This window comes from Allobosea sp. Tri-44, assembly GCF_004123845.1.
Classification (GTDB): domain Bacteria; phylum Pseudomonadota; class Alphaproteobacteria; order Rhizobiales; family Beijerinckiaceae; genus Allobosea.
Genome location: NZ_NBDP01000053.1, coordinates 109,573 through 219,679, shown reverse-complemented (window position 1 = coordinate 219,679; position 110,107 = coordinate 109,573). Strand labels below are relative to the sequence as shown.

Sequence of the window (110,107 nt, the reverse complement as noted above, 5' to 3'; positions counted from 1 at the left end):
GTGGTCGATCTGCGTCTTCATCGCCCCGTAATAGCCGTGGCGGGCGAAGGTGCGCATATCCGCGCCGGCGAGCGCGACGAGGTGGACCGGCAGGTGCTCGAGCTTCTTGATCGTCTTCATGTCGGCGAGCTCCTCATAGGCCCAGCCATTGGCGAAGACCCGGTCGATCCAGCCCTTCAGCAGGGCCGGCATCGACCACCAGTAGATCGGATAGACCAGCACCAGCGCATCGGCCCGGTCGACCCTGGCCTGCTCAGCGGCGATGTCCGCAGGCTGGACGATCTCGCGGCGATGGACGGAAAGATCGTTCAGCGAAAAGCGCGGATCGAACCCCTCCTTGGCGAGATCGGCGATTTCGACGCTGTGGCCGGCGCCGGAGACGCCGTCGGCCAGCGCCTGCGCGACGGCATGGCTGAGCGAGGCGGGATCGGGATGGGCGACGACGATAAGGGCATGCATGCGATGTCTCCTGGGTTGATTGCGATTGGCGCGCAATCACTATATACTCATAGTAGGTTACTTTTGGTACATAATACATGTCAAGCCTTGAAACCGATCGGCCGCGCCGTCAGCGCCTGACGCGCGAGGATCGCAATCGCCAGCTCATCGCGACCGCCTGGCGGATCGTCGGCGAGGAAGGCACCGACGCCTTGACGCTCGGCCGCCTCGCCGAACAGGCCGGCGTGACCAAGCCGGTGGTCTACGACCACTTCGCCACCCGCAGCGGTCTGCTGATCGCGCTCTATCGCGACTTCGACGCGCGCGAGTACGCGATCATGGAGGCGGCGCTCGACAGCAGCGAGGCGAGCCTTGCCGGCAAGGCCGGAGCGATCGCGTCGTCCTATGTCGACTGCGTCCTGACCCAGGGGCGCGAGATCCCGGGTGTCGTCGCGGCCCTGGCGGGCTCGCCTGAGCTCGCTGCGGTCAAGCGCGACTGCGACGTGATCTTCCTGGAGCGCTGCCGAGCCCTGCTCGCGCCCTTCGCCGAAGGCCGAACCATCCCGACTGCGGGCTTACGCGCCATGCTCGGCGCCGCCGAGGCGCTGTCGCATGCCGCCGCGACCGGCGAGGTCGGCGCCGACGAGGCGAAGCGGGAGCTGTTCGAGACGATCACCGCCATGGTCGCACGCAGCGCAAAGGCTTGAGCCGGCCGCTTACGGGGTTCCACACGCGCCGCCGGCCCTGTAAGTCCGCGGCAACTCCAGTCTCTCAGCGCCCCGGACACCATGATTCGCCTCGAAAGCATCAGCAAGCAGAACGGCCAGCAGATCATCTTCATCGAAGCCTCGGCGGCGCTGCAGAAGGGCGAGAAGGTCGGCCTCGTCGGCCCCAACGGCGCCGGCAAGACCACTTTGTTCCGGCTGATCATCGGCGAGGAAGCTCCGGATGAGGGCCAGGTTTCGGTCGATCGTGGCATCACCATCGGCTATTTCAGCCAGGATGTCGGCGACATGGCCGGCCGCAGCGCCGTGGCCGAGGTCATGGATGGCATCGGCCCGGTCAGCGCCATCGCCGCCGAGCTGAAAGAGCTAGAGGTCGCGCTGGGCGATCCCGACCGCGCTGACGAGATGGATGATCTGATCACCCGCTATGGCGAGGTGCAGGGGCGCTTCGAGGAGCTCGACGGCTATGCGCTCGATGGCCGCGCCCGCGAGGTACTCGGCGGCCTCGGCTTCAGCCAGGAGATGATGGAAGGGGATGTCGGCGCGCTCTCCGGGGGCTGGAAGATGCGCGTGGCGCTTGCCCGCATCCTCTTGATGCGGCCCGACGCGATGCTGCTCGACGAGCCGAGCAACCATCTCGACCTCGAAAGCCTGATCTGGCTGGAGAGCTTCCTCGAGGGCTATGACGGCGCGCTGCTGATGACCTCGCACGACCGCGAGTTCATGAACCGCATCGTCGGCAAGATCGTCGAAATCGATGGCGGCACACTGACCAGCTATTCCGGCGACTACGAGTTCTACCAGCAGCAGCGGGCGCTCGCCGAGAAGCAGCAGCAGGCGCAGTTCGAACGCCAGCAGGCGATGCTCGCCAAGGAGGTCGCCTTCATCGAGCGCTTCAAGGCCCGCGCCTCGCATGCGGCGCAGGTCCAGAGCCGCGTCAAGAAGCTCGACAAGATCGAGCGCGTCGAGCCGCCCAAGCGCCGCCAGACCGTGCAGTTCGAGTTCCAGCCGGCACCGCGCTCCGGCGAGGATGTCGCCACACTCAAGAATGTGCATGTCCGCTACGGCAGCAGAACGATCTATGACGGGCTCGACTTCCAGGTCCGCCGCAAGGAGCGCTGGTGCGTGATGGGCGTCAACGGCGCCGGCAAGTCGACCCTGCTGAAGCTGATCGCCGGCGCCACGCAGCCGAACGAAGGCACGGTGGTCGTCGGCGGCACCGTCAAGATGGGCTATTTCGCCCAGCATGCCATGGAGCTGCTCGACGGCGACGAAACCGTCTTTCAATCGCTCGAAGGCTCGTTCCCGCAGGCCGGGCAAGGCTCGCTGCGCGCGCTCGCCGGCTGCTTCGGCTTCTCCGGCGACGATGTCGAGAAGCGCTGCCGCTTCCTTTCAGGCGGCGAGAAGGCACGGCTGGTCATGGCCAAGATGCTCTACGACCCACCGAACTTCCTCGTGCTCGACGAGCCGACCAACCATCTCGACATCGCCACCAAGGAGATGCTGATCACGGCGCTCGCGCAATATGAGGGCACCATGCTGTTCGTCAGCCATGACCGCCATTTCCTGGCGGCGCTCTCCAATCGCGTGCTCGAGCTGACGCCGGACGGCGTGCACAATTATGGCGGCGGCTACACCGAATACGTCGCCAGCACCGGCCAGGAGGCGCCGGGCCTGCGGAGTTGAGATGCAGGCGCCGTCTGCTGATCGAGCCACGCGTCATCCGCGCCGACACCGCTTACAAGTGTACTGAATTCGCTGGCTAAACTGCCGGTGTGCGAACTGCACACTGCAATCTTGTTGGCGTCATCGCTTCGTGCAAGTCTATTCACCATTCCTCTGACGATGCGTTCTTTGCCTTTCGCAAGGACAGGTGACCCGACCGGGTAGCCTCGACTTGCCTCCGGATGGAGATGGCAAATGGCCGGCGACCTCGATTTGCTGATCGGAACCTGGACGGTCCGGGTCAAGGGCTGGGTCTGGGAGTATGATTTCCGCAGCGATGGCGGCGTAGTCTGGCGCGACCAGGGCAGCATCGAGAGCGGCGTCGGCAACTGGGCGGCGACCTCCAAGCTGGTCAACATGTGGTGGAAAGGTTCGACGACTCGCGAGAGCTGGCAGAGGCCGCTGAGCGCCAGCAACGACCACACTTGGTACGAATCCTCCTACTTCAGGGGAAAATACCGGATCGAGAAGACCGGCTTCATTCCCCCGTCACCGAGCCCACCATCGGGGCTGACCGATGCGAACCGCATCGACGCGGCGTGGGAAGCCAGCCGCGCCTCGCTCCGCTTCGCGCTGACCCGGCTGCGGCTGCTGCAAAAGCAGATCAAGTTCTTTGAGGATTCCCACGGCAGCGAAGCCGCCTTCAACGAACTGCGCCGAAACTTCCGGCGCGACATGGCGGTGATCTCGCGCAAGCTCCTGGTGCCACTCAACCCGATGGACCCGGCCTTCCGCAGCGCATTGGCGAGCGCCATCGGCCTGATCGAACAAAACCTCGCCTTGCCGAAATCGCTCAACGCGGCACGTGCCGGCGGCAAATGTGTCGATCCCAGGCCTGCCTTCGCCTGGACCACGCCCAGCCGAAAACCGCCGGACACCGACCTCTGCACCTCCTGGTTCACAGCCAACGCCGATCTTCAGCGCGACGTCGTCACGCACGAGTATTTTCACACGGTCGGCCTCGGCGACATCTCGGTCTCGACGACCGCCAATGCGCTGGGGAACGCCAACACCATGGCGCAGGTCGTCGCCTTCCTGCACGACCGGGCCCGGCAGAAGAATTCCGACGGCAACGAGCAGATGGTCCCAGCCCTGCCGACACCTTGACGGTAGCGGCCAGCGGCTGACGCAGCGAAAACCGCGCTGATACCGGCAAGGGCCAGCCATCGTCGCCGGGCGGTGATTGCGCCCTTGCGGCGCCTTTCCACCTTCCGGCCCAATTCCGCCCTCGCCGCGCCGAAATCCACCGGGCAAATCGCGGCCATGTGATTTGTCGGGGGACAGCATGATGAAGACCGGACTGGCCGCAGCCTTGATTTTCGCGCCGAGCCTCGCTGGCGCCGCCGAGATCGAGTTCGCCTCGAAGATCGACCGCGTCACCGTCTATCCGGATGGCGCGGTGGTGACCCGTCTCGGCAAGGCCGCGCTGCTGCAGGGCGCCTCGCAGATCGTGCTGCGCGGCCTGCCGGCCAGCGTCGATCCGGCCTCGATCCGCGTCGAGGCGCAGGGCGACGGCGCCTTCGCGATCGGCGCGGTCGATGTCCGCCAGGTTCCGGGCGACGCCCGCCCTGCCCTCGACCAGGTCCTAGAAAGCAAGATCCGGGCGCTTCAGGGCGAGAAGGCCAAGCTCACCGGCGAGATCAGCGCGATCGAGGCCAAGCGCGCCACCATCGAAAACTTCGGCAAGGTCGGCCCGGACAGGCTCGGCGAAGGCGGCAAGGTCCTCCCCGTCAGCGACTGGCCGGCAGTATTCGACGCGATCGGCACCGCACTGGTCAAGGTCCAGGGCGAACTGCTCGGCTTGCGCAACCGCATTTCCGATCTCGACGCCGAGATCGGAGCATTGGAGAAGGCAAGGCCGTTGGCACCGCGCGCCAGCCAGCCCAAGCGCGACGTTGCCATAGCCGTCGAAGCCAAGGCGCCGGTCGCCGCCGACATCTCCGTCAGCTACCGCGTCGCCGGAGCCAGCTGGCTACCGGTCTACGAGGCGCGCCTCACCACCGGGAACACCAATGGCGGCGCAGAGATCGCCTTCACCCGCCGCGCCGAGCTGCGCCAGCGCACCGGCGAGGACTGGAGCGAGGTCGCGGTCGAGCTCTCGACCACGCGCTCGGCGCAAGGCACCCGTGCCCCGGAACTCAATCCGCTGCGCATCGCCTTCTACGAGCCGCCGGTGGTCTATGAGGAGCGCGCGCGCCTGCAGAGGCAGGATTCCGAACGCGCCGCGAGGCCGCCTGCTTTGGCAATCGCACCTGCGCCCACCACGGGTGCTGGTTTCGGCAACACCGTATCCCTGGAGGACAGGGCAGCGCCCCAAGAGGCCTCTGTCGCGACGAGCCAAATCAGCGCCGGCGCCTATCAGGCGAGCTTCAAGGTGCCCGGCCGGGTCTCCATCCCGCAGGACGGCTCCAGCAAGGCGGTGGTGCTGACGCAAGGCAAGATCAAGCCGGAGCTCTCGGCCCGCGCCACGCCGGAGCTCGAGGAGAAGGCCTATCTCGAAGCGAGCTTCAACCACGACGACGAGGCGCCACTGCTCGCCGGCGAGGTCTATCTCCACCGCGACGGCGCCTATATCGGCAAGGGACGTCTCGGACAGGTCGCGCCCGGCGACAAGGTCGAGCTCGGCTTCGGTGCCGACGACCGCCTCAAGGTGACGCGCGTGCCAGTGCGCCGGCGCGAGAACGATTCCGGCTGGCTCGGCTCGACGCGAACCGACCAGCGCGAGTTCAAGACGGTGGTGAAGAGCCTGCACGCCCAGCCGGTGAAGCTCACCGTGATCGAGCGCGTGCCATTCTCGGAGAACAGCGCGATCACGGTCGAGCTCCTGTCGCAGAGCACGCCGCCGACCGAAAAACAGGTCGGCGACAAGCGTGGCGTCTCGGCCTGGAGTTTCGAGCTTGCCCCCGGCGCACAGAAGGAGATCCGCCTCGCCTACCGGATCAAGTATCCGGGCGACCGCGAGGTGGTCTTCGATCAGACAAGGCGGTAGGACGACTGCCCTTCGGAAGCATCCTGCACCAAGTTGCTCGCCCGGACTCCTCCCTTCCCCCTTGTGGGGAAGGGTCGGGGATGGGGGTGGTGCCGCTTGGTGATCGGCAGGAGAAAAGGGCGGACAGCAGCGGCAGTGCTATCGGGTTTCACCGATCGCTCCGGCTTTGCGACCCCCACCCCTGCCCCTCCCCACAAGGGGGAGGGGTTCGCGCCCTACTCGGCCGCGATCGCCTGCCAGCCCTGGCCGAGCTCCTGATCGACCAGGCCGACCCAGTAGCGCACGCCGGCCGGGATGATCTCGTCGTTGAAGTCGTAGAGCGAGGTGTGCAGCCCCTTGAAGGAGCCGTCGGCCTCGACGCCATTGCCGATGCGCATGAAGGCGCCGGGGCAGACCAGCATCATCTCGGCGAAATCCTCGCCGCCCGTGCCGCGCCGCATCTCGCCATCGACATGGGCAGGCCCCGCGGCGGCAGACGCTGCCGCGACAGCGACCTTCACCTGCTCGGCGGCGTTCACCAGCGGGCTGGTGCCGCGATGATAGTAAGTCTGCGCCTCGCAGCCCCAGGCCTGCGCCGTCGCCGCCGCCAGCTCGGCGATGCGCCGCTCGATGAGATCGCGCACCTCCGGCGAATAGGTCCGGGCCGTGCCGCCGATGACCAGCTCGGAGGGGATGACGTTCGAGGCGTTCACGTCGCCGCCATGGATGAAGCCGACGCTGATCACGGCCGTGTCGAGCGGCGCGACATTGCGGCCGACGATGCCCTGCAGCCCGAGCACGAAATGCGCCTGAGCATAGGTGATATCGGTCGAGCGATGCGGCTGCGAGCCGCCATGGCCGCCGACGCCGCGGAAGGTCACGCGCCAGGAATCCGCCGACGCCAGGAAGGGGCCGACCGCCGTACCGAAATGCGAGGCTGGCACGCCCGGCGTATTGTGCAGACCGTAGATCGCATCGCAGGGGAAGCGCTCGAACAGCCCGTCGGCGAGCATGGCATTGGCACCGCCGCGGCCTTCCTCGGCCGGCTGGAAGATCAGGTTGACGGTGCCGCCGAAATCCCGGTTCTCGGCGAGATAGCGGGCCGCCGCGAGCAGCATGGTGGTGTGGCCGTCATGGCCGCAGGCATGCATGCGGCCGGGAAATTTCGAGGCGTGCGGCAGCCCGGTCAGCTCCTCCAGCGCCAGGCAGTCCATGTCGGCGCGCAGGCCGATGGCGCGCTGGCCGGGTCCGTTGCCGCGGATGACCCCCACGACGCCGGTCTGGCCGACGCCTTCAGTGACCTCGACGCCCCATTCTCGCAGCTTGTCGGCGACGAGCTTGGCGGTGCGGTATTCCTCGAGGCCGAGCTCGGGGTGGGCATGGATGTCGCGGCGGATCGCCGTGAACTCGGCGTGGTGCGCGCCGAGCCAGTCATCGAGCTTCGTCATGATTGTCGTTCCCCAGCCTGCGGCGTTCTTTTGCAAGCATGGCTCATGCCATTGCCGTTCGCCGCCCGTTCTCATGTCATACGGCCGATCGCCGTCAACTCATTCTGCTAACACGGCAAAACAGCCATGCTCCAGATGACTGACGACGGTCGGAGGAGTACGAGCGAGAAGTTTTGGGGAAAGCGGTCAGCCCGCCATTGCGACCTCGGTGCCGCGGCCGAGATCGGCCATCCACTGGCGATAACGCGGCTGCGCCTCGAGCTGATGGGCATAGTGCCGGCCGAGCGCCGCGCTGAGCCGGCCGCCGCGCTTCAGTTGCGTGTCGGCGAAGCCGATCATCACCGAGTTCGGCCAGGCCTGCGGCCGGATGGTGCGCAGGCGCGCGAACAGCGCATCCTCGCTTTCATCGGCATGGACCTGCGCCATCAGGGACAGCATCGCCGCGGTCGAGCGCGAGATGCCCATATGGCAATGGACGAGGAGATGTCCCTCCTGACGCTTCAGCGCCGTCTCACGCAAGCTGGCGCCGAAGTCGAGAATCTCGGCGACGTGCGCTTCCGTCGGATGCACGCGGCCTTCCTGCGGCGTGATGATATCGTGGAAGCGCAGCGTCACGCGTTCGTGGGCGTTATAGGCCGCAAAGGACTCGATCTCCGGCAGGTCGGGATCGAGCAGTGACAGCACATGGCTGACCTTGCGTGCGCTCTGCGCCGGCAGTTCCTCGATCCCGCAGATGGTGAGGATTGAAATGGCGATCGGCTGCATCGGTTTCGGTCCCACGGGGCTGATGGCGCCGGGTTAATCCTCCCGGCGCCTGCCCGCAACCGCCGCGGCCGCAGGGCTGCCCTGCCCGTCAGCGCCTGGCCTCGTAGCGCAGCCACTGGATGCCCTCGCCCAGGGTCTTGGCCCCAGCGAGTGCCAGATTGCTGCGCACACCAGCGGCGAAGAGCCGCCCGCCGGCGCCGAGCGCGACCGGATAGACCATCAGATTGTAGGCATCGACCAGGCCGGCGCGCTGCAGGCCATGGACGAGCTTCAGACTGCCATAGACCAGGATGTCGCCGCCGCGCTCTTCCTTCAGCGCAGCGATGGCAGCGAGCGCGTCGCCTGCAAGGATCGAGGTGCCCTGCCAATCGGCGGTCGTCAGCGTCGTCGAGGCGACATGCTTCGGCAGCGCGTTGATCTGGTCGGCGAAGGGGCTGTCGGTGACGTACGGCCAGACCGCGGCGAAGGCGTCATAGGTTCGCCGGCCGAGCAGCAGCGAATCCGCGGCATCGAGCTCTTCCTGCTTCAGCCGCTCGCCTTCCGGCCCGCGCGAGAATGGCCCGGTCCAGTCCCCGAGGCCGGAATTCTCCATCCCAACCGGGTCCTCGATAACGCCGTCGAGCGAGATGTATTGGGTGACGACGAGCTTGCGCATGCTGCTTCTCCTGGTGATCCGCCGAGCAGCGCTGCGCTGCCCCTTCTGCCCAGGCGTCGAAGGAGAAACGGCAGAATCGACAGCGTCCCGAAAAATTCTTTCCCCGGCTTTGCCGCCGTCAGCCTTGACCTTGCCATGCTCTTGGCCGAAGAGAGCTTGCAAGGACCCACCCGAAACCCCGGCCTTGCGCCGGGGTTTTTGTTCGTGCGGGCGCTTGCGTCAGTGTGGTTTCCGAAATCGACCGATCCCGATCGGGCGATAGGAGCTCGCGCTGGCCCTGTAAGTCAGCGAGAGGGAATCACCACCATGGCGAACGTGGTCGTGGTCGGCGCCCAGTGGGGCGACGAGGGCAAGGGCAAGATCGTCGACTGGCTATCGAGCCAGGCCGATGTGGTGGTGCGCTTCCAGGGCGGCCACAATGCCGGCCATACCCTCGTCATCGACGGCGCCGTCTACAAGCTCTCGCTGCTGCCCTCCGGCATCGTGCGCCCGGGCAAGCTCTCGGTGATCGGCAACGGCGTCGTCGTCGATCCCTGGCATCTGGTCGAGGAGATCGCCCGGCTGCGCACGCAGGGCGTCGCGATTTCCGCCGAGAACCTGCGTGTCGCCGACAATGCAACGCTGATCCTGCCGTTGCACCGCGAGCTCGACCATTTCCGCGAGACCTCCAACTCGGCGCTGAAGATCGGCACCACCAAGCGCGGCATCGGCCCGGCCTATGAGGACAAGGTCGGCCGCCGCGCCATCCGCGTCATCGACCTCAAGGACGAGACGGTCCTGAAGGCCAAGATCGAGCGGCTGCTCGCTCACCACAACGCGCTGCGCCGCGGGCTCGGCATCGCCGAGGTCGACGGCAGCGAATTGCTGAAGCAGCTGACCGAGATCGCTCCTCAGGTGCTGCCCTATGCCGACACGGTCTGGGCCCTGCTCGACGCGCAGCGCCGCGCCGGCAAGCGCATCCTGTTCGAGGGCGCGCAGGGCGCCCTGCTCGATGTCGACCACGGCACCTATCCCTTTGTGACCTCGTCGAACATCGTCGCCGGCCAGGCCGCGACCGGCTCCGGCCTCGGCCCCTCCGCCGTCGGCTATGTGCTCGGCATTGCCAAGGCCTACACCACCCGCGTCGGCGAAGGCCCGTTCCCGACCGAGCTCTTCGACGAGATCGGCGAGCTGATCGGCCAGAAGGGCAAGGAGTTCGGCGTCGTCACCGGCAGGAAGCGCCGCTGCGGCTGGTTCGACGCCTGCCTGGTGCGCCAGACGGTCAAGACCTCCGGCATCGACGGCATCGCCCTGACCAAGCTCGACATCCTCGACGGCTTCAAGGAGATCAAGGTCTGCACCGGCTACAAGCTTGACGGTGAGATCATCGAGCACCTGCCGGCCGGCCAGAGCGACCAGGCCCGGGTCGAGCCGATCTACGAGGTGATCGAGGGCTGGGAAGGCTCCACCGCCGGCGCCCGCTCCTGGGCGCAGCTGCCGGCGCAGGCGATCAAATACGTTCGGCGCATCGAGGAGCTGATCGGCGCTTCCGTCTCGGTGCTGTCGACCAGCCCGGAGCGCGACGATACGATCCTGGTCCAGAACCCGTTCGAGGGTTGACGGACCCGAACAACGCGGACATGTGAGGCCAATGGCCGATTTCCACCCCATTCTGGCGCGTGCGATCGCTGGACTGACCGACAAGTCGCCGGAAGCGCGCCGCTCCGTCTACGATCGGGCGCGCACGGCGCTGCTCGGGCAATTGCGCAGCCTCGATCCGCCGCTCTCCGAAGCCGACATCACGCGCGAGCGGCTCTCGCTCGACGAGGCCGTGTCCCGCATCGAGGCCGAGATCGCGCTCGCCGAGGCGATCGAGCCGAGCCTGCCGCCCTTGCCCGCGGACGAGCCGGCGCCCGCGCCTGCGTCTCCCATTACACGCCCGCAACCCGAGCCGAAGCCGCGCCAGGGCCTCCCGCAGGAGACGCCGCGCTTCGACGAGCGGGCGGCATCCCAGGAGGATGCGCAGCCGATCCGTCCGCGCGTCGCGCCGCCGCGCAAGCGCAGCGTCGATCCCGGCCATGTCCGCACCGCGATCGTCGGCGGCGGCGTCGCGCTCGCCGTCGCGGTGATCGCCGGCTCGGCTTATTACGTCAACAAGATCGCGCCGCAGGACCAGCCGGTCCGGCAGCGGGTCGAGGCGCAGGCGCCGGCCCCACAGCCCGACCAGGCCGGCAAAATCAGCGAGCGCGCCGGGGGCGAGCCGGCACCGACGCCGAACCCGCAGACCGGCCAGCGCCCGAACCAGCAGGCCGGCGCCCAGCCGGGCAGCGACATCGCCGTGGCTCAGCGCGCCATCCTCTACATCGAGGTGCCGGACGCGCAGCCGCGCATTGTCCAGGGGCGCGTCCTCTGGCGGCTGGACAGCGACATCGCCGGCCCCGGCCAGCCGGTCGAAACCATCGTCCGCAGCACCATCGAGGTCGCCGAGGCCGGGCTCTCGCTCGACTTCACCATCCGGCGCAACACCGACCCGGCCTTCCCGGCCTCGCACATCATCGGCATGCGCTTCACCACCACCGGCGAAGCGGCGAACGATGCGATCCGCGAGGTCGGCGTGCCGCAGTTCAAGCTCGAAGAGGGCGAGCGCGGCGCCCCGCTTTCGGCGATTTCCTCGGCACTGGGCGAGAACCTCTTCGTCGCGGCCCTGTCGAACGTCCCGGTCGAGGCCGAGCGCAATCTCGACCTGCTGCGCAACCGCAACTGGATCGACCTGCCGGTGCGCTTCGCCTCCGGTCGGCGCGGCATCATCACCTTCGAGAAGGGTGGTGCGGGGAACCGGACCATCGCCGAGGCGCTGAGCCGCTGGCAGGGCTGAGGCGGATACGGCGCCTCAGCGCCCCTGGCCTGATGCCAGCTGCCGCATGACTTCGGCCATCACGGGATCCTTGCCGGCGGCATAGTCGGCAAAGCTCGGCACGATCGTCACCGTCGGCTGAAGCGACCCTGCCGGCACGCCATAGACGTAATTCAGCAGGAAGCAGGTCGTGATCTGCGACAGGTTGCAGCCATGCTCCCAATCGTGGAACGCCGTGGTGTAGCGGACCGCAATCTTCGCGTTCGGCAACAGAGTGAGCCCGCCTTCGCCCCAGAACTGCGGGCGGTCACCCATGGCCTCGCCTACGAGAATGGCTCGCACTCCGGCGAAATGCTTCAGCCTCGCCGCCGTGCTGATCGCGGCCGAGAAGGTGTTGGCGCTTGTCAGGATGAAAAGCCTGCCGTTCGGAGGCAGGAGCTGCGGTAGCCGGCGTGTGAAATCGGCCGTCAAGGTATAGTCGCCGCCTCGGTTGAAGCGCAGGTCGACGACCGCGTTGCGAATGGGTTTCTTCGCGGCTTCGTCGAGCAAGCCGGACAGGTACAGGGATGCACCGACCGGCATCTGATCAGCGACGCGGTTGATCTGGACATAGAGCAGATCGGCCGCCGGATAGTCGTGCCAGTAGTTCCTGTCAGGGCCCGAGAGGTAGGCCGGCAGCGCGACACCGTCGAGGACATGCCGCCACCGGGCCGGGCGGGCTTCGACAGCCGGGCTCAGATTGCGCTTCGGCCAGGACTGGGAGGTCAAGGGCGGGTGCCTGGCGGCCTCGGCCGCAAGATCGACCGACGCGGCGCTCCCATCTGCCAGGCGGATTTCGAAGGTGCTGCCATTCGCCGTTTCGGCGAGGCCGGCTGCATGGAGCAATTCCGGCGAGATCAGGAGGTTCGGTACGAACTCCCGGGCGAGATTGGCGGGACCGCCGACATAGCGGCGCAAAGTTTCCACCAGCGCAGCGGTTGCGCGCCCGTTCACGACCAGGACCTGTCCGCCGAGAAGATGGCGTCGCTCCTCGTCGGCTGCGATCACGAACAGCCCGTCGGCAAGCCAGCCGAGACGGATCGGCACGGCATTGAAGCCGTAGTCGCCAGCGAGCCCGAGCACGTTGGTATGGCCGTTGTCCGCGAAAGCTACCGCCTTCGCCGCTGCCATCGCCAGGCCGGCCCGGTCGAGATCGCCGGCTCGCGTCTCGATCGCAGCGATCGCCTGATCGAATGCCACCCGGGTTTGCGCCGTGAAGCTGCGTTCGACTTCCGGCAGACGCCGCAAATGCGCGAGGTCCTGCAGATTTCGGTCCCGCTGAGAGAGCGCTGCCGGGACATTCGCCTTCGGGTAAGGCTTCAGTGTCGGATAGAGGATGACGGCCAGCAGCACGGTGACGAGAGCAAGCAATGCCGCGGCGCCCCACAGGAGCCGGAGCCCGCGGCGGCGCCACGATCGTCTGGGAATCTCACCGTCTCGTCGCATGGCTGGGACTTAGGTTACCTCGGCTGCGACGCCCAGCCGCTCCGCTGCAGCGAGCAATCGGCGATCTCTGCTCCAGAGGCCAGCGTCGGCAAGACGGGCGGACGCCAGGAGATGGGCATCGACGTAACCGATGCCGAGTCCATGCAGGCGCTCGTGCTCTATCAGGCGCATGACTTCGCCATGTGTCGCGACCGGCGCCTGGGGAAGCGCGTCGAGTACAGCTATCACGGTATCACGCCGTGCGATCGAACCGAGCGCCACCTCGGCCGTCACGAAAGGGTGGATCAGGATATCCCCCTCCGACAACATCCCGACCAGACGGGGCTCGCTGCGCCGCAGATGGTCGATCCAGACCGAGGCATCGAGCAGGATCACGCCGCAGGCTGACGCCTGCGCGGTGCCGCAGCCGCATTGGGATCTGAGCCACCCAGCTTGATCGCTCTTCGCGCGGCTTCTCGCTGGATCAACGCGGTCAGCGCTTCTCGCAGCAGCACCGAGCGTTCGGTGATCCCTGTATAGAACTGGGCCTTCTCGATAAGCTCATCATCGAGCGTCACGGTCGTTCGCATGAGGCATACCCTCCGATACGCATCAAAGATAGCATCAAACGATACGTATTTCCATGATGCCCGCTGGCGCTGTCCTCAGCCTCCCGCCACCTTCTGATAGTCCTTCACGTCGGAGAAACTGATCTCCGGCGCGCGCTCGGCATCGTATTTCAGAGTGAACTGCGACGAGGCCATGAACACCGGATCGCCGTCGAGATCGTCGGCCATCGAGGACGGCTTGGCGCCGACGAATTTCTGCAAGGCCGCCTTGTCCTCGCTCGAGATCCAGCGCGCGATGGCGAATTGGCAGGGCTCGAAATCGACCGGAAGCGAATATTCCGCCTCCATGCGCTCCTTGAGCACGTCGAGCTGGAGGGCGCCGACGACGCCGACGATCGCGGGGGCGCCATCATGCGGCAGGAAGAGCTGGACCACGCCTTCCTCCGCCATCTGCTGCAGCGCCTCGCGCAGCTTCTTGGCCTTCATCGCGTCCTTGAGCTTGACGCGGCGCAGGATCTCCGGCGCGAAGCTGGGCACGCCTCGGAAGACGATGTCCTCGCCCTCGGTCAGCGTATCGCCGATGCGCAATGTGCCATGGTTCGGCAGGCCGACGATGTCGCCGGCAAAGGCCTCCTCGGCGATCGAGCGGTCGCGGGCGAAGAAGAATTGCGGTGCGTTCAGCGGCAGCGGCTTTCCCGTGCGCACCAGCCGGGCCTTCATCCCGCGCGAGAGCTTGCCCGAGCACACCCGCATGAAGGCGATGCGGTCGCGATGGTTCGGGTCCATGTTCGCCTGGATCTTGAAGACGAAGCCGGTCATCTTCGGCTCGCCCGCCTCGATCGTCCGCTTGTCGGCCGACTGCGCCCGCGGGCTCGGCGCCAGCCGCCCGAGGGCATCGATCAGGTCGCGCACGCCATAGTCGCGCAGCGCAGCGCCGAAATAGACCGGGGTCAGATGGCCCTCGCGGAAGGCTTCGAGGTCGAAGGGCTTGCAGCCTTCGCGCGCCAGGAAGACTTCCTCGCGGAAGGTGTCGACGGCGCCATTGGGCAAGAGCTCGTCGAAGAGCTTGTCGTCCTCGCCCGCGACCTTCTCGCCGGCATCGCTCTCGTCGCCCTTCTGGTTGCGGCGCAGCGTGTTGCTGGCGAGGTCGAGCGTGCCGACGAACTCGCGCCCACGCCCGACCGGCCAGGTCATCGGCGCGACGTCGAGCGCCAGCGTCGTCTCGATCTCGTTGAGCAGGTCGAAGGGATCGCGCGTCTCGCGGTCGACCTTGTTGATGAAGGTGACGATCGGGATGTCTCTGAGACGGCAGACTTCGAACAGCTTCTTGGTGCGCGCCTCGATGCCCTTGGCCGCGTCGATCACCATCACAGCCGAATCGACAGCGGTCAGCGTGCGGTAGGTATCTTCCGAGAAGTCCTCGTGGCCCGGCGTGTCGAGCAGGTTGAAGACATGCCCGTCATACTCGAAGGTCATCACCGAGGTGACGACCGAGATGCCGCGCTGGCGCTCGATCTTCATCCAGTCGGATGAGGTCTGGCGCCGGCCGGCCTTGGCGCGGACTTCGCCGGCGAGCTGGATCGCGCCGCCGAAATAGAGCAGCTTCTCGGTCAGCGTGGTCTTGCCCGCGTCCGGGTGCGAGATGATGGCGAAGGTGCGCCGGCGCGCATGGGGGGCCGTGGCCGCCGCCGGGCCGTCGAGGGTCGAGAGATCGGTCATGGCGTGGTCAAGACAGGATGCGCGGCGCAAGTCAATCCGGCGAGCCGCGATCGCGGCATCGCCCCACGCGTATCGCGTGCGCTCCAACGCAAATTTAACCGAGCGATGCTTTGGTGGCCGGCGGGTTCCCAGCTGCGCACCGTGACAAAGCCGCAGCCTCCTAACTCGCGACACAGATGGCCACGCTTCGCACCATCTCGAGCCAGATTCTGGCCGCGATATCGCTTCTCGTCATAGCCGCCGCTATCGCCATCGGGCTCGGGGTCCACAGCCTCAGCCGTTATGCGACGACGACGAACGAGATGCAGGCGATCACGCACCGCTCCGCGATCGCGGAGCGGATCAACGGGCTGGTGAACGCGGTCGTGATGGAATCGCGTGGCATCTATATGAGCGAAGACGCCGCAGGGGCCGAGCGTTTCGCACCGCCGCTGCTGCAGAACCTCGCCGAGATCGAACTGCTGATGGCCGAATGGCGGCCGCTCGTCGAGGATCAGGAGCGGGCCGCCTTCGAAGCTCTCGACGCGCGCGTTCAGGAATTCGTCCGCTTTCGGCGGGAGATCGTCCGGCTCGGGCGCCAGGGCGCCACGCTGGCGGCGCGCACAGCCGGCAATGACGACGCCAATCGCGATAATCGCAAGGCGCTCAACGAGACGCTGAAGCGAATCGCCGGCAGCTATGACGGACGTAGTGCCGCGCTCGACACCAGGCTCGAAACAATGCAGCGCGACAACGTCAACCTGCAGATCGGCGTCGGCATCCTCTCGATCCTGACCGGTCTTGGCCTCACGATCCTCGTCGTGCATCGCCGCGTCTCCCGCCCGCTGCGCAGGCTCGCGACGACCATGCGCAGCCTGGCCGCGGCCGAACCGGTCACGAACATTCCGCTCGTGCGCCGCCAGGACGAGATCGGCGACATGGCGCGGGCGGTCGAGGTCTTCCGCGACAACGCCCTCGCCCGCGAGGCCCTCGAAGCCGCCGCCACGCGCAATGAAGCCGGGCGCGCAGCGCGCCAGCAACGGATCGCCGAGATCGTCGCCGCCTTCGATGCCAGGCTCGCCGATGCTCTCGAAACCGTCGAGACCGGTGCCCATACGCTCGAGGGTGCCGCTCGGGCGGTGAGCGATATCGCCAGCGCCCGTACCACCCAGATCGGAGGTGCGCAGAACGCCTCCCAGGACGCATCCGACAAGGTCCAGCATGTCGCGGTCGCAGCCGAGGAACTGTCGAGCTCTATCGCCGAAATCGCCAACCGCGTGATGCGGGCCAGCGCCATGGTCAGCGGCGCTGCGCAAGAAGCACGCGACGTGAGCCAACGCGTCGACGGTCTTGCCCGCGCCTCGGAGCGCATCGTCAGCGTCGTCGACCTGATCCGCGACATTGCCGCGCAGACCAACCTGCTGGCGCTCAATGCGACGATCGAGGCTGCCCGCGCCGGTGAGGCAGGCCGCGGCTTCGCCGTCGTCGCCACCGAGGTCAAGACACTGGCGAGCCGCACCGCAGAGGCGACGAACAGCATCGCCAGCCAGATCGGGGCCTTCCGCGGCGAGGCCACGGGTGCGGTCGACGCAATCGGCGCGATCGCCGCGACGATCACCGAGGTGTCGCAGCACACCACTGCCATCGCCGCCGCGACTGAACAGCAGAAAAGCACCACCTCGGAAATCGCCCGCAGCGCCCAGGCGACTGCCGACGGTGCTGCGACCGCGGCCCTGGCGCTCGACAGCCTAGCCGCGGCCTCCGGCGAGGCGACCGGCGCCGCGTCCGACACGCTGCGCACCGCCGAGAACCTGGCGCGCGAGGCAGAGGCATTGCGAGGTGCCGTCGCGACCTTCTTCGCTCAGATCAAGGCCGCCTGAGCCGCTCAGTTCTTCAGGCGGTAGCCGGTCTTGAAGATCCAGGCGATCACCGCGATGCAGGCGCCGAGGAAGACCAGCGTCATGGCCAGGCTAACTGCGATGCCGACATCGGCAACGCCGTTGAAGCTCCAGCGGAAGCCGCTGATCAGGTAGACGACCGGATTGGCCAGCGTCACTGCCCGCCAGAACGGCGGCAGCATGTCGATCGAGTAGAACGAGCCGCCGAGGAAGGTCAGCGGCGTGATGATCAGCAGCGGAATCGCCTGCAGCTTCTCGAAGCCGTCGGCCCAGACGCCGATGATGAAGCCGAACAGGCTGAAGGTCGCCGCCGTCAGGATCAGGAAGAGCAGCATCCAGACCGGATGCTCGATCTTCAGCGGCACGAACAGGAAGGCAGTGGCGAGGATGATCAGCCCGAGGATCACCGATTTCGTCGCAGCCGCTGCGACATAGGCGAAGACAGCCTCCCACCAGGCGACCGGGGCCGAGAGCAGTTCGAAGATCGTGCCGACGAATTTGGGGAAATAGATCGCGAAAGAGGCGTTGGCGATGCTCTGCGTCAGGAGCGAGAGCATGATCAGCCCGGGCACGATGAAGGCGCCATAGGGCACGCCGTCGATCGCGCCCATATGCGAGCCGATCGCCGCGCCGAAGACGACGAAATAGAGCGAGGTCGAGATCACCGGCGAGAGGATGCTCTGCAGCGGCGTGCGCCAGGTGCGAGCCATCTCGAAGCGGTAGATCGCCTTGATTGCGTGCAGGTTCATGCGTTCGCCCTCAGCAGGCCGACGAAGATGTCCTCGAGCGAGGACTGGCTGGTGCGCAGGTCGCTGAAACGGATACCGGCGTCGGCGAGATCCTTCATCAGGGCGGTGATGCCGGTGCGCTCGGCCTTGGTGTCGTAGGTATAGACGAGTTCCTCGCCCTCGGCCTGGAGCGTCAGGCCGTAGCCGGCCAATGCCTCGGGCACCGCGTCCAGCCGCGTCTGCAGGTGCAAGGTGAGCTGCTTTTTGCCGAGCTTGCGCATCAGCTCGGCCTTCTCCTCGACCAGGATGATCTCGCCCTTGCTGATCACGCCGACTCGGTCGGCCATCTCCTCGGCCTCCTCGATGTAGTGCGTGGTCAGGATGATGGTGACGCCGCTGTCGCGCAGGCGGCGCACCAGCTTCCACATGTCCTGCCTGAGCTCGACGTCGACGCCGGCGGTCGGCTCGTCGAGGAAGAGGATTTGCGGTTCGTGGGCCAGCGCCTTGGCGATCAGCACGCGCCGCTTCATGCCGCCGGACAGCGTCATGATCTTGCTGTCGCGCTTGTCCCAGAGCGAGAGATCGCGCAGCACCTGCTCGACGATTGCCGGGTTCTTCGGCTTGCCGAACAGGCCACGGCTGAACGAGACCGTCGCCCAGACCGTCTCGAAGGCGTCGGTGGTCAGCTCCTGCGGCACGAGCCCGATCTGGCTGCGGGCGGCGCGGTAGTCGGCGATGATGTCGTGGCCGTCGGCGAGGACCTTGCCGGTGCTCGGATTGACGATGCCGCAGACGATGCTGATCAGCGTCGTCTTGCCGGCGCCGTTCGGCCCGAGCAGGGCGAAAATCTCGCCGCGCCGGATGTCGAGCGTGACGCTCTTCAGTGCCTGGAAGCCCGACGCATAGGTCTTCGACAGGCCGGATATCTGGATGATGGGTTGCATGGGCGAAAGCTATACTCGCAGCACGGCACATGGGTGAAGGCGGGATCGTGCCGTTTCGCCCTGCCGGCACGACATCCCGCGGAACAAGAATGGCCGGGCAAGCCCGGCCATAGCAAGTCCTTCTACCAGTTCCTGTCAGCGCATGAAGAACCAGAGCAGGATGATGATCGGGATCGGAATGCCCACCAGCCACAGAATGATTGAACGCATCGACGCTAACCCCTTGATTGTCATCGGATGAAGATGACGGGACAACGTCGTGAGCCGGCCGGCGGTTCCCTCGCGCAAAGCGGATCTTATTTGTAGGCGATGCTGTCGATGATGCCCTTCATCGCCGCGTCATGCGTCTTGTGGCCGTCGAGCGAGGCCCAATAGGTCATCATGATGATCTTGCCGCTCGGGACATTCGGATTGATCGCGACGTAGCGGATCAGCGAATCGCCGTCCTTGCTCTTGGCCTTGAGCTCGGTGAACGACCAGGCCTTGCCCTTGACCTCCTGCTTGATCGTCTCGGAAGCGCCGGTGATGGTGACGCCTTCCTTGTCGAAATAGCCGTTGTGCTCCTTCTGCAGCGTATCGATCTGGTCCGGCGCCACGAGCTCGAACCAGAGATAGATCTCGTCGTCCGGCGTCTTGATCTCGACACCGCGCTTGATCTTCGCTGTCGTCCAGGCGTCCGGCACCGTGACCACGGCGATCGGGTCCTCATCGGTGATCTGGAGCGCCCCGGCAAAGGCCGGCAACCCGCTGAAACCGACCAGCGCCACAGCGAGCGCAAAAACAATCTTCAACATCGAAACTCCCCCGGGATCGGCTCGGCCCGCGAGCCCACAAGGCGGGACGTTGCGCTGCCGCCCTTCACGCTGACAAGGCGCGTAAACCGCGATTCAGGCCAGTTCGGCCGCTGTTGGATGCCAGAGAGGTTGATAACCGTTCACAAGCGCGCAGAGCGATGACGGCGGGGTGACGGCAGTGACCAACCCGGCCGGCCGCGGCCGGCTCGCGACATAGCCGGAGGGCGACCAGAGCAAGGCCTGGTCGCCGCGCAGGGCGAGGAACTCGCCTTTGGGCGTGGCGATCATCGCGCCATCCGGCAGGCTCTGCGCCGGCAGCTTGTGCAGACGCTTCGTTCGGCCATCGCGTCGCTCGCGATCGAGCCGCTCGTCGATCGCAGGGAAGAGCGGCAGCTCGGCGAGACCGAGTCCCGCGACCAGCGCCGCCCGGTAGGCATGCGCGTCGGCGCGCCGGCATTCGACGCAAGGGCGGTGCCCGGCGGCGAGTGCCGTCACCTCGTCGCAGAAGAACAGCTCGGTGTAGTAGCGGCCCCAGACGTCGCGCTGCCGGCCCTTGAACGAGAGCACGCAGCAGATCCATTGCCGGGTCGCGAACAGGCGCGTCGGCAGCGCCTTGGTCGCCGGATCATGGAACTTGCCACCGCGATTGCCGAACAGGAGGCCCCGCGCCAGATCGGCGAAGAGCGAGCCATCGGGACGGACGCGGTTGGGCAGGGGCATGGCGTGAACCTAACCGCATCCCTGCCCGATTTCGTCATCAGTCTTCGGCCGATCCTTCCGGCAACCAGTCGACATCACGCAATTGCGCGAGAAGGTAGCCGCAGCTCTCCGGGAATGTCGCGAGCGGCAGGATGGTTTCCTCCGCGGCCTCGGAGCGCGCTTTGGCATAGGCTCGCGACACGATCTCGCCGGCCTTGGCCGCCAGGGACGGGCTTTCATCCTCCAGCGTCTCGATCTCGGTCCGCTGGGCTCGAATCGTGACCTGCCACGAAACGCTTCGCTTCTCCGGTTGATATTGCCATTTGAGCAGGTGCCGGATCAGCACGCGATAAGCCGAGGTGAGAGCGCGCTTGTCGCTGCGGCCCAAGCTCTCGATCTCCTCGATGATATTCGGCAGGTCGAGTTCGGAGAACCGACGTTGGCGCAGCAGCTCCGCCTGTTCGTAGCTCCAGAGATAAAAATCCGTCTCGTAGTCTGAAGCCGGATCGTAAAGCGGCTTCTGCTTGGCGTAGCCCATCATCGTGCTCCCGCTGACATCGCCAAGAATAGCGCGGACACGCGCTGGCACAAAGCGAACCGGTGAGCGCAGTGCGTAAGCGCCCGCTCTTTTAGGAACGTCGCCTGCCGCGCCGGATGGCAGCTGCCCTTGCGACACCGTGCCCGACTCGTCGCGCTCTTCGCTTTCCGGCAAGGTCCAGATGCGCGGACAAGCCGAAGGGCGAGCGCGCAAAGGGGCAGGACGGCATGGACCAGACGACCGAGAGCGTTGCTGCGCCGCTCGTCGCGCATCCCTCGCGCGGCGCCATCCTCGGCGAGATCCATGCCCGTCCCTTCGCGCCGCTCTCGACGCCGCAGCGGCTCCTGCATTTCGCCTTCATGACCGACCAGGCCCAGGCCGCCGCCGATCGCGAGGCGCTCGCCCGCTTCTGCTCCGAGCGCGGCGTGCCCGGCCCGGCGGAGGGCGCCAAGCACCATCGCACCCGCTTTGGTGAGGCCAGCTTGCGCTGGGAACAGCACAGCGAGTTCACCACTTACACCTGGGAATTGCCCTCGCCCGGTGCGCTCCCCTTCCTGCCGGCGAGCACCGCACTACCGCATGGCATGCACGCTCTGCCGCAGCCGGGCCCCCATCTCGTGGCCGCCGACCTGCATCTGCTGCCCGAAAAGGCTGCGCCCGACCTGGAAACGCTCTTCGACGCGGCGAGCCTGGCGGCATCGCTGGTCGATGGCGAGGCAGCGATAGTAGCGACCGATTTCCGCGCCAGTGTCGATGGCTTCGTGCGTATCCTGGTGCTCGACCGGGCGCTGACACCGGCCAAGGCCGGCGCGCTGGCCCAGCGCCTATTGGAGGTCGAGACCTATCGCGTGCTCGCTTTGCTCGGCCTGCCCGAGGCGCACCGCCTCGCTCCCTCCGTGCGCCGCACTGAGGAGGTGCTGGTCCGCATCGCCGGCACGATGATGCAGACCGACGGACTCGACGCCGACAATGCCCTGCTCGACGAGATGACGGCGATCGCCGCGACGATGGAGTCGGAGGCCGCCTTGGCGAACTACCGCTTCGGCGCCAGCCGCGCTTATGACAGCATCGTCGGCCAGCGGCTGGAGGCGATCGGCGAAGCGCCGTTCGGCGGCTGGCCGACCATCGCCGCCTTCCTGTCGCGGCGCATGGCGCCGGCGATGCGCACCTGCCAGATGCTGCAGCAGCGCCAGCTCGATCTGTCGCGCCGCCTCGCCCGCGCCGCCAACCTCTTGCGCACCCGCGTCGACGTCGCGCTCGAACAGCAGAACCGCGATTTGCTCGCGGCGATGAACGACCGCACCCGGCTGCAATTGCGCCTGCAGCAGACGGTCGAGGGACTCTCGGTCGCGGCGATCGGTTACTACGTCGTCAGCCTGTTCGGCTATCTCGCCAAGGGCGCCAAGGATGCCGGCTTCCTGCCGGTCGATATCGGCGTCGCGACTGCGCTGTTCGTACCGGTCGCGCTGATCGGCGTCTGGCTGATGGTCCGGCGCATCCGGCGCGGCCACCGCGACAGTTAAGCTAGCGCTGCACGATGACCTTCGTGCCCGGCCTGACGCGATCATAGAGATCCGTCACGTCGCGATTGGTCATCCGGATGCAGCCGGATGAGACTGCGGCCCCGATCGTGTCAGGCTCGTTCGAGCCGTGGATGCGGTAGAGGCTCGATCCCAGATAGATCGCCCGCGCACCGAGCGGATTCTCCATCCCACCCTCCATGTAGCGCGGCAGATCGGGCCGGCGCTTCAGCATTGCCGCCGGCGGACGCCAGTCCGGCCATTCACGCTTGCGCGTGACGGTCTTGGTGCCGGACCAGCTGAAGCCCTGTCGGCCGACGCCGACGCCGTAGCGGATGGCCTGCCCCTGACCGAGCACGTAGTAGAGCCGCCTTTGGCTGGTCGAGACCACGACCGTGCCGGGCGCTTGCCTGCCGCTCCAGGGCACGACCTGACGTGGGACCGGCTGTTCGCTGAAGATGTTGAGGAAGTCCGCGAGCCCGCGGCTGATCGGATTGGAATAGGCCGACGCAGGCGTAGCGAAAGCGAGAGCCGTGGCAGTCAAAACAATGGCGCGCAGCATGATCGTCCCTGCAACGCCCCCCACCCCGATTTATCCGGGAGAGGGAAAGCGGGGTCAACCCTGGCTCAGCCGCGTAACCCGGCGGTGATAGAACGGCGATAGGACAGCGCCGCCGGAATGAGCGCCGCCAGCGAGCCGAGCAGCAGGATCATCCCGACCTGGGCGAGCTCCGCCGAGCCGAGCGCGAAAGAGAGCCTGAGGCCCGTCTGCGCCTCGAACAGGCCGGAGACCGCCAGCGTCGCGGCCGCCCCTAGCCCAAGGCCGAGCGCACACCCCGCCGCGACCAACCCGGCCATGCCGAGCCAGACCACCAGCAGCACATAGGTGCGCGGTGCGCCCAGCGCCCGCAACACGGCATAGCGCCGCCGCCTCAGGCCGGTCACCGCGACGAGCAGCAGGAAGATCGCCGCCAGGATCAGCACCGCGTTGAGCAGCGAGGCGACGCTCAGGACCTGCCCGACATCGCCGAGCGTGCGATAGAGCCCGACCAGCACCTCGGCCGGGAAGAAGGCCATGGTGCCGCCCTGCCGGTAGCGCGCCCGGAGCGTGTAGGCGTCGGCGACCGCCTTCGGCTTCACCACCAGTGCCGGCACGCCGGGAATGCGCTGGCCGTCGAAGGGCGGGCCGAGCGTAGCATTCTCGCCGGCATGGCCGTTGCCGAGCCCATGCACCTCCCAGACGCTCTCGACCGGCACCAGGATCGCCCGGTCGAAGGGCGAGCCCAGCCGCGGCAGCCGGCCGACCGCGACATAGGCATGGCCCTCATGGCGATGGCTCGCCTCTTCCGCATCGCTGATGCCACGCTTCGGCCAATGCCCGGCGATGGCGTGCGCGGGCTCGATCTTGTCGCCGAGCCTGAAGGTGACGTCGGCGCCGAGCACCGCCTCGCCCTCACGCGCGAACAGGCGCCCCTCGCTCGGTTGCAGGCGACCCCAGCGACCGGCGAAGGCGAGCGTGGTGCCGATCACAGGATGGCCGCGGGCGATATCGCCGAAGGCGAGCGGCGCGACGGCAGCGACGCGTGGATCGCGGGAAAGCTCGTTGATCAGGCGCCCGTCGATCAGCGGCAGCGCTTCGGGCTGCAGATAGATCGCCGACATCAGCAATTGCATCTGGCTGCCGGGCGCGCCGATGAGCAGGTCGAAATCATCGGCCGCCCGGGCCGAGGACTGGCGCAGCGCCCGCTCCTGCGCGCCGATGGCGACACCGATCGCCACCGCCAGCGCGACCAGCGCCACGATCGCCGCGGCCGTCCAGCGCAACGCCCTCAAATCGGCGATCACCATCGGCAGCGGGTTCATGCCGCCGCCTTCAACTGAAGCGGCCCATCGCCGATCGCCACGACATGCTGCATCCGCGCCAATAGCGCCTGGTCGTGCGAGGCGCAGAGCAGCGTCGCGCCGCTTTCCCTGGCGATCTCGACCAATAGTGCCCCGACCTCGGCGGCATGCGCCGGATCGAGGCTCGCGGTCGGCTCGTCGGCGAGGATCAGCGCCGGCGCGTTGAACAGGGCCCGCGCGATCGCGACGCGCTGCTGCTCGCCGCGCGAGAGCACGGCGGCGCGCCGGCGCAGATCGGTGAGGCCCATGCGCCCCGCGAGTGCGGTGGCGCGGGCAACCTGGCTTTCCGTCCGCCGCCAGCCCGAAAAACTCGCCGGCAGGGTGATGTTGGCGAGCACGTCGAGCTCGGGCACGAGATGGAAGTCCTGGAAGACGAAGCCGACCGTCTCGCGCCGCCAGCGGTCCCGCGCTGCACCAGGCAAGGACGAGATCGCGATGTCGCCCCAGGCGACGCTGCCGGCATCCGGCGAGAACAGGCCGGCGGCGAGATGGAGCAGCGAGGTCTTGCCCGAACCGGACGGGCCGCGCAGGCCGATCAACGCGCCCGGGGATACAACGAATTCGGGGATGTCGAGCACCCGGAAGGGCCGCCCGTCACCATCGCGATGATCGACCTGGATACCGGAGAACCGCAACGGCCGGGCTGCGCCGGCCAATCGCTCAGACGCTATGGAAACCGGCATCGACGAGCCTGATCTGACTGACGAAGCCGGTCTCGGCATCGGTCGAAGAGCCGATCTCGAGCCGGCCGCTGACCGCGACCTTCTGGCCGGCGCTGACCATCGGCGTCGCCGCGCGCATGAAGACCACGACGATGTCGACCGGCCAGTCGGCATCCGACTGGCAGAATGGGCAGATCGCCAGCGGCTCACGCGTCAGCACGAAGAAATGGCTCTCGGGCTTCAGCGGCGGCGCCATGTAGCCGAGCATCCTGACCGGCTTGCCGCGCAGAAAGGTCGCCCGTTCGGAGAACTGGAAGCCGAGCACGCCGAAGGATTTGTAAAGCCCGTCGAAGGTCAGCGTCTCTGCTTCCGCAGCAAGCGCACGCAACGAGACGGGCAACGCCGCGAGCCCTGTCAGGAGCCCGCGGCGGGAGAGCGTGCGGCGCCCTTTCGGGCGCCGATCTGGTGAATTGTCGCTCACTTGCCGCCGAGGGACAGCGCTTCCGCCATCACCCGGAAGACGAAGGTGTTCGGCTTGTGACCGCGGAAGCGCTCGGCGCCCGGGCCCATGGCGGTCAGCAGCACGTCGTCGGCCGCATGGACGCCGCTGTTGGCCTCGAAGGGCAGGTTGCCCTGCTTGCGGGTCGCGAGCGGCAAGGTGCAGTCCTTCTCGTTGGCGATGTTGGTCTTGCCGTCCGGGCCCTTCACGGCCGGAACACGCTCGCCGTCGAGATAGGGCCGGCCGGTGTCGCAGGTGTCGGGATAGCTGCCGAAGGCGACGGCGAGACGGCGCGAGGTGTCGACCTTGGTCGGGTAGCCGTCGGCATCGCGCGGGCCGTAGTTCGGCGGCAGCGACTCGTTGTAGGTGCCGAGCTTGTCGCGCAGCAGCTGGCCCGGGCGATCGTCGTCATAGGTGCCGATGATCGAGATCGGATGGGCGTGGTCGGGCACGACGATGATCAGCGTGTCGTTGCGATCGCCGGCGAATTCCTTGGCCGCCTTGACCGCGTTGTCGAGCATGATCGTGTCGAACACCGCGCGCTCCCAGTCGAGCGAGTGGCTGTACTTGTCGATGCGGGCCGATTCCACCATCAGGAAGAAGCCGTCCTGCGCGCCCTTCAGCATCTCGAGCGCAGCCTTGGTCTGCTCGACCACATCGGGCTGATCCGGGAACTTCGAGATCGAGCCCTTCTTGGCGAGGCGCAGATCGAAGGCGCCGTCGATGTTCGAGGTGTTGTAGAGGCCGAGCAGCTTCTTGGAGCCGCCGGCGACAGCAGCGTTCATCTCGGTTTTGGTGGTGGCGAGCGCGTAGCCCGCCTCCTTGAACTTGGCGATGAAGTCGAGGTCGTCGGTGCGCTTGGTGCCCGGGGTCGACTTCGGCAGGAAGTTCGGCGAGCCGCCGCCCATGATCACGTCGGGCTGCACGTCGAAGAACATCTTGACGATGTCGTTGAAGTCCGAGCGGCGGCGGGTATGGGCGACCATCGCAGCCGGCGTCGCATCCTCGATCTCGGAATTGGTGACGACGCCGATCGCCATGCCAGCGCGCTTGCGCTTGATCACCTCGGAGATGGTCTCGACCTTGGGATGGTCGAGCGTCAGCGCGTTCTTGGCGCAGTAGATGCCGAGCGCGTTGACGCAGGATTTGTGGCCGGTGGTGTAGGCGCTGGCGGAGTTGGCGCTGTCGGTGACGATCGAGTCGGTGCCGGAGGTCGAGATCAGCGCCATGTTCGGCATGTCGTCAATGGCGAGCTCGCCGCCATAGAGACCTTCCTGCCAGCCTTTCGACAGGATACGCGCCGCGGTACGGTGCGCGATCGACATGCCGTCACCGACGAACAGGATGACGTTCTTGGCACGGCGCTCCGGCGTCGCGTAGACGGTCCAATTGACGGTCGACTTCTCGTTGCCCTGTGTCGCCTCGACGACGTACTGGCCGGCCGGCAGCTGCGCACCGCGCAGCCACAGCGCCGAATGCTTCTGGCCTTCCTCGTTCTGGATGAACTGGACCTCGCGGCCGAAGGCCTCGGCGACGGGCTTGCCGTTGATCGTGACCTTGACGTCGGCCGAGGTCGGCGCGTTGGGGAATTCGACCTTGAAGTCGAAGCGCGAGCCTTCGAGAATCTCGGCGCGGGTCAGCGGATAGATGGTCTGCGCCGTCGCCGGCGCCACGCTGGCGAGCATCGCCGCCGCCATAAGCCAAGTTCGCTTTTGCATGATCTTCTCCGCCCCATGGGAAAGCTCGGTCGCCGGAGCGTTAGGAGCGTGAGATGACACTATGATTACTGCGCTCGCGACAGTAATGTTATGTTATAACACTACTTATTGTGACCGGTGAACTTGGATTTCGGACCTACCGTCCCTGCGGTGGGCAACGAACTGTTGCAGGGCCCGTGCTAAGTCCGCATCGCGATGGGAGACGATGCATGAGCACCACGAACGATGCCCGCTTCTGGGACCGGTCCTCGAAGAGCTACGCCAGATCGCGGATCTCGGATCAGGCCGGATATGAGCGCACGCTGGAGCGGACCCGTGCCCTGTTGAAGCCGAACGACAGCGTGCTCGAACTCGGCTGCGGAACCGGGACGACGGCGCTGCGGCTCGCAGCCGGGGTCGAAAACTATCTCGCAGCAGATCTCTCGGCCGGCATGATCGCCATCGCCGAGGAGAAGCTCGCCGCGAGCCCGATCCCCGGCCTCGCCTTCCGCACCGCGACCGCCGAGGCGCTCGCCTCGGAGTCCGTGCGGTTCGATGCGATCCTCGGCTTCAGCTATCTCCATCTGGTCCGCGACCTCGCCGGCACGCTGCGGAGCATCCATGCCTTGCTCACACCCGGCGGTGTGTTCATTTCCAAGACGCCTTGCCTCGGCAACATGAACCCGCTGATCCGGGTTGCCCTGCCGCTGATGCAGATGATCGGCAAGGCGCCCTATGCCGGCGTCTTCAGCGCGCAGGAATTGAGCGGCCTCATCACCTCTGCGGGCTTCGAGGTCCTGGGCACGGAACGCCATGCGAGCAAGGGCAAGGACAGCCGCCCCTTTATCGTGGCGCGCAAGAATTGACCCGGGCGACCCGGATTGCGTGGAGCAATCCGCACTGACTCGCGTTTCGTCCAGACGGCCTGGCAGGCTCGGAACACTCCTGACAACTACTGACATAGAACGCCCCTATCAGCCTCGGCCATCGCTCGGGGAAACGCCAAAAGGGACACCGTCATGCTGACCTTCTATCACGCGCCGCAATCGCGCTCCTTCTCGATCCTCTGGCTGCTCGAGGAGCTCGGCCAGCCCTATGAGATGAAGCTCGTCGACATCCGTGCCGAGGACGGTCCGCCGGAAAGCTATCGCGCCATCCAGCCGCACAAGAAGGTTCCGGCGATCGTCCATGACGGCACCACCGTCACCGAGCGCGCCGCGATCTGCCTCTATCTCACCGAGCAGTTTCCAGAAGCAGGGCTGGCGCCGGCCGTCGGCGATGCCGACCGCCCGACCTTCCTGACCTCGCTGGTCTATACCGACGCCGTGCTCGACCCGATCATCGCCACCTCCGTCCACAAGTTCAAATACGAGGCACGCGGCTTCTCCTTCGGCTCGCATGCCGACACGGTCGCCAATCTCGCGAAGAAGCTCGGCGAGCACCCTTACGCTGCCGGCGAGCGCTTCACGGCCGCCGACACCCAGCTCGGCGCCGGCATCCATTTCGGCATGAACATCGTCGGCGTGCTGCCGCGCCTGCCCGTGTTCGAGGCCTATATGGGCCGGATGATGGAGCGGCCGGGGCTGCAGCGGACCCTGCAGAAGGACGGCACGCTCGAGCCCGGCCAGGTGCCGTAAGCTGGTTCACTCTTCCTTGAAGCCGTAGTCCGGGATGCCCTGCTCGTTGCCGTAATATTTGTACGGCAGGAACTTGCCGGACATGGCGATCCTGACCCGGTCGCCTTTGGGGTTCGGCTCGCGCTCGAAGGCGATGTTGAAGTCGATCGCCGACATGATGCCGTCGCCGAACTCCTCCTCGATCAGCGCCTTCCAGGCGGGGCCGTTGACCATCACCATCTCGTAGAAACGATAGATCAGCGGATCGGTCGGCGGCATCGGCGTACCGGTGCCGCGATAGGGCACCTCGTTGAGCATGCGCTTCTCGGTCTCCGACAGGCCGAACAGCGTCGCCGCCTTCTCGGCGAGCGGCTTCACCAGCTTCATCTGGCCGAGCAGGGCGCCGATCACCAACACCTCCGACATGCCGCCGATCTCGTCGGTGATATGTTTCCAGCTCCAACCTTTCTCGCGCTTGATGTCGAGAATCTTCTCGGTGAGCTCTTCGCGCTTCATCTCGTCCTCGCTGACCGTAACCGCTCATGGCAGTCGTCAGAGGAAGAGATAGCAAGGCGCGGGCCAGAAGCGGCCGGGGCGATGAAGCGGCGACCGCTCGGTCAGCGCCGGCCGAATTGCAGGCGCTCCAGCGCCGCGATCTGCTGCGCGACCGGGGAGACCTGGGTCGCCAGCGAAATCCCCTCGAAGTGCCGGCGGCCGCGGAAGCGGGCACGCTCGAAATTCGAGCGGCCGTCGAAGGCGGCGTTGCTGAACCAGGCGCCGCGGTCGAAGCGCGCGCCGGCGAACGTCACCAGCTGCCCGAAACGGGCTTCCTCGAAACCGGCATTGCCGGCGAACTCGACCTCGCCGAAATCGGCGGCAGCGGCAAAGCGGCATTCGCCGAAGCCGGCCTCGCCGGCATGGCGCACGCCGCGGAACTGCGTCACGCCGTCAAAGCGCGAGCCACGGAACCAGGCGTCACTGGCGAACTCCGCCTCGACGAAGCAGGCCGTGCCCTCGCAGCGCATGTCGCGGAACTCGGCGGTGCCATGGAGGGTCGCCGCTCCGAAATCGGCATCTCCGGCAAAGTGCGCCCGGTCGAAGAAAGCGTCGCTACGGAAGCTTGCATCGCGGAAGCTGGCCGGGCCGTGGAAATGCGCCTCGGAAAACCAGGCGTCGCCGCAGAAGGCGCTGCCGGCGAAACGGGCGGCTGCCGGGAAGATGATGCCGGCGACGTTGAACTCGCCCTCGAAGATCTCGTCGACCAGCTCGACATCGGCGAGCAGGCGCCAGAGTGAAAGGAGCGGCCCGTCAGCACCGATCCGGCCGCGCAGCCGCGCCATCTCTCCGGCCCAGCCGTTCCAGCTTGCAGCCCCCTCGCCGAGCCGCGCCAGCGTCGCCTCGCGCCTGGCTGCCATGAAGGCGGAGGCCTCCGGCCCGGCCGCGCCGTAGCGCGCCGCACGCTGCGCAGCGGCAAAGCCGGCCTGATGCGGCCGCGCCCAGGAATTCACCTGCAGCAGTTCGGCGCGCATATCGGGCACGAGCCGGAACAGACTGGCCATATCGGAGGGCACTCTCGGTTAACGATTCATTAGCCATAAGCGAGCCGGCGACATGGTTCAATCGCCGCGTTATCCGTGAGCACCGCCTCCCGCTCGCCCAGACGCGCGCATCTCCTGCGGGTTTCATCGTTCGGCGCAGGACACTCTTAAGGTTACAGGGCGATAACCTTCTGTAGCGTAAGGCATTTGAAGTAGTTTCCGCGCAATCCAAGGCTGCATCTGCCACGCGGAACTCCAGCGCCGATGAACGCCTACCTGCCGTTGATCCTGTTCACGGTGCTGACCAACGCAGCGGCGCAACTGATGCTGAAGCGCGGCATGGGCGGAGTCGGGGCGCTCGACGTCGGCAATGACGGACTGATTCCCACCGTCTTCCGTGTCGTCTTCAACCCCTTCGTCTTCGCCGGATTGTGCACCTTCGTGGTCAGCATGGCCTCGCATCTGATCGTGCTATCGAAGGTTCAGATCAGCTACGCCTACCCGTTCTTGAGCCTCGCCTACGTCGTGGTCGCGGTCTACGCCTACTTCGTCTTCCAGGAAGATCTGAGCCCGGCGCGCATCGCCGGCATCGGCTTCATCGTCCTGGGCACCATTTTCATCGCACAGAGCTGAGGGACGTCATGGACCTGTTCGCCCGCTTCATTCTCCGTCTCGGCGCCCTCTTCGCTCCGGCGCAGCCCCAGCTGAAGCCGATCCCGGTCCCGGCGCGCCGCCCCGGCCAGCGACGCTGATCCATGAAGCACATCATCATCGGCGGCGACGGCTTCGTCGGCTCGCGCCTTGCAGCGGATCTCGCAGCCATGGGCGAGGATGTCCTCGTCTGTGACATCCAGCAGAGCGCCCATCCGCACTATGCCACGGTGCCGTTCCAGCGCGCCGACGTCACCGATCCGGCGAGCGTCGAGGCAATCGCACTGACGCCTGATGATCTCGTCTACAATCTCTCGGCCAAGATGCTGTCGCCGATCGTGACGCGGAAGGAGCGCCACGATTTCTTCTGGCCGGTGAACTACCACGGCACGCAGAACATCCTCACCTGGATGGAGAAGAACGGCGCCACCCGGCTCGTCCACTTCACCACCGACATGATCTACGGCCATTCGATCACTGTCCCGCAGGACGAGACGCATCCGGCCAAGCCGCTCGGCGAATATGGCGAGAGCAAGCTCGCGACCGAGACGCTCTGCCAAAGCTATCGCGACAAGGGCTTCCGCATCCCGATCTTCCGGCCGCGCCTGATCATCGGGCCAGGGCGGCTCGGCATCCTGGTCAAGCTCTTCCGGCTGATCGATCTCAATTTGCCGGTGCCGATGATCGGCTCAGGGAACAACCCCTACCAGTTCATCTCGGTCTTCGATTGCGCCAGCGCCTGCATTGCCGCCTGGAAGGCCGATTTCCCGAACAGTGCCTATAATCTCGGCTCGGACGATCCGCCGCCGGTCAGGAAGCTGCTCGGCGACCTGATCCGCCATGCCGGCTCGAAGTCGATCCTGCTGCCGACGCCGGCCTCGCTGGTCAAGCTGACGCTGAACGGTCTCGATGCGATCAACCTGCCGATCATGGACCCCGAGCAATACATGATCGCCGACGAGATCTGCATTCTCGATACGTCGAAGGCCAAGCGCGAGCTCGGCTGGACGCCGCAACATCGCGACGAGGACATGCTGATGGCGGCCTATACCGAATACCGCAAGGCCAGGGACGGACAGAGGAGGAAGGCCGCATGAGCATGCCCGCCTACAAGACGGACGAAGCGGCTCAGCAGCCTGTGCGCCCGCAACTGATCAGCGTCGAAGCCGCCAAGCAGCTCGACGCCCAGCAGGTCAAGGAACTCTTCACCGCCCATATCAATCCGGGCCAGGTGCATTTCCTCAAGCTGCTCGGCTTCGACAAGATCCTCGTCGATCGCGCCGAAGGCATGCACTACATCACCAGGGACGGGCGCAAGATCCTCGACTTCTTCGGCGGCTTCTGCTCGGTCGCCTTCGGCCACAACCATCCGCGCATAGTCGCCGCCCGGAAGAAGTTTCAGGACGAGAACCGCCATGAGATCTGCATGGCGTTCATGTCGCAATACGCCTCGGCCCTGGCGAAGAACCTCGCCACCATCGCGCCCGGCGATCTCGACATGGTCTTCCTGGGCTCGACCGGGTCGGAGGCGATGGAGGCCGCGCTGAAGGTCGCCGAGCAGGTGCAGGGACCGGCCAAGTCCAAGATCCTGCACGCCGCCAACTCCTTCCACGGCAAGACCAAGGGCGTGCTTTCGGTCACCGATTCCACGCTCTACCAGTCGCAGTTCAAGCTGGTCGAGAACCGGGTCAAAGTACCATTCGGTGACATCGAGGCCGTGCGCCAGGCGCTTGAGAGCGACCCCAGCATCGGCATCGTCGTGATGGAGACGATCCAGGGCGGCGGCGGCATCGTAGAGGCACCTGACGGCTTCTGGCGGCAACTGCGCGCGCTCTGCGACAAGCACGGCGTGCTCTGGATCGCCGACGAAGTGCAGTGCGGGCTCGGCCGCACCGGCCAGTTCTTCGCCTTCGAGCGCGACGGCGTCGTCCCCGACGTCACCGCCCTCGCCAAGGCGCTCGGCGGCTCCAAGGCTGCGATGGGCGCGATGATCGCCCGCCGCGAGCTCTACATGAAGGCCTATGGCAAGCCGAAGACGGCGCTGATCCATGCCCAGGCCACCTTCGGCGGCATGGGCGAAGCCTGCGTCTCGGCCATCGAGGCCCTCAACGTCCTCTATGACGAGGACTTGATGGGCAATGCCAGGCGCCAGGGCGACTATCTGATCGAGCGCCTGAACGGCTTGCGCGCCAAGCATCCGACGCTGCTCAAGGAGATCCGCGGCCGCGGCCTGATGATCGGCGTCGAGTTCCAGGATATCAGCGAGACCATGCCCTTCGGCGTGAAGCACATGGTCGCGCTGCTCGACGACAAGCTGAAGGGCTCGCTCTGCGGCTTCATCGGCGCGCTCCTGCTCAAGGATTACGACGTGCTCGTCGCCTTCACCGAGTACAACCGCAACGTCATCCGGCTCGAGCCGCCGCTGATCATCACCCGCGAGCAGTGCGATCAGTTCATCGACGCGCTCGACGATTTGCTCTGCCGCGGCATCACCCGCATCGTCACCGATTATCTGCGCAAGGTCGCAGTAGCGAAGGGCTGAGCCCGGTTGATTACCTCACTTGCTCAAGGGCCGGCTCGCGCCGGCCCTTTTGCGTTGGGCCAAAGCTCCGGCCAGCCTTGACAGCAAGGCCCCAGCCCCCAAGTCTATGGGTATGACGACGAAGCGCAGCAGCCTCATATTCCGGGTCGCCCCGATCGCGGAATCCTAGCCCCGGACTCGGCCCGAGCGCGCCCCGAGTCCAGGGGCGCCGCCGATGCTGTCCCTTCCTGGTGCAGCATGGCCTCCAAGGCGTCTCTCCCCAAAAGAACCTCCCGAACTTGCCGGTCGCGCTCTGGCGCCGCCGTTGTGCGCGTCATCGCAGGATACGAAACCCATGACCCAGTCGACCCAGAAGACCCACCGCAAGCCGAAGATCATCGTCGGCGAGATCGACCATGAGCGCCTGACCGGCCTCGCCACGACAGCCCTCGAGCGCGTGCCCGAGGTCGCCGAAGAGCTGCTCGCCGAGATGGACCGCGCCAAGGTCGTCGCGCCGGGCAAGCTGCCGGCCGATGTCGTGCGCATGGGCTCCTTCGTCACCTTTGATTCCGACAGCGCCCAGCATCGCCGCGTCCAGCTCGTCTATCCCGGCGAGGCGGATATCGAGCAGGGCCGCATCTCGGTGCTGACGCCGATCGGCGCGGCGCTGATCGGTCTCGCTTCCGGCCAGTCGATCGCCTGGACCGCCCGCGACGGCAAGAAGCATGTGCTGACGGTGACGGCAGTCGAGCAGCCGGCCATGGCGGCGGTCTGACACCCTCCTCTTGTTGATATGGACCACTAAATGGTCCATATTGGCGAGCGTATCGGAGGTCGTCCCGCCATGCGAGTATCCGTGAGTGATGCCAAGGCACAATTGACCGAATTGGTCCGCCGGGCAGAAGCCGGCGAAGTCGTCGTTCTGACCCGGCACGGCCAGGAAGCCGTGCGTCTCGTTCCGGTGCGGCGCGCTATCGGACGAGCTGAGCGCCGCGCACTGATGGAGCGCATACGGCTTTCGGGAGCGGCAAAAGCTCTGACCGGGCCGGACGCGGCCCGCAGTCAGGACTTCCTCTACGACGATGACGGCATGCCGCGATGATCGTCGTCGACACCTCGGCATTGATGGCGATCGTGCTCGACGAGCCTGAAGCAGAGCGTTGCATGACCGTGCTCGCAGAGGAGCCAAACCTATCGATCTCGGCTGTGACCGTTGCCGAGGCGATGATCGTGGCGGAACGGCGCGGCATGCAGGCCGAGATGACGGACTTGCTCGGCGGTCTCGGCTTCGCAGTCGAGACGGCTGACGTTTCGACCGCGCACGGCGTCGCCGAGGCTTATCGCGCCTGGGGCAAGGGCGTCGCTCCAGCCGGGCTCAACTTCGGCGACTGCTTCGCCTACCAGCTGGCGCGGCAGCATAATTGCCCATTGCTCTTCGTCGGCGACGACTTTACCCGCACGGACATCGTCGTGGCCAGACCGGGCTGAGCTATCCGCCCGTCACCCGCCGCCAGAAGCTCGACGAGAAGCCGGGATCGATATGGCGCGCGAAGTCGCGCCAATGCGGGAACGAAGCCTCGAAGGTCGCAGCCGACATGCGCGCATCCTTGTAGGGATTGACCCGCCCGCCGGCCTCGATCGCGATGCGGTCGAGCGCATCGAGCAGTTTGAGGGTGCGCTCGCCGCGATGCGGGAAATCGAGCGTCAGCGTCGCGCCGGGAATCGGGAACGACATCATCCCCGGCGAGGGCACGTCGCCGAACAGCTTCAGTACCGTCAGGAACGAGCTCTCGCCGGCCCTCAGCGTCAGGCGCAGCATCTCCTCGACCGCTTCGCGAGCGGTACTCATCGGCACGGCGCACTGGAACTGACGCAGGCCCTTCGGCCCATAGGCGCGGTTCCAGTCACTGATGCGGTCGAGCGGGTAGAAGAAGGGGCGATAGGCGATGCGCCGCGGCTCGGGCGTCCGCGGCTGGGCGGCGCGGTAGAGCGCGTTGAAGGCGCGCAAGCTCAGTCGGTTGATCAGCGGGAATGGCGGCTTCAGCGGGAACGGCAGGGTCGGCCCGGCCTTCGCCGGCGGGGTGTCGGAGGCCGGCGCGTGATTGGCGCGGAAAAACACGCCGCGGCCGAAATGCCGGCCGCCGGCGAGCGAATCCACCCAGGCGACGGTGTAGTCATGCGTCGCATCGGAGGCAGCGGCGATGGCGAAAAAGTCGTCGAGCCCGTCGAACCGGATCGCCTCCTGCAGCATCTCCGCAGAATCGACGGGCATCAGTTGCAGCTCGATCCGCGTGATCAGCCCGGTCAGTCCCATCCCGCCGATCGTCGCAGCAAAAAGCTCGGCGTTTTCAATCGGCGAGCAAGTCAGGACCGAGCCGTCCGATCTCGCCAGCTCGAAACTGCGCACGTGCCGTCCAAAGGTGCCGGCGCGGTGATGGTTCTTGCCGTGGACGTCGTTGGCCAGCGCCCCGGCGATGGTGACGAGGCTGGTGCCGGGCGTTACCGGCGGGAACCAGCCAGCCGGGACGCAGAGCTTCAGCACCTCGTCGAGCAGCACCCCGGCTTCGCAGACCATGATCCCGGTCTCGACGTCGAAGGATAGTATCCGACCGAGCCGGCGCGCCGCGATCAGGCCGCCGCCATCGTTCAGGCAGGAATCGCCATAGGAGCGGCCATTGCCATAGGCCAACACCGGCGGATTGCCCCGGCGCCCGGCGAGCCAGTCATCCGGTTCGATCAGGGCGGAATCCCTGGCCTCCAGCCCGCCCCAGGAGCGCAAGACGGCGCGCTCCTCGCTCACGGCAAGACCTTCGCTCCGAGCATGATCAAGACGACGACCGCGCCCATCAGCTGGCTGCGCCAATCCCGGATCATGAACATCAGCGGATCGTCCGGCATATTGCCGCGCCGGGCCAGAAACCACATGCGCGCTATCTGGTAGAGGATGATCGGGCAGACCAGCCAGATCATCTCGGGGTGGCGGTAGAGCTGCTTGACCGCAGCGCTGTCGACATAGAGCGCCATGATCAGCGCGCAGGTGCAGCCCGAGGCCATGCCGAGCTGTGACAGCGCCTCGATATCCTCGGCCTGATAGCCGCGGCCCACCTTCTTCAGCCCGGACTGGTCCTGGGTGATGCGCAGCTCCGCATAGCGCTTCATCAGCGCCAGACTCAGGAACAGGAACATCGAGAAGGCGAGCAGCCAGGACGAGATTGGAACCGCCGCCGCCGCATTGCCGGCAATGATACGCAGCGTGTGCAGGGCGGCGAGGCCAAGCACGTCGACCAGGAGCTTGCGCTTCAACACGAAGAGATAGGCAAGCGCCAGCACGAGATAGGCGCCCCAGGCCATCAAATAGAGGTCAGGCCGCGGCAGCAGCGCCGTCAAGGCGACAGAGGCGATCAGCAGGCCCGGCACCATCGCATAGGCTTGGCCTTTGGTGATCTCCCCCGCCGCGAGCGGACGCTTGCATTTGATCGGATGGCGTCGGTCAGCCTCGACGTCCATGATGTCGTTGAGGAGGTAGATCGACGACGCCATCAGCGAAAAGGAGATGAAGGCGACGAGGCCGTAGAGCAGCGCCTTCGAGGCGAAGACATCATGGTTGAGCAGGATCGGCACGAAAACGAGGCCGTTCTTCGCCCAATGATGCGGCCGCATCGCCCGAAGCATCGCCGGTAGAGGCATCGTCTCCGTCTTCGTCACCTGCCGAACACATGATACGGCCCGATCCGGAATGATCCGAACCGCCCGCGCGCTCATCACGTGCATTGATGCCGCGGGAATCCTAATTCCGGGTGGACCGGCGGGCCGGGTGCGCCCGCCTTCTCGGATCATCCTTAATTTTAAATGTGCCGATCTCAGCCTGCCGCGACCCGCATGATGCCGGCCTTCGGCTCGGCCCAGCGCAACTCACCCTGCCGCAGCATCGCGTTCACATGCGCGAAGACCTCGCTGAAGGCGAAGGAGAGCTGGTGCGGATCGAGCGGCCGGGTGAACATCACCGGCACCAACTCCGCCACCGAATGCGGCCCATTGGCGACTGCGCCTGCAATCAGTCGGCAGCGCTCGCCATGATGGGCGGCGAGTGCCGCGCAGCGCTCGGCGAGACCATAGAACGGCAATTGATGCCCCGGGAGCACAAGCGTCCCCGACGGAATCGCCTGCGGCAGGACGCTCAGCGAACGCAGGTAGAGACCGAGCGGATCGCCCTCGGGATCGACCGCCCAGACGCTGATGTTCGGCGTGATCTTGGCCAGCACCTGGTCAGCCGCCAGGAAGACCTTCGCCTCCGGGCAATGGAACATCAGCTGCTCCGGCGCATGGCCGTCCCCGGCCAGCACGAAGAAATCGCGCCCGCCGATCCTCAAGACGTCACCGGCGACCACCCGGGTGAAGGTCGGCGGCAGCGGCGTCACCTGCTTGAGGTAGCCATGGCCCAACGTCGAGACGACTGAAGTCACCTCAGCGGAAAGGCCGTGGCGCAGATAGAACTCCCTGTAGACTGGCGCTTCAGAGGCGCCGGGGCTCAGCGAGATGTTGAGGCAGCCGAGATAGCTGGTCTGGCTGGTGAGGAGCGGCGTGCCGAAGCGCTCATGCAGCCAGCCGGCGAGGCCGATATGATCGGGGTGGAAATGCGTGACGAAGAGCCGGGTCAGCCGTCTGCCGGCGAGCGCGCCCGCCATCAACCCGAGCCAGGCCTGCTTGGTCGCCTCATCGCCGATGCCGGTGTCGATGACCGCGAAGCCATCGCCATCCTCGATCAGGTAGATGTTGACGTGATCGAGCCGGAACGGCAGCGCGACCCTGGCCCAGAATATGCCGGGAGCGACCTCGATCAGCTGACCGGGCGCCGGCGGTTCGGGAAAAGGAAAGATCAGGCCGTGCGGGTCGGGAGCGTGCAATTTGGTCAGCCCTGAACAAATTTCTTATGGGTTCATAGCAGGCCGTGATCGAGCCAGACAACGCTTGTTAAGCCTCGCACGCCAAGATCGGCAGCATGAGCGATTTCGATACCCTCCGACGCGACTGGCTCAGCCATCTCGGCCATGAGCGCCGGCTCTCGCCGAAGACGCTCGAGGCCTATGGCCGCGACATCGCCCAGTTCGCCACCTTCCTGAGCCACCATCTCGACGCTGCCCCGAGCCTGAAGGCAGTCGCTGCCCTGAAACCGGCGGACCTACGCGCCTTTCTCGGCTATCGCCGCCGCGACGGCGTCGGCAATCGCACGCTGATGCGCCAGCTTGCAGCGCTGCGCTCGCTGGCCCGCTTCGGCGAGCGCAGCGGCCGGTTGACCGCAGCCGCCTTCGCTGCGACGCGCGGGCCGCGGCTCGGCAAGGGTCTGCCCCGCCCGCTCGATGCGAAAGCGGCGGCGGCGGTGACCAAAGCTGATAGCCGCGCCGGCGAGGAACGGCCCGACTGGGTGCTGGCGCGCGATGCCGCCGTCCTGTCCCTGCTCTACGGCAGCGGGCTGCGCATCTCCGAGGCGCTTGGCCTGACGCGCTCCCAGGCGCCAGTGAGCGCCGCCGATGCGCTGACCGTGCTCGGCAAGGGCAGCAAGACGCGGATGGTGCCGGTGCTGCCCATCGTCATCGAGGCCATCGCCACCTATCTCGCGCAATGTCCGTGGCGGCTTGCGCCGGAGGGGCCGCTTTTCGTCGGCGTCAAGGGCGGGCCGCTTTCGCCGCGCATCATCCAGCTCGCCGTCGAGGGTTTGCGCGGCTCGCTCGGCTTAGCCAGCAGCGCGACGCCGCACGCGCTGCGCCATTCCTTCGCCACGCACCTGCTCGGCCGCGGCGGGGACCTGCGCGCCATCCAGGAGCTGCTCGGCCACGCCTCGCTCTCGACGACGCAGATCTACACCCGGATCGATTCCACCCGCCTGCTCGCCGCTTACGACTCTGCCCACCCCCGTGCGCGGGGATAGTCCGCGCTCTTTCCGTAAAATCGTCTTGATTCCGTCACGCGAACCGGCGATCTGGCGCGACCATTCCGGGGGGAATCACCTATGGCCTCAGCCGCACCAGACGTCACCGAAGACAATCAGCCGACCAGCAAGGTCAACAAGCGCATCGCCCTGTTGATCGGCATTCTCGCGCTCCTGCTCGCCTTCTCCGAGATCGGCGGCAAGAACGCCGAGCAGGATGCGCTGGCCAGGAACATCGAGGCCTCCAATCTCTGGGCCTTCTTCCAGGCCAAGACGATCCGCGGCACGACGCTGCGCACCGCCGCCGAGACGATGGAGATCGAACTCGCCAACGCCGCCGAGCCGGCGGCGCGCGAGCGCCTGCAGAAGCGCATCGACAGCTGGAAGGCGACGATCGCCCGCTACGAATCCGAGCCCGAGACCAATGAGGGCCGCAAGGAGCTGATCGTCCGCGCCAAGGCGGCCGAGGCCAGGCGCGACATCTCCAGTGCCCGCGACGACAAATACGACATCGTCTCGGGCCTGCTGCAGATCGCGATCGTCGTCGCCTCGGCTGCGATCATCACCGGCGTCGCCCTGCTCGCCTGGACCGGCGTGGGCCTCGGCGCGCTCGGGCTCGCGCTGATGGTGATCGCCGAAGTCGCGCCGACCGCATTGTTCTGATCCCGCGAGCGGGCGCAGCCGCTCAGTAGTGGATCGCGCCCTTTGACCCACCGCCGCAGGCGATCGCGTCGCCATTGATCGCGACGCTGCGCGGCGAGGCCAGGAAGGCGACGATGTCGGCGACCTCGGCCATGTCGACCAGCCGGCCGATCGTGACATTGGCGGCCATGCGGCGCTCGACCTCATCGGCCGCCAACCCGGACGCCGCTACCCGCGCTGCGATCACGCCCGGCGTCTTCTCGGTGCGGGTCGTGCCGGGATGTACCACCGTGACGTTGATGCCCTTCGGGCCGAGCTCGTCGGCAAGGTTCTTGGTCAGCGCCGCGACGGCGACGTTGCGGATCGAACCGATGGTCGAGCCGGTCAGGCGCGCCGCCAGCCCGCTGATGTTGATGATCCGGCCCCAGCCATTGGCCTCCATCACCGGCGCTGCCTCGCGTGCCATCCTGAGATAGCCCATCACCTTGACGTTGACGTCGTCGAAGAACAGCGCGTCGGTGATCTCGGCGAGCTTGGGCGGCGTCGCCTGCCCGCCGGGCTTGGCCGCGGCGTTGACGAGGATGTCGAGCCCGCCGAGCGCCGCGACGGTGCCGGCAACGACTGCCTTGACCGAGGCGTCGTCCTGCGTGTCGACGGTCAGGCCGACGATCTTGCGGCCGGTCTCCTGCGCCAGCTCGGCCGCGGCAGCATCGAGTTCCGCCTGGTTGCGCGCGGCGATGACCACGTCGACGCCTTCCAGCGCCAGCTGCCGCGCAATGGCGCGGCCGATCCCCTTGCTGCCGCCCGTGACCAGAGCGCGCTTGCCGTTCAGCATCAGATCCATGGTGAGGTTCCTTGAAGGCGTGATTGCGGGAGCACCAACGCAGGTGCCCTCGACGGTTTCCAGAGCATCCTGCGGGAGCCGCGCGACCCGGTCCAGCGCGCAGGCTGCGCCCCTGCCCTGCCGTCCCTGCGAGGGTGCTTGACTAATCCATATCTCCGTGGTTATGAATAAACCCATAGCCAACGGGTTATCGATCTCGATGCAGGATGCTCACGATCTTTTGTTCAGGACGCTGGCCGACCCGACCCGGCGCGCGATCTTCGAGCGCCTGTGCCGGGACGGCGAGCTGACGGTCGGGGCGCTAACCGCGCAGGCGGGCGTCTCGCAGCCGGCCGTCTCGAAACATCTCGGGGTGCTGAAGCAGGCCGGGCTGGTGCGTGATCGCCATGCCGGCCGCCAGACCCATTACAGCGCGCAGCTCGGCGCACTCTCCCCGCTGATCGACTGGACCAGCCAGATGGCCGGGTTCTGGGAGGCGCGGTTCGATGACCTCGAAAATTTGCTCGCAAGGATGGACCAATGACCACCGCCACGCAGACCCGCACCGTCACCGTCGAGCGCGAGATCGCCCATCCGCCGGAAAAGCTCTGGCGCGCTCTGACGCAGCCACATCTGATCGCGGAATGGCTGATGAAGAACGATTTTGCGCCGGTGGTCGGCCATCGCTTCAACCTGCGCGGCGAGTGGGGCGGCGTGCTCGATTGCGAAGTCCTCGACATCGAGCCGAACCGGACGCTGTCCTACAGCTGGGACTTCGCCCATGAGGACCCCGCCTTCGACATGAAGAGCGTGGTGACCTTCACGCTCACCCCGACTGCCAAGGGCACCCTGCTGCGCATGGAGCAGGCAGGCTTCCGGCCGGAGCAGAAGCAGGCTTTCGGCGGAGCGAAGGCCGGCTGGCAGGAGTTCTTCGGCAAGCTGGAGCAGGTGCTGGCGCGAGCGGAGTGACGCCCGCTCTGGCTCTCGATTCAAAAGGAGGTGCATTTGACCTTGAGCAACGCCATCCGGCAGGGCCATCGCTGGCTCGCCATCATCTTCACGGCGACCGTCATCGCCAATTTCGCCGCCATGGCGCTGGGGCAGCCACCGGCCTGGGTCGTCTACTCGCCGCTGCTGCCGCTGTTCCTGCTGATCTTCTCGGGCCTCTATATGTTCGCGCTGCCCTATGCCAACGGCTGGCGGAGCGGGCAGCGGGTCGACGGATAGGAAACGCGACATGGCAGGCAAGACCACCACGACAGTGGCGAAGAAGGCCGTGACGAAGGCGGGCGCGAGCGCGGAGCCAGTTCTCCTCTCGGGCGGCAATCCGCAGATCGCCAAGGGCTATGGCGAGGCACCCGTGCAGGCCTATATCGCCGCCATGCCGGGCTGGAAGAGCGCTCTCGGAGCCCGCCTCGACGCGCTGATCACCAGCGCCGTCCCGGAGGTGAGGAAGGCGGTCAAATGGAACTCGCCGCTCTATGGCGTCGAGGAGGGGCACTGGTTCCTCGGCATCCACGTCTTCGCGAAGTATGTGAAGGTCGCCTTCTTCCGCGGCGCCTCGCTCGACCCCGTCCCGCCCGGCACCTCCAAGCAGAAGGAGGTGCGCTATCTCGATATCCGCGAGGATGACGAACTCGACGAGGCCCGGTTCACCGCCTGGGTGGAACAGGCCGCCGCCCTGCCCGGCGAGAAAATGTGACAATGGTTATGAGGATATCGGCCCGATGAAGCAGGCAGACGACAAGACCGGCGACGCAGCCTCGGCCTCCGAGCAGATCGATGCCCGGATCGCGGAACTGACAGATTGGCGCGGTGCGGCGCTCGCAAAAGTCCGCGCGATCATCAGGCAGGCCGACCCCGAGGTGGTCGAGACGTGGAAATGGCGCGGCGTCCCGGTCTGGGAGCATGCCGGCATCATCTGCACTGGCGAGACCTACAAGGCCGCGGTGAAGCTGACCTTCGCGAAGGGCGCTTCGCTCCCGGATCCCGCCGGCCTGTTCAACTCCAGCCTCGACGGCAATACGAGGCGCGCCATCGATATTCACGAAGGCGATGCGATCAATGAAGCCGCGCTGACGGCGCTCATCCGCGCCGCCGTCGCGCTGAACACGGCTGGGAAGAAGAAGTAGGCTTAGACGCCTGCCGCTCCCTTCTCCCCTTGCGGGAGAAGGTGGTCCGAAGGGCCGGATGAGGGGTCGCGCAACCTTTCCGTGTCATGGTCGGGCCTGTCCCGACCATCCACGTCTTCCTTCCACGAAAGCGGTTCAAGACGTGGATGCTCGCCACAAGGGCGAGCATGACCGAGAGGTCGCGAGACCCCTCACCCTAACTCTCTCCCGCAAGGGGAGAGGGGATAGTGCGCTCAGCCGGCGACGCTCGAAATCCGAGGCTCCTGCGGCCACTCCGGCCCTTCACCACGCAAACGCTCCCAGGCCCGCGCCATTTGCAACACGCCGAGATCGTCGAAACGTTTTCCGGTGATCTGCAGGCCGATCGGCAGGCTGGATGTGGTCATGCCGGCATGGACCGAGATCGCCGGCTGGTCCGACATGTTGGCCGCCACCGTGAAGACGATGTGCTCGAACGGACGCTCCGGATCATGGAGCGGCGAGGCCAGCTCGGCGGAAAAACTCGGCACCGGCGAGACCGGCGAGAGCACATAGTCGAAGGGCTGGGCCGCCTTCAGCGCCGCATGGCGGATCGCCAGCATCTGGCTCATGCCGCGATGCACCTGCGCGCCGGTGAGCGAGCGGCCGCGCTCGGCCCAGGCGTAGATGTAAGGCAGCACCTTGTCCTGCCTCTCCCTGGGCAGTGCGCCGATCTCGGCCCAGGCGCGCTGGCGCCAGAAATCGTCGAGCCCATCGAGCATGTCCTGCGTCAGGAAGGGCGGCGCCAGCTCGACGATCGCCCCGGCCTTGCGGAAAGCATCCGCCGCTTTGGCAATCGCTGCCCTGACCTCCGGCTCGACCGGCAGGCCGATGCCCGCCTCCAGCTGCAATCCGATCCTGAGTCCGCGCGGCTCGCGCTCGAGCTCACCCCAGGCGATCTCCTGCGGCGGCAGGCACATCGGGTCGCGCTCATCCGGCTTCGACAATTCGCGCATCATCAGGGCGGCATCGGCGACGGTGCGCGTCATCGGCCCGGCGACGCGGCCGTAATAGGTCGGGTCGATCGGCACCCGGCCGAAGCTCGGCTTGAGGCCGACGAGCCCGCACCAGCCGGCCGGCAGGCGGATCGAGCCGCCGATATCGGTGCCGACATGCAAGGGCCCGTAGCCGGCCGCGCCCGCCGCGCCCGCCCCGGCCGAGGAGCCGCCGGGATTCTTCGAGAGGTCGAACGGATTGCGGGCGAGTTCGTGGAAGCTCGACAGGCCGGACGAGAGCATGCCGTAATCCGGCATCGTGGTCTTGGCGAGGATGACGCAGCCGGCCTCGCGCAGGCGCTGCGCCGGCGGGGCGTCAGCTGCGGCGGGGCTGAGCTCCATCGCCGCCGTGCCGAGCGGCACGGGGGTGCCCTTCGTCGCGATGTTCTCCTTGATCGTGCAGGGCACGCCGTCGAGCGGAAGCGCCTCGCCCTTGCGCCAGCGCTCCTCGCTCGCCTTCGCCGCCGCGCGGGCGCCGTCGGGATCATAGGCATAGAGCGCCTTCAGCGACGGCTCCCAGATCTCGATCCGCTGGATCACCGCCTCGGTGACCTCGACCGGCGAAAGCTCGCGCGAGCGGAAGGCCCGGAGCATGTCGACGGCGCTGAGATCGGCGAACTCGATCATGAGGAGGGCTCCGCAAGCATATCCAGACTAATCCCGGGACCGGCGCAGGCGCGGATCAACCGCGTCGCGCAAACCGTCGCCCAGCAAATTGAAGGCCAGCACCGAAAGCGCGATCGCCGCGCCCGGGAAGATGGCGAGCCAGGGCTGCGCCGCCATGAAGGTCTGCGCCTCGTTGAGCATCCGGCCCCAGGACGGCGCCGGCGGCTGCGTGCCGAGGCCGAGATAGGACAGGCCGGCTTCGGCGAGGATGGCGAGCGCGAACTGGATCGTCGCCTGCACCACCAGCACGCCGGCGATGTTGGGCAGGACGTGCTGGCGCGTGATCGCCATCTCGGTCAGTCCGGCTGCACGCGCCGCCAGCACATAATCGAGCGCCCAGCATTGTAGCGCCGCTCCCCGAGCAAGCCTGGCGAAATAGGGCAGGCTGAAGAGCGCGATCGCGATCACGGCGTTCATCATGCCCGGACCCCAGACCGCGCTGATCATGATCGCCGAGAGCACGGCCGGGAAGGCATGGCTGAAATCGGCCATGCGCATGATCAGATTGTCGAGCAGACCGTCGCGCCTGATCGCTGCGATCAGCCCGAGCGCGCTGCCGACAGTCAGGCCAAGGCCGACCGCGCCGAGGCCCACCGCGAGGGAATTGCGGGCGCCGACCATGATCATCGAGAACACGTCGCGGCCGAACTGGTCGGTGCCGAACCAATGCTCGGCCGAAGGCGGGCGCAAGCGCTTCAGGATCGCCATCTGGGTCGGCTCATAGGGCGTCCAGAGATAGGAGATCAGCGCCATCGCAATGACGAGCCCGCCAAGCAGCAAGCCGGCTAGGAAGGACGGCCCGGCCCACCAGCGCCGCGGACGGGAACGGGGCGCGACTGCGCTCATGACGCCTGCCGCAGGCGCGGATCGATCAGCCCGTAGAGCAGTTCGATCGCGAAATTGATGAAGACGACCAGCGCCGAGAACAGCATGACGAGGTCCTTGACCACGATCAGGTCATGCTGGGCGATCGACTGGAAGACGAGCCGGCCGAGCCCTGGCAAGGCGAAGACGTTCTCGATGATGATCGCGCCGGCCAGCAGCACCGAGAATTGCAGGCCCAGCACGGTGACGACCGGGATCAGCGCATTGCGCAGCACATGGCGCAGCATGGTGCGCCGCCGGCTGACGCCCTTGGCCCGGGCGGTGCGGACATAGTCCTCCTGCATCGTCTCCAGCATCGCCGAACGGGTGACGCGGGCGAGGATCGCCGCCTGTGGCAGCGCGAGCGCGATGGCCGGGAGCAGCAGTGATTTGAGCGCCGGCCAGAAGCCGGCCTGCCAGCCCGGGAAGCCGCCGGCCGGCAGCCAGCCGGCCCCGACGGCGAAGACCAGCACGAGCAGCAGGCCGAACCAGAAGTTCGGGATGGCGAGCCCGGCCTGGGCGAACACCATGACCGCAGCATCGCCGGTGCGGTTGTGATTGGCGGCGGCGAGCGCACCGAGCGGAATGCCGATGGCGGAGGCGAGCAGGATCGCTATCGAGGCCAATGGCAGCGTCACCACCATGCGCTCCCCGATCAATTGCGTCACCGGCACGCGGTAGGTGTAGCTCAGGCCAAGATCGCCGGTCAGCAGCCCGCCGATCCAGGAGAAGAAGCGCAGCAGCGCCGGCTGGTCGAGCCCCATCTCGGCCCGCAGTGCCGCAAGCGCTTCCGGCGCCGCATTGAGCCCGAGCGTCACCGCCGCCGGATCGCCCGGCAGGATCTCCAGCACGAGGAAGATGACGATCGCCGCGCCGAGCAATGTCGCGAAGAACGACAGCAATCGACGCAGGAGATAGCCCGTCATTGCGGGAGCCTCAGCGCCAGCGTACCTCCGCCAACGGCGTCAGCGGCAGCGGCCAGTCGGTCCACATGCCGTCGAGATCGGCCTTGGTCACCGTGATCTTCGGCAGGATGAAGAGGAAGCCGTTGACCGCATCGCGCGCCAGCATGCGCTGCGCGTCGCCATGGAGCTTGTTGCGCTCGGCCTCGTCGACGGTGCGGTCGATCTTCTCGATCAGCGCCTTGAACTCGGGATTCCTGTACTGGAAGTAGTAGTCGTCGCGGGCGTAGTTGGCGATGTCGAGCGGCTCGGTGTGCGAGATGATCGTCAGGTCGAAATCCCGCGCCTTGAACACCCGTTCCAGCCATTGCGGGAATTCCAGCGGTTCGATCTTGGCGGTGATCCCGATCTGGGCCAGCAGTGCCGCGACGATCTCGCCGCCGCGCCTGGCATAGGCCGGTGGCGGCAACCGCAGCGTACATTCAAAGCCCTTGGGGAAGCCGGCCGCAGCGAGCAGGCTCTTCGCCTTGGCGAGGTCGACCGGATAGGTCTGGGTCAGGTCGACATAGGCCGGGTGCAGCGGCGAGAAATGGCTGCCGATATAGTCGAGATCGAAGCCGTAGATGCCGAGCGCGATCGTCTTGCGATCAAGCACATGCGAGATCGCCTGGCGCACCCGGACATCGCTGAACGGCGCCTTGGCATTGTTGATGGCGAGGATGGTCTCGCCCTCGGTCTTGCCGAGCGTGACCTTGAGCTTCGGATCGGCCTTGAGCTGCGGGATCGCTTCGGGCGCCGAGAGATTGGTGAAGACGTCGATGTCGCCGGCGCGCAGCGCTGCGACCTGCGCCTGCGGATCGGAGATGAAGCGGAAGACCGCCTTGGCGAGCGACGGCTTGGCGCCCCAATACTCGTCGTTGCGTGTCAGTTCGAGGCGGTCGCCGCGGTTCCAGCGCGCGAACTTGAACGGGCCGGTGCCGACCGGATTGGTCTTGTTGTTCGCGGCGGTCGCCGGCGACACGATGATCGCGTCGCCCCAGGACAGGCCGTAGACGAAGTTCGCCGTCGGCTGCTTCAGCGTGATGATGACGGTGATCGGATCGGGCGCCTCGATGCTGGCGATCGGCGTGAAGATCCAGCGCTGCGCATTGGTCGAATCGGGCGCCACTGCGCGCTCGAAGGAGAATTTTACATCGCGCGAGGAGAACGGCGTGCCGTCATGGAAGCGCGCATTCGGCCGAAGCTTGAAGGTGTAGGTGAGATTGTCGGCGCCGAGCGTCCAGTTCTCGGCCAGCGCCGGCACGAGCTTGCCGGTGCGGTCCATCGCCACCAGCCCCTCGAAGATGTTCTGCAGCACGACCTCGCGGATCGCCTGGGCCGCGCCCGAAGTCGGGTCGAGCGTCGGCGGCTCCAGCGTCATGCCGATGGTGATGCTGTCTTTCGCCTGCGCGAAGGCGGCAAGCGGAAGCTGGATTGCGAGCGCGGCCAGGCCTGCTCTCGCCAGAAGATCGCGCCGTGTCGTCATCGTCCCGCCTCCATGTCGTTGCGGCGCAAGATGGCGCGGGAGATGGGAGCGAGGCAAGAGCACTGAAGGGCGCGTCATGCTCGGGCTCGACCCGAGCATCTCAGGCCGGAAGAAGCTCCGATCGCGCCCTCTCGTCACGAGATTCTCGGGTCTGCGCTTCGCTTCGCCCGAGAATGACGAGCTCCCTCAGACGAAATAATCCGGATAGCTCGCCTTGAGATGCACCAGGTCAGGCAGCAGCGTGCCGAGATGCTGGCGCATCGCGACGACCGCGGCCGAGGCATCGTGCCGCCTGATCTCGTCGACGATGGCAAGGTGTTCGCGGATCACCATCGCCATCCGCCCCGGCACCGGCAGCGTCATCCGCCGGCAGCGGTCGATCTGGCTTTTCGCCGCCTGGGCGAGCTTCCAGACGCCGGGATAGCCGGCGATATCGGCGAGCACCTCATGGAATTCCTCGTCGGCGAGGTGGAAGCGCTCCTGGTCGTTCGCCTCATGCGATTCGTGCAGCGTCGCGATCGTCGCATCGAGCCGGGCGATGTCGTCTGCAGTGGCTGTCCGCGCCAGCACCTCGACCGTGGCGCATTCCAGCGCCTGCCGGATGAACACCGCTTCGGGGATCGCGCCGATCGGAATGCGGGCGACGAAGGTCCCGGCCTGTGGAAAGATCTCGACGAGCCCCTCCTCCTTCAGCCGAATCAGCGCCTCGCGCACCGGTGTGCGGCTCATGCCGAAGCGGGCGGTGAGCTCCTTCTCGGACAGGGCCACGCCGGGCCGGAGCACCATGTCGAGAATCTCGCGGCGAAGCTCGTCCTGCACGACGGACGCGGCCGTGGCGCGGCCAGCGGACGCCGCCGCAAGGCGCTGCGGCTTGCGCTCGCGGCGTAAGCTCCCGGTTTCGCGTCCCCCTAGAGCCTCCGACATCGTCCTATCCCGGCCATGATCGCTGCCTTATTGGACCGCGATGCGCGCACCACGGCCAATCAGACGTAACACGGGCGAGCACCGAAGACTAGTATATTAGTATATTGACGCACCACCAACGCCGGCATTATGGTCCGGCTCAGAAGAGGAAACGCCAGCAATGCTGCTGCACGACGATCGTCTTTTGCCTGCCGAACCGGTGACGCGCAGCATCGCGCGGCGCCTCTATGCCGGCATCCGCGACCTGCCGATCATCTCGCCGCACGGCCACACCGATCCGCGCTGGTTCGCCGAGGACAAGCCCTTCCCCGATCCGGCGACGCTGTTGGTGAAACCGGACCACTACATCTTCCGCATGCTCTATTCGCAGGGCATCAAGCTCGAACAGCTCGGCATCGCCCGCAAGGATGGTGGCGAGGTCGAGGCCGATCCGCGCAAGATCTGGCAGCTCTTCGCCAGCAACTGGCATTTGTTCAGGGGCACGCCAACCCGGCTCTGGTTCGAGCACGCCGCCTGGACGATCTTCGGCATCACCGAGCGACTATCGGCCGAGAGCGCCGACCGCATCTATGACCGCATCGCCGAGCAGCTCGAGCAGGACGCGATGCGGCCGCGCGCGCTGTTCGAGCGCTTCAGGATCGAGGCGATCGCGACCACCGAAGGCGCGCTCGATCCGCTGAAGTGGCACGACATGATCAGGGACTCGGGCTGGGGCGGCAAGGTCGTCACCGCCTATCGTCCCGACAGCGTTGTCGATCCCGAATTTGAGGGCTTCAAGGACAATCTCGAGCAGTTCGGCGAACTGACCGGCGAGGATGTCACAAGCTGGAACGGCTATCTCGAAGCGCATCGCAAACGCCGCGGCTATTTCATCGAACGCGGCGCGACCTCGTCCGACCATGGCCACGCCACCGCCCGCACCGCCAACCTGACCCAGGCCGAGTGCGAGAAGCTGTTCGGCAAGCTCCTGAAGGGCAAGTTCTCGGCCGAGGATGCCGATCTCTTCCGCGGCCAGATGCTGACCGAGATGGCCAAGATGAGCCTCGATGACGGACTCGTGCTGCAGATCCATCCGGGCTCCTTCCGCAACCACAACCCGCATCTGTTCGAGCAATTCGGCCGCGACATGGGCGCCGACATCCCGCGCGGCATGGACTATGTCTCGGCGCTGAAGCCTCTGCTCGACGCCGTCGGCAACGAGCCGAACCTCACCGTCATCGCCTTCACCCTCGATGAGACCAGCTATTCGCGCGAGCTCGCCCCGCTCGCCGGCCATTATCCGGCGCTGAAGCTTGGGCCGGGCTGGTGGTTCCTCGACGCGCCCGAGGCGATGCTGCGCTTCCGCGAGCTCACCACCGAGACCGCCGGCTTCTACAACACGGTCGGCTTCAACGACGACACGCGCGCCTATCTCTCGATCCCGGCACGCCACGACGTCGCCCGCCGCTGCGATTGCGCCTACCTCGCCAAGCTCGTCGCCGAGCACCGGCTCGACGAGGAGGAGGCTGCCGAAGTCGCCCACGATCTCGCCTATCGCCTGGCCAAGGAGGCCTACCGGCTGTGACCAGCGCTGCAAAAGCCATCGACGAACGCCAGGCCGCCCATCCGCGCGATGTGCGGGGCTACGACACCGAGACGCTGCGCCAGGATTTCCTGATCGAGCGTATCTTCGTGCCCGGCGAGGTCGCGCTGACCTATAGCCATTACGACCGCATGATCGTCGGCGGCGCGACGCCGGCCGCCAAGCCGCTGACGCTCGATCCGTTCCCGCCGACCGGCACGCCCTTCTTCCTGGCGCGGCGCGAGCTCGGGGTGATCAATCTCGGCGGCGCCGGCTCGGTCACTGTCGACGGCGAGCGCTTCGACTTGCCGTCGCTCGACGCGCTCTATGTCGGGCTCGGCGCGAAGGATGTCTCCTTCGCCAGCACCGATCCAGCCAATCCGGCCAAGTTTTACCTGACCAGCGCCCCGGCGCATCGCGAAGCCAAGCACCAGCTCATCCGCAAGGAAGACGCCAACACCATCCATCTCGGCTCGGCCGAGACCTCGAACAAGCGCACCATCCGGCAATACATCATGCCGAACAGTACCGGCACCAACCAGCTGGTGATGGGCATGACCGCGCTGGAGCCGGGCTCGGTCTGGAACTCGATGCCCTGCCACACCCACACGCGGCGCATGGAGGCCTATCTCTACTTCAACCTCGACCCGGCCCACCGCGTCTTCCACTTCATGGGCGAGCCGCAGCAGACCCGGCATTTGCTCGTCGCCAACGAGCAGGCGGTGATCGCGCCGAACTGGTCGATCCATTGCGGCTGCGGCACCGCGAACTATTCCTTCGTCTGGGCGATGGCCGGCGACAATGTCGAGTTCACCGACATGGACGCCGCCCCGGTGGATACGCTGCGCTGATGACGACGCGCTCGCCCTTCTCGCTGGAAGGCCGCACGGCGCTGGTCACCGGCGCCAATACCGGCATCGGCCAGGGCATCGCGCTGGCGCTGGCTGAGGCCGGCGCCAGGGTCGTCGCGGCCGGGCGCTCGAGCATGGCGGACACGGAAAAGCTGATCACCGAGGCCGGCGGAACCTGCTTGGCGCTTCAGGCCGACCTCCAGCAGAACGGCATCGCCGCCCGCGTGGTCGAGGAAGCGATCGAACTCGCCGGCCCGCTCGACATCCTCGTCAACAATGCCGGCATCATCCGCCGCGCCGATGCATTGGAGTTCGGTGAAGAGGATTGGGATGAGGTGATGAACCTCAACCTCAAGGCCAATTTCTTCCTGGCCCAGTCTTTCGCCAAGGCGGCGCTCGCGGCCGGCGGCGGCGGCCGCATCGTCAACATCGCCTCGCTGCTCTCCTTCCAGGGCGGCATCCGCGTCGCCTCCTACACGGCGAGCAAGAGCGGGCTCGCCGGCCTGACGCGGCTCCTCGCCTGCGAATGGGCAGCCAAGGGCATCAACGTCAACGCGATCGCGCCCGGCTATGTCGAGAGCAACAACACCGAGGCGCTGCGCGCCGATCCCGACCGCAACACCGCGATCCTCGCCCGCATCCCGGCCGGCCGCTGGGGCAAGCCCTCGGATATCGGCGGCGCTGCAGTGTTCCTGGCGAGCGACGCCGCGGCCTACATCCATGGCGCGATCCTTCCCGTCGACGGAGGCTGGCTGGCGCGATGACGAACCGTCTCAACTCCTTCTTCCAGCATGACGCTGAGATCGCCTGGGAACCGACAGAGCCCGGCGTGAAGCGCAAGATCATGGCCTATGGGCCGGATCTGATGGTGGTGCGCGTCGTCTTCGAGACGGGTGCGGTCGGCAAGGCCCATCAGCATCCGCACCGCCAGGCTTCCTATGTCGAGAGCGGCGTCTTCGACGTCACCATCGACGGCAAGACCAGCCGGCTTGTCGCCGGCGATACCTTCTTCGTGCCCGAAAACCTCGTCCACGGCGTCGTCAATCTCGAGGCCGGGCAATTGATCGATTCCTTCACACCGATGCGGACGGAATTTTTGTGAAAGACCGCTGTACCGGCCGGGCCGGCGCAGCTCCCGTCAGGGGACAAGAACGACCGGGAAAAGCCGGCGACTTTATTGGGGAGAGGACAACCATGATCAATCGACGGAGTTTCTCCGCGCTCGCCGGCGTCGCCTTCGCCGCGCTGCTCGCGACCTCGGCACAGGCGCAGAACGTCACCCTGCGCTCGACCGACATCCACCCGGACGGCTATCCGACCATTGAGGCCGTCAAGTACATGAGCCAGCTGCTCGAGCAGCGCAGCAACGGCAAGATCAAAATCCAGGTTTTCCACTCGGCCCAGCTCGGCCAGGAAAAGGACACGATCGAGCAGACGCGCTTCGGCGTCATCGACATCAATCGCATCAACATGGCGCCATTCAACAACCTGATCCCGGCGACCAACGTGCCCTCGCTGCCCTTCATCTTCCGCTCGGTCGACCATATGCGGAAGGTCATGGACGGCCCGATCGGCGATAACCTGCTGAAGGAATTCGAGAAGCACGACCTGATCGGCCTCGCCTTCTACGATTCCGGCTCGCGCTCGTTCTACAACTCCAAGCGCGCGATCAATTCGCCGGCCGACATGAAGGGCATGAAGATCCGCGTGCAGCAGTCCGACATGTTCGTCGCGCTGGTCCAGGCGCTCGGCGGCAACGCTACGCCGATGCCCTTCGGCGAGGTCTATTCGGGCCTGCAGACCGGCGTGATCGACGGCGCCGAGAACAACTGGCCGAGCTTCGAATCCACCCGCCATTTCGAGGTTTCGAAGTTCTATTCGCTGACCGAGCACTCGCTTTCGCCGGAGGTGCTGGTCATCTCCAAGCGCAGCTTCGACAAGTTCAACGCTGCCGACCAGGCGTTGATCAAGGCGGCGGCAAAGGAGTCCGTCGCCAAGATGCGCGAGCTCTGGGACGCCCGCGAGAAGGCCTCGGAAGCCAAGGTCAAGGCCGGCGGCGCGGTGGTCAACAGCGTCGACAAGCAGCCCTTCATCGACGCGATGAAGCCGGTCTACGACAAGTTCGTCACCGACGCGAAACTCAAGGACATGGTCGCCGCCATCCAGGCGGTGAAGTGAACCGCTAGATCATAGCGGGGCGGCTCGGCCGCCCCGCGCTCACTTTTCGAGCCCTCATCCTGAGGAGCCGCGCAAGCGGCGTCTCGAAGGATGCTCCAGCAGTACCTGGAACCATCCTTCGAGGCGCGCCTGGCGGCGCTCCTCAGGATGAGGGCTGAGCAAGCAAGGCTTACCATGCACGCATTCACACTCGCCTTGTCCCGGCTCGCAGCGAAGATCACGCTCGTCGTCCTGATCGTGGCCGGCTTCGGCATCATGCTGATGACCGCGCTGATCGCCTGGGGCGTCTTCGGCCGCTTCGTCCTCAACGACACCCCGACCTGGGTCGAGGCCGGCTCGCTCCTGCTGATGGCCTGGTTCATCTTTCTCGGCGCTGCCGTCGGCGTGCGCGAGAGCGACCATATGGGCTTCGAGAGCCTGCTCGCCTTCGTGCCCAGGGAGGTCGAGGCGGTGCTGGTCCTGATCATCCAGGGCCTGATCCTGCTCTTCGGCGCCGCCATGGTGTTCTACGGCCTGCAACTCGTCGAGAAGGCCTGGGTCGACCGCATCCCGCTGATCGGCATCGCCAAGTCCTGGGACTACATGCCGCTCGTCGCCGGCGGCGCGCTCATCGTCTTCTTCAGCATCGAGCGCGTGTTGCTGATCCTGACCGGGGTCGAGCGCGCCCCCTTGCGCGTCCGGGCCGACCGCGTCGGCGGCGGGGAACTCTGAGTCATGGAGATCTGGATCCTCTTCGGCACCTTCGCCACGCTGCTCTTCATCGGCGCTCCCGTCGCCTTCTGCCTCGGCCTCTCCTCGCTGGCGACCGTGCTCTACATGGGCATCCCGCCGGTCGTGGTCTTCCAGCAGATCAACTCGCAGGTCGCCGTCTTCTCGCTGATGGCGATCCCGTTCTTCATCTTCTCGGGCGACCTGATGATCCGCGGCGGCATCGCCGAGCGCATCATCGCCTTCGCCGCCTCGATGGTCGGTCATCTGCGCGGCGGCCTCGGCCAGGTCAACGTCGTCGCCTGCACGCTGTTCGGCGGCATCTCCGGCTCGGCCGTGGCCGACGCATCGGCGATCGGCGGCATCATGATCCCGCAGATGGTGAAGCGCGGCTATGCCGCCGACTACGCGGTCAACGTCACCGCCAACGCGGCGATCATCGCGCTGCTGCTGCCGCCCTCGCACAACATGATCCTGTATTCGCTGGCGGCCGGCAGCGGCATCTCGATCGCCGACCTGTTCACCGCCGGCATCGTGCCTGGCATGATGCTCGCCGGCGCGCTGATGCTGACCGCCTGGTTCGTCGCGACGCGGCGCGGCTATCCGGCCGGGATCTTCCCGGGCTTCGCTGCGATCCTGCGCTATTTCGTCGTCGCCATTCCCGGCCTTATGCTGATCGTCATCATCTTCGGCGGCGTCCGCTCGGGCATCTTCACCGCGACCGAATCCTCCTGCATCGCGGTCTGCTACGCGCTCTTCATCACCTCGGTGGTCTACCGCCATCTCGACTGGGATAATTTCGTCCACGCTCTGCTCGGCGCGGTGCGCACGACCTCGATGGTGCTGCTGATCATCGGCACCGCCGGCGCCTTCGGCTGGCTGATGGCCTTCCTTCAGGTGCCGGCGGCGACGATCAACGCGATGAAGGCGATCTCCAGCGATCCGCTCATCATCCTCCTGATGATCAACGTCATCCTCTTGGTGCTCGGCACCTTCATGGACATGGCGCCGATGATCATCATCTGCACGCCGATGTTCCTGCCGGTGGTCAAGGCGATCGGCATGGACCCGATCCATTTCGGCGTGGTGCTGATCCTCAATGCCGGAATCGGCCTCAACACGCCGCCGGTCGGCTCGGTCCAGTTCGTCGCCTGCGCCGTCGGCAAGATCACCATCATGGAGTCGATGAAATCGATCTGGCCGTTCTACGGCGCGAGCGTAGCCGTGCTGCTGCTGGTGACCTATGTTCCGGCCTTCTCCCTGTGGTTGCCGAGCCTGTTCCGGTGAAGAGCCTGTTCCGATGACACGACTTTCGACTGCGACGCTGACCTCCCTGCCGACGTCGGTCCGCCGCCCCGCTTACGACCGTGCCGAGCTCAAGCCCGGCATCGTCCATCTCGGCCTCGGCGCCTTCACGCGCGCCCATCTCTGCGAGTTCACCGACGATGCGCTGGAGACCGAGTTCGGCGCCTGGGGCATCGTTGGCGCCAGCCTGCAGCGGCCCGACCAGCGCGACCGGCTGAAGCCGCAGGACGGGCTTTATACCTTCCTGAAGCGTGCGCCAGCCGGCCCTGAATTGCGCGTCATCGGCTCGGTGCTCGACGTGCTCGTCGCGCCCGAGAGCCCGCAGGCGCTGGTCGCGAGGCTCGCCGCGCCCGAGACCAGAATCGTCTCGCTCACCGTCACCGAGAAGGGCTATTGCCACGACCCGGCGACGGGCAAGCTCAAGGCCGACCATCCCGACATCGTCCACGATCTCGCCAATCCGGGTGCGCCGCGCTCAGCAGTCGGCCTGATCGTTGCCGGCCTTGCCGCCCGCAAGGCTGCGGGCCTTGGCCCCTTCACCGCGCTCTGCTGCGACAACCTCCCTTCGAACGGCCATGTGCTGGCCGGCCTCGTTCGCGACTTCGCAGCGCTGCGCGACGACACCCTCGCGGCCTGGATCGAAGCCAACGGCGCCTTCCCCTCGACCATGGTCGACCGCATCGTGCCGGCGACGACAGAGGCCGACATTGCCGAGGTCGCCGCCCTTCTCGGGCTGGACGACGCCGCGCCCGTGATCGGCGAGCCCTTCCGGCAATGGGCGGTGGAGGATGTCTTTGCAGCGGGCCGCCCGAAATGGGATCAAGTCGGCGCGCAGATGGTCTCAGGCGTCGCACCCTTCGAATTCATGAAGCTGCGCATGCTCAACGGCGCGCATTCGAGCCTGGCCTATCTCGGCTATCTCGCCGGGCATGAGACGGTCGCAGCCGCGAGCGGCGATCCGGTCTTCGCCCGCTTCCTGCAGGGCCTCTGGGGCGAGATCATCCCGGCCGTACCGGCCCCGCAGGGCGTCGATCTCAAGGCTTATGCCAGCGACCTGCTCGCTCGCTTCCAGAACCCGGCGATCAGGCATCGGACCTGGCAGATCGCCATGGACGGCTCACAGAAGCTGCCGCAGCGCCTGCTCGGGACCATCCGCGAGCGGCTGAAGGCCAACGCGCCGATCGACCATCTTGCGCTCGGCGTCGCTGCCTGGATGGCCTATGTCGCCGGCATCGACGAGAAGGGCGCTGAGATCGACGTGCGCGATCCGCTCGCCGCCGAGTTCGCGATCCGCGCCAAGGCTCTGGGCCGCGACGCCGTGGCACTGAGCACGGCCCTGTTCGGCATCGTCGCGATCTTCGGCGAGGACCTGCCGCGCGAGCAGCGCTTCACGCAGGTGGTGGCCGGCCATCTCGACAGCCTGTTCCAGAAGGGCGCGAAGGCGACGGCAGCAGCGCTGGGGTGAGCACTCAACGCTGCCGAGCCAAGTGCGGGGAACCCTCTCCTGTAAGGAGAGGGTAGGGTGAGGTGTAGGCCGCTGGACCAGTTCCGCGAGCGCTCAAAGCACGGCTTGGTTCAGGCTTACGATTTCTCTCCGAACACCTCACCCCTACCCCTCTCCTTCCGGGAGAGGGGATCCCGCGCCCTTTGCATGATTGCGTCGAAGAACTCTTGATCCTCGCCATTCACTGGCGCCAGATGCCGACAATGATCGCCCGCCTCGCCAACGCCCTGGTCACGAGCGCGCTCGCCGCCCTGCTGCTCCTGCCCTCAGGCGGAGCGAAGGCCCAGGCGCAGCCGCCGTCCTCCTATGTCGTGCCGAACTACTGGGATCCGAATGTGCGCGTCGAGCGGCCCGATCTCGGCCCGCCCCGGGTGATCCGCTTCCTCACCGATGACGATTTCCCACCGATGCATTTCGCCACGCCGGAAGGTGGCATCACCGGCTTCTCGGTCGAGCTCGCACGCGCGGTCTGCGAAAAGCTGGTCTTGAGCTGCACCATTCAGGCCCGCCGCTTCGACACCTTGCTGGATTCTCTCGCCGAGGGTCGCGGCGACGTGCTCGCTGCCGCGATTCCTGTCACGGCCGAGTTGCGCACCCGCTTCGCCGCGAGCCAGATCTACCATCGCCCGCCCGCCCGGCTGCTGACGACGCGCGGCAATGCACAGCCGGAGCTCGAATTGATCGCGCTGCGCGGCAAGCGCGTCGCCGTGGTCTCCGGGACGTCGCACGAGGCCTTCCTCGAGCGCCTTGCGCCTTTCGTCCAGCGTCGTTCCGCGCCGGACCTGCAAGCCGCCCTTGCTTTGCTGCGCAGCGGCGACGCCGAATATGTCTTCGGTGATGGCGTCTCGCTGGCCCTGACCATCGCCGGTCGCGGCGGCAGCGAATTCGCCTTCGCCGGCGGCCCTTATCTCGAAGCGCGCTATTTCGGCGAGGGTATCGGCTTCCTGCTGCGCAAGGACGATATCGCCCTGAAGCGCGCAATCGACTACGCACTGCAGGGCCTCTGGGACGATGGCAGCTATGCCAGGCTGTTCATCCGGTTCTTCCCGGTGAGCCCGTTCTGAGCCTCATCCTTGGGAGGATGGCTCGGCGTGGCCAGGCGCCCTTCCTCGGCCTTGTAGAAATACTGCGAGGCGACGAGCCAGCCTTTCAGCGGCCGCAAGGGCGGGATGCAGGTCAGCAGCACCAGCGGCAGCGTCGTGACCAGATGCACCCAGGTCGGCGGGGTATAGGTCAGCTCCAGCCAGAGTGGGAAGGCGACCGCCGGCACACAGACGAACATCATCACGAAGAAGGCCGGCCCATCCGCCGGATCGGCAAAGGAATAATCGAGCCCGCAAGCCTCGCAGCGCGGCTTCAGCGTCAGGAAGCCGTCGAAGAGCTGCCCCTCGCCGCAACGCGGGCAGCGGCCACGCAGGCCGGTCTTGAGCGGAGACAGAGCCGGCCAATGCTGATGTGCCATGTTGTCCTCCTGACGGCGATGCAACATGATTGACTGCATTCACCGGAGATTGACCGCTACATAGCGCCGATATTGATTGCAGTCAATATTTACAGACGTGCAACACTGTCGCAGGTCATGCGCATGGCACAGACCCGCTGCGATCAAGCCGGCTAAAGCGCGCGAACGCTCGCTTCCGGCGCCTGCTCCAACGCATGCGCCATGAAAGCGAGCACATCGCCGAGCCCCTTGCGGCCGATCGGCCCGCCCAGGCAGATGCGGGCGGCCTCCGGCGCCGGCCCCTTCGCGGCGAAGGCGTCGCTGGCGACGATGCCGATCCCGGTCGCCTGCATCTGCCCGACGAAGGCGGCACGGGTCCAGGGCGGCGGCAATTTCAACCAGAGATTGAAGCTCAGTGGATCGGCGCGCCCCAAGCCCGCCAGCAGGATCTCGGCCGCGAGAAGCTGCCGCGCCGTCGTCTCCGCCCTGATGAAGGCGAGCAGCGCATCGGCGCTGCCATCCTCGATCCAGCGCGTCGCCAGCGCCGCAGTCAGCGGCGAGGCCATGATGTTGCTGGCGCGCAGCGCAGCGGTAAAGGGCCAGCCCGAGCGGATATCCGGCACCACGACATAAGCGAGGCGCAAGCCCGCCCCGAGGCATTTCGACAGGCCGGCAATGTGCCAGGTCAATTCAGGGGCGAGCGCAGCGAAGGGTGCGGGCGCCGCCAGCGGCACGAAGCCATAGGCATCGTCCTCGATGATCGCCACGCCATGCCGGCGGGCGATCGCTGCGATCTCCTCGCGCCGCGGCTCCGGCATAGTGATCGTCGTCGGATTCTGCAGGATCGGGTTGAGGTAGAGCGCCCTGGGCTTCAATCGCGCGCAGGCCTCGGCGAAAGCCTCGGGATCAAGGCCATCGCCATCCATCGCCAGGCCGGCCAGGGACAGGCCGAGCTGCGCGCAGATCGAGCGGATGCCGGGATAGGTCAGCGCCTCGCACAGCACCGCATCGCCCGGCTTGGCGAGGCTGCTCAGGATCGCCAGCAGCGCCGCATTCGCGCCCGGTACGACGAAGAGCTGCTCGGGCGCTGGTGTCAGACCGCGCCGGCTCAGCCACAGCCCCGCCGCCGCCTTGTCGGCAGGCGCGCCGCCGAGCGGCTGATAGCGCATGAGGCCGACCAGCCGCTCGCTGACCTCCACCATGCCCTGTTGCAGTCGGGCGATCAGCGCCGGGTCGTCAGGCTCCGGCGGCAAGGTCATCGAGAGGTCGACCAGCTCCGGCGACGGCGCGCGCGGCGCCACGACCTTGGCCGACGCAACCTTGACGAAGGTCCCCTGCCCGACCCGCGATTCGACCAGGCCACGTCGCTGCGCCTCGACATAGCCGCGCGCCACGGTGGTGAAATCGACGGCGAGCGCCTCGGCCAGCCTGCGCTGTGGCGGTAGCCGCTCCCCAACCGCCAGCGTCCCCGCCGCGATATCGGCGGCGATGCGGTCCGCGATCGCGAGATAGCGCGGCTTGTCGCTCTGGGTCAGGTCGGGGAGCCAATCCATCGATGCGATCCGTAGTGAAGCGAACGCTGAATGGATTGACTGTATATTGTTGCGCGACCGCTCTGTCACTAGCGGCGAAACGCCTCTTCAGCCCACGATCTCACCGCGGAACGCCCAGCGCGTCATCCGCCGCTCGACCAGGGCGCAGGCGGCGTACATCAGCACGCCCATGATCGCGATGGCGAAGAGGCCGGCGAAGGTCGTGGCGGAATCGTTGCGGGCGCCGGCAGAGAGCATCAGGAAGCCGATGCCGCGATTGCCGCCGACCGTCTCGGAGATCACCGAGCCGATGAAGGCGAGCGTCACCGCCACTTTCAGGCTGGCGAAGAGATAGGGCATCGCCCGCGGCACGCCGACCTTGGTCAGGATTTCCCATTGGCTCGCGCCGAGCGAGCGCATCACGTCGCGCATCTCCGGCTCGATCGTGGCGAGGCCAGTCGCGACGTTCACCACGATCGGGAAGAACGAGATGACGAAGGCGGTGATGATCGCCGGCAGCGCGCCGACACCGAGCCAGATCATCAGGATCGGCACGATCGCGACCTTTGGCACGGCATTGAAGGCGATCAACAGTGGGTAAAGGCCGGAATAGACGAAGGGCGAGGCGCCGACGGCGAGGCCGAGCAGGACGCCGAAGCCGATCGCCAGCACGAAGCCGATCGCCGTCGTCCACAAGGTCTCCAGGCAGTATTTCAGCAGGATGTCCCAGCGCAGGACCATCACCTCGAAGATGCGCGTCGGCCGGGGCGCCAGGATCTCCGGCACGTCGAAGATGATGCAGGCGAGCTCCCAGACGATCAGCAGGCCCGCCATGGCGAGCCAGGGCATGGCGACGAGCAGAAGCCGCCTCTGCGTCTCAGTCATTGTCCTGGTCCTGCCGGGAGCCGCATCAGGCATGCTCCATATGGATGCGCTCGCGCAGGTCGTGGACGATGTCGACGAACTCGGCGGTGAAGGTGGTCTCCAGCGTCCGCGGGCGGGGCAACTCGATCTTGCTGACCTTGACGATCCTTCCCGGCCGGCGGCTCATCACATAGACGGTGTCGGCGAGATACACCGCCTCGCGCAGATCATGCGTCACCAGCACAGCGGTGAAGCGCCGCTCCAGCCAGAGCGCCTGCATCACGCCCCAGAGTTCCTCGCGGGTGAAGGCGTCGAGCGCGCCGAAAGGCTCGTCGAGCATCAGGATCTCGGGCTCGTGCACCAGCGCCCGGCACAGGCTCGAGCGCTGCTGCATGCCGCCCGAAAGCTGCCAGGGAAATTTGTCGCCGAAACCACCGAGGCCGACCGAGGCGAGCAATTTCTCGACGCGCTCGATGTATTCCGCCTTGTTCCTGCGGAAGCGGCGCTTGTGCGGCTCGACCACTTCGAGCGGCAGCAGGATATTGTCGCGCGTCGTGCGCCAGGGCATCAGCGTCGGCGCCTGGAAGGCCATGCCGACCCCACGGATCGGGCCCTTGACCGGCTGGCCATGGACACGAATCTCGCCACTGGTTGGTGGCAACAGCCCGGTGACCAGCTTCATCAGCGTGGACTTGCCGCAGCCGGAGGGACCGACCACGGCAATGAACTCGCCCTTGGCGATGTCGAGCGTCGCATCCTCCAGCGCCAGCATGCGCGAAGGGCCGCTGCCATAGGCGAGGCTGACCTTGCGCAACTCAACGAGAGGTGTGTCGGGGGAAGGCGGCATAAAGAGCGTCATTCTCGGGCTTGTCCCGAGAAGCTCAGGACGAGAAAACTCCAGGAGATGGCCGGCTCAGGGCCGGCCATCGCGGCTGGACATCACGGCGCGACCATGCGCTCCGCCTTGGGCGGCAGGAACTTGTTGGTGAACACCTTGTCGGGCGCCGGCGCGGCAGGCAGGCCGAAGGCGTCGGCGACGTCGACGACCGAGCGGGCAAAGCGCGCCGGATCGACATCGCCCATGCCGTTGTCCTTCACGAAGGGCGTCAGCACGTTCATCTTCAGCGACAGGTCGAGACGCTCGGCCTCGAGCTTCTCGTCGATCAGCGGGTCGCGTTTCTTCACCGCAGCGAGGCCGACGGCCGGATTGGCGGCGACCTCCTTCCAGGCCTTCGCGGTGGCGCGCAGGAAGCCTTTGACCACCTCAGGCTTATCCCCGAAGGCCGGCGAGATGATGATGCCGTTGCCGTACACGTCCATCTTGTAGTCGGAGTAGTTGAAGGAGACGATGTCCTCCTGCTTCACGCCACGCGCCTTGAGATCGAGCACCGACGAGAAATAGTGGCCGCTGATGAAGTCGACCGTGCCCTGCACCATCGACTGCTCGCGCAGTTGCGGCGTCAGGTTGACATGGTTGACGGTCTTGGCGTCGACGCCGACCTTCTTGGCGAAGGCGGGGAAGAGCCGGAACGAGGCGTCGAACACCGGCGCGCCGAGCTTCTTGCCGGCGAGATCGGCCGGCTTGGTGATCCCGGTCTTTTTCAGCGTGTGCACGCCGAAGGGCGGAAAATCATAGGCCATGAAGACGCAGAGGATCTCCTTGCCGGCATTCTTGGCGTTGTACTCGATCAGCGAGTTCACATCGGCGAAACCGATATCGTAGGCGCCGGTGGCGACGCGCTGGACCGCACCGGCCGAGCCCTGGCCGGGATCCATGGTCACGTCGAGCCCTTCGGCCTTGTAGTAGCCCTTCTCCAGAGCCACCAGGAAGGGCGAGGTCGGCCCCTGGAACACCCAGTCGAGCGTGAACTTGACCGCGGTCTGCGCCTGCGCCGGAGACATCGCTCCCAGAGCCAAAGCCGCGGCACCCGCCAGTGCGATACGGCGGGTGAATGCCCACGCCAGACCTTCGCCGGCCGGCTGCGAGCCGGACTGCGCCCACTTCACATCACGAACCATCGAAGCCGACCCCTGCTTATGTTGTACGACGACGCTAGCGGGGCCCGGTTCGGAGTCAATCGAGAGGCCGGGGTTGTCTGCCGCTTTTTTGGGCGCGCTCATTCCTGCCGCGGGCAGGGCGCCGCCTTCCTGCTCAAGGCGGGCTCGCGCTGATGATCTTCAGCTTGAAGACATGGGGCCGGTTTGGCCGGGTCATGAAGGCGTAGTCGACCAGATCGAGCTTGTCCTGCAATTTGAACCATGGACGAAATGGCGGCCTCGGCCTGCCGATCCATGCGTCATTGCCGAGGAAGAGCAGGTCACGCGACAGCGTCTCCTCGAGCAGAAGCGCCGGATTGTCCTTGTCCCAATGGCAAACGCCGTTCTTCGGCCCGACCGGTCCGCCCTTCCAGTTCCAGGTGTAGGCCAGAGCCTTGTTGGGCTCGACCGTTTCGTTCACTTCCAAGGTTCCGGCGTGTTTGCCGTTCACGCCGTGAAACACGCTCAGGCGGTCGATTTTGACGATGACCTCCGACATGGCAAACCCTCGCGAGCTGCCCCGTCCCAGCGTCGAGCATAGACCGATCCCGGATGATCGTAAGCTGCCAGGCACAGAACATGAGCCCACGCGAGGGCGCCAGACCGCCGGCCTCATTGACGCCGCCCCTGCATATCTGCGAAACCGCCCGCTTCCCTGCCCTATCCAGCGAGACCTGAAGCCAAAATGCCCGCTTTCGACCCCGCGCTGATCGAAGCCGCCCGCGTCTCGGCCGCCTGGCCGTTCGAGGAAGCCAAGAAGCTCGTCGCGCGGCTGCAGAAATCGGGCAAGCGCGAGGCTGTGTTCGAGACCGGCTATGGCCCGTCCGGCCTGCCGCATATCGGCACGTTCGGCGAGGTCGCGCGCACCTCGATGGTGCGCCATGCCTTTCAGGTGCTGACCGACGGCGCCATCCCGACCCGGCTGATCGCCTTCTCGGACGATCTCGACGGGCTGCGCAAGGTGCCGGACAACGTCCCGAACAAGGCTCTGCTGACGCAGCATCTTGGCAAGCCGCTGACCGAGGTGCCGGACCCGTTCGGTACGCATGACTCGTTCGGACGTCACAACAATGCCCGGCTTTGCGCCTTCCTCGACCAGTTCGGCTTCGACTACGAGTTCAAGTCCTCGACCGACGCCTATCGCGCCGGCGAGTTCGACGCGACCCTGCTCAAGGTGCTGGCCCGCTTCGACAAGGTCATGTCGATCATGCTGGCGACCCTGCGCGAGGAGCGCGCCGCGACCTATTCGCCCTTCCTGCCGATCCACCCCAAGACAAGGATCGTCATGCAGGTGCCGATCGAGGCGCGCGATGTCGAGGCCGGCACCATCACCTGGACCGATCCGGCGAGCGGCGAGCGTTTCACCACGCCGGTCACCGGCGGCCATGCCAAGCTGCAATGGAAGCCGGACTGGGCGATGCGTTGGGTCGCGCTCGGCGTCGATTACGAGATGGCCGGCAAGGACCTGATCGACTCGGTCAAGGTCTCCTCGCAAATCGCCCGCGCCATCGACGGCACGCCGCCGGAAGGCTTCAACTACGAGCTCTTCCTCGACGAGCAGGGCCAGAAGATCTCGAAGTCGAAGGGCAACGGCCTCACCATCGAGGACTGGCTGAGCTATGGCCCGCCGGAATCGCTGGCGCTGTTCATGTACTCGCGTCCGCGCGAGGCCAAGAAGCTGCATTTCGACGTGATCCCGCGCGCGGTCGACGACTACCTGCAGTTCCTCGGCGGTTATGACCGGCAGGACTGGAAGAACCGCCTCGGCAACCCGGTCTGGCACATCCACGCCGGCGCCCCGCCGCAGCCGGAGGTGATCGCCACCGGCGCCGGCGACAATGCGGTGCGCACGCAGATCTCGTTCTCGCTGCTGATGAACCTCGTCGCCGTCGCGAACTCCGAGGACAAGGCCGTGCTCTGGGGCTTCCTGCAGCGCTATGCGCCCGGCATCTCGCCCGCAACCCATCCGCGGCTCGACGCTCTCGTCGGCTACGCGCTCGCCTATTTCCGCGACTTCGTGAAGCCGGCAAAGCATTATCGTCCAGCCGACGAGACCGAGCGTGCAGCCTTCATCGCGCTCGACGCCGCGCTCGCCGCGCTGCCAGCGAATACGAGCGCCGAAGAGGTTCAGGACGCAGCGCTCGATGTCGCCCGCGCCATCCCGCGCTACCAGAATCTCACCGCCAAGAATGCGACGCCTGAGCGGCCGGGCGTCTCGGGCGACTGGTGGAAGGCGATCTATCAGGTGATGTTCGGCGAGGATCAGGGCCCGCGCTTCGGCTCCTTCGCGGCAATCTACGGGATCGACAACACCCGCAGGCTGATCGCCAAGGCACTCGACGGCGGGCTGATCCGCGAGCACGAGGCCTTCCTGGCGGCGCGCCAGCCAGTCGACGCATGACCATGGCGGCGGAGGCGGTCGAAAAGGCCATCACCGGCCGCCGCGCCGTGCGCGCCTTCCTGCCCGATCCGGTCGAGCCCGCACTGGTGCGCCGCCTCATCGAACTGGCGGCGCAGGCGCCGAGCGGCACCAATATGCAGCCCTGGCGTCTGCGCGTGCTCGGCCCGCGATCGCGCGCCAAGCTGGAGAAGGCGCTGGTCGCGGCGCTCGACGATCCCTCCCCGCGCGAGGAGGAATATCGCTACTACCCTGTGACCTTCCGCGAGCCCTATCTCTCGCGCCGCCGCAAGGTCGGCTGGGATCTCTACGGCCTGCTCGGCGTCGCCAAGGGCGACCATGCCGGCATGCGCCGCCAGACCGAGGCGAATTTGCGCTTCTTCGGCGCACCGGTCGCACTGATGCTGACGGTCGACCGCGATCTCGAGATCGGCTCCTGGCTCGATCTCGGTGCCTTCGTCCAGACCATGCTGGTCGCGGCGCAGGGCCATGGCCTCGATTCCTGCCCGCAGGCGATCTTTGCCAGCTTCCACGGGGTCGTCAGGCGCGAACTCGCCATCCCGGAGAACGAGGTCGTGGTCTGCGGCATCGCGCTCGGCAAGGCCGATCCGGATGCGCCAGCCAACCGGCTCGTGCCGGAGCGCGAGCCGGTCGAGGGCTTCACCAGCTGGCTGGATTAGCCCGAGCCTGTTGGGCTCAGTACATGAAGTCCGAGGCCGAGAGGTTGATCTCGCCCACAAGCTCGATCTCGAAATCGGCCAGGCTGTCGCCGTTCACGTCGCCGGTGACGAAGGTGCTGCCGTTCGAGACCTCGTAGCGCAGCTGACCGGCCTCGCCGCTGAACCCATCCGTGCCGATGAAGACGAAATCTTCCTGCTCGGCCGTGTTGGCATCGGCGTCCATGGCCAGCTGGATGTCGTCTGCGCCCTGCGTGAAGTTGTAGATGATGTCGCGCCCGGCTGGTCCTGGAGCACTGTCGCTGGCGTTCCAGTAGAAGAAGACATCACGGCCCAGATCGCCATAGAGGAAATCCTTGCCGCCATCGCCCTGCAGCTCGTCCGTGTAGAAAAAATTGCCGGAATTGTCGCCGCCGCTATGGATCGTGTCAGAGCCGTTGCCGCCTATGAGGTAGTCGGCGCCATTGCCGCCCTGAAGCGTATCGTTGCCGTCTCCGCCAACGAGGATGTCGCGTTCGTCGCTGCCGTAGAGCGTATCGTTGCCGCCCTCGCCATAGGCGATGCCGCCGCCGAGCACGACATCATTGCCATTGCCGCCATAGATCAGGTCGTATTGCCCGCCGCCGTCGATGAGGTCGTTACCGTCGCCGCCGTAGAGCTGGTCCTGGCCTTCGCCTCCGTAAAGGCGATCATTGCCACCGCCGCCATGAATGACGTCGAAGCCGTCACCACCGGACAATGTGTCGCCGAGCGAGCCACCCGTCAGATGGTCATCGCCGCCATTGCCGTAAGCGGCCCAACTTTTCGTGATGTCGTCGGCCACCCAGGAATCGTCGCCTTCGGTGCCTTCCCAACGGTTTGGTCGAACGTTCAGGCTCATGCCTCAAGTCTCCTTGACAGCTAGCCCACCCGTTTTGATCGTCAATGATCTCCCCGCCGACAGAATTGGCGAGGGTTGCGACATCTTGATGGCGGAGGCGCAGTGTTGCCGGCACCCTCACCGCCCAGTCGAGTTGTCGCGTGCGTCAGCCCGCGACGGCGGTGTACTCGGTCTCAACCGAGGAATCGTGGAGGTGATGGTCGTAGCCGTAGATGTGGATCGAGATCGCATCCCCCGTGCCGCGATTCTGCATGCGGTGGATGTTCGGACCTGATGGCACCATGCAGGCCACGTAAGCAGCCTGGCGCTCCTGCTCCTCGGTCGGCACGGCGCGGTTCGCACCGATGGCGTGATACCAGGTCTCCGTGACCGTGCCCGAGACGACGCCGAAGCAGCACGAGCAGTGATGGTCGTGGATGCAGGTGGTTGCGCCCTCGCCCCAGACGATCGCCCAGACGCTGACCGCCTCATTGCCGGCGAGCAGGTTGCGGGTATAGCCGCCGGGCTTGCGCAGCAGCGGCAGGCGCTGGATCAGCTCGGGGATGGCGACGAGTTCGTTGAGGACAGCGCGGGCCGCAGCAAGATAATCGCGCGAGCAGGTCCCCTCATGGGTCCGCAGCGCATTCAGGACCGCCCCGCGCCGCTCCTCGCCCAGAAAGCCCTGCATTGTCCCTCATCTCCGGTCACGTCCAATGACGAGAGAATGATAGGCCGGACACAGTGGGAATGGTTTGCGATCCCCCGCTCCAAGCAGGACAAACTTAGAAACTGATACCAATCTCGATCAAGATATGAGAAAGGAATTTCTACTCGCGCATAGCGAGCGGTATTCTGTTCCGAGAGGCTCCATAGCCTGTGGTCAAGCTCGACGCCTTCGATCTGCGCATCCTCGCGCTGCTGCAAGACGATGCGAGCAAGCCATTGGCCGAGATCGCCGAGGCTGTCGGATTGTCGTCAACGCCATGCTGGCGGCGCATCCAGAAGCTCGAGGCGGAAGGCCATATCAGGCGGCGGGTCGCCCTGCTCGACCGTGACAAGTTGAAAGCTGGCGTCACTGTCTTCATCGCGGTGAAGACGGCGCGCCATACCATGGAATGGCTGGAGCGCTTCCACGCCGCCGTGCACGATTTGCCCGAGATCGTCGACTTCTACCGGATGAGCGGCGACATCGACTATCTGCTCAAGGCCTATGTCTCGGATATCGCCGCCTATGACGCGCTCTACAAGAAGCTGATCGCCCGCATCGAGCTCAGCGACGTCACCTCCATGTTCGCCATGGAGGAGCTGAAGTCGACCACCGCGATCCCGCTCGGCTTTGCAGCCGAGAGCTGATCATCTCGCCGTCATGCTCGCCCTTGTGGCGAGCATCCACGCCTTGGACACCGCATTGCCCAACCGAAGACGTGGATGGTCGGGACAAGCCCGACCATGACGGGAAGGCTTACCTGTTGATCTCGAACAGACCGGCACAGCCCATGCCGCCGGCGACGCACATGGTGACGACCGCATAGCGCGCCTTGCGGCGGCGGCCTTCCAGCAGCGCATGGCCGACGAGCCGTGCCCCGCTCATGCCGAAGGGGTGGCCGATCGCGATCGCCCCGCCATTGACGTTGACCTTGTCGGGATCAATGCCGAGCGTGTCGCGGCAATAGAGCGACTGCGAGGCGAAGGCTTCGTTCAGCTCCCACAGATCGATGTCGGAGACCTTGAGCCCATTGCGCTCGAGCAGACGCGGCACGGCGAAGACCGGGCCGATGCCCATCTCGTCGGGCTCGCAGCCGGCCGAGGCGAAGCCGCGGAAGATGCCGAGCGGCGTGAGGCCGCGGCGCCTGGCCTCCTCGGCCGACATCACCACGCTGGCCGAGGCGCCGTCCGAGAGCTGGCTGGCATTGCCGGCCGTGACAAACTTGTCCTCGCCGCGCACGGGCTTGAGCTTGAGCAGACCCTCCAGCGTCGTCTCGGGGCGGTTGCCCTCGTCCTTGGAGAGCGTCACCTGCTCCTGCCGGACCTCGCCGGTCGCCTTGTCGGTGACGGCCATCACCGCGCTCATCGGCACGATCTCGTCATCGAACAGCTGGCGCTGCTGGGCGGCAGCCGTGCGACGCTGGCTCTCGACCGAGAATTCATCCTGCGCCTGACGCGAGATGCCATAGCGCTCAGCGACGATGTCGGCGGTCTCGATCATCGACGTATAGATCGTCGGCTTGTTGGCCTTCAGCCATTCGTTCTCGGTCAGGTCACGCCGCACCACCGGCCCGACCAGCGAGATCGACTCGACCCCGCCGCCGATCGCGACCGGCATGCCATCCATCACGACCCGCCGCGCCGCATGCGCGATCGCCTCCAGCCCCGAGGCGCAGAAGCGGCTGACGGTGACGCCGGCCGATTGCACCGGGATGCCGGCGACGAGCGCACCATGGCGGGCGACATTGCCGCCGGTCGCCGCTTCCGGATAGCCGCAGCCCAGCACCACTTCCTCGACGCCTTCCGGCTCGAGCTTCGCCCGGGCCATGGCGTGCCTGATCGCATGGGCGGCCATGTCGGCGCCGCGGACCTGGTTGAAGGCGCCGCGATGGGCCTTGCCGATCGGGGTGCGGGCAGTCGAGACGATCACGGCTTCGGTCATGGCGCTTCACATCCTGTCTGGCATTGCGGCCGCGGCCGCCATTCGAACTGTTGCATCGTGTCGGGTCGCCCTCAGGCGGCCGCAGCCTTCACGCTGGAGAAGCCTTTGCCCTCGGCGGCGAGCTTGCGCAACAGCGGCGCGGGTTCGAGCGAGGCATCGCCGCTCTCCGCTGCCTGCTGCTCCAGCCGCCTGGCGATTACATCGAGCCCGACGCTCTCGGCCCAATGCATCGGCCCGCCGCGCCAGGCCGGCCAGTTGTAGCCGTTGAGCCAGACCGTATCGATGTCGCCGGCGCGCGTCGCGATACCCTCTTCGAGGATGCGCGCGCCCTCATTGACCATCGGATCGAGCAGCCGCGACAGAATCTCCTCAGCTGTGAAGCTGCGCCGTGTCACGCCCTTGCTCGCCGAAATCTCGGCGATCAGCGCCTCGACCTCGGGGTCGCGCTCGCCGCTGCGGGCGCCCTCGGGATAGCGGTAATAGCCGCGCCCGGTCTTCTGGCCGAACCAGCCGCGCTCGCAGATCGCATCGGCGACCGCCGCGCTCTTGCCGCGCGCCTTGCGGCTGCGCCAGCTGATGTCGTTGCCGGCGAGATCGGACATGGCGAAGGGGCCCATCTTGAAGCCGAAGCCGGTCAGCGCCGCATCGACCTCGTGCGGCAGGGCGCCGGCGACGAGCAGGCGCTCGGCAGCGCGGGTGCGCGCCTCCAGCATGCGGTTGCCGACAAAGCCGAAGCAGTTGCCGACCACGACTGGCACCTTGCCGAGCTTGCGGCCGAGCGCGATCGCGGTCGCCACGACATCACCAGCGACGCCGGCAGGGCGAACGATTTCGAGCAGCTTCATCACATTGGCCGGGCTGAAGAAGTGCATGCCGAGCACCTCGCCCGGCCGGCTGGTGATCGCGGCGATCTCGGCGAGATCGAGATAGGAGGTGTTGCTGGCGAGGATCGCGCCGGGCTTGGCGATGGTGTCCAGCGCGCCAAAAATCTCGCGCTTGACGCCCATCTCCTCGAAAGCGGCCTCGACCACGATATCGGCCTCTGCAGCTGCGGAAAGCCCGACCGCCGGCGTGATCAGCGCCATGCGCTGCTCGCGCACCGCCTCGGTCATCGAGCCGCGCTTGACCGAGAAGCCATAGGTGTCGCGCACGCGGGCATGGCCCTTGTCGATCTGCTCCTGCGTGGTCTCGATCAGGGTCACCGGGATGCCGGCATTGGCGAAGCACATGGCGATGCCGCCGCCCATGGTGCCGGCGCCGATCACCGCTGCGCGTGCGATCGGGCGCGGCTTCACGCTCTCGTCGATGCCGGGCACCTTCGCCGCCTCGCGCTCGGCGAAGAAGACATAGCGCAGCGCCTTGGAGCGCTCGTCGGCGAGGAGCTTCACGAACAGCGCCCGTTCGGTCGCGAGCCCCTCCGTCAGCGGCAGCGTCAGTGCGCCGCGCACGGCCTCGATCAGGGCCGCGACGTTCGGCATCTCGCCGGCCTTCGCCAGCGCATCCTTGGCCAGGGCCTCAAAGGCCTCGCGCCCGGCTGCCGTCAGCTTGTCGGTACGCTCCCCAGTCCTTGTGGGCGCTCCCTTGGCGGCCAGCTCCTGCGCCAGCACGACGGCCGCACCAACGGCGTCGCTCTCGACTAGCTTGTCGACCAACCCCAGCGCCTGCGCCTTCTGCGCCGGAATCGGCTCGCCCGAGAGCATCATCGGGAAGGCGGCGGCCGCCCCGATCAGGCGCGGCAGGCGCTGCGTGCCGCCGGCGCCCGGAATCAGGCCGAGCTTGATCTCCGGCAGGCCGAGCTTCGCGGCGGGGCTGGCGACGCGGCCATGGCAGGCGAGCGCGACCTCGAGCCCGCCGCCGAGAGCGACACCCTCGATCGCGGCGACGACCGGCTTGCCCGCATTCTCGATCGCGGCAAGCAGATCCGGCAGGATCGGTGGGGCCTGCGGCTTGCCGAACTCGCTGATATCGGCACCGGCGATGAAGGCGCGGCCCTTTGCGGCGATGACCAGCGCCCTCACGGCGGAATCGGCCATCGCCTGCGCCAGCGCATCATTGAGATCGGCCCGGAGCGCGGCCGAAAGCGCATTCACCGGCGGGTTGTCGAGTGTCGCGATGGCGATCTCGCCCTGGCGGGTCAATGTGACGGTAGGCATGCGATCTCCACCCTGTCCTGCCAGCGACGCGATCGCGCCACCCAATTAGTTGAAGCTTAAAATAATGACGGAGACCCCGCAACGCTCAGAGCCTAAGGGCTTCCTTGACCGGCGCAAGCGGCTCGCCCATCGTCTGCCGCCCGCTTCCGGCGGTAAGGACAATGAGAAGGTTTGCATGACCGAGACCGTTCTGAGCGAGACCCCGGCCGAGGGCGTCAGGCAGATCACCATGAACCGGCCCGACCGGCGCAACGCGCTCGACCGCGTCACCTATCAGGGGCTGATCGATGCGCTCGCCGCGGCCGACGCCGACGCCGCGGTGCGTGCGGTCGTGCTCACCGGCGCGGGCGGCTGCTTCACCAGCGGCAACGACATCAAGGATTTCGCCGTGGCGGCCGCGACCGGTGTCGGCGCCGAGATCGCCATCGATTTCCTGACCGCGATCTCGACGGCCAAGAAGCCGATCATCGCTGCAGCGGAAGGTTTCGCCGTCGGCATCGGCACCACCATGCTGCTGCATTGCGATCTCGCCTTCGCCGGACGGGGAGCCAGCTTCCGCATGCCCTTCGTCAGCCTCGGCCTCTGCCCGGAAGGCGGGTCGAGCTATCTCCTGCCGCTCATTGCCGGCAGCAAGCGCGCCGCAGAACTGCTGATGCTGGGCGAGGCCTTCGGCCCCGAGCTGGCGCAGGAGGCCGGGCTGATCAACGGCATCGCCGAGGAGGGCGGCGCGCTCGCAGCTGCGATCGATAAGGCCAAGGCGCTGGCGGCGCTGCCGCCGCAATCGGTCGCGCTGACCAAGGCGCTGCTCAAGCGTGGCAGCGCCGCCGCCGTGGCCGAGACGATCGCGACCGAAGCGCGCCATTTCGGCGAGCGGCTGCAATCGGCCGAGGCGCAAGCCGCCTTCATGGCGTTCCTGACCAAGCGCTGACGACACTCGCGACGCCTTCGCACGGCTGTCGCGGAAACAGCGGAACATCCTGCTCCCCGTCAGGTTGACGCACGCGCCGCCCGGCGCGGTCGTGCAAGGAGCAGGTTGTGCAGCTGAAGGTCGTCGCTACTCTCGTCTATCGCTTCGACCATGAAACGCCGGTGATCGTCGCGATCGAACCGGCGCGGTCCTCGGACCAGACCATCCTCTCCGACCGGCTGCTGATCGATCAGCCGGCCGAGCTGATCCGCGACGAGGATCCCGCCACGGGCGTGCGCCGTTTTCGCGCGGTGCTCTCCGGCCAGGTCTCGATCCAGTATCAGGGCGTGATCGACAATGGCGCGCGCCCCTTCCTGCAAGCCGGCGCGCATCAGCATGCCTGGGCCGAATTGCCGGCCGAGGTGCTGCCCTATCTGCTGCCGAGCCGCTTCTGTCCCTCCGACAGCCTGATGCGCTTCGCCCAGCGCGAATTCAGCGACATCGAGGCCGGCGGCGCCAAGGTGCTCGCCGTGGTCGACTGGCTGCAGGAGCATGTCGACTACGTCCACGGCGTCAGCAACGCCCAGACCACGGCCGAGCAGACCTTCATCGACCGTGCCGGCGTCTGCCGCGATTTCAGCCATCTCGGCATCGCGCTCTGCCGCGCCCTCAACCTGCCGGCGCGTGCCGTCAGCGTCTATGCCGCCGAGCTGAACCCACCGGATTTCCACGCGGTCTTCGAGGTCTTCCTCGACGGTCGCTGGTGGCTGGTCGATCCGACCAGGCTTGCGCCGATCGAGGGCATGGTCCGCATCGCCGCCGGCCGTGACGCCGCCGACATCGCCTTCCTGACCAGCGGCAGCCTGTGCCAATGCCTCAGCCAATGGGTCGAGGTCACGCGAGTGGAGGAAGAACCGGCCGAGGCGGCTTAGTTCCGCAAAGCCAGACGGATCCCGGCCAGCCTATTTCAGCCGCTGATTGTCGACGAACCAGGCCTTGCCGCGATAGCGGATCTCGGTCGCGCCTGCGCCGGCATCCTCGTCCACCACCACGGCCCTCGTCCTGGCGGTGAGGCGAATCGGGCAGGCCTTGCTTGCCCGCGCCCCGCTGGCACGAAGAGATGCCTGACCATATTCGCGCCACGCCGCCCAGTTCGTGCAGGCGAAAGCCTCCCGGCTGACGATCGTCATGCGCTCGGCTGCGACTGCCGGGGCTGCGAGGATCAGCACGGCAACAACGACAGCCACTTTCGACATCGGTGGCATGGCGGATTCCTCGATCGCCGCGGCACTTCAACCTGGGAGCCGCGCCACCGTCAACCGCGATGCCCGCCACAGGCTGTGCGCCAGCGCCAGCGCGAAGACGAGGGCCTGCACCACGACGATGCAAGGCCCGGTCGCAACGTCGAGATGGAAGCTCAGGATCGTGCCGAGGACGCTCGAAAACACCGCGGCAGTGACGGCAACGACGAGCATCAGGTCGAAGCGGCGCGTCGTCAGGTAGCCGATAGCCCCCGGCGCGATCAGCATGGCGACGACGAGGATGATGCCGACCGCCTTCAGCGCCGCGACGATGGTCAGGGCCAACATTGCGAGCAGGCCGAAATGCAGCGCCTTGACCGGCAGGCCGATCGCCCGTGCATGCGCCGGATCGAAGGCATGCAGCAGGAAATCGCGGCGCTTCGCCAGCATGACGCCGGCGACCGGCAAGGCGATCAGCGCCGTCTCAGCAATGTCGGCCCAGGTCACGCCGAGCATGTTGCCGAACAGGATGTGCATGAGGTGCTGGTCGCTATCGACCTTGACGAAGAGCACAAGGCCGAGCGCGAACATGCCGGAGAAGACGATGCCCATCACCGTGTCTTCCTTCACCCGACTGTTCTCCTTGAGGTAGCCGATGCCGAAGGCGCAAGTCAGGCCCGCCGCGAAGGCGCCGAGCGCCAGCGGCAGGCTGGCGATATGGGCCAGCACGATGCCGGGCAGCACCGCATGCGAGACCGCGTCGCCCATCAGCGACCAGCCCTTCAGCACCAGAAAGCAGGACAGCACGGCACAGACGAAGCCGACCATCACGGCAATCGCGAGGCCGCGCAGCATGAACTCATGCGCGAACGGGGCGAGCAGCCAGTCCTGAATCAGGCTCATGCCGCACCTCCGACGCTGGCGGCGCGGCGCGCGCCGAGGCGGCCATGCTTGGGCGCGAACAGGAATGCGAGCAGGAACAGCGCCGTCTGGAACACGACGATCAGCCCGCCGGTCGAGCCGTCGAGGAAATAGCTGGCATAGGCGCCGACCGCCGAGGTCACGACGCCCATCGTCACCGCGATCGTGATCAGCCGGCCGAAACGGTCGGTCAGCAGATAGGCGGTCGCGCCCGGCGTCACCACCATGGCGATGACGAGGCAGGCGCCGACCGTCTGCAGGGCCGCGACGGTGCAGGCCGAGAGCAGCACGAAGAACAGGATCTTGAGGCGCGTCGGCGACAGGCCGACGGCGCGCGCCTGGTTCTCGTCGAAGAAGACCAGCATCAAATCCTTCCAGCGCAACAGCAGGATGGCGAGCGAGACGAAGGCGATGATCGCGACCTGGATCACGTCCTCGTCGGAGATGCCGAGGATGTTGCCGAGCACGATCGACTGGACGTTGACCGAGGTCGGGTTGATCGAGACGATCAGCAGGCCGACGGCGAAGAAGCTGGTGAAGACGATGCCAATGACGGCATCCTCGCGCAGTTGCGTGCGCACCCGGACCAGCGCCATGGCGAGCGCCGCCAGCAGGCCGGAGAAGAAGGCGCCGGCGGCATAGGGTACCTTCAGGAGATAGGCGAGCGCGACGCCGGGCACGATCGCATGCGCCAGCGCGTCGCCCATCAGCGACCAGCCCTTGAGCATGAGGTAGCAGGACAGGAAGGCGCAGACGCCGCCGACCAGGGCCGAGACCCAGATCGCCTTGACCATGTACTGGTAGCCGAACGGTTCAAGCAGGAGTTCCATCACGGCCGACCATCCTTCCTGCCGGCGGCGGGCTTCTCATGGTCGCGCTCGCCATAGAAGACGAGCGGGCGCTCATCATCGGTGATCACGGTGACGCGCCGGTCGTCAGCATCGGCATGCAGGCTCGCGCCTTCCAGGCGGAAATGCCGGAGCGCGCCGCCAAAAGCCCGCTGCAGATTGTCCTGGGTGAAGGTCGTCTCGGTCGGCCCGGCCGCGAGCACGGTCTTGTTGACGATCACGACCTGGTCGCAGAAATCCGGGATCGAGCCGAGATTATGGGTCGAGACCAGCATCAGCCGCCCCTCGGCGCGCAATTCGCGCATCAGCCCAACGATCTGGTCCTCGGTCTTGACGTCGACGCCGGTGAAGGGCTCGTCGAGCAGGATCACCTGCCCGCCCTGCGCCAAAGCGCGGGCGAGGAAGACGCGCTTGCGCTGGCCGCCGGAGAGCTCGCCGATCTGGCGGCGGCGGAACTCCAGCATGTTGACGCGCTCGAGCGCCTGCTCGGCCGCCTCGCGGTCGGCTTTTCGCGGCAGGCGCATGAAGCCCATATGGCCGTAGCGCCCCATCATCACGACATCGTCGACCAGCACCGGGAAGGTCCAGTCGACCTCTTCCGCCTGCGGCACATAGGCGACGAGGCCGCGCTTCAGCGCCTGGCGCACCTCCATGCCAGCGATGCTGACCAGCCCCTGCGCCGGCTTCAAAAAGCCCATCAGCGTCTTGAAGATCGTCGACTTGCCGGAGCCGTTGATGCCGACCAGCGCGCAGATCGTGCCGGGGCCGAGTGCGAAGGAGGCGTCGTTCACCGCGGTCACGCCATTGGCGTAGCGGACGGTGACGCCGCTGACCACGATCGAGGGCGTGGGCTCCTGCCCAGCGCGAATCTCGGCGGCCTGCCGGTTCACTGGCCGAACCCTTTCGCAATCGTATCGACGGTGACTTCAAGCAGCTTGAGATAGGTCGGCACCGCGCCGCGCGCATCCGAGAGCGAGTCGACATAGAGCACGCCGCCATATTTGGCGCCGGTCTCGCGGGCGACCTGTTTGCTGGCCTTGTCAGAGATCGTGCTCTCGCTGAACACGGCCGGGATCTTGTTCTTGCGGACGAGGTCGATCAGCCGGCGCACCTGCTGCGGCGTCCCCTGCTCATCGGCATTGATCGGCCAGAGATAGGCTTCACGCCAGCCATAGTCGCGCGTCAGATAGCTGAAGGCCCCCTCGCTGGAGACGAGCCAGCGCTTATCGGCCGACACCTTGTCGAGACGGGCGCGCAGGGGCCCGTCCATCGCCTTGATCTGCGTGGCGTAGTCGGCGGCGTTCCTGGCATAGGTCGCGGCATTGGCCGGATCGGCCTCGCTGAGCGCCTTGCGGATGTTCTCGACATAGATCAGCGCGCTAGCTGTCGACATCCAGGCATGCGGGTTGGGCTTGCCCTCATAGGGGCCCTCCTTGATGCCCATCGGCGCGATGCCGTCGGTCACCACCGCGCTCTTCACGTTCTTCACATTGTCGAAGAATTTCTCGAACCAGCGCTCGAGGTTCATGCCGTTCCAGAGCACGAGATCGGCGGACTGCGCCTTCACCACGTCGAGCGGCGTCGGCTGGTAGTCGTGAATTTCCGCGCCAGGCTTGGTGATCGATTCGACGATTGCCGCCGTGCCCGCGACGTTCTGGGCGATGTCCTGGATCACCGTGAAGGTGGTGACGACGCGCAGGGGCTTGCCCGGCGTGGTCTGCGCGACGGCGCTCGCGACGGAACCGGAAAGACCGGCCACCAGCGTCATGGCAGCGGCAAGGGCAAGGGAATAGCGGCGCGACAGCATGATCTCTCCGATGGCGGAACGGGGGATGTCTCACGCTATTGCAAACCACTTGCATCTGTCAACGCAGTTGCAAACGAATTGCGATAAAGCAGTTTTTGCAAATGCCTCTCAGCGTTGCTACCTCTCTGGCATGAAAGGAATCGACCAGCGCGTTGAGGCGTTCGAGCTCCAGCTCCGCAAGGCGGGGCTGCGCATGACCCAGCAGCGCCGGCTGATCCTGCGCGTCCTGGCCGAGGCCGACGATCATCCCGATGCGAAGGGCATCTTCACGCGCGCCTTCGTGCACGACCCGACGCTGTCGCTCTCGACCGTCTACCGCACGATGAAGCTGCTGGAGACGCAAGGCGCGATCGAACGCCATGCCTTCGAGGATGGCGTCTCACGCTACGAGCACGCCGACCAGCAGCACCATGATCATCTGATCGATGTCGAGACCGGCCAGGTCGTCGAGTTCTCCTCGCCCGAGATCGAGGCGCTCCAGGCCAAGATCGCGGCCGAACTCGGCTACGAGATCGTCCGGCACAAGCTGGAGCTTTATGGGCGCAAGACGAAGCCGGCGCGGCGCAAGCCCGGCAAGAAGGACGCCTGACTGGCGCTTTCCGTCATGGTCGCCCTTGTGGCGACCATCCACGTCTTCCTTCGTGAGAAACGGCTTTCAAGGCGTGGATGCTCGGGACAAGCCCGAGCATGACGTCGCGGCCGCTATTCCCAGACTCACCCCGCCTTGCGCTTGTTCTGGCGGTTGGCGATCAGGTCGTCGACGACGGCCGGATCGGCCAGCGTCGAGGTGTCGCCGAGCGCGCCGAACTCGTCCTCGGCGATCTTGCGCAGGATGCGGCGCATGATCTTGCCGGAGCGGGTCTTGGGCAGGCCGGGCGCGAACTGGATCAGGTCCGGCGAGGCGATCGGGCCGATCTCGTTGCGGACATAGGAGACCAGCTCCTTCTTCAGGTCGGCCGAGGGCTTCTCGCCCGCCATCAGCGTGACATAGGCGTAGATGCCCTGGCCCTTGATGTCGTGCGGATAGCCGACGACCGCAGCCTCCGAGACCTGCGGGTGCGCGACCAGCGCTGATTCGACCTCCGCGGTGCCCATTCGGTGGCCGGAGACGTTGATCACGTCGTCGACGCGGCCGGTGATCCAGTAATAGCCGTCGGCATCGCGCCGGCAGCCGTCGCCGGTGAAGTACTTGTTCGGATAGGTCGCGAAATAGGTCTCCTCGAAGCGCTTATGGTCGCCATAGACCGTGCGCATCTGGCCGGGCCAGCTCTCGGCGATGACGAGATTGCCCTCGGCCGCGCCCTCCAGCACCTTGCCCTCGGCGTCGACCAGCTCTGGCCTGATGCCGAAGAAGGGCCGCGTCGCCGAGCCGGGCTTCAGCTTGGTCGCGCCCGGCAGCGGCGAGATCAGGATGCCGCCGGTCTCGGTCTGCCACCAGGTGTCGACGATCGGGCAGCGGCGCTCGCCGACGACGCGGTGATACCACTCCCAGGCCTCGGGGTTGATCGGCTCGCCGACCGAGCCGAGCAGGCGCAGCGACTTGCGTTTGGTCTTCTTCACCGGTTCTTCGCCGGCGCCCATCAGCGAGCGGATCGCGGTCGGGGCGGTGTAGAAGATGTTGACCTTGTGCTTGTCGATGACCTCCCAGAAGCGCGAGATCGTCGGATAGGTCGGGATGCCCTCGAACATCAGCGTCGTCGCGCCGTTGGCGAGCGGGCCGTAGAGGATGTAGCTGTGGCCAGTGACCCAGCCGACATCGGCGGTGCACCAGTAGATATCGCCGTCATGATAGTCGAAGACGTATTGATGCGTCATCGCGGTGTAGACGAGGTAGCCGCCGGTCGTGTGCAGGACGCCCTTCGGCTTGCCGGTCGAGCCCGAGGTGTAGAGCAGGAACAGCGGGTCTTCGGCCTTGACCTCGACCGGCGGGCAATGGCCCGAGACCTTGGCGGCCTCGTCATGGTACCAGACGTCGCGGCCATCCTTCATGGTGACGTTGCCGCCGGTGCGCTTGACCACGATCACCGTGGCGATGCCGCCCTTCACCTTGTCGTCGGCGGCATCGACATTCTTCTTCAGCGGCACGGCACGGCCACCGCGCAGGCCTTCATCGGCGGTGATCACGATCTTTGAATCGGAGTCCTCGATCCGGCTCGCGAGCGAATCCGGCGAGAAGCCGCCGAACACCACCGAATGCATCGCGCCGATGCGGGCGCAGGCGAGCATGGCGTAGGCCGCCTCAGGGATCATCGGCAGGTAGATCGTGACCCGGTCGCCCTTCTTGACGCCCTTGGCCTTCAGCACGTTCGCGAACTTGCAGACCTCGGTATAGAGCTGGCCATAGCTGATCTTCTTCGACTCTGAGGGGTCGTCGCCCTCCCAGATGATCGCAGTCTGCTTGGCCCGCGTCGCAAGGTGCCGGTCGATGCAGTTATAGGCGACATTGGTGGTGCCGTCCTCGAACCACTTGATCGAGACCTTGCCCGGCTCGTAGCTGACGTTGCGGACCTTCGTGTAGGGCTTGAACCAGTCGATCCGCTTGCCCTGCTCCGCCCAGAATTTGTCCGGGTCCTTGATCGAGGCCGCATACATCTTCTTGTACTTGGCGTCGTTCAGCCACGCCTTCTTGGCCCAGGAAGCCGGCACATCGTAGATCATCTCGGTCATAACAGGCGTCTCCCCAGACTTGGGCCGTCGTCGGAGCCGGTGTGCAGATCGCGACGGCCATGTCACCGCGATCCGACCGGCCTTTTCCGAGTTGGTCGCATCATAGGGCGCGAAGTCACGCCGACAAGCGCCGCGGGCTCGCACTTTCGTTGCTGCGACTTTCGGCGAGGTTGCGCAGTGCGAAAGGCGCTAAAAAGCGAGCCTATCCGGCGGTTTCGAGAGCCATTCCCGGCGGCCGGCGCGGCCCCGCCATGCGCTCGACGAACCATTCGAACGGCCCCTTGGCAAAGACCTTGCCCCATGCCGAAGCAATGACGAGCAAACCGAAATAGACCAGCGCCGCCAGGCCGATAGCGGCTGCGGGCCCGAGCCGACCATAAAGGCCAAAGCCGTAGCCGAGGAAGAGCAGAGCGCAGGCAATCGATTCGCAGATGTAGAGCGACAGCGACAACCGGCCATCGGCCTGGAAGATGCGCCCGATCCGGGCCCCGAGCGGGCTGGTGAAGACGCTCAGGCCGGCGCCGATCAGGACGAGGCTGAGCAGCGGTGGGAACACCCCGCGCAGGATCAGCTCGGCCGCAGCGAAGGCGGGCTTCATCGCACCCGGCGTCGCCACCGCCATCGCGGCATAGGCGATGTTACCGATGAGAGCCGGCAGCCAGAGCAGCCGGGCGATCGAACGGCCTTGCGCGGCAAGACTGCTCAGCGGCGTCGAGTCGAGATGGCGATAGGCCGCCATGCCCAGGAAGAACATCATCGCGACATGCGGCAGCGTGATGAACGGCGCGAGCCCATAGAACACCGCCCATTCGACCAGCCGGTAACGCGCGATCCCGAGGAAATCGCCGGAACGATGCAGGGCGACGGCGGCATCATCGCCGCCTTTCCAGCTGTCCGGCTCGATGACCCCGACGATGCCGAGAAGGGTATGGGTGAGGATGGCGAGCAGCCACATCAGCGCCGCCGCCTTGACGAGGCGCAAGGCCGACCAGCGCGCCGCCAGCGGCAGGATCAGGCCAAGCAGCGCATAGGCCAGCAGGATGTCGCCGGCAAAGAGCAGCAGCGCATGCGCAATACCGAGCAGGCCGAGTGCGAGGAGCCGCCGCCGATAGCGCGCCGGGCCGTTAGTTTCGATCTGGCGCGCCGCGCCATAGCCGAACAGGAAGGAGAAGATCAGGATGAACTTCGCCTCGAACAGCGCCTGGATCAGGAAGACCGCGAACCGGTCTAGCGCGCCGGGAAAGGCCGAGCGCCACCAGTCGCCGCCGAAGCCGAACGGCATCGCGAAGAACGGCATGTTGACGACGAGGATGCCGAACAGCGCGACGCCGCGAATCATGTCGATGGCCGGATCGCGTCCGGCCGCAGCCATTGGAGCGGGCGTCATCACGGCTGCTCCGTCAGCTTCAGCAGGGTTGCGCGCGTCGCGGCGGCATTGCCCTCGTCCAGCTTGGTGAAGAAGGCGCCGTCGACGGCGAGCCGGATCGCGATCGCAAGGCCGCGCGGCAGCCCGTCAGCGCAGGCCGCCTCGAGCCAACGCCGGTCCGCGGCAATGAGCGGCACAAGGGCGGGCGAGTCCGGCGGCAGGGCGGCGATCAGCACGCCAAGCAGCCGGTCGATCTCGTCGCCATTGGTGAAAGCGACCCCGATATAGGCGCGCAGCCAGCGGCCGGGCCGGGCCGGGCCGGCCTCGCTTTGCACCGCGTCAGCGATCGCAAGATCGGTCAGCGCGACGATGCCCTCGACCAGAGCGATAAGCAGCCGCTCCTTGTCGGGGAAGTGATAGAGGATGCCGCCCTTGCTGACGCCAGTCTCGGCTGCGAGGCGATCGAAGGTCAGCGCTTCGACGCCGCTGCCGACAATGATCGCCCCCGCCGCTTCGAGCAGCTCCGACTTCTTGCTTCGGCGCATGGCCGCACCTCCATAACTAAACCGTCCAGACGGTATAGTTATGGAATTTATCGTCAGCCCGCAAGGGGCAACTGAGCGCTACAGCCCGCCCATCTTGCAGACCAGCGCCCATTCCTCGTCGGTCACCGGCTGCACCGAGAGGCGGAAGGAGGTGACGAGCGCCATCTTGGCGAGCTTCGGCTCGGCCTTGACCGCGGCGAGCGAGACCGGCTTCGGCAAGGGCTTCACCGCCTTGAAGTCTACCAGTACCCAGGGCGGGCCCGCCTCGGTCCAGGGATAGTGCTCCTTGATGACCTCGACGATGCCGACGACCTCGAGCCCCTCATTGGAGTGGTAGAAGAAAACCTGGTCGCCCTGCTTCATCGCCATCAGGTTGAGCTTGGCGGTGTGGTTCTTCACCCCGTCCCAATGCGTGCCCTTGGCCCCGGCCTTGACCTGGTCGTCCCAGGAAAAGACCGAGGGTTCCGATTTGATCAACCAGTGCGCCATCAGCCCTCATCCTCTTCCTTCAAAGGCACCGGCGTCCGTGACGACGCCTCGCCGTTCTCATTCCAGAACCTGACCATCTCGCGCGTCAGCGCGGCATAATCCTGGGGCGAGAGCTCGATCCGGGTTTCTCCCTCGCCGAAAGGCAGGATCAGCACGAAGCGATGCGTGTCCTCGGCGCGCCGACGGCGCAATTCGATCACCCGCCCGGCGATGCGCCCCGCCAACGGCACCGGCTTGCTCTCGCTCACCAGCTCGGCCCCGGTCGTCTTGCGTACCTCGGCGATACCGCGCGCGACGCGCTTCGTCAGATCGGACCAGTCATTCGCCATTGCCGTCTCCGCTCAATTCTCCGCACGTACCGGCCGCGCCAGCAGGTCCGCGACCGCCTCGCGCACGCCGACGGTGCCGGCGATGACGCTCGCGACCGCTTCCGCGATCGGCATGTCGATCTCCTGCGCCCGCGCCATCTGGACCAGCACGGACGCCGTGAACGCGCCCTCCGCGAGCTTGCCGCCCGCGGCTTCGGTCGGCGACCTGCCCTGCCCCAGCGCCTGGCCATAGGCGAAGTTGCGTGACTGCGCCGTGGCGCAGGAGAGCACGACGTCGCCCAGCCCCGAAAGCCCCATCAGCGTCTCGGCCTGCGCGCCATGGGCTTCGCCGAAGCGGCGCAGTTCCGAAAAGCCACGCGCCACCAGCGCCGCGCGGGCGCTCTCGCCGAGCCCGAGGCCGATCGCGATGCCGGCGGCGATGGCGAGCACGTTCTTGGCCGCACCACCAATCTCGACGCCGCGCGGATCGTTGCTGTGATAGATGCGCAGCGCGGATGAATTCAGCGCCTCTGCCAGCCCCTGTGCGAGTGCAGCGTCGGAGCAAGCCAGGGTCAGCGCCGTCGGCAGGCCGCGGGCGATGTCGGCGGCGAAGCTCGGCCCGGACAGTACCGCCGGAACCGCCTGCGGCATTGCCTCGGCGATGATCTGCGTGGTGAAGCGCCCGCTGCCTTGCTCGATGCCCTTGGCGGCCGAGATCACCGGCAACCCTGCCGGCAGCGCCGGCGCGAGCAGCATCGAGGCCGCACGCAGCGCCTGCGTCGGCACGGCCAGAATCAGCGCTTCGACCTGTGCCAGCACCGCGATATCCGAGATCGGTTCGATCGCGTCGGGGAGCCTCGCGCCCGGCAATCGCGGCGCCTCGCGCTTATCGCGCAGGGTCGCCACGGTCTCCGCGTCGCGGGCCCAGAGCAGCACCCGCCGCCCAGCCCGCGCGGCGGCAAGCGCCAGCGCCGTGCCGAAGGCGCCGGCTCCCGCGACACCGATCGTCTGGTAGCGGGCTTTTCCGCTCACGCCTTCGCCCTGAGTTCGTCGAGCGGCCAGCGCGGGCGCGCCAGCGCGCTCATATCGTCGACGAGGCCGAGCCGCAGGCGCTCCAGCCCCGCCCAGGCGATCATCGCGCCATTGTCGCCGCAAAGCGCCATCGGCGGCGCGACCATCGGCAGTCCGGCCTCTGTCGCCAAGCGCACCAGACCGTTGCGGATCTGCTGGTTGGCAGCGACGCCACCGGCCACGACCAGGGAGGTCGGCTTGATCCCGGCCTCGCGGCAGGCGCGCAGGCCGGCCCGCGTGCGGTCGACCAGCACGTCGACGACGGCGGCCTGGAACGAGGCGCAGAGATCGGCGACGTCGCGATCGGAGAGCGGCGCGATCCGCTCGGCGACCAGCCGCACCGCAGTCTTCAGGCCCGAGAGCGAGAAATCCGGATTGGGCCGTCCGCTCATCGGCCGCGGGAATTCGAAGCGCTCGGGATCGCCGGCCTTCGCCTCGCGCTCGACCGAGGGGCCGCCCGGATAGGGCAGGCCGAGCATCTTGGCGATCTTGTCGAAGGCCTCGCCGACCGCATCGTCGATGGTGGTGCCGAGCCGGAGATAGTCGCCAACGCCGCGCACGGCGAGCAATTGCGTGTGACCGCCCGAGACCAGCAGCAGCAGATAGGGAAAGGCGATGTCGTCGGTCAGCCGCGCCGTCAGGGCATGACCCTCGAGATGGTTGATCGCGATGAAGGGTCGGCCCGTCACCAGCGCGATCGCCTTCGCCGTGGTCAGGCCGACCATGACACCGCCGATCAGGCCCGGCCCGGCCGCGGCGGCGACGCCGTCGATCTCGGAGGGCTTCATGCCGGCCGTCTCGAAGGCGCGCATCACGATCCGGTCGATCGCCTCGACATGGGCGCGCGCCGCGATCTCGGGCACGACGCCGCCATAGGCCGCATGGGCCCCGATCTGGCTGAGGATCTCGTTCGACAGGATCTTCGCTTCGCCGGAACGTTCGACGGAGACGATCGCGGCGGCCGTCTCGTCGCAGGTCGTCTCTATGCCCAGAACTCGCATGCTCATCGTAACGTTGGGCGGGCATCGCGCCAATGGCCGGGCTGCCGCCGAGGTGCGCGGTTTCGCGCGGGGATTTCCTCCGTATAGTGCTGCATGAAGGCGAAGGCCAATGGCCAGCGCCAGCAGAAGACGCAGAACTTGCGGCGCGAAAGCGGAGACCTCGCAGCGAATGACCGATATGCCGACCCCGCCGCGCGAAACCCGGCTCCCTGGCCGCTTCATTCTCGGCACACGTGGCAGCCCATTGGCCCTGGCGCAGGCGCACGAGCTCGCCCGCCGGCTCGGCGCCGCCCATGGCTGGGACAGCGCTGAGCTGCCGCTCGACGTGATCCGCACCACCGGTGACGCGATCCAGAACCGGGCGCTGTCGGAGGCCGGCGGCAAGGGACTCTTCACCAAGGAGATCGACGCCGCCCAACTCGCCGGCACCATCGATTTCGCCATCCATTCCGCCAAGGACTTGCCGACCGCACTGCCCGATGGCCTCGTCATCGCCGGCTACCTGCCGCGCGAGGATGTCCGTGACGCGCTGATCGCGCGCGGCATCTCCAGCCTCGCCGACCTGCCGCAGGGCGCAATCGTCGGCTCGGCCTCGCTGCGCCGCCAGGCGATCCTGAAGCGGGTGCGGCCCGATCTCGAGGTGACGCTGCTGCGCGGCAATGTCGGACGGCGACTGGAGAAGGTCGCGAGCGGCGAGATCGACGCAACCCTGCTCGCGCTCGCGGGGTTGCGCCGCCTCGGCCTTGCCGACAAGGCAAGCGGCATCCTCTCGCTCGAGGAATGCCTGCCCGCAGTCGGCCAGGGCGCCATCGCCGTGGTGATTCGCGCCGGCGATGCAGCTGCGGCAGCGGCGCTCGCCCCGATCATCTGCCGCGACACCGGCCATGCCCTCGCCGCCGAACGCGCCTACCTGACCGAGCTCGACGGCTCATGCCGCACGCCGATTGCCGGCCACGCCACCGTCGATGGCGCGCGCCTGCACTTGCGTGGCCTTCTGCTTTCGCCCGACGGTAAGGCTAGCGCCGAGGGTGAGCGCCTTGGTTCCGTCACGGAGGCCGCGCAACTGGGAGCCGATCTTGGGCGCGAACTGCGCGCCCGCGCCCCGGCCGGCATCTACGATCCCGCCTGAGCGAAGTCCGTACGAGGAGACGATATGCGCGTTCTGGTGTTCAGACCTCAGCAGGATGCCGAGCGCAGCGCGCAAGCCTTGCGCGAGCGCGGCAGGGATCCGGTGGTTGCGCCGCTGTTCCAGATCGTGCCGAGTAGCGAGAAGCCGCCGAAGGGGCCGTTCGACGCCCTCGTCCTGACCAGCGCCAATGCCGTGCCGGCAGTGGAAACCCTGCCGAAGACCTGGCGCAGCACGCTGCCAGCCTTCTGCGTCGGCGCGCGCACGGCGGACACGGTCGGCAAGCTCGGCTTCACCGCGCACAGCGCTCAGGGCGGGCGCGCTGACTTGTTGGCGCTGATCCTCGAGCGCTTGCCCAAGGGCCAGAAGCTGCTCTTCGTCGCCGGCCGCGACCGCCACGAGGACTTGCCGCGGCAACTGCGCGATGCCGGCCACGAGGTCGTGCTGTGGACGGCCTATGAGGCCAAGGCGGTCGACGCACTGCCCCCCCCTGCCGCCGACGCCCTGCGCGACGGCTCGGCCGACGCCGCCCTGCATTATTCGCCGCGCAGCGCCCAGATCTTCCTCGATCTCGCCGGCAAGGCCGGACTGGCCGAGCAGGCGCAGGCGCTGCCCCAGCTTGCACTCTCGATCGAGGTCGCCGCGCCCCTGATCGCGGCTGGCTCCGACACCGTGCTCGTCGCCGAGCACCCCGAGGAAGCCGCCCTCTTCGCCGCGCTCGACCAGCTTCCCGCTCGCACTCTGCTGACTGGCGATGCTAAGGAGCCAGCAGCGGCAGAGGACAAGGACGGCATGACGGCAGAGCCGAGCAGCGAACAGGGCCCGGCCGGTAAGCGCCGCAATCGCTCCGGCAGGACACCGCCGACGATCGAGCTTGCCGCCACCGAAGCCGTCGCGACCTCATCTGCCGAGGCTACCGCTTCGGCAACGAGCACGGCCGAGGCCGAGCGCACCGAGACGCAAGCCGAAGCCGTGCTGCCGACCGAAGCGCTCGCCCAGGAATTCACGCCACCGCCGGTACCAGAGCATCAGCGCCGCTACAGCCTGCCGACCGTCGCGCTCGCCGGCCTCGCAGGCGGGGTGGTCGGCGCCGGCCTGGTGCTGCTAGCCATGCGGCTCTCAGCTCCTGATGACGGTGCGCGGCTGGCCGAACTCGCCAAGCGCGTCGAGACCTTGCAGGCACAGAGCGCCGCTTTGCCCAATCGCGCCGCACTCGATGCCGTCGACCGCAAGGCAGCGGCAGCGGCTGAGAGCGCCGCCAAGGCAAGCGGCGAGGCGCAGGCCAATGCCGCCCGGCTCGCCGAGCTTGCCAAGGCCGCTCCGGCTGGCGGTGCGACGATCGCCGCCGGGCTGAACGAGAAGCTCGACCGCGCCGACAGCACTGCAAACGCTGCCCGCGACGCAGCCGCGACGCTGGGCCAGCGTCTTGCCGGCGTCGAAGCGGCGGCCAAGAGTGCCGCCCAGCCGAGCCGGCAGGCGCTGGCCGCCGCACGCGTTGTCCTGGCGGAGCGCATCCGTGACGCGATCGGCTCGGGCCGGCCCTTCCAGCCCGATCTCGCCGCCCTCGGAGACATCCCCGCCGAGCAGCGGGCGGCGCTGAGCGCCGTGGCCGGCTCCGGCGCCGCGACCCGCGATCAACTGCTGACGCAATTCGGGAGCCATCGCGCCCTTTTCGTGCGCGAGACCGCGCCGGCCGCGAACAACTGGGAAGACAAGCTGCTCGGACTGGCGAGCCGCATCGTCACCATCCGCCCGGTCGGCGAATCCGGCTCGACCGATCCCGCGACCCTGCCGATCCGGCTGGAAGCGGCGCTCGCCCGGAACGAGGTCGTGAAGGCGGCTGAGCTCTGGACGCAATTGCCCGAGCCGGCACGGCGTGGCAGCGAAGCTTTCGGCCTGGCGTTGAGGCTGCGAGCGATCGCGGAATCGACGATCAACCACATCGCGCAGGATGCGGTCGCGGCGCTGGGTACGGCAGGCTGAGAAGGATAGATCCCGATGGTTCGCGTACTGGTCTATCTCTTCATCATCGCGCTCGTCGCCGTAGGCGCAGTCTGGCTCGCCGATCGGCCGGGCGAAGTCTCGGTCCTCTGGCAGGGCTACCGCATCGAGACCAGCGTCGCGATCGCCGCAATCGGCGTCGTCGTGCTCGCCTTTCTCACGCTGGTCGCCTGGGCGATCATGCGCTTCGTCTTCGGCCTGCCCTCCGCCTTCGGCTTCGCCTCGCGTGCCCGGCGCCGGGCACGCGGCTTCGAGGCGATCTCGCGCGGCATGGTCGCGATCGGCGCGGGCGATCCCATTGCCGCCGGACGCCATGCCGTCGATGCCCGCAAATTCGTAGCCAATGAGCCGCTGACCTTGCTGCTCGAAGCGCAGTCGGCCCAGCTCTCCGGCGATCGCGGCCAGGCCGAGGCCGCCTTCAAGGCGATGCTCGACAAGCCGGAAACGCGCGTGCTCGGCCTGCGCGGCCTCTTCGTCGAGGCGCGCCGGCGCGGCGACATGACGGCGGCCCGCGCCTTTGCCGACGATGCGGTGCGCCGTTCGCCCTCGCTTGCCTGGGCCAATGATGCCCTGCTCGACTTCCATACCGCCGCCGGCGACTGGCAGGCGGCTCGCACCGCGGTCGAGCGCCGGGCCGCGCTGCGCCTCGCCGACAAGGGTGAGGCCAAGCGCCAGCGCGCTGTCCTGCTCGCGGCCGAGGCGCTCGACGCCAAGGATCGCGAGCCCGAAAAGGCTCTCGCCGCCGCGCTCGAAGCAGTCAAACTCGCGCCGGGTCTCACCCCCGCCGCCGCCCTGGCCGGCCGGATGCTGTCGGAACGCGGCGACATCAAGAAGGCCGCACGGCTGCTAGAAGCCGCCTGGAAGCAGGTCTCGCATCCCGACGTCGCCAGCGCCTATCTCGACGTCCGCCCCGGCGATAGCGCCCGCGACCGCCTTGCTCGCGCCGAGACACTGACCAAGCTGCGACCGGCTGATCCCGAAGGCGTGCTGGCCCTTGCCGGCGCCGCCATTCACGCCCAGGACTTCGCCCGCGCCCGTTACACGCTGAAGCCGCTGCTCGCCGGCGGCGCCTCGGTCCGCGCCTGCCTGCTGATGGCCGAGTTGGAAGAGGCCGAGCATGGCGCCACCGGCCGTGTTCGCGAATGGCTGGGGCGCGCCACCCGCGCCCCGCGTGACGCCGCCTGGGTCGCCGATGGCCTCGTCTCCGATCAATGGCTGCCGGTCTCGCCGATCTCCGGCCGGCTCGATGCCTTCGTCTGGACCGTGCCGCCGGCGACGCTCGGCAGCCAGGGCGCCCATCTCAACGACGACGTCATCGCCGATCTCGACGAACCCTCGGCGCCATTGCTGGAAGGCAAGGCCGAGGTCGCGGAAGCCGTGACGGTGCCGGCCCCGGCCGGGCTTGCCCCGCCCGTGACGATCGAGCAGCCGAAGGCCGAGGCGAAGCCGGAGCCCAGGACCGAGACCAAAGCGGAACCGCCCGTCGCGCCAGCTCCGCCCCCTGCCGAGCCTGTCGTCGAAATCTCACCGGTGACGACGAAGCCGGCGTCCCAGCAGGCCAAGCCCGCCCCGGTCGTCTTCCCGGTCGCGCATGCGCCCGACGATCCCGGCCCGGAACAGCAGGCCCCGGGCGAGGCCAAGGGCCGCTTCCGGATCTTCAGCTGACGCCGCAGCGCGCGTCATTCTCGGCTGCAGCGCAGCGGAGAGCCGAGAATCTCGTGACGAGAAGGCTCCGGTTGGAGTCGCCTCCGGCCTGAGATGCTCGGGGCAAGCCCGAGCATGACGCGTGATCTTTGGGTGCGATTTTTTCCCCGCACGCCTATAGACGGCCCATGACCACACCCGAAACCACCTCCCCACAATCCGCCACCGAGCTCGTCATCGAGCCGGAACAGGCGGGCCTGCGCCTCGACAAGGCCCTCGCTTTGCTCGGCGGCGAGGTCTCGCGCGCCCGCCTGCAGCAGGTGATCAAGGAGGGCGGCGTCAGTGTCGACGGCGCGGTCGTCGTCGATGGCAGCCGCAAGGTTGTCGCCGGCCAGCGTCTCTGCCTCGTCATGCCGGAGGCCAAGCCCGCCGCGCCGGTCGGCCAGGACATCCCGCTCACCGTCGTCTTCGAGGACGAGCACCTAATCGTGATCGACAAGCCGGCCGGGCTCGTCGTCCATCCCGCCGGCGGCCACGAAGATGGCACGCTGGTCAACGCGCTGATCGCTCATTGCGGCGAGAGCCTTTCGGGCATCGGCGGCGTGCGCCGGCCGGGCATCGTCCACCGGCTCGACAAAGACACCAGCGGCCTGCTCGTGGTCGCCAAGAACGACAAGGCCCATCGCGGCCTTGCCAAGCAGTTCGCCGACCATGGCCGCACCGGGCCGCTGGAACGGGCCTATCTCGCTCTGGTCTGGGGTTCGCCCCGCCGGCAGACCGGCACGATCGATGCCCCGATCGAGCGCTCCAACCGCAATCGCGAAAAGATGATGGTGGTCGGCGAAGGCCGCGGTCGCGAGGCGATCACCCATATCGAGCTGATCGAACGCTACCCGCCTCTGCTGCGCGGCCATGAGGAGATCGAGGCGCTGGCGAGCCTGGTCGAATGTCAGCTCGAGACCGGCCGCACCCACCAGATCCGCGTCCATATGAGCCATATCGGCCACCCGCTGCTCGGCGACCAGCTCTACGGCTCCGGTTTCATGACCAAGGCGAGCCGCCTGCCGGAGAAAGCCCAGGCCGCGCTCGCCGATCTCGGCCGCCAGGCGCTGCACGCGCGCCTGCTCGGTTTTGAGCATCCGGTCACTCGCGAGGAATTGCGCTTCGAGTCGGAACCGCCGGCAGACTTTGCACGTTTGCAAGCCGAGCTCTCGATCCTGTGACGGATTTTTGCTGCGCTGCCCACTTTCCGCCACCCTTGCATCGTCTATACTGCGCTGCGAAAGCGGATGGCTAAAGGGGCGCCGCTTGGGGTGTGCAGCAGGCAACTGGACGGGAGTCGTCGCCTAGGCAGCACATCGGATGATCCTGCCCGATGGAACATCGGGTGGTTGGCTCGCCGCAGAGCGGGGGCCGGAAAAGGAGAACGAGCATGGCGATTGCGTCGTTGCCCGTCATGTCCGCAGAGGGCGGACTTTCACGTTACCTGGACGAGATCCGTCGGTTCCCGATGTTGGAACCGAACGAGGAATTCATGCTGGCCAAGAGCTGGCGCGAGCATGGCGACCGCGACGCGGCCCATAGGCTCGTGACCTCGCATTTGCGCCTCGTCGCCAAGATCGCCATGGGCTATCGCGGCTACGGGCTGCCGATGGGCGAAGTCGTATCGGAAGGCAATGTCGGCCTGATGCAGGCGGTCAAGCGCTTCGAGCCCGACAAGGGCTTCAGGCTCGCGACCTATGCGATGTGGTGGATCAAGGCCTCGATCCAGGAATACATCCTGCGTTCCTGGTCGCTGGTGAAGATGGGCACCACCGCCAACCAGAAGAAGCTGTTCTTCAACCTGCGCAAGGCGAAGAGCAAGATCTCGGCGCTTGGCGAGGGCGATCTCAAGCCCGACCAGGTCAAGACCATCGCGACCAAGCTCGGCGTCAACGAGCAGGACGTGATCGACATGAACCGCCGCCTCGGTGGCGACGCCTCGCTGAACACGCCGCTGCGCGAGGACGGCGAAGGCGAGTGGCAGGACTGGCTGGTCGACGACAGCGAAAGCCAGGAGCGCCGCCTCGCCGATTCCGAAGAGAGCGACAACCGCCATCTGGCGCTGCGCGAGGCGCTTGGCGTGCTGAACGATCGCGAGCGCCGCATCTTCGAGGCGCGCCGCCTTGCCGAAGATCCGATCACTCTGGAGGAGCTCTCCGAGGAGTTCGGCGTCTCGCGTGAGCGCGTCCGCCAGATCGAGGTCCGCGCCTTCGAGAAGGTGCAGGACGCGGTCAAGAAGGCGCTGGTGAAGATCGAGGCACCGCGGGCCGCCCTGCCCGCAGCCTAGAGCAGGATGCGAAAAAGTGGGAACCGGTTTTTCGCAAGAATCCTGCTCTAACTCTTTGATGAGAGACGGATTCAGATTTCAGATGGAAGCGCCTTGCGATTCCATCTGAAATCATCCGGCTCTAGAGCCCGTTCTGATTAGCTTGCGGCGCAAGCTAATCAGAAAAACGGTCTCTAAACTTAAGTGAGAGACGGATTCACCGATCAGATTGAACCAATCTGATCGGATCCGGCTCTATCAGTAGAGTGGTAGCAGCGGCTGCAAGGGCAGCCTGAGCGGCCCGAGGAAGACCCTGCCATCGCGCAGGACGATCGGCGGCAGCGGCGCAAGCCCTGCCGCCGCATTGTTTTGCGCGCTGTCGCCACCGCGCCCGCCGAACAGTGCGCCCAGGCCCGCGGTCAGGCCGCCGACCTTGATGCCGGCGATGCGGTCGACGCCGGCGACCGCGGCCGAGACCTGGCCGGCCGGCCGGTGCGCCTCGTCGAGCCCGATCCGGCCCGTCGCTTCCAGCCGTGTCGGGCCCTTGGTCAGCGCAAGCTTGGTCACGTCGAGCCCGCCGCCGGCGGTCCTCCAGGCTTCGAGCGCATCGGGGTTGAAGCCGCGCCGGAAAGCCGGCGCCCGTGACAGGCTAGCCTGCAGGTCGAGATCGGCGAGCTGACCGTTGCCGATCAGCGCCTCCAGCGCCGGCAGCACGCCGCCCTTGGCGTTGACGGCGAGATCGACCGTACCTTCATTGGTGAAGCGTTGCGGATTGGGGCGCAGATGCGCTTCCGCCGCGGTCGCTCGCCAGGTCTCGGCGGCAGCCTGTCCGGCTTCGGTGACGGTGAGCACCGGTTCGCCGAGCACCAGCGAGAAGCGCTCGAAGGCAAGCCCGCTGAGATGCAGGCTGGCGGCGAGCCCCTTCCAGTCGAGGGCGGCTTTCCGCCCCTGCGGCAGGTTGGCCAGCATCGGCCCGGTCATCTGCAGGATGATGTGGCCGGGCGTCCAGACCTGCGCGACCGCCACCGCCTGGCCGGCATCGACCTTGACCTCATCGCCCCAGCGCGAGGAGGTCAGCGTCAGGCTGGCGCAGCGCACCTCGATGCGGAAGGGATAGCCGCCGACATTGCGATCCCGGCAGGTCCAGTTGCGTCCGGCGCGGGCCTCGCGGGCGATGCCGGCATCGAGTTCCTGGTCGACCTTGCTGCGCGCGAAGCCCCAGATGCCCGACCAGCCGGCCGCGAGCAGCGCCAGCAGCACGAAGGGCGCATAGAGCCAGAAGCGGCTGTGCCGGCGCACGGGCGTGATATCTGACATGCGCTGGCGCTCCATTGCGAAAACCTCGGCAGGTTGATAGCGACCGGGGCCGCAACGCGCCAGCGTTGGCGGAGGTCGCCAGCAAGGGATCGCGAAGGCCCTCTCTGGCGAGGCAAGCAGGCTAAATTATGAGGAACGGGATGACGGCGCCGCTTCCGCCGGAAGATCTCTGGGTGTTCGGCTACGGCTCGCTGATCTGGCGCCCGGGCTTCCCCTTCGCCGAGCGCGCGGGCGCGCGCCTGCATGGCTACCACCGTGCGCTTTGCATCTATTCGCATGTCCATCGCGGCACGCCCGAGGTGCCGGGGCTGGTGCTTGGCCTCGACCGCGGCGGCATCTGCCGTGGCGTCGCCTTCCGCGTTCCCGCCGAACAGGCCGAAGAGACGATCGACTATCTGCGCGCCCGCGAGCAGGCGACCTCAGTCTACCTCGAACGCCGGCTCGCTTTACGGCTCGACGACGGCAGGCGTCTCAATGCCATCACTTACATCGCCGACCGCGCGCATCAGCAATATGCCGGGCGCCTGCCGGAGGCAGCGGTGCTGGCGCTGGTCCGTCAGGGCAAGGGCGTCTCGGGCGAGAACCCGGACTATGTCCGGCGCACCCACGAGCACCTTCATGAAATGGGCATCCATGACCCGCTGCTCGCCCATCTCGTGGCCGAACTCGACAGGGCCACGTAGCCAGCGCCGATCTGAGCGCTCACGCCTCGGGCATCAGGTCGAGCAATGCGGCCCGGCGGCTGGCACTGTCCTCGGCGAGCAGATGGACATGGATCTCGCTGGCGCCGGCCATGGCGACGGCATCGCGCCAGCGCGTCAACGCCGCATCGATGCCGAAAGGCCCGCTGTCGCGCGCAGCGACGATCTTGCGATCAGGCGAGACCGCCAGCAGCACCACATCGCTGAAGCCGAGCGCATGCCCATCCTGGACAGCGAAGACCGAGGCGACATAGCGCCGGCCCGAGCGGCCGCGCCAGGCGGTGAAACGGCGCTCGGCGAGATGGGCGGTCGCGCGCAGCGGCATCTCCCGCACCTGCCCCGGCACGACCTCATCGTCGCCGAATGGCGAAACTATCCGCTCCACCTTTGCAGGTTGCAGCGCCTCCAGCAGGTTGAGCTGGCGCGGCATCTTGTCGGTCGACCGGTTGCGATCGAATGGGAACCGGGCTCGGGCGAGAGCAGCCATATCGTTCCTCCTTTGTTCTAGAACAAAATCGGAACAGCGCGGTCCATTGTCAAGGCCGATCAGGCTTGAGGTTGCGGCTCCTGCCGTATGCTGACAGGAGCAGGCACGCCGAGCCGCTCGAGTTCGGCCAGCCCGTCTGCGAGGAGGCGATTGCTCGCGGTCTCAATCTGCTCCTGCAGCAGGGTGTGAAATTCCATTTTGGCCAAGCCAGGTGGAATCGCCGGCAATATCTCGACGCGGATCGTGCCGGGCCGCTTGATCAGGCTGCGACGCGGCCAAAACAGGCCGGCATTGAGCGCGACAGGCACGCAAGGCACGCCGAGTTCGGTGTAGAGATGGGTGACACCATATTTGTAGGCCGGCTCGGCCCCTGCAGGGCGGCGCGTGCCTTCCGGAAAGATCATCAGCTGGCGGCCGTTCTGGCCGAGTTCGATCTTGGCCCGCCGCGTCACCTCCTGCAGCGCCCGGCTGCGCGCCCCGCGATCGACCGGGATCATCCTCAATTTGATCAGGCACCAGCCGAAGAAGGGCAGCCAGGTCAGTTCGCGCTTGAGGATGTAGACGGGATTACGGAACACCGTCACCAGCGCGAAGGTTTCCCAGGTCGACTGGTGCTTGGCGGCCATGATGATGCCGCCCGGCGGAATGTTCTCGATTCCAACGATCTCGCAGCGCGTGCCGACGATCACCCGCATCAGCCAGATCGAGCTCTGCCCCCAGAGCTGCGCGATCCTCAGCAGGAAGCGCGGCGGCAGCACCATCGTCAGCATGGCTGCGAGCAGCCAGAATGCGAGGTTCAGGTAGAAGGCGACGTTGAAGAGGAGCGAGCGGATCAGCAGCATGATCCGCAAGAACCCCGACAGCTGGAATGCGTCAAGAGCCGTCTTGCATCGGGTCAGGCTCCGCGAGCCGGCGACCCCGCCCGCGAGCGCTTGTCGTGCTCGGGGCCGATCTGGTCGCCGGGCTTGGGCGAGACCGGCTTGCGGCCGCCGATGATCACGGAGAGGCGCGAGGTCTCGGGGTCGGTCTCGAGCTTGCTGCGCACGCCGGCGACGAGATATTTGAGGTATTCGGGGACCAGCAGGCGGATCGCGTGCCAGTCGCGCCACCAGCCGGCGACGTCGACCTGATCGGTCACCACCGGATGCGGCACGAAGCGCACGCCGGGCATCGCGTGCTCGAGTTCGAGCAGCGTGCGCGGCATGTGGTAGTTCGAGGTCACCACCAGCAGCGAGCGGAAATTGTGGCGACGGACCCAGCGCCGCGTCTCGATGGCGTTGCCGATCGTGTTGCGAGCGCGATAGTCGAGATCGACACAGCAGGCGAGCGCCTCGCGCGCGCTCGGATTGAGCTTGGCCAGTTCGTCGCGGCCGGTCTTCTCGTTGACGCCACTGATCAGCAGGCGCCGCCCGCGTTCGGCATTGAGCAGGCTGACGGCGTCGCCGATCCGCTGCGCCCCGCCCGTCACGACGACGATCGCATCCGTACGGGGCGGGGTAGCCGCTTCAGCGACTGAGAGGCGCGTGGCGAAGCGGACATATCCCGCAACCAGAACCATCGCCCCGGCAAGGCAGGACCAGAGCAGGACGCGGCCGAGCCAGCGGCGCCGTGTCGAAGCGTCAGCCGTCATCGGTCGCAGGGCAGCCAAGCTGTCCTCAACAGGGGAAAGATGACCTTGCCGGGTTCCAAGCAGCACCATCAGGTTGCGAAACTAACCGCCCAATCGGGCACAATGACGGCACTCTCACAACCCCGCCGCGAAGCGAGTCAGCCCATTGCCCGCAGATAATGCCGCACCGTCAGCCGCGAGACGAGTCCCGCGATCGCTGCCACCACCGCCGCAACCAGGATGACGACCGCATAGCCCGACCAGCCGATCTCGAAGGCCCCGAACAGTGCCTGCAGCTGATCGGCTTCCGGAGTCGCACTCCAGGCCGAAGACAAAAGACCGAGCAGCGCGATGGCAAGGATCGCCGCGAATCCGCCGGCCGCGCCGCCGCGCAACCCCAGCGCGACGAAGCGCGTCTGGAATTCGCGCGCGATGAACTCATCGGTCGCGCCGACGAAATGCAGCACCTCGACCGAATCGCGACTGCCAGCCATGGCGCCGCGCGTGGCGAAGGCAACAGCGAGCCCGGCCGCGACCAGCACCAGCAGCACCACGGCGACCCCGGCCAGAATGATGGTGCTCGCCATGGTCGAGAGGCGGCGCACCCAGAGCCGATGATCGTCGAGCGTCGCGCTCGGCACCTCGCGCCGCAACGTCTGGCCGAACGTGACGAGATCGTTGGCGACGGCCGCGGAGAGCCGGAGCACGATCAGCCGCGGCACCGGCAACTCGACGAGATCGAGCCCGGTGCCGAGCCACGGTTCAAGCAGCTTGTCCGATTCGGCGCGCGGCATCGGCCGCGCTTCGGCCACGCTCGGCACCGCCCGGGCGAGCTCGACCGCGCGCGCGATGTCCTGCTCGATGTTCCGGCGCGGGTCGGGCCTGACCTGGATCGTCATCTCGTTGGCGACAGCACCCCGCCACTGTTCGGAGGCTCGGGCGGCGAGCAGAGCCGCTCCGGCGCTCAGCGCTGCAAGGAAGGTCAGGATGGCAATGACCACGACGAGCGCACGCCCGGCGACCGAATCGACCGGCACCAGGGGCTGATCGCGGCGCAGGCTGGCCGGCAGGCGCTGGCCGCGCGGACGCTCCTCCTCCTCCGCTTCGTCCGTGTCGCGGTGATCAGGCATCGACATGCAGATGCCCATCCGCAAGCACGAGGCGTGGCGCGTCGTAGAGCTCCATCAAGGCGATGTCGTGGGTCGCGATCACCACCGCCGTCCCAAGTGATTGCAACTCCATGAACAGCCGCAGCAGCCGGCGGCCGAGACCAGGATCGACATTGCCGGTCGGCTCGTCGGCGAGCAGCAATTGCGGCCGGCTAATCAGCGCGCGCGCGATCGCAGCGCGCTGCTTCTCACCGCCGGACAGGACCGCCGGCACCGCATGCATCCGTTCGCCGAGCCCGACCCAGCGCAAGAGCTCGACGACCTCGGCGCGATAGCTCGTCTCCTCCTTACCGATCACACGCAGCGGCAGCGCGACGTTCTCATAGACCGTCAGATGGTCGAGCAGCCGGAAATCCTGGAAGACGACACCCATGCGTCGACGAAAATCGGTGAGCGTGGCGGCTTCGAGGCGCGAGACGTCCTGGCCGAACAAATTGACCAGACCGCGCGTCGGCTTGAGCGCCATCAGGACGAGCCGGATCAGCGTGGTCTTGCCGGCTCCCGACGGCCCGGTCAGATACTGGAACGAGCGCGGCGCGATGCTGAAGTTGATGTCCTTCAGCACCTCCGGCCCCATCCCGTACCGCAACCCGACATTCTCGAACCGAACCAACGCCGCTCCTCTCGCTCACTCAAATCCGAATCGTGCCGGACAGGCGCCAAGCCGGCGCGATCCTACACCCAGACGATGGCCCGGCGGGAAGCGCCGAACGTGTTTTCCTCAGTCGCGCATGGAGTCCCTCTCGATCGGGGCAGGCTTGGACTCGAAACGGGAGCCGGCTTTACGCGACATTAACCATAAATCGACCCTATGAAGCGTGGAGCCGCATGCCGCTTCCGCTTCTGCTTGCATGAGGCGGCGAGAGGATCAGGCTCCGCACCGATACCGCGCGGAGCAACCGTTTTTCTGGGCCATGCTGATCGTCTGCCCCAACTGCGCCAGCCGATATGAGATCGCAGAGGCCAAGATCGGGGCCGGCGGTCGCAAGGTGCGTTGTGCCAGCTGTCAGACGACCTGGCAGATCGAAGCTCCACAGGTTGCCGAAGTCCCAACGACGAACGACATCCTGCAATCCGACCTGGATGCCGCGACCCCGGACCTTCCCGCCGCTCCCACCCCCGAACAGACTGCCGCCGAGCTCGAGGAAGAACTGCGCCGCGCCGGCGAGATCGATGCCGACATCTCCGCGATCACAGCTCAGCGAGCCGAGGCCCGACAGCCCGACGCATCAGAACCGCCCCCTTCTCGGAAGCGCAGCTGGGCCACCGTCCGCAACCCGCTTGCACGCCTGCCGTCGGCTGCCGCGACCATCTTCGTGGTGGCGGGCATCGCCATCCTCGGGTTCGGCTTCTGGCAACGCGAGCACGTTGTTCGGGCGATGCCGCAATTGGCCGACCTCTATGCGAAGATCGGCTTGCCAGTGAACGTGCGCGGCCTTGCCTTCAGCGCCGTCGAGAGCGAACTGGTTCAGGATCCGCAAGGGCGTTTCCTGGTGGTCACGGGCGACGTCACCAACATCACCAGGGGCGCGGCCAAGGTGCCGCCGATCACGGTGACGGTACAGGCTGAGGATGGCAAGGTGCTCTACAGTTGGACGACGGAGCCGCCACGCCCATCGCTCGAGTCGGCCGAGTTGATGCATTTTCGTGCCCGCCTCGCCTCGCCGCCCGAGAACGGCCGCTCGGTCCAGCTGCGCTTCGGCGCGACTAACCCCAACGGCATCGCCGCTCTCTACTGATTTCCCACACCTGGTTTCCCAACTCCTCGGCCCCGGCCGCTTCAATTGTCGGCGCATGGACGCTATGACTGAGACCTAAACAGGTTAGCCCGCGATCAAGGGGCTGCGCGGGCACGGGCCCGCGCCGATAAGGAATGGTCGTCGATGTCCCAGCCCCAGCGTATCCGCGTTCTCTACGACGAGGCTGCGATCGCCGCCCGCAATGCCGAAATGGCTGCCGAGATCGCAGCCGATTCCGGCGAAGGCCTGCTCGTCGTCGCGGTGCTGAAGGGCAGCTTCATGTTCGTCGCCGACCTGATTCGGGCCATGCATCGCACCGGCATGACCCCGCAGGTCGAGTTCGTGCACCTCTCCAGCTATCGCGCCGCCACCATCTCTTCCGGCCAGGTCGAGATCCTGCGCGACGTCCAGAGCGATGTTCGCGGCAGGCAAGTGCTGCTCGTCGACGACATCCTCGAATCCGGCCGCACGCTCGCCTTCGCCAAGGACCTGCTCGCCGCGCGCGGCGCCGCCCGGGTCTCCACCGCCGTCCTGCTCGAGAAGCCGGCCAAGCGCGCCGTCAATATCCAGGCGGACTATGTCGGCTTCGAGTGCCCCGATTATTTCGTCGTCGGCTACGGCATGGACGTCGCCCATTCCTACCGCCAGTTGCCCTATGTCGGCGTGATCGAGACCGCCGATCAGGCCGGCCTGCCGGGGATCTGAACGATGTCGCGCATTCTCGTGGTCGACGACGAAGAGAGCTTGCGCTCGCTGGTCGCGCGCGGCCTCGCCATGGACGGGCACGATTGCCTGACCGCCGGCGACGGCGCCGAGGCTCTCGACATCCTGATGGCCGAGCAAGGCCATTTCGATCTGCTGCTCACCGACATCCGCATGCCATTGATGGACGGCATCGCCCTGGCGCTCGCCGCCAAGCAGCAATTCCCCGACCTCACCATCATGCTGATGACCGGCTATGCCGAGCAGCGCGAACGGGCCAAGAGCCTCGAGACCATCGTCGCGGAGGTGATGACCAAGCCCTTCACCATCGCCGAACTGCGCGAGACGGTGCTGCGCGTGATCGAGCGCTCGATCGGGTGAGCGCTTGCTGGCTCAGCGATTCAGCCACCAGATTGACGCGTTGAGCAGGCTCGCGAACGAGACCCAGGCGAGATAGGGCACGAACAGCGCTGCCGAGAGCCTGTCGCCCAGCCATGCGAAACACCGCATCGTCCAGATCATCGCCGCGAGCAGTAGCGCGATCACGACGAGCCCGCCCGCCGGGCTGTTCAGGCCGAAGAACACGCAGGACCAGAGCATGTTGAGCGCGAGTTGGATGTGGTAGGCGAGCAGTGCCTGCGCCCTACCCGGCATGCCATTCGGCAGGCGCAAGACGCGAAAAGCAGCCAGCGCCATCAGTGCGAATAAAGCCGTCCAGACCGGAGCGAACAGCCAGTTCGGTGGATTGAAGGGCGGCTTGGCGAGGCCGGCATACCAGCCGGGGATTTGCGGCACCGTCACCGCGCTGCCGATCAGCGAAGCCGCCGCCACCGGCAGGATGGCAATGAGGACGGAAATCCATACTGCCGGCTGACGGCCAGCCCGATCTGTCGATATGCTCATGCGGCAAGGATGGGGTGTCTCTGCGCTCCGGGCAAGGCGAGCCTCTTGCACCGCAGCAATCATGGTGAGATGAATCGTCTCACATAATGGAAATCAGATCGCCCATGACCAAGCGCCCGCTGCACCCCCGTTCGCTCGCCGCCCAGGCGATGGGCAAGATCGACCCGCTGACCAAGGCCGTGGTGCCGCCGATCCATGTCTCCACCACCTATATCCGCGACGAGGACAACGCCTATTCATCCGGCTTCATCTATGGCCGGCCGGACAATGAGACGGTGCACGAGGCGCAGGCCGTGCTCGCCATGCTCGAGGAAGCGAAGGCCGGCGCCCTTCTGTTCAGCTCAGGGATGGCGGCCGCGACCGCCGTGTTCCAGGCGCTCTCCCCTGGCGATCATGTCGTTGCCTCCAAGGTGATGTACTGGGCGCTGCGTTCCTGGCTGCTGACCGAGGCGACACGCTGGGGGTTGAAGATCGACTTCGTCGAGAGCGACGATCTCGACAAGCTGAAGGCCGCCGTGAAGCCCGGCGTCACCAAGCTGGTCTGGATTGAAACGCCATCCAACCCGCTCTGGACCATCACCGATATCGCCGCGGCCGCCGAGATCGCCCATGCGGCCGGCGCCAGGCTCGCGGTCGATTCGACCTGCGCCTCGCCGGTGCACACCCGCCCGCTCACGCTCGGCGCCGATATCGTCATGCATGCCGCGACCAAGGTGCTGAACGGCCATTCCGATGTGATCGCCGGCGCGCTCTGTGCCCGGCAGGACGATGAATTCTGGGCCCGCATCAAGACCGTGCGCAAGGGCCAGGGCGGCATCCTCGGCCCATTCGAGGCTTATCTCTTGATGCGCGGCATGCGCACGCTCCATGTCCGGCAGGAGCGCCAGTCGGCCTCGGCCATGGCACTGGCGCAGAAGCTTGCCGCCCACCCGCTGGTCTCGCGCGTGCTCTATCCCGGCCTGCCGCAGCATCCCGGCCACGACATCGCGGCGCGCCAGATGGAGGGCGGTTTCGGCTTCATGCTCTCGGTCCAGGTCACCGGGGGCGAGGCGGCGGCGGTTGCCACAGCGGCTCATGTCGAGTTGTACAAAAGGGCCACCTCGCTCGGCGGCGTCGAGAGCCTGATCGAGCACCGCGCCTCGATCGAAGGCGCGGGCTCACCCTGCCCGCCCGATCTGCTGCGTCTGTCTACCGGCATCGAGGACGTCGACGATCTCTTCGCCGACCTCGACCAGGCGCTGAAGGCCGGGCACCGCTGAGGCTCAGAACCAGATCCCTTTAGCCGTCGTCAGCAATTGCCGGCGGTCGGCGAGGCCGTTGGCCCCGCCATTGATCAGCTGGGTGACGCGCGCTGTGTCATCGCGGTCGGCAGCGGCGTTGATCTTGCGATCGCGCCAATAGGCGAAGGCGATCTGGACCGAGATGCGCGGATCAAGCGCCAATTCCGGCCGCCCTTCGAGATCGACGTTCAGCATACGGCCGATGCGCTTGTAATTGGCCCGGCCGGTCAGCTGGAAAATGCCGCGTCCGTGATAGCGCGCACCATCGCCGGGCTCGGTGTTGCCGAGATCGGTCCGGCCTTCGTAGCGAGCGAACTGCTTCTTCCCGCCCTTCTCCTCCAACGTGCGGAAACGGTCGCTCTCATGCGCGGCTTGAGCCAGGAAATGGCAGACGCGCAGCGGCGTCGTCAGATCGGCCTCGGCGGCGAGCCGATCGAAATGCAGGGCGATGTTGTTCATGATCTCCGCCTTGCCCATCGGCGCCAGGCGGGCGAGCCGCGTGACCGTTACGGCAAGATCCGGCACCCGCGGAGCCTGCGGCTTCTCGACTGGGGCTTCCTCGGCTGACGATCCTTGCATCGACATGGCGGCACTCCGGTTGCGCTTTGCATTAGAGCCGGATCCGATCAGGCTGAACCAGCCTGATCGGTGAATCCGTCTCTCACTATCAGTTTGGAGACCGTTTTGCCGATCAGCTTGCGACGCAAGCTGATCGGAACGGGCTCTAGTATGCATCCGTTTCGCAGCGCGGGGATAAATCCAACTGCCGGTCGTCATGGACCTGAAACAGCCGGCCGCTAGCGAAGGCGACCGCCTCAGGAAAACCCGCCATGACCAACCAGACCGCCCTCAGCCGCCGCACGCTACTTGCCGGCCTCGGCACTGCCGCTCTCGCCGTAGCAGCAGCCCCCGCTCTCGCTCGCTCGCTTCCGGCCCTGCCGATCAGCGGCCTCGGCACCGACACCGGCTATTGGGATGCAGTCCGGCGCCTCTACAGCGTCACGCCCGATATGGTGAACCTTGAGAACGGCTATTGGGGCATCATGGCCGAGCCGGTGAAGGCCGAATACAAGCGCCTGACCGACTTCGTGAATTTCGAGAACACCGTCTACGCCCGCACCAGGATCGGCCAGGATCTCGACGAGGTCCGCACGCCGGTCGCCGGCTTCCTCGGCGTCGCCCGCGAGGAGATCGCGCTGACCCGCGGCGCCACCGAGGCGCTGCAGACGCTGATCGCCGGCTACAACAAGCTCAAAGCCGGCGACGGCGTGCTCTACGCCGATCTGGACTATGATTCGATGCAATACGCGATGAACTGGCTGAAAGGCCGGCGCGGCGTCGAGGTCGCCAAATTCGACATCCCGGAGCCCGCGACCAAGGCCAATGTGCTCGCGGCCTATGAAGCCGCGCTCAAGGCCAATCCGAAGACGAAGCTGCTGCTGCTCACCCATATCAGCCACCGCACCGGGCTGATGATGCCGGTCAGGGAACTTGCCGCCATGGCCAAGGCGCGCGGCATCGACGTCATCCTCGACGCTGCCCATAGCTGGGGCCAAGTCGACTTCAAGGCCAAGGAGCTCGGTGTCGATTTCATCGGCTTCAACCTGCACAAATGGATCGGCGCGCCGCTCGGCGTCGGCGTCATGTACATCGCCCGCGATCGACTGGCCGATATCGACACCCATTATGGCGACGAGGACTTCAAGGCCGACGATGTCCGCTCGCGCATCCACACCGGCACGCCGAACTTCGCCGCGCAGCTCGCCGTTCCCGCAGCGCTAGCCTTGCATCAGGAAGTCGGACCGCAGGCCAAGGAAGCGCGCTACCGTCATCTCCGCAACTACTGGGTCGCCCGGGCGCGCGAGCTCAAGGGCATCGAAATCCAGACGCCGGACGACCCGGAGATGGTCGCAGGCATCACCTCCTTCGCGCTGACCGGCAAACGCTCCGCCGCCGACTGCAACGCCGTCGTCGCGGCGCTGCGCGACCAGCACAAGGTGATGACAGTGCGTCGCGGTGGCGTCGCCAAGGGCAACACCATCCGCATCTCCCCGGCGCCCTATCTGACCGAATCCGATCTCGACCGCTTCATCGCGGCGCTCGCGGTCGTCTCGGGCAATCGGCCGGGCTGACGAGATAGGGTTAAAAAGAAAGAGGCCGCGCTGAGCGCGGCCTCTGCTCAATTCCGCCGCAGCAGGCGCTCGAGATAGTCGAGCTCTTCGGTCGGGCGCAGCGGGTCGCCAAGACGTCGGCGCAGCTCCTCAAGAATGCGCCGCGCCCGCTGCGTCGCGCTCTCGTCGGCACCCGGCACGCGCACGCGGCCATCGGCCCAGTCGCGCTGGCGCTGCGGTCGCCCGAGCGGATCGTTGTTGTCGCGCTGTTGCGCGGAAGGCCGGCCGGCCGGGCGCCCGTCCGGTTCGCCATAGGCGTTGTCGTTGCCCTCGCCTTCGCCGGGCTCGCCCTGCATCTGCTGAGCGAGGTTCTGGCCACCCTTGCGTAGTGCCTCGAGCGCACGACCCTGCGCATCCACCGCCTGCCCGTCCTGGCCCTGGCCGAGCTGGCCTTCTGCCTCGCGCATGGCGTCCTCGGCCTCGCCAAGCTCACCCGGATCGGCGCCCATGCCGCGCATACGCCGCTGCAGGTCCTGCAGACGCTCGCGCAGTGCCTGCTGGCGCTGCGACAGGCTCTGACCCTGTCCGCCCTCGGCGTTCTGGCCGTCCTCGCCCTCGCCCTCTTCGCCGTTCTCGCCCGGCTGTTGTCCGGGTTGCTGGCCGCGTTGACCACGCTGGCCCTGCTGTCCTTGCTGGCGCTGGCCCTGCTGGCCGGGACGCGCCTGCTGCTGGCCGGGACGCTGGCCGCGCTGGGCCCGATTCTGGCGCTGCTGGTCCTGTTGGTAGGTCTCGTCGCGCAATTGCTGCTGCTCACGCGTCATCCGGTCGAGATCGCCGAGCGCCTGGTTCATCTCGCGCTGGCGCGGGTCCTGCTGGCCCGGGCGCGCCGTCTTGAGATTGTTCAGGAGGTTGTTGAGCTCCTCCATCAGACGCTGCGCCTCGGCCATGTCGCCGCGCTTCGACAACTCCTCGATGCGGTTGAGCATGTTCTGCAGGTCGCGCGGCGTCACCGTGCGGAAATTCTCGGGCAGCTGCGCCTGGTTCCGCTCGCCGTTCTGCTGCTGGCGCTGCATCTGCTGGGCGAGTTCACGCATGAACCGGTCCATGGCGCGGCGCATCTCTTCGGTGAGCTTCTTGATCTCGTCCTCGGTGGCGCCGCGATCGAGCGCCTGCTGCAGATTCTCCTGCGCAGCCCGCAGCGCCTTTTCGGCATCCGACAGGTCGCCATCCTCGAGCTGCAGCGCGAGCGCCCACATCATCTCGGCGGTGTCGCGCAGCTGGTCGTCGCTGGCGGCGCGGCGCAATCGCTCGCTAATCATGCGCATGCCGAGATAGACGCCGGTCTCCTTCATGAAGCGGTCCGGCTCGATCATCAGCGCGTCGAGCGCGAGCTGAACCTTCTTGCGCGTATCGACATCCATGATCAGCTTGCGCCGCTGCTCGACCAGCGCCTTGGCCAGCGGCTTGGTGAAGGTCCGCTGCGGCAGCACGACCTCGACGGTCTCGCTGCGTCCCTCCTGCCCGGTCTCGTCGCGCGCCACGAGGCTCATATTCACCTTGGCGCCGGCCCAGGGATGAGCCGAGAAGTCGACCGTGCTCTTCATCTCGTCTTCGCCCGAGCCGGAGGACGGCACGGGCAGAATCTGCTTGGGCGCCTCGACCAGCGAGCGCCCGCCCGTGAGGGGAGAGACGCGCGAGACGACGACCTCGGCCGAGGCGATGCCGTAATCGTCCTTGGCGCGATAGCTGATGCCGAGCCCGCCCTGCACGCCGCTGACCGGCTTGGGCGGCTCGGCGAAGGCGATCTCCGGTTTCTGGTCAATGATCGCGTGCAGGCTCAGTGTCTGGGCGGGCGCCCCCGATCCGATGATGCGCAAGGTGCCGTCGCCGGCGAGCAGATAGCGCTTCTCCGTCACCGCGACGGTATTCGTCAGTGCAGCTTTGGCATCAGCCGGCTTGGCTTCGCCGGGCTTGCCCTCGACCGGCACCGCATCGAGCCGGCCCGTGGTCGCGACATCCATGCCGCTGCGACCGGCGATGCGCACCACCACCGTCGACTTCTCGGGCACGTTGAAATTGGGGCTCGCCAGCCTGGCGAAGTCGATCAGGATCGGCGGCATGCGCGTATAGGCCGGCGGGTCGATCCAGGCATCGATCCGGACCGCCGCGGCGGCGAGCGCAGGTCCGCGCCAGTCGAAAGCGGCGGTGAGGCGCGGCAGGACCTCGTGCCCGGCGACGAAGAAACCGGCGACGGCAGCGACCAGAGGCGCCGCACGCAGTGCCCGCTTGTCGCGCCCGGCCATATGCGGTTGCGGAGGCGCGACCTTCAGCGCCGCGACATGGGCGCCCTGGCGTTGCAGATGCAGCGTCCACAGCGCCTGCGAGACCGGGTCCTTGCCGCCGACCGCAAGCGTATCCTCGAGCGCAGTCGCCGGGCGATGCGCGCCATCCATGGAATGGTCGAGCCGGGCCAGCGCCTCGCGGCGGCTCGGCCAGCGGCCGGTCATCGCCGGCCAGAAGCTTCCGAGCAGCGCCAAAGCGAAGATGGCGGAGCCGGCGGCCCGGCCCCACCAGGGCAGGTGCAGCCAGAGCCCGAACCAGGAGACGGCGAGGAAGAGCAGCACGACGCAGAGCGGCGCCCACAGCTTCGGCCAGAGTCGCTCCCAGGCGAGCGACAGCCGCGACGCCATGGTGAGGCGTTCCAGCCGCTTGCGGATCGGCCCACCTGTATCAAGCGCCGTACGGCGCAGTGTTTCGCTCATCCGATGCTCCGAGCCGCCCCCCGCGGCGCCTCTCTTGGCTTCATCGATCGAGCGGAGAGGCTAGCACGGGATTGTGGCGTGACCAGCACTCAGGCGCGATACCCCACAGGTGCTCCGGGAATCGTGAAGCAGGCTCAGGGCAGCCAGGGTGGTGCACGATCCGTGCCGATCAGCTCTTCATAGGTCTGGCGCGGCCGCGTTACGGCGAATTTATCGCCCTTGACCAGCACTTCGGCGACGAGCGGGCGCTGATTATAGGTCGAGGACATGCTGGCGCCATAGGCACCGGCGGTCATGAAGGCGATCAGGTCACCAGGCCTCAGCTCGGAGAGATCGCGCCCGGTGGTGAAAGTGTCGCCTGATTCGCAGATCGGCCCGACCACGTCATAGGCGATCGTCTTCGCGCCTTCCGCCGGCTCCGCCACCGGCCAGATCTCGTGATAGGCCTCGTACATCGCCGGCCGCAGCAGGTCGTTCATCGCCGCGTCGACGACGAGGAACTGCTTGGTCGGCCGCGGATTGAGATGCAGCACTTTGGTCAGCAGGATGCCCGCATTGCCGACGATCAGCCGCCCCGGCTCGAAACCGAGCTCGGCGTCGAGTCCCTCGGTGACCCTGGCGACCATCGCGGCATAGGCCTCGATCAGCCCGGGGCCGTGATCGAATTCCCGGGGAATATCGTAGGGGATGCCGAGCCCGCCGCCGAGATCGAGTCGATCGACCCGGTGTCCCTCGGCCCGCAGCGCCAGCACGAGATCGCGCATCTTGGCATAGGCCGCCTCGAAGGCACCGACCTCGCGGATCTGGCTGCCGATATGCACGGCGAGCCCCATGATCCTGACGCCCGCCATGTTGGCAGCGCGGGCATAGAGCCGGTGCACCTCCTCGAAGGAGACACCAAACTTGTTGGCCGAGGACCCCGTGGTGATCTTGGCATGGCCGCCGGCGCCGATGTCGGGATTGACCCGGAATACCGCTTCCTGGCGCTTGCCCAGACGCTGCGCCACCTTCGAGAGCAGGTCGAGCTCGCCCTCGGTCTCGATATTGACCTGGAAGATGCCGGCCTCGACGGCGAAGGCGAGCTCGTTTTCGCTCTTGCCGACGCCGGAGAAGACAATCTTGTCAGCCGGGAAGCCCGCCGCGAGCGCCTTGCGGATTTCGCCCTCGGAGACCGTGTCGGCGCCGGCACCGAGCGCCGCCAGCGTCTTCAGCACGCCGAGATTGCTGTTCGCCTTCATGGCGTAGAAGACATGCGCCGGCTTGCCCGGCGCGGTCAACTTCATCGCCGCTTCATAGAGGCGGTAATGCCGCTCGATCGTCGCCGAAGAGTAGATATAGACCGGCGTTCCGACCGTCTCCGCGATCTCGCGCAGGTCGACATCCTCGGCGAAGAGCGCGCCGTCGCGATAGCCAAAATGATGCATCGTCAGCTCAGAGCAGCGGGTCGAGCACGAAGGACGATTCGGGGATCGTAATGGCCTTGTTCGTCTTCGGTGGCTTGCCCAGCGGCGAAGCTTCCGTCGCGTTGAAGGTGTTCTCCACTGCGCCGACCTGCTTGTCGGGCAGGGCGACCGCGTTCTTGGCGTTCGGCGGCGGCTCCAGCGGTCCACGGCGGCCGCAAGCCGCGAGCGCGAGGCCGAGCAGGCCGATCACCAGCACGGTGCGGCCGAGTTTCAGGCGGGATTGCAGCACGAACGATGATCCTTGGGCGAAGCTTCGGGACGAGTGTAGCGAATGGCGCGCAAGCTTGCGAGCCTTTGCGCCGGGATCATGACTGCGGCTTCGCGTCCTTGGCGAGCAGCTTCAGCCAGCGCTTGGCCTGCCGCTTCACATTCGCCGGAGCGGTGCCGCCGTAGCTGGTGCGGCTCTTCACCGAGCGCTCGACGCCGAGCACGGCGAAGATCTCGTCGCCAATCTTCGGCTCGACCTCCTGCATCTCGGCAAGCGAGAGCTTCTCCAGCCCGACACCCTTGGCCGAGGCGATGCCGACTAGGCGTCCGGTGACGTGGTGCGCATCGCGGAACGGCATCTTCAGCACGCGCACCAGCCAGTCCGCGAGATCGGTCGCTGTGGCATAACCGAGGCCGGCCGCCTTCTTCATCGTCTTCAGGTCCGGCTGCATGTCGCGGACCATGCCGGCACTCGCAGCGAGGCAAAGCGACAGGGTCTGCACCGCGTCGAAAGTGCCTTCCTTGTCCTCCTGCATGTCCTTCGAATAGGTCAGCGGCAGGCCCTTCATCATCGTCAGCATGCCCTGGAGCGCGCCAAAGACGCGCCCCGCCTTGCCGCGCACCAGCTCGGCTGCGTCGGGATTGCGCTTCTGCGGCATGATCGACGAGCCGGTCGAGAACTTGTCGGAGAGCTTGACGAAGCCGAATTGCGGCGTCGCCCACAGCACGATTTCCTCGGCGAGGCGCGACAAGTGCATGGCGCAGATCGAGGCAGCCGACAGCGTCTCCAGCACGAAATCGCGGTCCGAGACCGAATCGAGCGAGTTCGCCGTCGGGCGGGCGAAGCCGAGCGCCTTGGCCGTCATGTGCCGGTCGATCGGGAATGAGGTGCCGGCGAGCGCGGCGGCGCCGAGCGGGCATTCGTTCATGCGCTCGCGCGCATCCCTGAGCCGGCTGCGGTCACGTGCCAGCATCTCGACATAGGCGAGCAGATGGTGGCCGAAGGTGACCGGCTGGGCCGATTGCAGATGAGTGAAGCCCGGCATCACCGCGCCGGCATAGGTCTCGGCCTTTTCGGCCAGCGCGAGCTGCAGGTCGGCGACCTGCTCGTCGAGCTGGTCGAGCGCATCGCGCACCCAGAGCCGCATGTCGGTCGCGACCTGGTCGTTGCGCGAGCGCGCGGTGTGCAGGCGCCCGGCGGCGAGCCCGATCCGCTCCTTGAGATTGCTCTCGATATTCATGTGGATGTCTTCGAGCGCGCGCGAGAACGTGAAGCGCCCGGCTTCGATCTCGGCCTCGATGCCCTTGAGTCCGGCTGAGATGACGTCCACGTCGTCCTTCGTCAGGATGCCGGTCTCGGCGAGCATCGCGGCATGCGCCAGCGAGCCGCGGATGTCCTGACGCCACAGACGCTGGTCGAAATCGATGGAGGCGTTGATCTCCTCCATGATGGCGTCGGGACCTGTGGCGAAACGCCCACCCCACATGCGGTTGCTCACGGCGGTCTTTCCTGCTCTTCAAGGACGCGCGATGACGTCTCGGTCGAAAATGGTGGTGGCCTGTGGGGCCTTGGCGCTGCTTGCGCTCGGCGGCGCTGCGGCCTTCTACTCCGTACGGGGCGCGGCGGGCAATTCCACTTGCAGCGCAGCCGCCACGAAGGTGGAGGCGTTGCGTCCCCTCGCGAAGGGCGAGGTCGCGGCTGTCGAGGTCGCCAAGCAACCGGCGCTGCTGCCCGATCTCGCCTTCAACGGCCCGGACGGCAAGCCAATGAGCCTCTCGG

At 66.7% G+C, this 110,107-nt stretch carries 114 protein-coding genes (2 of these 114 running past the window's edge); 50 read left to right on the top strand and 64 right to left on the bottom strand.

Features of this window, described 5'->3' with window-relative positions; translation table 11 throughout:
* On the bottom strand, positions 1 to 459 hold the 5' portion of the coding sequence (locus tag B6S44_RS26135; protein ID WP_129159790.1) for an NAD(P)H-dependent oxidoreductase. It extends 144 nt beyond the left edge of the window; the window shows 459 of its 603 coding nt (coding positions 1-459); it begins with the start codon at positions 457 to 459; its stop codon lies off the left edge, out of view.
* 77 nt (positions 460 to 536) lie between these two features.
* Here B6S44_RS26135 and B6S44_RS26130 point away from each other — a divergent pair, with 77 nt between their 5' ends.
* From B6S44_RS26130 to B6S44_RS26115, 4 genes are all read left to right on the top strand, one after another.
* On the top strand, positions 537 to 1,145 hold the full coding sequence (locus B6S44_RS26130) for a TetR/AcrR family transcriptional regulator (protein WP_129159789.1): 609 nt from the start codon (positions 537 to 539) through the stop codon (positions 1,143 to 1,145).
* Between the two features lie 81 nt (positions 1,146 to 1,226).
* The gene (locus tag B6S44_RS26125; protein WP_129159788.1) at positions 1,227 to 2,849 is read left to right on the top strand and encodes an ABC-F family ATP-binding cassette domain-containing protein; all 1,623 of its coding nucleotides are present in this window, start codon (positions 1,227 to 1,229) and stop codon (positions 2,847 to 2,849) included.
* Between the two features lie 234 nt (positions 2,850 to 3,083).
* Positions 3,084 to 3,995 carry a hypothetical protein gene (locus B6S44_RS26120; protein WP_129159787.1) on the top strand — a complete coding sequence of 304 codons (912 nt, stop codon included), beginning with the start codon at positions 3,084 to 3,086 and terminating at the stop codon, positions 3,993 to 3,995.
* Between the two features lie 178 nt (positions 3,996 to 4,173).
* Positions 4,174 to 5,877 (top strand): mucoidy inhibitor MuiA family protein, encoded by a 1,704-nt coding sequence (locus B6S44_RS26115; protein WP_129159786.1) that lies wholly within the window; start codon positions 4,174 to 4,176, stop codon positions 5,875 to 5,877.
* 215 nt (positions 5,878 to 6,092) lie between these two features.
* Here B6S44_RS26115 and B6S44_RS26110 read toward each other — a convergent pair whose 3' ends face one another.
* From B6S44_RS26110 to B6S44_RS26100, 3 genes are all read right to left on the bottom strand, one after another.
* A complete protein-coding gene (locus B6S44_RS26110) occupies positions 6,093 to 7,304 on the bottom strand; it encodes an amidohydrolase (RefSeq protein WP_129159785.1) in 1,212 nt (403 codons plus the stop codon).
* A gap of 186 nt (positions 7,305 to 7,490) precedes the next feature.
* A complete protein-coding gene (locus B6S44_RS26105; protein ID WP_129159784.1) occupies positions 7,491 to 8,069 on the bottom strand; it encodes a tyrosine phosphatase family protein in 579 nt (192 codons plus the stop codon).
* 88 nt (positions 8,070 to 8,157) lie between these two features.
* Positions 8,158 to 8,724, bottom strand: a complete 567-nt coding sequence (locus B6S44_RS26100) for a dihydrofolate reductase family protein (RefSeq protein ID WP_129159783.1) — start codon at positions 8,722 to 8,724, stop codon at positions 8,158 to 8,160.
* Between the two features lie 306 nt (positions 8,725 to 9,030).
* Here B6S44_RS26100 and B6S44_RS26095 point away from each other — a divergent pair, with 306 nt between their 5' ends.
* Both B6S44_RS26095 and B6S44_RS26090 read left to right on the top strand, forming a co-directional pair.
* On the top strand, positions 9,031 to 10,323 hold the full coding sequence (locus tag B6S44_RS26095) for an adenylosuccinate synthase (RefSeq protein ID WP_129159782.1): 1,293 nt from the start codon (positions 9,031 to 9,033) through the stop codon (positions 10,321 to 10,323).
* Between the two features lie 31 nt (positions 10,324 to 10,354).
* Positions 10,355 to 11,578, top strand: a complete 1,224-nt coding sequence (locus B6S44_RS26090; RefSeq protein WP_129159781.1) for a histidine kinase — start codon at positions 10,355 to 10,357, stop codon at positions 11,576 to 11,578.
* Between the two features lie 15 nt (positions 11,579 to 11,593).
* On the opposite strand, the gene B6S44_RS26085 is transcribed toward B6S44_RS26090, so the two are convergent.
* The 4 genes from B6S44_RS26085 to B6S44_RS26070 all read right to left on the bottom strand — a co-directional run bounded on the left by B6S44_RS26085 (position 11,594) and on the right by B6S44_RS26070 (position 15,309).
* Complete coding sequence (locus B6S44_RS26085) at positions 11,594 to 12,967, bottom strand: S41 family peptidase (RefSeq protein ID WP_129159780.1); 1,374 nt, start codon at positions 12,965 to 12,967, stop codon at positions 11,594 to 11,596.
* Between the two features lie 84 nt (positions 12,968 to 13,051).
* Positions 13,052 to 13,417 (bottom strand): type II toxin-antitoxin system VapC family toxin, encoded by a 366-nt coding sequence (locus B6S44_RS26080; RefSeq protein ID WP_129159779.1) that lies wholly within the window; start codon positions 13,415 to 13,417, stop codon positions 13,052 to 13,054.
* Positions 13,414 to 13,611 (bottom strand): type II toxin-antitoxin system VapB family antitoxin, encoded by a 198-nt coding sequence (locus B6S44_RS26075; RefSeq protein WP_129159778.1) that lies wholly within the window; start codon positions 13,609 to 13,611, stop codon positions 13,414 to 13,416. Before B6S44_RS26075 ends, B6S44_RS26080 begins: the two co-directional genes overlap by 4 nt.
* A 75-nt stretch (positions 13,612 to 13,686) precedes the next feature.
* Positions 13,687 to 15,309, bottom strand: a complete 1,623-nt coding sequence (locus B6S44_RS26070) for a peptide chain release factor 3 (protein WP_129159777.1) — start codon at positions 15,307 to 15,309, stop codon at positions 13,687 to 13,689.
* A gap of 176 nt (positions 15,310 to 15,485) precedes the next feature.
* On the opposite strand from B6S44_RS26070, the gene B6S44_RS26065 reads away from it, so the two are divergent.
* Positions 15,486 to 17,168, top strand: coding sequence for a methyl-accepting chemotaxis protein (locus B6S44_RS26065; RefSeq protein WP_129159776.1), 1,683 nt, complete (start codon positions 15,486 to 15,488; stop codon positions 17,166 to 17,168).
* Positions 17,169 to 17,173: 5 nt separating this feature from the next.
* Here B6S44_RS26065 and B6S44_RS26060 read toward each other — a convergent pair whose 3' ends face one another.
* The 6 genes from B6S44_RS26060 to B6S44_RS26040 form a co-directional block, all read right to left on the bottom strand.
* Entirely contained in the window at positions 17,174 to 17,935 is a 762-nt protein-coding gene (locus B6S44_RS26060) for an ABC transporter permease (protein ID WP_129159775.1), read from the bottom strand.
* The gene (locus B6S44_RS26055) at positions 17,932 to 18,858 is read right to left on the bottom strand and encodes an ABC transporter ATP-binding protein (RefSeq protein ID WP_129159774.1); all 927 of its coding nucleotides are present in this window, start codon (positions 18,856 to 18,858) and stop codon (positions 17,932 to 17,934) included. Before B6S44_RS26055 ends, B6S44_RS26060 begins: the two co-directional genes overlap by 4 nt.
* 135 nt (positions 18,859 to 18,993) lie before the next feature.
* Positions 18,994 to 19,146: a hypothetical protein gene (locus tag B6S44_RS29515; protein ID WP_164985956.1), complete on the bottom strand. Its 153-nt coding sequence runs from the start codon at positions 19,144 to 19,146 to the stop codon at positions 18,994 to 18,996.
* 8 nt (positions 19,147 to 19,154) lie between these two features.
* Entirely contained in the window at positions 19,155 to 19,652 is a 498-nt protein-coding gene (locus B6S44_RS26050; RefSeq protein ID WP_129159773.1) for a hypothetical protein, read from the bottom strand.
* A 93-nt stretch (positions 19,653 to 19,745) separates the two neighbouring features.
* A complete protein-coding gene (locus B6S44_RS26045; protein WP_129159772.1) occupies positions 19,746 to 20,372 on the bottom strand; it encodes a hypothetical protein in 627 nt (208 codons plus the stop codon).
* Positions 20,373 to 20,409: 37 nt separating this feature from the next.
* On the bottom strand, positions 20,410 to 21,063 hold the full coding sequence (locus B6S44_RS26040) for a DUF29 domain-containing protein (RefSeq protein ID WP_248309767.1): 654 nt from the start codon (positions 21,061 to 21,063) through the stop codon (positions 20,410 to 20,412).
* A gap of 53 nt (positions 21,064 to 21,116) precedes the next feature.
* On the opposite strand from B6S44_RS26040, the gene B6S44_RS26035 reads away from it, so the two are divergent.
* Complete coding sequence (locus tag B6S44_RS26035; RefSeq protein ID WP_129159771.1) at positions 21,117 to 22,412, top strand: DUF3422 family protein; 1,296 nt, start codon at positions 21,117 to 21,119, stop codon at positions 22,410 to 22,412.
* A gap of 1 nt (position 22,413) precedes the next feature.
* Here B6S44_RS26035 and B6S44_RS26030 read toward each other — a convergent pair whose 3' ends face one another.
* From B6S44_RS26030 to B6S44_RS26010, 5 genes are all read right to left on the bottom strand, one after another.
* Positions 22,414 to 22,971, bottom strand: coding sequence for a L,D-transpeptidase (locus tag B6S44_RS26030; RefSeq protein ID WP_129159770.1), 558 nt, complete (start codon positions 22,969 to 22,971; stop codon positions 22,414 to 22,416).
* 65 nt (positions 22,972 to 23,036) lie between these two features.
* Positions 23,037 to 24,272: an FtsX-like permease family protein gene (locus B6S44_RS26025; RefSeq protein WP_129159769.1), complete on the bottom strand. Its 1,236-nt coding sequence runs from the start codon at positions 24,270 to 24,272 to the stop codon at positions 23,037 to 23,039.
* Positions 24,269 to 24,946, bottom strand: coding sequence for an ABC transporter ATP-binding protein (locus B6S44_RS26020; protein WP_206735245.1), 678 nt, complete (start codon positions 24,944 to 24,946; stop codon positions 24,269 to 24,271). Before B6S44_RS26020 ends, B6S44_RS26025 begins: the two co-directional genes overlap by 4 nt.
* Positions 24,947 to 24,971: 25 nt before the next feature.
* Positions 24,972 to 25,361: a hypothetical protein gene (locus tag B6S44_RS26015; RefSeq protein ID WP_248309766.1), complete on the bottom strand. Its 390-nt coding sequence runs from the start codon at positions 25,359 to 25,361 to the stop codon at positions 24,972 to 24,974.
* Between the two features lie 89 nt (positions 25,362 to 25,450).
* Positions 25,451 to 27,190: an alkaline phosphatase gene (locus tag B6S44_RS26010; RefSeq protein WP_129159767.1), complete on the bottom strand. Its 1,740-nt coding sequence runs from the start codon at positions 27,188 to 27,190 to the stop codon at positions 25,451 to 25,453.
* A 209-nt stretch (positions 27,191 to 27,399) separates the two neighbouring features.
* Here B6S44_RS26010 and B6S44_RS26005 point away from each other — a divergent pair, with 209 nt between their 5' ends.
* Positions 27,400 to 28,035: a class I SAM-dependent methyltransferase gene (locus tag B6S44_RS26005; protein WP_129159766.1), complete on the top strand. Its 636-nt coding sequence runs from the start codon at positions 27,400 to 27,402 to the stop codon at positions 28,033 to 28,035.
* 153 nt (positions 28,036 to 28,188) lie between these two features.
* Positions 28,189 to 28,806: a glutathione S-transferase family protein gene (locus B6S44_RS26000; RefSeq protein ID WP_129159765.1), complete on the top strand. Its 618-nt coding sequence runs from the start codon at positions 28,189 to 28,191 to the stop codon at positions 28,804 to 28,806.
* A 6-nt stretch (positions 28,807 to 28,812) separates the two neighbouring features.
* On the opposite strand, the gene cynS is transcribed toward B6S44_RS26000, so the two are convergent.
* Together cynS and B6S44_RS25990 are read right to left on the bottom strand one after the other, a co-directional pair.
* A complete protein-coding gene (cynS, locus tag B6S44_RS25995; protein ID WP_126115768.1) occupies positions 28,813 to 29,301 on the bottom strand; it encodes a cyanase in 489 nt (162 codons plus the stop codon).
* 101 nt (positions 29,302 to 29,402) lie between these two features.
* Positions 29,403 to 30,344, bottom strand: coding sequence for a pentapeptide repeat-containing protein (locus tag B6S44_RS25990; protein WP_129159764.1), 942 nt, complete (start codon positions 30,342 to 30,344; stop codon positions 29,403 to 29,405).
* Positions 30,345 to 30,587: 243 nt separating this feature from the next.
* Between B6S44_RS25990 and B6S44_RS25985 the strand changes: the two genes are divergently transcribed.
* The 6 genes from B6S44_RS25985 (at position 30,588) to B6S44_RS25960 (ending at position 34,983) form a co-directional block, all read left to right on the top strand.
* Positions 30,588 to 30,956, top strand: coding sequence for a DMT family transporter (locus B6S44_RS25985; protein ID WP_110488518.1), 369 nt, complete (start codon positions 30,588 to 30,590; stop codon positions 30,954 to 30,956).
* 122 nt (positions 30,957 to 31,078) lie between these two features.
* Positions 31,079 to 32,071, top strand: coding sequence for an NAD-dependent epimerase/dehydratase family protein (locus tag B6S44_RS25980; RefSeq protein WP_129159763.1), 993 nt, complete (start codon positions 31,079 to 31,081; stop codon positions 32,069 to 32,071).
* The gene (locus B6S44_RS25975) at positions 32,068 to 33,516 is read left to right on the top strand and encodes an aspartate aminotransferase family protein (RefSeq protein ID WP_129159762.1); all 1,449 of its coding nucleotides are present in this window, start codon (positions 32,068 to 32,070) and stop codon (positions 33,514 to 33,516) included. The genes B6S44_RS25980 and B6S44_RS25975 overlap by 4 nt, the downstream gene beginning before the upstream one ends.
* A 334-nt stretch (positions 33,517 to 33,850) precedes the next feature.
* Positions 33,851 to 34,270, top strand: coding sequence for a nucleoside diphosphate kinase regulator (rnk, locus tag B6S44_RS25970; protein ID WP_129159761.1), 420 nt, complete (start codon positions 33,851 to 33,853; stop codon positions 34,268 to 34,270).
* Positions 34,271 to 34,339: 69 nt separating this feature from the next.
* A complete protein-coding gene (locus tag B6S44_RS25965) occupies positions 34,340 to 34,597 on the top strand; it encodes a type II toxin-antitoxin system Phd/YefM family antitoxin (protein WP_129160009.1) in 258 nt (85 codons plus the stop codon).
* The gene (locus tag B6S44_RS25960) at positions 34,594 to 34,983 is read left to right on the top strand and encodes a type II toxin-antitoxin system VapC family toxin (RefSeq protein ID WP_129159760.1); all 390 of its coding nucleotides are present in this window, start codon (positions 34,594 to 34,596) and stop codon (positions 34,981 to 34,983) included. Before B6S44_RS25965 ends, B6S44_RS25960 begins: the two co-directional genes overlap by 4 nt.
* A gap of 1 nt (position 34,984) precedes the next feature.
* Here the strand turns inward: B6S44_RS25960 and B6S44_RS25955 are convergent, their stop codons facing one another.
* The 3 genes from B6S44_RS25955 to B6S44_RS25945 all read right to left on the bottom strand — a co-directional run bounded on the left by B6S44_RS25955 (position 34,985) and on the right by B6S44_RS25945 (position 38,399).
* Positions 34,985 to 36,295 (bottom strand): FAD-binding oxidoreductase, encoded by a 1,311-nt coding sequence (locus B6S44_RS25955; protein WP_164985967.1) that lies wholly within the window; start codon positions 36,293 to 36,295, stop codon positions 34,985 to 34,987.
* The gene (locus tag B6S44_RS25950) at positions 36,292 to 37,257 is read right to left on the bottom strand and encodes a UbiA family prenyltransferase (protein ID WP_282568206.1); all 966 of its coding nucleotides are present in this window, start codon (positions 37,255 to 37,257) and stop codon (positions 36,292 to 36,294) included. The genes B6S44_RS25955 and B6S44_RS25950 overlap by 4 nt, the downstream gene beginning before the upstream one ends.
* A 98-nt stretch (positions 37,258 to 37,355) precedes the next feature.
* Positions 37,356 to 38,399: an MBL fold metallo-hydrolase gene (locus B6S44_RS25945; protein WP_206735244.1), complete on the bottom strand. Its 1,044-nt coding sequence runs from the start codon at positions 38,397 to 38,399 to the stop codon at positions 37,356 to 37,358.
* Positions 38,400 to 38,494: 95 nt separating this feature from the next.
* Between B6S44_RS25945 and B6S44_RS25940 the strand changes: the two genes are divergently transcribed.
* Entirely contained in the window at positions 38,495 to 39,421 is a 927-nt protein-coding gene (locus B6S44_RS25940) for a tyrosine recombinase XerC (RefSeq protein ID WP_129159757.1), read from the top strand.
* Positions 39,422 to 39,502: 81 nt separating this feature from the next.
* Entirely contained in the window at positions 39,503 to 40,084 is a 582-nt protein-coding gene (locus B6S44_RS25935) for a DUF4337 domain-containing protein (RefSeq protein WP_129159756.1), read from the top strand.
* A 22-nt stretch (positions 40,085 to 40,106) separates the two neighbouring features.
* On the opposite strand, the gene B6S44_RS25930 is transcribed toward B6S44_RS25935, so the two are convergent.
* Positions 40,107 to 40,907, bottom strand: a complete 801-nt coding sequence (locus tag B6S44_RS25930; protein WP_129159755.1) for an SDR family NAD(P)-dependent oxidoreductase — start codon at positions 40,905 to 40,907, stop codon at positions 40,107 to 40,109.
* A 199-nt stretch (positions 40,908 to 41,106) separates the two neighbouring features.
* Between B6S44_RS25930 and B6S44_RS25925 the strand changes: the two genes are divergently transcribed.
* Genes B6S44_RS25925 through B6S44_RS25905 form a run of 5 tightly spaced genes read left to right on the top strand, consistent with a single transcriptional unit; the run spans position 41,107 to position 43,018 of the window.
* On the top strand, positions 41,107 to 41,430 hold the full coding sequence (locus B6S44_RS25925; RefSeq protein WP_129159754.1) for an ArsR/SmtB family transcription factor: 324 nt from the start codon (positions 41,107 to 41,109) through the stop codon (positions 41,428 to 41,430).
* On the top strand, positions 41,427 to 41,855 hold the full coding sequence (locus B6S44_RS25920) for an SRPBCC family protein (RefSeq protein ID WP_129159753.1): 429 nt from the start codon (positions 41,427 to 41,429) through the stop codon (positions 41,853 to 41,855). The genes B6S44_RS25925 and B6S44_RS25920 overlap by 4 nt, the downstream gene beginning before the upstream one ends.
* Before the next feature lie 42 nt (positions 41,856 to 41,897).
* Positions 41,898 to 42,113, top strand: coding sequence for a hypothetical protein (locus B6S44_RS25915; RefSeq protein WP_129159752.1), 216 nt, complete (start codon positions 41,898 to 41,900; stop codon positions 42,111 to 42,113).
* A 10-nt stretch (positions 42,114 to 42,123) separates the two neighbouring features.
* The gene (locus B6S44_RS25910; protein ID WP_129159751.1) at positions 42,124 to 42,588 is read left to right on the top strand and encodes a DUF1801 domain-containing protein; all 465 of its coding nucleotides are present in this window, start codon (positions 42,124 to 42,126) and stop codon (positions 42,586 to 42,588) included.
* Positions 42,589 to 42,613: 25 nt separating this feature from the next.
* Positions 42,614 to 43,018, top strand: a complete 405-nt coding sequence (locus B6S44_RS25905) for a DUF1801 domain-containing protein (protein WP_129159750.1) — start codon at positions 42,614 to 42,616, stop codon at positions 43,016 to 43,018.
* Between the two features lie 233 nt (positions 43,019 to 43,251).
* On the opposite strand, the gene B6S44_RS25900 is transcribed toward B6S44_RS25905, so the two are convergent.
* The 5 genes from B6S44_RS25900 to B6S44_RS25880 form a co-directional block, all read right to left on the bottom strand.
* Complete coding sequence (locus B6S44_RS25900) at positions 43,252 to 44,658, bottom strand: amidase (protein WP_129159749.1); 1,407 nt, start codon at positions 44,656 to 44,658, stop codon at positions 43,252 to 43,254.
* 27 nt (positions 44,659 to 44,685) lie between these two features.
* Complete coding sequence (locus B6S44_RS25895; RefSeq protein ID WP_129159748.1) at positions 44,686 to 45,543, bottom strand: ABC transporter permease; 858 nt, start codon at positions 45,541 to 45,543, stop codon at positions 44,686 to 44,688.
* On the bottom strand, positions 45,540 to 46,487 hold the full coding sequence (locus B6S44_RS25890) for an ABC transporter permease (RefSeq protein WP_129159747.1): 948 nt from the start codon (positions 46,485 to 46,487) through the stop codon (positions 45,540 to 45,542). The genes B6S44_RS25895 and B6S44_RS25890 overlap by 4 nt, the downstream gene beginning before the upstream one ends.
* Before the next feature lie 10 nt (positions 46,488 to 46,497).
* Positions 46,498 to 47,988, bottom strand: a complete 1,491-nt coding sequence (locus tag B6S44_RS25885) for an ABC transporter substrate-binding protein (RefSeq protein WP_129159746.1) — start codon at positions 47,986 to 47,988, stop codon at positions 46,498 to 46,500.
* 186 nt (positions 47,989 to 48,174) lie between these two features.
* A complete protein-coding gene (locus B6S44_RS25880; protein ID WP_129159745.1) occupies positions 48,175 to 48,912 on the bottom strand; it encodes a GntR family transcriptional regulator in 738 nt (245 codons plus the stop codon).
* A 160-nt stretch (positions 48,913 to 49,072) separates the two neighbouring features.
* Here B6S44_RS25880 and uxaC point away from each other — a divergent pair, with 160 nt between their 5' ends.
* The 9 genes from uxaC to B6S44_RS25835 all read left to right on the top strand — a co-directional run bounded on the left by uxaC (position 49,073) and on the right by B6S44_RS25835 (position 58,083).
* Positions 49,073 to 50,476 (top strand): glucuronate isomerase, encoded by a 1,404-nt coding sequence (gene uxaC, locus B6S44_RS25875; RefSeq protein ID WP_129159744.1) that lies wholly within the window; start codon positions 49,073 to 49,075, stop codon positions 50,474 to 50,476.
* The gene (gene kduI / locus B6S44_RS25870) at positions 50,473 to 51,324 is read left to right on the top strand and encodes a 5-dehydro-4-deoxy-D-glucuronate isomerase (protein WP_248309764.1); all 852 of its coding nucleotides are present in this window, start codon (positions 50,473 to 50,475) and stop codon (positions 51,322 to 51,324) included. The genes uxaC and kduI overlap by 4 nt, the downstream gene beginning before the upstream one ends.
* The gene (kduD, locus tag B6S44_RS25865) at positions 51,324 to 52,088 is read left to right on the top strand and encodes a 2-dehydro-3-deoxy-D-gluconate 5-dehydrogenase KduD (protein WP_129159743.1); all 765 of its coding nucleotides are present in this window, start codon (positions 51,324 to 51,326) and stop codon (positions 52,086 to 52,088) included. Before kduI ends, kduD begins: the two co-directional genes overlap by 1 nt.
* Positions 52,085 to 52,426 carry a cupin domain-containing protein gene (locus B6S44_RS25860; protein ID WP_129159742.1) on the top strand — a complete coding sequence of 114 codons (342 nt, stop codon included), beginning with the start codon at positions 52,085 to 52,087 and terminating at the stop codon, positions 52,424 to 52,426. Before kduD ends, B6S44_RS25860 begins: the two co-directional genes overlap by 4 nt.
* A 92-nt stretch (positions 52,427 to 52,518) precedes the next feature.
* Complete coding sequence (locus B6S44_RS25855) at positions 52,519 to 53,502, top strand: TRAP transporter substrate-binding protein (protein WP_129159741.1); 984 nt, start codon at positions 52,519 to 52,521, stop codon at positions 53,500 to 53,502.
* Between the two features lie 174 nt (positions 53,503 to 53,676).
* The gene (locus B6S44_RS25850) at positions 53,677 to 54,213 is read left to right on the top strand and encodes a TRAP transporter small permease (protein WP_129159740.1); all 537 of its coding nucleotides are present in this window, start codon (positions 53,677 to 53,679) and stop codon (positions 54,211 to 54,213) included.
* Positions 54,214 to 54,216: 3 nt separating this feature from the next.
* Positions 54,217 to 55,497: a TRAP transporter large permease gene (locus B6S44_RS25845; protein ID WP_129159739.1), complete on the top strand. Its 1,281-nt coding sequence runs from the start codon at positions 54,217 to 54,219 to the stop codon at positions 55,495 to 55,497.
* Between the two features lie 13 nt (positions 55,498 to 55,510).
* Positions 55,511 to 56,980, top strand: a complete 1,470-nt coding sequence (locus B6S44_RS25840; RefSeq protein WP_129159738.1) for a mannitol dehydrogenase family protein — start codon at positions 55,511 to 55,513, stop codon at positions 56,978 to 56,980.
* Between the two features lie 206 nt (positions 56,981 to 57,186).
* Positions 57,187 to 58,083 (top strand): transporter substrate-binding domain-containing protein, encoded by an 897-nt coding sequence (locus B6S44_RS25835; RefSeq protein ID WP_248309763.1) that lies wholly within the window; start codon positions 57,187 to 57,189, stop codon positions 58,081 to 58,083.
* On the opposite strand, the gene B6S44_RS25830 is transcribed toward B6S44_RS25835, so the two are convergent.
* The 6 genes from B6S44_RS25830 to B6S44_RS25805 form a co-directional block, all read right to left on the bottom strand.
* Positions 58,038 to 58,481, bottom strand: coding sequence for a DUF983 domain-containing protein (locus tag B6S44_RS25830; RefSeq protein WP_164985965.1), 444 nt, complete (start codon positions 58,479 to 58,481; stop codon positions 58,038 to 58,040). The genes B6S44_RS25835 and B6S44_RS25830 overlap by 46 nt on opposite strands.
* Before the next feature lie 152 nt (positions 58,482 to 58,633).
* Positions 58,634 to 60,013 (bottom strand): aminotransferase-like domain-containing protein, encoded by a 1,380-nt coding sequence (locus tag B6S44_RS25825; protein WP_129159736.1) that lies wholly within the window; start codon positions 60,011 to 60,013, stop codon positions 58,634 to 58,636.
* Positions 60,014 to 60,100: 87 nt separating this feature from the next.
* Positions 60,101 to 60,877 carry an ABC transporter permease gene (locus B6S44_RS25820; protein WP_129159735.1) on the bottom strand — a complete coding sequence of 259 codons (777 nt, stop codon included), beginning with the start codon at positions 60,875 to 60,877 and terminating at the stop codon, positions 60,101 to 60,103.
* Between the two features lie 25 nt (positions 60,878 to 60,902).
* Positions 60,903 to 61,715, bottom strand: a complete 813-nt coding sequence (locus tag B6S44_RS25815; protein WP_129159734.1) for an ABC transporter ATP-binding protein — start codon at positions 61,713 to 61,715, stop codon at positions 60,903 to 60,905.
* Positions 61,716 to 61,795: 80 nt separating this feature from the next.
* The gene (locus B6S44_RS25810; protein ID WP_129159733.1) at positions 61,796 to 62,875 is read right to left on the bottom strand and encodes an ABC transporter substrate-binding protein; all 1,080 of its coding nucleotides are present in this window, start codon (positions 62,873 to 62,875) and stop codon (positions 61,796 to 61,798) included.
* Between the two features lie 133 nt (positions 62,876 to 63,008).
* Positions 63,009 to 63,392 (bottom strand): hypothetical protein, encoded by a 384-nt coding sequence (locus B6S44_RS25805; protein WP_129159732.1) that lies wholly within the window; start codon positions 63,390 to 63,392, stop codon positions 63,009 to 63,011.
* 186 nt (positions 63,393 to 63,578) lie between these two features.
* Here B6S44_RS25805 and B6S44_RS25800 point away from each other — a divergent pair, with 186 nt between their 5' ends.
* Positions 63,579 to 65,294 (top strand): lysine--tRNA ligase, encoded by a 1,716-nt coding sequence (locus B6S44_RS25800; protein ID WP_129159731.1) that lies wholly within the window; start codon positions 63,579 to 63,581, stop codon positions 65,292 to 65,294.
* Positions 65,291 to 65,971 carry a nitroreductase gene (locus B6S44_RS25795; protein ID WP_129159730.1) on the top strand — a complete coding sequence of 227 codons (681 nt, stop codon included), beginning with the start codon at positions 65,291 to 65,293 and terminating at the stop codon, positions 65,969 to 65,971. The genes B6S44_RS25800 and B6S44_RS25795 overlap by 4 nt, the downstream gene beginning before the upstream one ends.
* A 16-nt stretch (positions 65,972 to 65,987) precedes the next feature.
* On the opposite strand, the gene B6S44_RS25790 is transcribed toward B6S44_RS25795, so the two are convergent.
* Positions 65,988 to 66,848 (bottom strand): calcium-binding protein, encoded by an 861-nt coding sequence (locus tag B6S44_RS25790; RefSeq protein ID WP_129159729.1) that lies wholly within the window; start codon positions 66,846 to 66,848, stop codon positions 65,988 to 65,990.
* Between the two features lie 145 nt (positions 66,849 to 66,993).
* A complete protein-coding gene (locus tag B6S44_RS25785; protein ID WP_129159728.1) occupies positions 66,994 to 67,515 on the bottom strand; it encodes a cysteine dioxygenase in 522 nt (173 codons plus the stop codon).
* Between the two features lie 188 nt (positions 67,516 to 67,703).
* On the opposite strand from B6S44_RS25785, the gene B6S44_RS25780 reads away from it, so the two are divergent.
* On the top strand, positions 67,704 to 68,180 hold the full coding sequence (locus tag B6S44_RS25780; RefSeq protein ID WP_129159727.1) for an Lrp/AsnC family transcriptional regulator: 477 nt from the start codon (positions 67,704 to 67,706) through the stop codon (positions 68,178 to 68,180).
* Positions 68,181 to 68,289: 109 nt separating this feature from the next.
* On the opposite strand, the gene B6S44_RS25775 is transcribed toward B6S44_RS25780, so the two are convergent.
* Both B6S44_RS25775 and B6S44_RS25770 read right to left on the bottom strand, forming a co-directional pair.
* The gene (locus B6S44_RS25775; protein WP_129159726.1) at positions 68,290 to 69,474 is read right to left on the bottom strand and encodes an acetyl-CoA C-acyltransferase; all 1,185 of its coding nucleotides are present in this window, start codon (positions 69,472 to 69,474) and stop codon (positions 68,290 to 68,292) included.
* A gap of 71 nt (positions 69,475 to 69,545) precedes the next feature.
* Positions 69,546 to 71,627, bottom strand: a complete 2,082-nt coding sequence (locus B6S44_RS25770) for a 3-hydroxyacyl-CoA dehydrogenase NAD-binding domain-containing protein (RefSeq protein ID WP_129159725.1) — start codon at positions 71,625 to 71,627, stop codon at positions 69,546 to 69,548.
* A 175-nt stretch (positions 71,628 to 71,802) separates the two neighbouring features.
* On the opposite strand from B6S44_RS25770, the gene B6S44_RS25765 reads away from it, so the two are divergent.
* Together B6S44_RS25765 and B6S44_RS29970 are read left to right on the top strand one after the other, a co-directional pair.
* Positions 71,803 to 72,555, top strand: a complete 753-nt coding sequence (locus tag B6S44_RS25765) for an enoyl-CoA hydratase-related protein (RefSeq protein ID WP_129159724.1) — start codon at positions 71,803 to 71,805, stop codon at positions 72,553 to 72,555.
* Positions 72,556 to 72,662: 107 nt separating this feature from the next.
* Positions 72,663 to 73,466: a transglutaminase-like domain-containing protein gene (locus B6S44_RS29970; protein WP_129159723.1), complete on the top strand. Its 804-nt coding sequence runs from the start codon at positions 72,663 to 72,665 to the stop codon at positions 73,464 to 73,466.
* Positions 73,467 to 73,496: 30 nt separating this feature from the next.
* Here B6S44_RS29970 and B6S44_RS25755 read toward each other — a convergent pair whose 3' ends face one another.
* From B6S44_RS25755 to B6S44_RS25735, 5 genes are read right to left on the bottom strand one after another with little or no spacing between them, the layout of a single operon-like run.
* Positions 73,497 to 73,799, bottom strand: coding sequence for a hypothetical protein (locus B6S44_RS25755; protein ID WP_129159722.1), 303 nt, complete (start codon positions 73,797 to 73,799; stop codon positions 73,497 to 73,499).
* A 27-nt stretch (positions 73,800 to 73,826) separates the two neighbouring features.
* Positions 73,827 to 74,678: a metal ABC transporter permease gene (locus B6S44_RS25750; RefSeq protein WP_129159721.1), complete on the bottom strand. Its 852-nt coding sequence runs from the start codon at positions 74,676 to 74,678 to the stop codon at positions 73,827 to 73,829.
* A complete protein-coding gene (locus B6S44_RS25745) occupies positions 74,675 to 75,526 on the bottom strand; it encodes a metal ABC transporter permease (RefSeq protein ID WP_206735243.1) in 852 nt (283 codons plus the stop codon). Before B6S44_RS25745 ends, B6S44_RS25750 begins: the two co-directional genes overlap by 4 nt.
* The gene (locus B6S44_RS25740) at positions 75,526 to 76,434 is read right to left on the bottom strand and encodes a manganese/iron ABC transporter ATP-binding protein (protein WP_282568204.1); all 909 of its coding nucleotides are present in this window, start codon (positions 76,432 to 76,434) and stop codon (positions 75,526 to 75,528) included. Before B6S44_RS25740 ends, B6S44_RS25745 begins: the two co-directional genes overlap by 1 nt.
* Positions 76,431 to 77,351, bottom strand: a complete 921-nt coding sequence (locus tag B6S44_RS25735) for a metal ABC transporter substrate-binding protein (RefSeq protein ID WP_282568203.1) — start codon at positions 77,349 to 77,351, stop codon at positions 76,431 to 76,433. Before B6S44_RS25735 ends, B6S44_RS25740 begins: the two co-directional genes overlap by 4 nt.
* Positions 77,352 to 77,481: 130 nt before the next feature.
* On the opposite strand from B6S44_RS25735, the gene B6S44_RS25730 reads away from it, so the two are divergent.
* The gene (locus B6S44_RS25730) at positions 77,482 to 77,940 is read left to right on the top strand and encodes a Fur family transcriptional regulator (RefSeq protein ID WP_129159719.1); all 459 of its coding nucleotides are present in this window, start codon (positions 77,482 to 77,484) and stop codon (positions 77,938 to 77,940) included.
* A 125-nt stretch (positions 77,941 to 78,065) separates the two neighbouring features.
* Here B6S44_RS25730 and acs read toward each other — a convergent pair whose 3' ends face one another.
* The 7 genes from acs to tsaD form a co-directional block, all read right to left on the bottom strand.
* Positions 78,066 to 80,018, bottom strand: coding sequence for an acetate--CoA ligase (gene acs, locus B6S44_RS25725; protein WP_129159718.1), 1,953 nt, complete (start codon positions 80,016 to 80,018; stop codon positions 78,066 to 78,068).
* A 202-nt stretch (positions 80,019 to 80,220) separates the two neighbouring features.
* Positions 80,221 to 81,405, bottom strand: a complete 1,185-nt coding sequence (locus tag B6S44_RS25720) for a DUF418 domain-containing protein (protein WP_129159717.1) — start codon at positions 81,403 to 81,405, stop codon at positions 80,221 to 80,223.
* On the bottom strand, positions 81,405 to 81,929 hold the full coding sequence (locus tag B6S44_RS25715; RefSeq protein ID WP_129159716.1) for a TetR/AcrR family transcriptional regulator: 525 nt from the start codon (positions 81,927 to 81,929) through the stop codon (positions 81,405 to 81,407). The genes B6S44_RS25720 and B6S44_RS25715 overlap by 1 nt, the downstream gene beginning before the upstream one ends.
* A gap of 78 nt (positions 81,930 to 82,007) precedes the next feature.
* Positions 82,008 to 82,418 carry an EVE domain-containing protein gene (locus B6S44_RS25710; RefSeq protein WP_129159715.1) on the bottom strand — a complete coding sequence of 137 codons (411 nt, stop codon included), beginning with the start codon at positions 82,416 to 82,418 and terminating at the stop codon, positions 82,008 to 82,010.
* Positions 82,418 to 82,747, bottom strand: coding sequence for a hypothetical protein (locus tag B6S44_RS25705; protein WP_129159714.1), 330 nt, complete (start codon positions 82,745 to 82,747; stop codon positions 82,418 to 82,420). The genes B6S44_RS25710 and B6S44_RS25705 overlap by 1 nt, the downstream gene beginning before the upstream one ends.
* Positions 82,748 to 82,759: 12 nt before the next feature.
* Complete coding sequence (locus tag B6S44_RS25700) at positions 82,760 to 83,758, bottom strand: NAD(P)H-dependent glycerol-3-phosphate dehydrogenase (protein WP_129159713.1); 999 nt, start codon at positions 83,756 to 83,758, stop codon at positions 82,760 to 82,762.
* Positions 83,755 to 84,798, bottom strand: coding sequence for a tRNA (adenosine(37)-N6)-threonylcarbamoyltransferase complex transferase subunit TsaD (tsaD, locus tag B6S44_RS25695; RefSeq protein ID WP_129159712.1), 1,044 nt, complete (start codon positions 84,796 to 84,798; stop codon positions 83,755 to 83,757). The genes B6S44_RS25700 and tsaD overlap by 4 nt, the downstream gene beginning before the upstream one ends.
* Positions 84,799 to 84,967: 169 nt before the next feature.
* On the opposite strand from tsaD, the gene hemC reads away from it, so the two are divergent.
* The 5 genes from hemC to rpoH all read left to right on the top strand — a co-directional run bounded on the left by hemC (position 84,968) and on the right by rpoH (position 91,898).
* On the top strand, positions 84,968 to 85,927 hold the full coding sequence (gene hemC, locus B6S44_RS25690; RefSeq protein WP_248309762.1) for a hydroxymethylbilane synthase: 960 nt from the start codon (positions 84,968 to 84,970) through the stop codon (positions 85,925 to 85,927).
* A 24-nt stretch (positions 85,928 to 85,951) separates the two neighbouring features.
* Positions 85,952 to 87,907 carry a uroporphyrinogen-III synthase gene (locus B6S44_RS25685; RefSeq protein ID WP_129159711.1) on the top strand — a complete coding sequence of 652 codons (1,956 nt, stop codon included), beginning with the start codon at positions 85,952 to 85,954 and terminating at the stop codon, positions 87,905 to 87,907.
* A 15-nt stretch (positions 87,908 to 87,922) separates the two neighbouring features.
* Entirely contained in the window at positions 87,923 to 89,590 is a 1,668-nt protein-coding gene (locus B6S44_RS25680; RefSeq protein WP_129159710.1) for a heme biosynthesis HemY N-terminal domain-containing protein, read from the top strand.
* Between the two features lie 167 nt (positions 89,591 to 89,757).
* On the top strand, positions 89,758 to 90,792 hold the full coding sequence (locus B6S44_RS25675; RefSeq protein WP_129159709.1) for an RluA family pseudouridine synthase: 1,035 nt from the start codon (positions 89,758 to 89,760) through the stop codon (positions 90,790 to 90,792).
* Between the two features lie 209 nt (positions 90,793 to 91,001).
* A complete protein-coding gene (rpoH, locus tag B6S44_RS25670) occupies positions 91,002 to 91,898 on the top strand; it encodes an RNA polymerase sigma factor RpoH (protein ID WP_129159708.1) in 897 nt (298 codons plus the stop codon).
* Positions 91,899 to 92,135: 237 nt separating this feature from the next.
* Here the strand turns inward: rpoH and B6S44_RS25665 are convergent, their stop codons facing one another.
* Positions 92,136 to 93,194, bottom strand: a complete 1,059-nt coding sequence (locus B6S44_RS25665) for a DUF2125 domain-containing protein (RefSeq protein WP_164985964.1) — start codon at positions 93,192 to 93,194, stop codon at positions 92,136 to 92,138.
* A gap of 140 nt (positions 93,195 to 93,334) precedes the next feature.
* Here B6S44_RS25665 and B6S44_RS25660 point away from each other — a divergent pair, with 140 nt between their 5' ends.
* Positions 93,335 to 93,877, top strand: a complete 543-nt coding sequence (locus B6S44_RS25660) for a gamma-glutamylcyclotransferase (RefSeq protein ID WP_129159706.1) — start codon at positions 93,335 to 93,337, stop codon at positions 93,875 to 93,877.
* A 19-nt stretch (positions 93,878 to 93,896) separates the two neighbouring features.
* Here the strand turns inward: B6S44_RS25660 and B6S44_RS25655 are convergent, their stop codons facing one another.
* The 5 genes from B6S44_RS25655 to ftsE all read right to left on the bottom strand — a co-directional run bounded on the left by B6S44_RS25655 (position 93,897) and on the right by ftsE (position 97,773).
* Complete coding sequence (locus tag B6S44_RS25655; protein WP_129159705.1) at positions 93,897 to 94,382, bottom strand: hypothetical protein; 486 nt, start codon at positions 94,380 to 94,382, stop codon at positions 93,897 to 93,899.
* 59 nt (positions 94,383 to 94,441) lie between these two features.
* Positions 94,442 to 95,224, bottom strand: a complete 783-nt coding sequence (locus B6S44_RS25650) for a lysophospholipid acyltransferase family protein (RefSeq protein WP_129159704.1) — start codon at positions 95,222 to 95,224, stop codon at positions 94,442 to 94,444.
* Between the two features lie 53 nt (positions 95,225 to 95,277).
* Positions 95,278 to 96,030: a YdcF family protein gene (locus B6S44_RS25645; protein WP_248309761.1), complete on the bottom strand. Its 753-nt coding sequence runs from the start codon at positions 96,028 to 96,030 to the stop codon at positions 95,278 to 95,280.
* A gap of 119 nt (positions 96,031 to 96,149) precedes the next feature.
* The gene (locus tag B6S44_RS25640; RefSeq protein ID WP_248309760.1) at positions 96,150 to 97,127 is read right to left on the bottom strand and encodes a cell division protein FtsX; all 978 of its coding nucleotides are present in this window, start codon (positions 97,125 to 97,127) and stop codon (positions 96,150 to 96,152) included.
* On the bottom strand, positions 97,114 to 97,773 hold the full coding sequence (gene ftsE / locus B6S44_RS25635) for a cell division ATP-binding protein FtsE (protein ID WP_129159703.1): 660 nt from the start codon (positions 97,771 to 97,773) through the stop codon (positions 97,114 to 97,116). Before ftsE ends, B6S44_RS25640 begins: the two co-directional genes overlap by 14 nt.
* Positions 97,774 to 98,074: 301 nt before the next feature.
* On the opposite strand from ftsE, the gene B6S44_RS25630 reads away from it, so the two are divergent.
* The 3 genes from B6S44_RS25630 to B6S44_RS25620 all read left to right on the top strand — a co-directional run bounded on the left by B6S44_RS25630 (position 98,075) and on the right by B6S44_RS25620 (position 99,982).
* Positions 98,075 to 98,899 carry a zinc-ribbon domain-containing protein gene (locus B6S44_RS25630; RefSeq protein ID WP_164985963.1) on the top strand — a complete coding sequence of 275 codons (825 nt, stop codon included), beginning with the start codon at positions 98,075 to 98,077 and terminating at the stop codon, positions 98,897 to 98,899.
* 144 nt (positions 98,900 to 99,043) lie between these two features.
* The gene (gene hpt, locus B6S44_RS25625; protein ID WP_129159701.1) at positions 99,044 to 99,604 is read left to right on the top strand and encodes a hypoxanthine phosphoribosyltransferase; all 561 of its coding nucleotides are present in this window, start codon (positions 99,044 to 99,046) and stop codon (positions 99,602 to 99,604) included.
* 3 nt (positions 99,605 to 99,607) lie between these two features.
* On the top strand, positions 99,608 to 99,982 hold the full coding sequence (locus B6S44_RS25620; protein WP_129159700.1) for a response regulator: 375 nt from the start codon (positions 99,608 to 99,610) through the stop codon (positions 99,980 to 99,982).
* A 12-nt stretch (positions 99,983 to 99,994) separates the two neighbouring features.
* On the opposite strand, the gene B6S44_RS25615 is transcribed toward B6S44_RS25620, so the two are convergent.
* Positions 99,995 to 100,504, bottom strand: a complete 510-nt coding sequence (locus tag B6S44_RS25615) for a TspO/MBR family protein (protein WP_129159699.1) — start codon at positions 100,502 to 100,504, stop codon at positions 99,995 to 99,997.
* Positions 100,505 to 100,608: 104 nt separating this feature from the next.
* Between B6S44_RS25615 and B6S44_RS25610 the strand changes: the two genes are divergently transcribed.
* Positions 100,609 to 101,763 carry a trans-sulfuration enzyme family protein gene (locus tag B6S44_RS25610; protein WP_129159698.1) on the top strand — a complete coding sequence of 385 codons (1,155 nt, stop codon included), beginning with the start codon at positions 100,609 to 100,611 and terminating at the stop codon, positions 101,761 to 101,763.
* A 3-nt stretch (positions 101,764 to 101,766) separates the two neighbouring features.
* On the opposite strand, the gene B6S44_RS25605 is transcribed toward B6S44_RS25610, so the two are convergent.
* Complete coding sequence (locus B6S44_RS25605; protein WP_164985962.1) at positions 101,767 to 102,369, bottom strand: glycoside hydrolase family 19 protein; 603 nt, start codon at positions 102,367 to 102,369, stop codon at positions 101,767 to 101,769.
* 245 nt (positions 102,370 to 102,614) lie between these two features.
* On the opposite strand from B6S44_RS25605, the gene B6S44_RS25600 reads away from it, so the two are divergent.
* Entirely contained in the window at positions 102,615 to 103,916 is a 1,302-nt protein-coding gene (locus B6S44_RS25600) for an aminotransferase class V-fold PLP-dependent enzyme (protein WP_129159696.1), read from the top strand.
* A gap of 47 nt (positions 103,917 to 103,963) precedes the next feature.
* Here the strand turns inward: B6S44_RS25600 and B6S44_RS25595 are convergent, their stop codons facing one another.
* The 4 genes from B6S44_RS25595 to argH all read right to left on the bottom strand — a co-directional run bounded on the left by B6S44_RS25595 (position 103,964) and on the right by argH (position 109,826).
* Entirely contained in the window at positions 103,964 to 106,657 is a 2,694-nt protein-coding gene (locus B6S44_RS25595; protein WP_129159695.1) for a TIGR02302 family protein, read from the bottom strand.
* Between the two features lie 134 nt (positions 106,658 to 106,791).
* Complete coding sequence (lysA, locus tag B6S44_RS25590; RefSeq protein ID WP_129159694.1) at positions 106,792 to 108,081, bottom strand: diaminopimelate decarboxylase; 1,290 nt, start codon at positions 108,079 to 108,081, stop codon at positions 106,792 to 106,794.
* Positions 108,082 to 108,088: 7 nt separating this feature from the next.
* Positions 108,089 to 108,349, bottom strand: a complete 261-nt coding sequence (lptM, locus tag B6S44_RS25585; RefSeq protein WP_129159693.1) for an LPS translocon maturation chaperone LptM — start codon at positions 108,347 to 108,349, stop codon at positions 108,089 to 108,091.
* Between the two features lie 76 nt (positions 108,350 to 108,425).
* A complete protein-coding gene (gene argH / locus B6S44_RS25580; protein ID WP_129159692.1) occupies positions 108,426 to 109,826 on the bottom strand; it encodes an argininosuccinate lyase in 1,401 nt (466 codons plus the stop codon).
* A 31-nt stretch (positions 109,827 to 109,857) separates the two neighbouring features.
* On the opposite strand from argH, the gene tlpA reads away from it, so the two are divergent.
* Positions 109,858 to 110,107, top strand: the beginning of a protein-coding gene (gene tlpA / locus B6S44_RS25575) for a thiol:disulfide interchange protein TlpA (RefSeq protein WP_248309759.1). It continues 380 nt past the right edge of the window; the window shows 250 of its 630 coding nt (coding positions 1-250); the start codon lies at positions 109,858 to 109,860; its stop codon lies off the right edge, out of view.

Excerpts from the sequence above, each read along its gene's own strand:
- rnk (WP_129159761.1), top strand. The coding sequence starts at position 33,851 with ATGACCCAGTCGACCCAGAAGACCCACCGCAAGCCGAAGATCATCGTC.
- B6S44_RS25655 (WP_129159705.1), bottom strand. The coding sequence starts at position 94,382 with ATGGCTGCTCTCGCCCGAGCCCGGTTCCCATTCGATCGCAACCGGTCG.
- B6S44_RS26115 (WP_129159786.1), top strand. The coding sequence starts at position 4,174 with ATGATGAAGACCGGACTGGCCGCAGCCTTGATTTTCGCGCCGAGCCTC.
- B6S44_RS26070 (WP_129159777.1), bottom strand. The coding sequence starts at position 15,309 with ATGACCGATCTCTCGACCCTCGACGGCCCGGCGGCGGCCACGGCCCCC.
- B6S44_RS25785 (WP_129159728.1), bottom strand. The coding sequence starts at position 67,515 with ATGCAGGGCTTTCTGGGCGAGGAGCGGCGCGGGGCGGTCCTGAATGCG.
- rpoH (WP_129159708.1), top strand. The coding sequence starts at position 91,002 with ATGGCGATTGCGTCGTTGCCCGTCATGTCCGCAGAGGGCGGACTTTCA.
- B6S44_RS26130 (WP_129159789.1), top strand. The coding sequence starts at position 537 with ATGTCAAGCCTTGAAACCGATCGGCCGCGCCGTCAGCGCCTGACGCGC.
- B6S44_RS25745 (WP_206735243.1), bottom strand. The coding sequence starts at position 75,526 with ATGGAACTCCTGCTTGAACCGTTCGGCTACCAGTACATGGTCAAGGCG.
- B6S44_RS25940 (WP_129159757.1), top strand. The coding sequence starts at position 38,495 with ATGAGCGATTTCGATACCCTCCGACGCGACTGGCTCAGCCATCTCGGC.
- B6S44_RS25860 (WP_129159742.1), top strand. The coding sequence starts at position 52,085 with ATGACGAACCGTCTCAACTCCTTCTTCCAGCATGACGCTGAGATCGCC.
- B6S44_RS25895 (WP_129159748.1), bottom strand. The coding sequence starts at position 45,543 with ATGAGCGCAGTCGCGCCCCGTTCCCGTCCGCGGCGCTGGTGGGCCGGG.
- B6S44_RS25910 (WP_129159751.1), top strand. The coding sequence starts at position 42,124 with ATGGCAGGCAAGACCACCACGACAGTGGCGAAGAAGGCCGTGACGAAG.
- tsaD (WP_129159712.1), bottom strand. The coding sequence starts at position 84,798 with ATGCGAGTTCTGGGCATAGAGACGACCTGCGACGAGACGGCCGCCGCG.
- B6S44_RS26005 (WP_129159766.1), top strand. The coding sequence starts at position 27,400 with ATGAGCACCACGAACGATGCCCGCTTCTGGGACCGGTCCTCGAAGAGC.
- B6S44_RS25980 (WP_129159763.1), top strand. The coding sequence starts at position 31,079 with ATGAAGCACATCATCATCGGCGGCGACGGCTTCGTCGGCTCGCGCCTT.
- B6S44_RS25675 (WP_129159709.1), top strand. The coding sequence starts at position 89,758 with ATGACCACACCCGAAACCACCTCCCCACAATCCGCCACCGAGCTCGTC.
- B6S44_RS25925 (WP_129159754.1), top strand. The coding sequence starts at position 41,107 with ATGCAGGATGCTCACGATCTTTTGTTCAGGACGCTGGCCGACCCGACC.
- B6S44_RS25800 (WP_129159731.1), top strand. The coding sequence starts at position 63,579 with ATGCCCGCTTTCGACCCCGCGCTGATCGAAGCCGCCCGCGTCTCGGCC.
- B6S44_RS25605 (WP_164985962.1), bottom strand. The coding sequence starts at position 102,369 with ATGTCGATGCAAGGATCGTCAGCCGAGGAAGCCCCAGTCGAGAAGCCG.
- B6S44_RS25720 (WP_129159717.1), bottom strand. The coding sequence starts at position 81,405 with ATGACGCCCGCTCCAATGGCTGCGGCCGGACGCGATCCGGCCATCGAC.
- B6S44_RS25710 (WP_129159715.1), bottom strand. The coding sequence starts at position 82,418 with ATGGCGCACTGGTTGATCAAATCGGAACCCTCGGTCTTTTCCTGGGAC.
- B6S44_RS25770 (WP_129159725.1), bottom strand. The coding sequence starts at position 71,627 with ATGCCTACCGTCACATTGACCCGCCAGGGCGAGATCGCCATCGCGACA.
- B6S44_RS26105 (WP_129159784.1), bottom strand. The coding sequence starts at position 8,069 with ATGCAGCCGATCGCCATTTCAATCCTCACCATCTGCGGGATCGAGGAA.
- B6S44_RS25950 (WP_282568206.1), bottom strand. The coding sequence starts at position 37,257 with ATGAGCGCGCGGGCGGTTCGGATCATTCCGGATCGGGCCGTATCATGT.
- lysA (WP_129159694.1), bottom strand. The coding sequence starts at position 108,081 with ATGCATCATTTTGGCTATCGCGACGGCGCGCTCTTCGCCGAGGATGTC.
- B6S44_RS26000 (WP_129159765.1), top strand. The coding sequence starts at position 28,189 with ATGCTGACCTTCTATCACGCGCCGCAATCGCGCTCCTTCTCGATCCTC.
- hpt (WP_129159701.1), top strand. The coding sequence starts at position 99,044 with ATGTCCCAGCCCCAGCGTATCCGCGTTCTCTACGACGAGGCTGCGATC.
- B6S44_RS25685 (WP_129159711.1), top strand. The coding sequence starts at position 85,952 with ATGCGCGTTCTGGTGTTCAGACCTCAGCAGGATGCCGAGCGCAGCGCG.
- acs (WP_129159718.1), bottom strand. The coding sequence starts at position 80,018 with ATGACCGAGATGATCTACGATGTGCCGGCTTCCTGGGCCAAGAAGGCG.
- B6S44_RS26100 (WP_129159783.1), bottom strand. The coding sequence starts at position 8,724 with ATGCGCAAGCTCGTCGTCACCCAATACATCTCGCTCGACGGCGTTATC.
- B6S44_RS25755 (WP_129159722.1), bottom strand. The coding sequence starts at position 73,799 with ATGCCACCGATGTCGAAAGTGGCTGTCGTTGTTGCCGTGCTGATCCTC.
- B6S44_RS25855 (WP_129159741.1), top strand. The coding sequence starts at position 52,519 with ATGATCAATCGACGGAGTTTCTCCGCGCTCGCCGGCGTCGCCTTCGCC.
- B6S44_RS26010 (WP_129159767.1), bottom strand. The coding sequence starts at position 27,190 with ATGCAAAAGCGAACTTGGCTTATGGCGGCGGCGATGCTCGCCAGCGTG.
- B6S44_RS25650 (WP_129159704.1), bottom strand. The coding sequence starts at position 95,224 with ATGCTGCTGATCCGCTCGCTCCTCTTCAACGTCGCCTTCTACCTGAAC.
- B6S44_RS26095 (WP_129159782.1), top strand. The coding sequence starts at position 9,031 with ATGGCGAACGTGGTCGTGGTCGGCGCCCAGTGGGGCGACGAGGGCAAG.
- B6S44_RS26025 (WP_129159769.1), bottom strand. The coding sequence starts at position 24,272 with ATGAACCCGCTGCCGATGGTGATCGCCGATTTGAGGGCGTTGCGCTGG.
- B6S44_RS25825 (WP_129159736.1), bottom strand. The coding sequence starts at position 60,013 with ATGGATTGGCTCCCCGACCTGACCCAGAGCGACAAGCCGCGCTATCTC.
- B6S44_RS25985 (WP_110488518.1), top strand. The coding sequence starts at position 30,588 with ATGAACGCCTACCTGCCGTTGATCCTGTTCACGGTGCTGACCAACGCA.
- B6S44_RS25900 (WP_129159749.1), bottom strand. The coding sequence starts at position 44,658 with ATGATCGAGTTCGCCGATCTCAGCGCCGTCGACATGCTCCGGGCCTTC.
- B6S44_RS25715 (WP_129159716.1), bottom strand. The coding sequence starts at position 81,929 with ATGCGCCGAAGCAAGAAGTCGGAGCTGCTCGAAGCGGCGGGGGCGATC.
- B6S44_RS25795 (WP_129159730.1), top strand. The coding sequence starts at position 65,291 with ATGACCATGGCGGCGGAGGCGGTCGAAAAGGCCATCACCGGCCGCCGC.
- B6S44_RS25630 (WP_164985963.1), top strand. The coding sequence starts at position 98,075 with ATGCTGATCGTCTGCCCCAACTGCGCCAGCCGATATGAGATCGCAGAG.
- B6S44_RS25975 (WP_129159762.1), top strand. The coding sequence starts at position 32,068 with ATGAGCATGCCCGCCTACAAGACGGACGAAGCGGCTCAGCAGCCTGTG.
- B6S44_RS25810 (WP_129159733.1), bottom strand. The coding sequence starts at position 62,875 with ATGGTTCGTGATGTGAAGTGGGCGCAGTCCGGCTCGCAGCCGGCCGGC.
- B6S44_RS25990 (WP_129159764.1), bottom strand. The coding sequence starts at position 30,344 with ATGGCCAGTCTGTTCCGGCTCGTGCCCGATATGCGCGCCGAACTGCTG.
- B6S44_RS26035 (WP_129159771.1), top strand. The coding sequence starts at position 21,117 with ATGGACCAGACGACCGAGAGCGTTGCTGCGCCGCTCGTCGCGCATCCC.
- B6S44_RS25615 (WP_129159699.1), bottom strand. The coding sequence starts at position 100,504 with ATGAGCATATCGACAGATCGGGCTGGCCGTCAGCCGGCAGTATGGATT.
- B6S44_RS25920 (WP_129159753.1), top strand. The coding sequence starts at position 41,427 with ATGACCACCGCCACGCAGACCCGCACCGTCACCGTCGAGCGCGAGATC.
- B6S44_RS25905 (WP_129159750.1), top strand. The coding sequence starts at position 42,614 with ATGAAGCAGGCAGACGACAAGACCGGCGACGCAGCCTCGGCCTCCGAG.
- B6S44_RS26110 (WP_129159785.1), bottom strand. The coding sequence starts at position 7,304 with ATGACGAAGCTCGATGACTGGCTCGGCGCGCACCACGCCGAGTTCACG.
- B6S44_RS26050 (WP_129159773.1), bottom strand. The coding sequence starts at position 19,652 with ATGTTGAAGATTGTTTTTGCGCTCGCTGTGGCGCTGGTCGGTTTCAGC.
- B6S44_RS25935 (WP_129159756.1), top strand. The coding sequence starts at position 39,503 with ATGGCCTCAGCCGCACCAGACGTCACCGAAGACAATCAGCCGACCAGC.
- B6S44_RS25850 (WP_129159740.1), top strand. The coding sequence starts at position 53,677 with ATGCACGCATTCACACTCGCCTTGTCCCGGCTCGCAGCGAAGATCACG.
- B6S44_RS25815 (WP_129159734.1), bottom strand. The coding sequence starts at position 61,715 with ATGACGCTCTTTATGCCGCCTTCCCCCGACACACCTCTCGTTGAGTTG.
- cynS (WP_126115768.1), bottom strand. The coding sequence starts at position 29,301 with ATGAAGCGCGAAGAGCTCACCGAGAAGATTCTCGACATCAAGCGCGAG.
- B6S44_RS25705 (WP_129159714.1), bottom strand. The coding sequence starts at position 82,747 with ATGGCGAATGACTGGTCCGATCTGACGAAGCGCGTCGCGCGCGGTATC.
- B6S44_RS25610 (WP_129159698.1), top strand. The coding sequence starts at position 100,609 with ATGACCAAGCGCCCGCTGCACCCCCGTTCGCTCGCCGCCCAGGCGATG.
- B6S44_RS25730 (WP_129159719.1), top strand. The coding sequence starts at position 77,482 with ATGAAAGGAATCGACCAGCGCGTTGAGGCGTTCGAGCTCCAGCTCCGC.
- B6S44_RS26045 (WP_129159772.1), bottom strand. The coding sequence starts at position 20,372 with ATGCCCCTGCCCAACCGCGTCCGTCCCGATGGCTCGCTCTTCGCCGAT.
- B6S44_RS26055 (WP_129159774.1), bottom strand. The coding sequence starts at position 18,858 with ATGCAACCCATCATCCAGATATCCGGCCTGTCGAAGACCTATGCGTCG.
- B6S44_RS25805 (WP_129159732.1), bottom strand. The coding sequence starts at position 63,392 with ATGTCGGAGGTCATCGTCAAAATCGACCGCCTGAGCGTGTTTCACGGC.
- B6S44_RS25960 (WP_129159760.1), top strand. The coding sequence starts at position 34,594 with ATGATCGTCGTCGACACCTCGGCATTGATGGCGATCGTGCTCGACGAG.
- B6S44_RS25765 (WP_129159724.1), top strand. The coding sequence starts at position 71,803 with ATGACCGAGACCGTTCTGAGCGAGACCCCGGCCGAGGGCGTCAGGCAG.
- B6S44_RS25600 (WP_129159696.1), top strand. The coding sequence starts at position 102,615 with ATGACCAACCAGACCGCCCTCAGCCGCCGCACGCTACTTGCCGGCCTC.
- B6S44_RS25790 (WP_129159729.1), bottom strand. The coding sequence starts at position 66,848 with ATGAGCCTGAACGTTCGACCAAACCGTTGGGAAGGCACCGAAGGCGAC.
- B6S44_RS25840 (WP_129159738.1), top strand. The coding sequence starts at position 55,511 with ATGACACGACTTTCGACTGCGACGCTGACCTCCCTGCCGACGTCGGTC.
- B6S44_RS25620 (WP_129159700.1), top strand. The coding sequence starts at position 99,608 with ATGTCGCGCATTCTCGTGGTCGACGACGAAGAGAGCTTGCGCTCGCTG.
- B6S44_RS25890 (WP_129159747.1), bottom strand. The coding sequence starts at position 46,487 with ATGACGGGCTATCTCCTGCGTCGATTGCTGTCGTTCTTCGCGACATTG.
- B6S44_RS25640 (WP_248309760.1), bottom strand. The coding sequence starts at position 97,127 with ATGTCGATGCCTGATCACCGCGACACGGACGAAGCGGAGGAGGAGGAG.
- B6S44_RS25830 (WP_164985965.1), bottom strand. The coding sequence starts at position 58,481 with ATGGCACATCAGCATTGGCCGGCTCTGTCTCCGCTCAAGACCGGCCTG.
- B6S44_RS25660 (WP_129159706.1), top strand. The coding sequence starts at position 93,335 with ATGACGGCGCCGCTTCCGCCGGAAGATCTCTGGGTGTTCGGCTACGGC.
- B6S44_RS25735 (WP_282568203.1), bottom strand. The coding sequence starts at position 77,351 with ATGCTGTCGCGCCGCTATTCCCTTGCCCTTGCCGCTGCCATGACGCTG.
- B6S44_RS25885 (WP_129159746.1), bottom strand. The coding sequence starts at position 47,988 with ATGACGACACGGCGCGATCTTCTGGCGAGAGCAGGCCTGGCCGCGCTC.
- uxaC (WP_129159744.1), top strand. The coding sequence starts at position 49,073 with ATGCTGCTGCACGACGATCGTCTTTTGCCTGCCGAACCGGTGACGCGC.
- hemC (WP_248309762.1), top strand. The coding sequence starts at position 84,968 with ATGACCGATATGCCGACCCCGCCGCGCGAAACCCGGCTCCCTGGCCGC.
- B6S44_RS25665 (WP_164985964.1), bottom strand. The coding sequence starts at position 93,194 with ATGTCAGATATCACGCCCGTGCGCCGGCACAGCCGCTTCTGGCTCTAT.
- B6S44_RS25820 (WP_129159735.1), bottom strand. The coding sequence starts at position 60,877 with ATGACTGAGACGCAGAGGCGGCTTCTGCTCGTCGCCATGCCCTGGCTC.
- B6S44_RS26030 (WP_129159770.1), bottom strand. The coding sequence starts at position 22,971 with ATGCTGCGCGCCATTGTTTTGACTGCCACGGCTCTCGCTTTCGCTACG.
- B6S44_RS25750 (WP_129159721.1), bottom strand. The coding sequence starts at position 74,678 with ATGAGCCTGATTCAGGACTGGCTGCTCGCCCCGTTCGCGCATGAGTTC.
- kduD (WP_129159743.1), top strand. The coding sequence starts at position 51,324 with ATGACGACGCGCTCGCCCTTCTCGCTGGAAGGCCGCACGGCGCTGGTC.
- B6S44_RS25965 (WP_129160009.1), top strand. The coding sequence starts at position 34,340 with ATGCGAGTATCCGTGAGTGATGCCAAGGCACAATTGACCGAATTGGTC.
- B6S44_RS26125 (WP_129159788.1), top strand. The coding sequence starts at position 1,227 with ATGATTCGCCTCGAAAGCATCAGCAAGCAGAACGGCCAGCAGATCATC.
- B6S44_RS25595 (WP_129159695.1), bottom strand. The coding sequence starts at position 106,657 with ATGAGCGAAACACTGCGCCGTACGGCGCTTGATACAGGTGGGCCGATC.
- B6S44_RS26090 (WP_129159781.1), top strand. The coding sequence starts at position 10,355 with ATGGCCGATTTCCACCCCATTCTGGCGCGTGCGATCGCTGGACTGACC.
- B6S44_RS26060 (WP_129159775.1), bottom strand. The coding sequence starts at position 17,935 with ATGAACCTGCACGCAATCAAGGCGATCTACCGCTTCGAGATGGCTCGC.
- B6S44_RS26075 (WP_129159778.1), bottom strand. The coding sequence starts at position 13,611 with ATGCGAACGACCGTGACGCTCGATGATGAGCTTATCGAGAAGGCCCAG.
- B6S44_RS26120 (WP_129159787.1), top strand. The coding sequence starts at position 3,084 with ATGGCCGGCGACCTCGATTTGCTGATCGGAACCTGGACGGTCCGGGTC.
- B6S44_RS25880 (WP_129159745.1), bottom strand. The coding sequence starts at position 48,912 with ATGTCGGAGGCTCTAGGGGGACGCGAAACCGGGAGCTTACGCCGCGAG.
- B6S44_RS25845 (WP_129159739.1), top strand. The coding sequence starts at position 54,217 with ATGGAGATCTGGATCCTCTTCGGCACCTTCGCCACGCTGCTCTTCATC.
- B6S44_RS25775 (WP_129159726.1), bottom strand. The coding sequence starts at position 69,474 with ATGACCGAAGCCGTGATCGTCTCGACTGCCCGCACCCCGATCGGCAAG.
- B6S44_RS26065 (WP_129159776.1), top strand. The coding sequence starts at position 15,486 with ATGGCCACGCTTCGCACCATCTCGAGCCAGATTCTGGCCGCGATATCG.
- B6S44_RS25930 (WP_129159755.1), bottom strand. The coding sequence starts at position 40,907 with ATGGATCTGATGCTGAACGGCAAGCGCGCTCTGGTCACGGGCGGCAGC.
- B6S44_RS25680 (WP_129159710.1), top strand. The coding sequence starts at position 87,923 with ATGGTTCGCGTACTGGTCTATCTCTTCATCATCGCGCTCGTCGCCGTA.